85 protein-coding genes, 1 tRNA gene and 1 riboswitch (1 of these 87 only partly in view) are annotated in these 84,756 nt (G+C 68.1%); of the genes, 63 read left to right on the plus strand and 23 right to left on the minus strand.

From position 1 onward, the window contains the following. Together IU452_RS36060 and IU452_RS36065 are read left to right on the plus strand one after the other, a co-directional pair. Nucleotides 1–80 carry the 3' portion of a RidA family protein gene (locus IU452_RS36060; RefSeq protein WP_195113751.1) on the plus strand. 388 nt of this gene lie to the left of the window's left edge, so only the last 80 of its 468 coding nucleotides appear in the window; the start codon falls outside the window, past its left edge; the stop codon is at nucleotides 78–80. A gap of 71 nt (nucleotides 81–151) precedes the next feature. Next, nucleotides 152–946 carry an MBL fold metallo-hydrolase gene (locus tag IU452_RS36065; RefSeq protein WP_195113752.1) on the plus strand — a complete coding sequence of 265 codons (795 nt, stop codon included), beginning with the start codon at nucleotides 152–154 and terminating at the stop codon, nucleotides 944–946. A gap of 54 nt (nucleotides 947–1,000) precedes the next feature. On the opposite strand, the gene glxR is transcribed toward IU452_RS36065, so the two are convergent. Further along, nucleotides 1,001–1,675: a CRP-like cAMP-activated global transcriptional regulator GlxR gene (gene glxR / locus IU452_RS36070; RefSeq protein WP_067997873.1), complete on the minus strand. Its 675-nt coding sequence runs from the start codon at nucleotides 1,673–1,675 to the stop codon at nucleotides 1,001–1,003. A gap of 175 nt (nucleotides 1,676–1,850) precedes the next feature. After that, on the minus strand, nucleotides 1,851–2,093 hold the full coding sequence (locus IU452_RS36075; protein ID WP_228819333.1) for a hypothetical protein: 243 nt from the start codon (nucleotides 2,091–2,093) through the stop codon (nucleotides 1,851–1,853). Between the two features lie 142 nt (nucleotides 2,094–2,235). Here IU452_RS36075 and nth point away from each other — a divergent pair, with 142 nt between their 5' ends. From nth to IU452_RS36095, 4 genes are all read left to right on the plus strand, one after another. After that, nucleotides 2,236–3,033: an endonuclease III gene (gene nth, locus IU452_RS36080; protein WP_416382403.1), complete on the plus strand. Its 798-nt coding sequence runs from the start codon at nucleotides 2,236–2,238 to the stop codon at nucleotides 3,031–3,033. A 47-nt stretch (nucleotides 3,034–3,080) separates the two neighbouring features. After that, nucleotides 3,081–3,785 carry a TlpA family protein disulfide reductase gene (locus tag IU452_RS36085; RefSeq protein ID WP_416382404.1) on the plus strand — a complete coding sequence of 235 codons (705 nt, stop codon included), beginning with the start codon at nucleotides 3,081–3,083 and terminating at the stop codon, nucleotides 3,783–3,785. A 290-nt stretch (nucleotides 3,786–4,075) separates the two neighbouring features. Then, nucleotides 4,076–4,792, plus strand: a complete 717-nt coding sequence (locus IU452_RS36090; protein WP_228819352.1) for an NUDIX hydrolase — start codon at nucleotides 4,076–4,078, stop codon at nucleotides 4,790–4,792. Then, nucleotides 4,789–5,982 carry a MarP family serine protease gene (locus IU452_RS36095; RefSeq protein WP_195113755.1) on the plus strand — a complete coding sequence of 398 codons (1,194 nt, stop codon included), beginning with the start codon at nucleotides 4,789–4,791 and terminating at the stop codon, nucleotides 5,980–5,982. Before IU452_RS36090 ends, IU452_RS36095 begins: the two co-directional genes overlap by 4 nt. Before the next feature lie 55 nt (nucleotides 5,983–6,037). On the opposite strand, the gene IU452_RS36100 is transcribed toward IU452_RS36095, so the two are convergent. From IU452_RS36100 to acs, 4 genes are all read right to left on the minus strand, one after another. Then, on the minus strand, nucleotides 6,038–6,982 hold the full coding sequence (locus tag IU452_RS36100; protein WP_324193019.1) for an alpha/beta hydrolase: 945 nt from the start codon (nucleotides 6,980–6,982) through the stop codon (nucleotides 6,038–6,040). A 22-nt stretch (nucleotides 6,983–7,004) separates the two neighbouring features. Next, nucleotides 7,005–7,511, minus strand: a complete 507-nt coding sequence (locus IU452_RS36105; protein WP_195113757.1) for a phage holin family protein — start codon at nucleotides 7,509–7,511, stop codon at nucleotides 7,005–7,007. 39 nt (nucleotides 7,512–7,550) lie between these two features. Further along, nucleotides 7,551–8,762, minus strand: coding sequence for a Na+/H+ antiporter NhaA (gene nhaA, locus IU452_RS36110; protein ID WP_416382405.1), 1,212 nt, complete (start codon nucleotides 8,760–8,762; stop codon nucleotides 7,551–7,553). Between the two features lie 407 nt (nucleotides 8,763–9,169). Next, nucleotides 9,170–11,131, minus strand: coding sequence for an acetate--CoA ligase (acs, locus tag IU452_RS36115; RefSeq protein WP_195113758.1), 1,962 nt, complete (start codon nucleotides 11,129–11,131; stop codon nucleotides 9,170–9,172). Between the two features lie 338 nt (nucleotides 11,132–11,469). On the opposite strand from acs, the gene IU452_RS36120 reads away from it, so the two are divergent. The 5 genes from IU452_RS36120 to IU452_RS36140 all read left to right on the plus strand — a co-directional run bounded on the left by IU452_RS36120 (nucleotide 11,470) and on the right by IU452_RS36140 (nucleotide 17,710). Continuing rightward, nucleotides 11,470–13,068, plus strand: a complete 1,599-nt coding sequence (locus IU452_RS36120) for a peptide ABC transporter substrate-binding protein (RefSeq protein ID WP_228819334.1) — start codon at nucleotides 11,470–11,472, stop codon at nucleotides 13,066–13,068. A gap of 54 nt (nucleotides 13,069–13,122) precedes the next feature. Continuing rightward, nucleotides 13,123–14,049, plus strand: coding sequence for an ABC transporter permease (locus IU452_RS36125; RefSeq protein ID WP_195113759.1), 927 nt, complete (start codon nucleotides 13,123–13,125; stop codon nucleotides 14,047–14,049). After that, nucleotides 14,042–15,001, plus strand: a complete 960-nt coding sequence (locus tag IU452_RS36130; protein ID WP_195113760.1) for an ABC transporter permease — start codon at nucleotides 14,042–14,044, stop codon at nucleotides 14,999–15,001. The genes IU452_RS36125 and IU452_RS36130 overlap by 8 nt, the downstream gene beginning before the upstream one ends. A gap of 5 nt (nucleotides 15,002–15,006) precedes the next feature. Next, complete coding sequence (locus IU452_RS36135; protein ID WP_195113761.1) at nucleotides 15,007–16,698, plus strand: dipeptide ABC transporter ATP-binding protein; 1,692 nt, start codon at nucleotides 15,007–15,009, stop codon at nucleotides 16,696–16,698. Nucleotides 16,699–16,969: 271 nt separating this feature from the next. Continuing rightward, entirely contained in the window at nucleotides 16,970–17,710 is a 741-nt protein-coding gene (locus tag IU452_RS36140) for an oxidoreductase (protein WP_195113762.1), read from the plus strand. Between the two features lie 583 nt (nucleotides 17,711–18,293). Here the strand turns inward: IU452_RS36140 and IU452_RS36145 are convergent. Next, the gene (locus IU452_RS36145; RefSeq protein WP_195113763.1) at nucleotides 18,294–19,106 is read right to left on the minus strand and encodes an HAD-IB family hydrolase; all 813 of its coding nucleotides are present in this window, start codon (nucleotides 19,104–19,106) and stop codon (nucleotides 18,294–18,296) included. A gap of 445 nt (nucleotides 19,107–19,551) precedes the next feature. Here IU452_RS36145 and ssd point away from each other — a divergent pair, with 445 nt between their 5' ends. From ssd to IU452_RS36180, 7 genes are all read left to right on the plus strand, one after another. Then, nucleotides 19,552–20,637: a septum site-determining protein Ssd gene (ssd, locus tag IU452_RS36150; RefSeq protein ID WP_195113764.1), complete on the plus strand. Its 1,086-nt coding sequence runs from the start codon at nucleotides 19,552–19,554 to the stop codon at nucleotides 20,635–20,637. A gap of 283 nt (nucleotides 20,638–20,920) precedes the next feature. Then, a complete protein-coding gene (locus IU452_RS36155; RefSeq protein WP_195113765.1) occupies nucleotides 20,921–22,108 on the plus strand; it encodes a TadA family conjugal transfer-associated ATPase in 1,188 nt (395 codons plus the stop codon). A gap of 223 nt (nucleotides 22,109–22,331) precedes the next feature. After that, nucleotides 22,332–23,123: a type II secretion system F family protein gene (locus IU452_RS36160; RefSeq protein ID WP_195113766.1), complete on the plus strand. Its 792-nt coding sequence runs from the start codon at nucleotides 22,332–22,334 to the stop codon at nucleotides 23,121–23,123. Nucleotides 23,124–23,241: 118 nt separating this feature from the next. Continuing rightward, a complete protein-coding gene (locus IU452_RS36165; protein WP_195113825.1) occupies nucleotides 23,242–23,817 on the plus strand; it encodes a type II secretion system F family protein in 576 nt (191 codons plus the stop codon). Nucleotides 23,818–23,898: 81 nt separating this feature from the next. Beyond that, nucleotides 23,899–24,087, plus strand: coding sequence for a DUF4244 domain-containing protein (locus tag IU452_RS36170; protein ID WP_195113826.1), 189 nt, complete (start codon nucleotides 23,899–23,901; stop codon nucleotides 24,085–24,087). A gap of 23 nt (nucleotides 24,088–24,110) precedes the next feature. Continuing rightward, the gene (locus IU452_RS36175; RefSeq protein ID WP_324193020.1) at nucleotides 24,111–24,425 is read left to right on the plus strand and encodes a TadE family type IV pilus minor pilin; all 315 of its coding nucleotides are present in this window, start codon (nucleotides 24,111–24,113) and stop codon (nucleotides 24,423–24,425) included. Then, the gene (locus IU452_RS36180; protein WP_195113768.1) at nucleotides 24,422–24,793 is read left to right on the plus strand and encodes an Rv3654c family TadE-like protein; all 372 of its coding nucleotides are present in this window, start codon (nucleotides 24,422–24,424) and stop codon (nucleotides 24,791–24,793) included. The genes IU452_RS36175 and IU452_RS36180 overlap by 4 nt, the downstream gene beginning before the upstream one ends. Before the next feature lie 332 nt (nucleotides 24,794–25,125). Here IU452_RS36180 and IU452_RS36185 read toward each other — a convergent pair whose 3' ends face one another. Then, complete coding sequence (locus IU452_RS36185) at nucleotides 25,126–27,519, minus strand: DEAD/DEAH box helicase (protein ID WP_195113769.1); 2,394 nt, start codon at nucleotides 27,517–27,519, stop codon at nucleotides 25,126–25,128. 435 nt (nucleotides 27,520–27,954) lie between these two features. Here IU452_RS36185 and IU452_RS36190 point away from each other — a divergent pair, with 435 nt between their 5' ends. From IU452_RS36190 to IU452_RS36210, 5 genes are all read left to right on the plus strand, one after another. Then, a complete protein-coding gene (locus IU452_RS36190) occupies nucleotides 27,955–28,161 on the plus strand; it encodes a cold-shock protein (RefSeq protein ID WP_195113770.1) in 207 nt (68 codons plus the stop codon). Between the two features lie 235 nt (nucleotides 28,162–28,396). Beyond that, a complete protein-coding gene (gene topA, locus IU452_RS36195) occupies nucleotides 28,397–31,282 on the plus strand; it encodes a type I DNA topoisomerase (RefSeq protein WP_416382401.1) in 2,886 nt (961 codons plus the stop codon). Between the two features lie 102 nt (nucleotides 31,283–31,384). Further along, entirely contained in the window at nucleotides 31,385–31,900 is a 516-nt protein-coding gene (locus IU452_RS36200) for a DUF664 domain-containing protein (protein WP_195113771.1), read from the plus strand. Nucleotides 31,901–32,173: 273 nt separating this feature from the next. Next, on the plus strand, nucleotides 32,174–33,400 hold the full coding sequence (locus IU452_RS36205) for a DNA polymerase III subunit delta' (RefSeq protein ID WP_228819336.1): 1,227 nt from the start codon (nucleotides 32,174–32,176) through the stop codon (nucleotides 33,398–33,400). 78 nt (nucleotides 33,401–33,478) lie between these two features. After that, nucleotides 33,479–33,554: transfer RNA gene (locus tag IU452_RS36210), tRNA-Thr, on the plus strand. Nucleotides 33,555–33,719: 165 nt separating this feature from the next. Here the strand turns inward: IU452_RS36210 and IU452_RS36215 are convergent. Continuing rightward, entirely contained in the window at nucleotides 33,720–34,340 is a 621-nt protein-coding gene (locus IU452_RS36215) for a site-specific integrase (RefSeq protein ID WP_228819337.1), read from the minus strand. A 420-nt stretch (nucleotides 34,341–34,760) separates the two neighbouring features. Here IU452_RS36215 and IU452_RS36220 point away from each other — a divergent pair, with 420 nt between their 5' ends. The 5 genes from IU452_RS36220 (at nucleotide 34,761) to IU452_RS36240 (ending at nucleotide 38,976) form a co-directional block, all read left to right on the plus strand. Beyond that, nucleotides 34,761–34,907: a hypothetical protein gene (locus IU452_RS36220; protein ID WP_195113773.1), complete on the plus strand. Its 147-nt coding sequence runs from the start codon at nucleotides 34,761–34,763 to the stop codon at nucleotides 34,905–34,907. A gap of 203 nt (nucleotides 34,908–35,110) precedes the next feature. Then, nucleotides 35,111–35,569 (plus strand): hypothetical protein, encoded by a 459-nt coding sequence (locus tag IU452_RS36225; RefSeq protein WP_195113774.1) that lies wholly within the window; start codon nucleotides 35,111–35,113, stop codon nucleotides 35,567–35,569. 1,516 nt (nucleotides 35,570–37,085) lie between these two features. Continuing rightward, on the plus strand, nucleotides 37,086–37,631 hold the full coding sequence (locus IU452_RS36230) for a hypothetical protein (RefSeq protein ID WP_195113775.1): 546 nt from the start codon (nucleotides 37,086–37,088) through the stop codon (nucleotides 37,629–37,631). After that, nucleotides 37,628–38,452: an AAA family ATPase gene (locus IU452_RS36235; protein ID WP_195113776.1), complete on the plus strand. Its 825-nt coding sequence runs from the start codon at nucleotides 37,628–37,630 to the stop codon at nucleotides 38,450–38,452. Before IU452_RS36230 ends, IU452_RS36235 begins: the two co-directional genes overlap by 4 nt. Further along, nucleotides 38,452–38,976, plus strand: coding sequence for a hypothetical protein (locus IU452_RS36240; RefSeq protein WP_195113777.1), 525 nt, complete (start codon nucleotides 38,452–38,454; stop codon nucleotides 38,974–38,976). Before IU452_RS36235 ends, IU452_RS36240 begins: the two co-directional genes overlap by 1 nt. A gap of 38 nt (nucleotides 38,977–39,014) precedes the next feature. On the opposite strand, the gene IU452_RS39090 is transcribed toward IU452_RS36240, so the two are convergent. The 3 genes from IU452_RS39090 to IU452_RS36250 all read right to left on the minus strand — a co-directional run bounded on the left by IU452_RS39090 (nucleotide 39,015) and on the right by IU452_RS36250 (nucleotide 41,135). Then, nucleotides 39,015–39,149 (minus strand): hypothetical protein, encoded by a 135-nt coding sequence (locus IU452_RS39090; RefSeq protein WP_267467742.1) that lies wholly within the window; start codon nucleotides 39,147–39,149, stop codon nucleotides 39,015–39,017. A gap of 122 nt (nucleotides 39,150–39,271) precedes the next feature. Beyond that, a complete protein-coding gene (locus tag IU452_RS36245; protein WP_195113778.1) occupies nucleotides 39,272–40,336 on the minus strand; it encodes a diacylglycerol kinase in 1,065 nt (354 codons plus the stop codon). 10 nt (nucleotides 40,337–40,346) lie between these two features. After that, nucleotides 40,347–41,135, minus strand: coding sequence for an SDR family oxidoreductase (locus IU452_RS36250; RefSeq protein WP_195113779.1), 789 nt, complete (start codon nucleotides 41,133–41,135; stop codon nucleotides 40,347–40,349). 108 nt (nucleotides 41,136–41,243) lie between these two features. Between IU452_RS36250 and IU452_RS36255 the strand changes: the two genes are divergently transcribed. The 4 genes from IU452_RS36255 to IU452_RS36270 are packed head-to-tail and all read left to right on the plus strand — an operon-like array spanning nucleotide 41,244 to nucleotide 43,026. Next, complete coding sequence (locus IU452_RS36255; protein ID WP_195113780.1) at nucleotides 41,244–41,903, plus strand: TetR/AcrR family transcriptional regulator; 660 nt, start codon at nucleotides 41,244–41,246, stop codon at nucleotides 41,901–41,903. 11 nt (nucleotides 41,904–41,914) lie between these two features. Continuing rightward, nucleotides 41,915–42,292, plus strand: coding sequence for a glyoxalase superfamily protein (locus IU452_RS36260; protein WP_195113781.1), 378 nt, complete (start codon nucleotides 41,915–41,917; stop codon nucleotides 42,290–42,292). 40 nt (nucleotides 42,293–42,332) lie between these two features. Beyond that, nucleotides 42,333–42,782 carry a DUF2752 domain-containing protein gene (locus tag IU452_RS36265; RefSeq protein WP_195113782.1) on the plus strand — a complete coding sequence of 150 codons (450 nt, stop codon included), beginning with the start codon at nucleotides 42,333–42,335 and terminating at the stop codon, nucleotides 42,780–42,782. Nucleotides 42,783–42,837: 55 nt separating this feature from the next. Then, nucleotides 42,838–43,026, plus strand: a complete 189-nt coding sequence (locus IU452_RS36270; RefSeq protein ID WP_195113783.1) for a hypothetical protein — start codon at nucleotides 42,838–42,840, stop codon at nucleotides 43,024–43,026. 28 nt (nucleotides 43,027–43,054) lie between these two features. Here IU452_RS36270 and IU452_RS36275 read toward each other — a convergent pair whose 3' ends face one another. Beyond that, nucleotides 43,055–44,374, minus strand: a complete 1,320-nt coding sequence (locus IU452_RS36275) for an aminotransferase class V-fold PLP-dependent enzyme (RefSeq protein ID WP_195113784.1) — start codon at nucleotides 44,372–44,374, stop codon at nucleotides 43,055–43,057. A 44-nt stretch (nucleotides 44,375–44,418) separates the two neighbouring features. Further along, nucleotides 44,419–44,532: riboswitch (SAM riboswitch) on the minus strand. Nucleotides 44,533–44,757: 225 nt separating this feature from the next. Here IU452_RS36275 and IU452_RS36280 point away from each other — a divergent pair. Further along, the gene (locus tag IU452_RS36280; RefSeq protein ID WP_228819357.1) at nucleotides 44,758–45,408 is read left to right on the plus strand and encodes a LysE family translocator; all 651 of its coding nucleotides are present in this window, start codon (nucleotides 44,758–44,760) and stop codon (nucleotides 45,406–45,408) included. Here IU452_RS36280 and IU452_RS36285 read toward each other — a convergent pair. From IU452_RS36285 to IU452_RS36295, 3 genes are all read right to left on the minus strand, one after another. After that, entirely contained in the window at nucleotides 45,405–45,869 is a 465-nt protein-coding gene (locus tag IU452_RS36285) for a flavin reductase family protein (RefSeq protein WP_195113828.1), read from the minus strand. The genes IU452_RS36280 and IU452_RS36285 overlap by 4 nt on opposite strands. A 265-nt stretch (nucleotides 45,870–46,134) precedes the next feature. After that, nucleotides 46,135–46,608 (minus strand): YbaK/EbsC family protein, encoded by a 474-nt coding sequence (locus IU452_RS36290; RefSeq protein WP_195113786.1) that lies wholly within the window; start codon nucleotides 46,606–46,608, stop codon nucleotides 46,135–46,137. Nucleotides 46,609–46,649: 41 nt separating this feature from the next. Further along, nucleotides 46,650–46,970, minus strand: a complete 321-nt coding sequence (locus tag IU452_RS36295) for a 2-oxo-4-hydroxy-4-carboxy-5-ureidoimidazoline decarboxylase (protein WP_195113787.1) — start codon at nucleotides 46,968–46,970, stop codon at nucleotides 46,650–46,652. A gap of 147 nt (nucleotides 46,971–47,117) precedes the next feature. Here IU452_RS36295 and IU452_RS36300 point away from each other — a divergent pair, with 147 nt between their 5' ends. Beyond that, complete coding sequence (locus tag IU452_RS36300) at nucleotides 47,118–47,939, plus strand: crotonase/enoyl-CoA hydratase family protein (protein WP_195113788.1); 822 nt, start codon at nucleotides 47,118–47,120, stop codon at nucleotides 47,937–47,939. A gap of 239 nt (nucleotides 47,940–48,178) precedes the next feature. Here IU452_RS36300 and ppa read toward each other — a convergent pair whose 3' ends face one another. Beyond that, complete coding sequence (gene ppa / locus IU452_RS36305; protein ID WP_195113789.1) at nucleotides 48,179–48,670, minus strand: inorganic diphosphatase; 492 nt, start codon at nucleotides 48,668–48,670, stop codon at nucleotides 48,179–48,181. Between the two features lie 186 nt (nucleotides 48,671–48,856). On the opposite strand from ppa, the gene IU452_RS36310 reads away from it, so the two are divergent. The 5 genes from IU452_RS36310 (at nucleotide 48,857) to IU452_RS36330 (ending at nucleotide 54,337) form a co-directional block, all read left to right on the plus strand. Then, nucleotides 48,857–50,281, plus strand: coding sequence for a D-alanyl-D-alanine carboxypeptidase/D-alanyl-D-alanine-endopeptidase (locus tag IU452_RS36310; protein WP_195113829.1), 1,425 nt, complete (start codon nucleotides 48,857–48,859; stop codon nucleotides 50,279–50,281). Between the two features lie 13 nt (nucleotides 50,282–50,294). Beyond that, complete coding sequence (locus tag IU452_RS36315) at nucleotides 50,295–51,437, plus strand: zinc-dependent metalloprotease (RefSeq protein WP_195113790.1); 1,143 nt, start codon at nucleotides 50,295–50,297, stop codon at nucleotides 51,435–51,437. A 2-nt stretch (nucleotides 51,438–51,439) separates the two neighbouring features. Continuing rightward, entirely contained in the window at nucleotides 51,440–52,426 is a 987-nt protein-coding gene (tilS, locus tag IU452_RS36320; protein WP_195113791.1) for a tRNA lysidine(34) synthetase TilS, read from the plus strand. A 70-nt stretch (nucleotides 52,427–52,496) separates the two neighbouring features. Continuing rightward, entirely contained in the window at nucleotides 52,497–53,054 is a 558-nt protein-coding gene (hpt, locus tag IU452_RS36325; RefSeq protein ID WP_195113792.1) for a hypoxanthine phosphoribosyltransferase, read from the plus strand. 398 nt (nucleotides 53,055–53,452) lie between these two features. After that, complete coding sequence (locus tag IU452_RS36330; protein ID WP_195113793.1) at nucleotides 53,453–54,337, plus strand: LysR family transcriptional regulator; 885 nt, start codon at nucleotides 53,453–53,455, stop codon at nucleotides 54,335–54,337. Here the strand turns inward: IU452_RS36330 and IU452_RS36335 are convergent. Next, a complete protein-coding gene (locus IU452_RS36335) occupies nucleotides 54,334–55,698 on the minus strand; it encodes an amidase (protein WP_324193021.1) in 1,365 nt (454 codons plus the stop codon). The two genes, IU452_RS36330 and IU452_RS36335, sit on opposite strands and share 4 nt — an antisense overlap. 223 nt (nucleotides 55,699–55,921) lie before the next feature. Here IU452_RS36335 and IU452_RS36340 point away from each other — a divergent pair, with 223 nt between their 5' ends. From IU452_RS36340 to IU452_RS36355, 4 genes are all read left to right on the plus strand, one after another. Continuing rightward, nucleotides 55,922–58,336 (plus strand): serine/threonine-protein kinase, encoded by a 2,415-nt coding sequence (locus IU452_RS36340; protein WP_195113795.1) that lies wholly within the window; start codon nucleotides 55,922–55,924, stop codon nucleotides 58,334–58,336. Next, nucleotides 58,333–60,501, plus strand: coding sequence for a protein kinase domain-containing protein (locus IU452_RS36345; RefSeq protein ID WP_195113796.1), 2,169 nt, complete (start codon nucleotides 58,333–58,335; stop codon nucleotides 60,499–60,501). The genes IU452_RS36340 and IU452_RS36345 overlap by 4 nt, the downstream gene beginning before the upstream one ends. Then, nucleotides 60,498–61,205 carry a cyclase family protein gene (locus IU452_RS36350; protein WP_195113797.1) on the plus strand — a complete coding sequence of 236 codons (708 nt, stop codon included), beginning with the start codon at nucleotides 60,498–60,500 and terminating at the stop codon, nucleotides 61,203–61,205. Before IU452_RS36345 ends, IU452_RS36350 begins: the two co-directional genes overlap by 4 nt. 94 nt (nucleotides 61,206–61,299) lie before the next feature. Then, nucleotides 61,300–61,995, plus strand: a complete 696-nt coding sequence (locus IU452_RS36355) for a nucleoside/nucleotide kinase family protein (protein ID WP_195113798.1) — start codon at nucleotides 61,300–61,302, stop codon at nucleotides 61,993–61,995. Here IU452_RS36355 and IU452_RS36360 read toward each other — a convergent pair. The 3 genes from IU452_RS36360 to IU452_RS36370 are packed head-to-tail and all read right to left on the minus strand — an operon-like array spanning nucleotide 61,971 to nucleotide 65,248. Next, nucleotides 61,971–62,855 carry a PfkB family carbohydrate kinase gene (locus IU452_RS36360; protein WP_195113799.1) on the minus strand — a complete coding sequence of 295 codons (885 nt, stop codon included), beginning with the start codon at nucleotides 62,853–62,855 and terminating at the stop codon, nucleotides 61,971–61,973. The genes IU452_RS36355 and IU452_RS36360 overlap by 25 nt on opposite strands. A gap of 21 nt (nucleotides 62,856–62,876) precedes the next feature. Next, nucleotides 62,877–63,716 (minus strand): SDR family oxidoreductase, encoded by an 840-nt coding sequence (locus IU452_RS36365; protein WP_195113800.1) that lies wholly within the window; start codon nucleotides 63,714–63,716, stop codon nucleotides 62,877–62,879. After that, entirely contained in the window at nucleotides 63,713–65,248 is a 1,536-nt protein-coding gene (locus tag IU452_RS36370) for an aldehyde dehydrogenase family protein (protein WP_324193024.1), read from the minus strand. The genes IU452_RS36365 and IU452_RS36370 overlap by 4 nt, the downstream gene beginning before the upstream one ends. Nucleotides 65,249–65,538: 290 nt before the next feature. Between IU452_RS36370 and IU452_RS36375 the strand changes: the two genes are divergently transcribed. Next, the gene (locus IU452_RS36375; RefSeq protein WP_195113801.1) at nucleotides 65,539–66,786 is read left to right on the plus strand and encodes a PucR family transcriptional regulator; all 1,248 of its coding nucleotides are present in this window, start codon (nucleotides 65,539–65,541) and stop codon (nucleotides 66,784–66,786) included. 10 nt (nucleotides 66,787–66,796) lie between these two features. Here the strand turns inward: IU452_RS36375 and IU452_RS36380 are convergent, their stop codons facing one another. After that, a complete protein-coding gene (locus tag IU452_RS36380) occupies nucleotides 66,797–67,048 on the minus strand; it encodes a DUF2277 domain-containing protein (RefSeq protein WP_195113802.1) in 252 nt (83 codons plus the stop codon). A 192-nt stretch (nucleotides 67,049–67,240) separates the two neighbouring features. On the opposite strand from IU452_RS36380, the gene IU452_RS36385 reads away from it, so the two are divergent. Then, nucleotides 67,241–68,077 carry a DUF1266 domain-containing protein gene (locus IU452_RS36385; protein ID WP_195113803.1) on the plus strand — a complete coding sequence of 279 codons (837 nt, stop codon included), beginning with the start codon at nucleotides 67,241–67,243 and terminating at the stop codon, nucleotides 68,075–68,077. Here the strand turns inward: IU452_RS36385 and IU452_RS36390 are convergent. Next, complete coding sequence (locus IU452_RS36390) at nucleotides 68,074–68,889, minus strand: hypothetical protein (protein WP_324193022.1); 816 nt, start codon at nucleotides 68,887–68,889, stop codon at nucleotides 68,074–68,076. The two genes, IU452_RS36385 and IU452_RS36390, sit on opposite strands and share 4 nt — an antisense overlap. 414 nt (nucleotides 68,890–69,303) lie before the next feature. On the opposite strand from IU452_RS36390, the gene ftsH reads away from it, so the two are divergent. The 18 genes from ftsH to IU452_RS36480 form a co-directional block, all read left to right on the plus strand. Then, the gene (ftsH, locus tag IU452_RS36395) at nucleotides 69,304–71,685 is read left to right on the plus strand and encodes an ATP-dependent zinc metalloprotease FtsH (RefSeq protein WP_195113805.1); all 2,382 of its coding nucleotides are present in this window, start codon (nucleotides 69,304–69,306) and stop codon (nucleotides 71,683–71,685) included. Nucleotides 71,686–71,792: 107 nt separating this feature from the next. Beyond that, nucleotides 71,793–72,413 carry a GTP cyclohydrolase I FolE gene (gene folE, locus IU452_RS36400; protein ID WP_195113806.1) on the plus strand — a complete coding sequence of 207 codons (621 nt, stop codon included), beginning with the start codon at nucleotides 71,793–71,795 and terminating at the stop codon, nucleotides 72,411–72,413. A gap of 59 nt (nucleotides 72,414–72,472) precedes the next feature. Continuing rightward, on the plus strand, nucleotides 72,473–73,309 hold the full coding sequence (gene folP, locus IU452_RS36405) for a dihydropteroate synthase (RefSeq protein WP_195113831.1): 837 nt from the start codon (nucleotides 72,473–72,475) through the stop codon (nucleotides 73,307–73,309). Beyond that, entirely contained in the window at nucleotides 73,306–73,683 is a 378-nt protein-coding gene (gene folB, locus IU452_RS36410) for a dihydroneopterin aldolase (protein WP_195113807.1), read from the plus strand. The genes folP and folB overlap by 4 nt, the downstream gene beginning before the upstream one ends. Continuing rightward, nucleotides 73,680–74,216: a 2-amino-4-hydroxy-6-hydroxymethyldihydropteridine diphosphokinase gene (folK, locus tag IU452_RS36415; protein WP_195113808.1), complete on the plus strand. Its 537-nt coding sequence runs from the start codon at nucleotides 73,680–73,682 to the stop codon at nucleotides 74,214–74,216. The genes folB and folK overlap by 4 nt, the downstream gene beginning before the upstream one ends. A 5-nt stretch (nucleotides 74,217–74,221) precedes the next feature. Then, entirely contained in the window at nucleotides 74,222–74,692 is a 471-nt protein-coding gene (locus IU452_RS36420; protein WP_195113809.1) for a DUF3180 domain-containing protein, read from the plus strand. Between the two features lie 130 nt (nucleotides 74,693–74,822). Next, on the plus strand, nucleotides 74,823–75,620 hold the full coding sequence (locus tag IU452_RS36425; protein WP_195113810.1) for a DUF6779 domain-containing protein: 798 nt from the start codon (nucleotides 74,823–74,825) through the stop codon (nucleotides 75,618–75,620). A 116-nt stretch (nucleotides 75,621–75,736) separates the two neighbouring features. Then, a complete protein-coding gene (locus tag IU452_RS36430) occupies nucleotides 75,737–76,744 on the plus strand; it encodes a Rossmann-like and DUF2520 domain-containing protein (protein WP_195113811.1) in 1,008 nt (335 codons plus the stop codon). Continuing rightward, nucleotides 76,744–77,688: a pantoate--beta-alanine ligase gene (panC, locus tag IU452_RS36435; RefSeq protein ID WP_416382402.1), complete on the plus strand. Its 945-nt coding sequence runs from the start codon at nucleotides 76,744–76,746 to the stop codon at nucleotides 77,686–77,688. The genes IU452_RS36430 and panC overlap by 1 nt, the downstream gene beginning before the upstream one ends. A gap of 14 nt (nucleotides 77,689–77,702) precedes the next feature. Beyond that, nucleotides 77,703–78,122: an aspartate 1-decarboxylase gene (gene panD / locus IU452_RS36440; protein ID WP_195113812.1), complete on the plus strand. Its 420-nt coding sequence runs from the start codon at nucleotides 77,703–77,705 to the stop codon at nucleotides 78,120–78,122. A gap of 16 nt (nucleotides 78,123–78,138) precedes the next feature. Continuing rightward, nucleotides 78,139–78,933 (plus strand): type III pantothenate kinase, encoded by a 795-nt coding sequence (locus IU452_RS36445; protein ID WP_195113813.1) that lies wholly within the window; start codon nucleotides 78,139–78,141, stop codon nucleotides 78,931–78,933. Between the two features lie 163 nt (nucleotides 78,934–79,096). Then, entirely contained in the window at nucleotides 79,097–79,720 is a 624-nt protein-coding gene (locus tag IU452_RS36450) for a cysteine dioxygenase (protein WP_195113814.1), read from the plus strand. 5 nt (nucleotides 79,721–79,725) lie between these two features. Further along, on the plus strand, nucleotides 79,726–80,148 hold the full coding sequence (locus IU452_RS36455) for a rhodanese-like domain-containing protein (protein WP_195113833.1): 423 nt from the start codon (nucleotides 79,726–79,728) through the stop codon (nucleotides 80,146–80,148). Between the two features lie 300 nt (nucleotides 80,149–80,448). Next, a complete protein-coding gene (lysS, locus tag IU452_RS36460) occupies nucleotides 80,449–81,915 on the plus strand; it encodes a lysine--tRNA ligase (RefSeq protein WP_195113834.1) in 1,467 nt (488 codons plus the stop codon). 114 nt (nucleotides 81,916–82,029) lie between these two features. After that, nucleotides 82,030–82,395 (plus strand): histone-like nucleoid-structuring protein Lsr2, encoded by a 366-nt coding sequence (locus IU452_RS36465; RefSeq protein WP_195113815.1) that lies wholly within the window; start codon nucleotides 82,030–82,032, stop codon nucleotides 82,393–82,395. A gap of 218 nt (nucleotides 82,396–82,613) precedes the next feature. Then, a complete protein-coding gene (locus IU452_RS36470; RefSeq protein ID WP_195113816.1) occupies nucleotides 82,614–83,237 on the plus strand; it encodes an FHA domain-containing protein in 624 nt (207 codons plus the stop codon). A gap of 66 nt (nucleotides 83,238–83,303) precedes the next feature. Beyond that, the gene (locus IU452_RS36475; RefSeq protein WP_195113817.1) at nucleotides 83,304–84,257 is read left to right on the plus strand and encodes an esterase/lipase family protein; all 954 of its coding nucleotides are present in this window, start codon (nucleotides 83,304–83,306) and stop codon (nucleotides 84,255–84,257) included. A 373-nt stretch (nucleotides 84,258–84,630) separates the two neighbouring features. Beyond that, nucleotides 84,631–84,756 (plus strand): Clp protease N-terminal domain-containing protein (locus IU452_RS36480; protein ID WP_146605600.1); only part of this gene is annotated, 126 nt, incomplete at its 3' end.

An 84,756-nucleotide genomic window follows, 5' to 3' on the forward strand; every position in this document is an offset into this window, starting at 1 on the left:
ACGCCCGCTCTGCGGTCGGCGTCTTCGAACTGCCCAAGAACACCCCGGTCGAGGTGGAGCTCATCGCCGAGGTGCGCTAGCGGCCGTTGTGCGGTAAGCACATTCGGTAGGGCACGGAAGTTCGTCGCAGGCCCGCGCGTTAGGAGAGAGCATGACCCTCACCCATCCCGCGTACGGGCAGTTGCGTCCGGTGACGGCGACGGCGTCGGTGCTGTTGGCGAACAATCCCAATCAGATGACCCTGCAGGGCACCAATACCTGGATCCTGCGTGCCCCGGGTCGGTCCGACTGCGTCGTGATCGATCCGGGGCCCAAGGATCGCTCGCACAGCGAGGCGATCGCGCGGGAAACCGGGGGAAATATCGCGCTGACCCTGATCACGCATCACCATCACGATCACACCGGCGGGATCGATCGGTTGGTGAAGCTGACCGGCACGCCGGTCCGCGCCGCCGATCCGAAGTTTCTGCACGGTTCGGGCGCGCCGCTGGCCGACGGTGAGGTGATCGAGGCTGCGGGCCTGCGCATCACGGTGCTCGCCACACCGGGTCATACCCGCGATTCGGTGAGTTTCCTGCTGGACGATGCCGTCTTGACCGGTGACACCGTGCTCGGCAGCGGCACGACTGTGCTGGAATCCCGAGACGGCGCGCTAGGGGACTATCTGGCCTCGCTGGATCGGCTGTCGGAGGTCGCGAACGGTCGGGTGCTGCTCCCGGCACACGGCCCGGATCACCCGGATGCCGAGCCGGTGATCGGTTACTACATTCGCCACCGCCAGGAGCGCTTGGACCAGGTGCGGGAGGCGCTGCGCGTACTCGGCCCCGATGCCCGGCCGCTGCAGATCGTGGCGCGCGTCTACGCCGACGTCGACAAACGCCTGTGGCCCGCGGCCCGCAGCTCGGTCAAGGCCCAGCTGGCCTACCTCCGCAGTCAAGCGTCCTGACACACCCACCCGGCGGCCTCTCGCCGGGAGAGGCCGCGCCGGATGACGGGGTGGTCAGCGGGCCCGGCGGGCCAGCCGCTCCGAGTCGGTGATCAGCACGCTCTTCCCCTCGAGCCGCAGCCAGCCGCGATGGGCGAAGTCGGCCAGGGCCTTGTTCACCGTCTCGCGGGAGGCGCCCACGAGCTGGGCGATCTCCTCCTGGGTGAGGTCGTGGGTGACCCGCAGCGCGCCCGCCTCCTGGGTGCCGAACCGCTGCGCCAGCTGCAACAGCGCCTTGGCGACGCGGCCGGGCACGTCGGTGAAAATCAGGTCCGCGAGGTTGTTGTTGGTGCGGCGGAGGCGGCGGGCGAGGACCCGCAGCAACTGCTCAGCGATCTCCGGTCGCTGGTCGATCCACGACTTGAGAGCGTCGCGGTTCATGGTCACGGCGCGGACCTCGGTCACGGTGGTGGCCGTCGAGGTGCGCGGGCCCGGATCGAAGATCGACAGCTCACCGAACATGTCCGACGGGCCCATGATGGTCAGCAGGTTCTCCCGGCCATCAGGCGACCGGCGGCCGATCTTCACCTTGCCCGACGTGATGATGTACAGCCGGTCGCCCGGTTCGCCCTCATTGAAGATGACGTGGCCGCGAGGGAAGTCCACGGGCTCGAGCTGTTTGGCGAGAGCCGCCACCGCGGTGGGCTCGACGCCTTGGAAGATGCCTGCTCTGGCGAGGGCCTCGTCCACGAATGTGCTCCTTATGGGAATTGGCTCTGTCGGGGACCGAAGCGATTCGGCCGACAGTGCAGTCTACTTGGCATACGGGCAGCGTAGTGACAGACACCACGTAACGCGCGGTTTGTGGAACGCTCGTAATGCCTGATTGGTTCCCGTTGCCGTCCGCGATTCTGCCGGACGCCGATCAGCTGGCCGCGGCCACGTCCAACTCGTCGCCGCTGGCCCGTCTGCGCCGCGCGCGGGTCGCATGCGGCGGCACCCCGAGCTTCGCCAATTCGTTGACCTCGGCATTGCTGGCCCGGTCGAGGTACTGCTGGACCTCTTCCTCCGGTTCGAGCAGTTTGCGTAGCCGGTTCTCGACCCGTTCCATGAACAGCGCGAACAGCATCAACACCACCGGGAAGAGCACCACAGCGAGTCCTTGCATAGGGGTGAGTAAACACGGAGAAGGTCTCAGATGGAACACGGGGCGTCTTCACGGGCGCGCTCCTGTCGGTGGGGTTCCGTAAGGTGGACGCGTGCGTGAACCCAGATCCGCCGCCGCGAACGGGCACAAATCACCCGTCGATATCGAGTCGGTCGAGACCCCTGCCGTCGAGCCCGCACCCCGTCGTCGCTCCGGCGGTTCCGCCAAGGACAAATTCGCCGGGGAAACCAAGCTGGGATTGGTGCGCCGGGCCCGCCGGATGAATCGCGCGCTGGCCATCGCCTTCCCCGACGCGCACTGCGAACTGGATTTCACCACACCTCTCGAATTGGCCGTCGCGACAATCCTTTCCGCGCAGTGCACCGACGTCCGCGTGAACCAGACCACGCCCGCGCTGTTCGCTCGCTATCCCGATGCCGAGGCCTATGCCGAGGCCGACCGCACCGAGCTCGAGGAGTACATCCGCCCGACCGGTTTCTACCGCAACAAGGCCACCGCGCTGATCGGTCTGGGACAGGCACTGATGGAACGCCACGACGGCGTGCTGCCGCACACGATGGAGGAGTTGGTGAAGCTGCCGGGCATCGGCCGCAAGACCGCCAACGTCATCCTCGGCAATGCCTTCGATGTGCCCGGAATCACTGTCGACACCCACTTCGGCCGCCTGGTGCGGCGCTGGGGGTGGACCGACGAAGAGGATCCGGTGAAGGTCGAGCAGGTCGTCGGCGAGCTGATCGAGCGCAAGGAATGGACCATGCTCTCGCATCGGGTGATCTTCCACGGCCGCCGGGTGTGCCATGCCCGGAAGCCGGCCTGCGGGGCGTGCCTGCTGGCCAAGGACTGCCCGTCGTTCGGGACCGGTCCCACCGATCCGGCCACCGCCGCCGCCCTCATCAAGGGACCCGAGGCCGAGCACCTGCTCGAACTGGTGAACCGGTGAAGTCGTTCCCCGTTGCCTGGCGATGGGCGCTGGCGACCCTGATCGCCATCGTGGCCTTGGCCGTCGCGATCTGGCCTCGCGGCGACCACGAAACTCCAACGGCTACAACAGGTTCGGCGCCCCCGCCAAGTTCGGCGGTCTCCCCGGAGCAACGTGCCGCCGCAGCCTTGGCCCCTTGCCCGGCCCCGGCCGCTACCGCAGCGGCCTCGTCCGCCGACCCCCAGGCCGCTCCGCAGGCCGCGTCATCTCCCCCTGCCGCGCAGGCTGCGCCGTCTGCTCCTGCCGCGCAGGCTTCCTTGTCTTCCCCTGCCCCGCTTGCGGGGCAGGGGGCGCTGGCCGGGCTCACCCTCGGGTGTCTGGCCGATGGCCGCCCGGTCGATCTGGGGGCGGCGCTGGCCGGGCGACCGGCGCTGCTGAATCTGTGGTCGTACTGGTGTGAGCCATGCGCACACGAATTGCCCGCCCTGCAGGAGTTCGCGGCCCGTGCGGGGGCGGCGATCACGGTGCTCACCGTGCACAGCGATCCGGACGAGGCGAAGGCGCTGGCGCGGCTGACCGATCTGCAGGTGCACCTGCCGGGCGTGGAGGACGGCGCGGCGCAGGTGCGCAATGCCGTCCGAGCGCCCGCGGTGCAGCCGGTGTCCGTGCTCATCCGCGCCGACGGATCGGTGGCGAAACTGGTGGTGCGGCCCTTCCGCGATGTCGACGACATCGCCGCGACAGTGGCCGCCGAACTGGGAGTCACGGCGTGAGGGTGCGCTCCGACCACGGCGGATGCACGAAAGGCACCGGCCGATTCCCTGTCGAGCCGGATGATCGTGCACGATCTGATCGTCGGCCGGAAGCCGGTGCGGGCCGCGTGCCTCGTCCGGCGAACGGCCGTGTGGGCGACGATGATCGAAGCATGAGCGATGGGACCGGAGGTCGCGTGCATACCGGCGCGCGGCCTGGCGCCCGCGCGCAGGACGGCGTGAGCGATAGGTCCGGAGGAGGCAGCGTGCATGACCGGGAAGGCCGCGAGGAGGCCGGTGTCGCAGCGAGACTGGTGACCGACGATATTCCGCAGTGGCTACGCGGGGTGGCCGAACACGAACCGGCCGACCCCACCGGCGTCAATCCGGTGCTCAACCGCAAGACGATGCAGAAGGTCGTCTCCGCGGCGCTGCGTCCGCGGCAGGCGGCGGTGCTGGTGCTGTTCGGTGGTTCGCCGCAGCCGGATCCCGAGGGGCCCGGCGGGCTGCCCGCCGATGCCGATGTCCTGCTCACCCAGCGCGCGGCGACCCTGCGTCAGCATCGCGGGCAGGTGGCGTTCCCGGGCGGCGGCGTGGAACCCGGCGACGACGGCCCGATCGACACCGCGCTGCGCGAGGCCCGCGAGGAGACCGGCCTGGATCCGATCGGGGTCGAGCCGATCGCGGTGTTACCGAAGATCTTCGTGCCGCCCTCGCGATTCGACGTGGCCCCGGTGATCGCCTACTGGCGCACGCCCGGCGAGGTCCGGGTGGTCAGCGAGACCGAGGCGGCGCGGGTGGTGCGGGTGCCGATCGCGGACCTGATCGATCCGGCCAACCGATTCGTGGTGCGACATCCGCTGGGCTACATGGGCCCGGCATTCGCCGTGGACGGCATGCTCGTCTGGGGCTTCACGGCCGGCGTCCTCGCCGGTCTGCTGGCGGTTTCGGGATGGGAGCGGGAATGGGATCACCACGACGTGCGTGATCTGCAGGCCTCGCTCGCGGCAGTGGGGATGACGTTATGAGTTCCTCGGCGTGGCTCGACCTCGCGGTCGTGATCATCGCGCTGCTCGCCGCCTCCTCCGGGTGGCGGCAGGGCGCCGTCGCATCGGCGCTGGCATTCCTAGGCGTGGTGCTCGGTGCGGTGGCCGGGATCCTGATCGCCCCGCACATCCTGATCCACGTCAGCGAGGGCCGTAAACGCGTGCTGGTCGGCGTGGTGCTGATCGTCGCGCTGGTCATCGTCGGCGAGGTCGCGGGAATGGTGTTGGGGCGCGCGGCCCGCAGCGGTATGCGCCACCCGTTCACCCGCAGCGTCGACAGCGTGGTGGGCGCGGCCCTGCAGTGTGTGGCGGTACTGGTGACGGCCTGGCTGCTGGCGCTGCCGCTGGCCTCGTCGTCGCAGCCGGCGATCGCCGCGGCCGTCAACGGGTCTCGCGTCCTGTCGGATGTGAACCAGGTGGCGCCGAACTGGCTGCGCAAGGTGCCCAACGAATTCTCCAAGCTGCTCAACACCTCCGGCCTGCCGGACGTGATCGGCCCGTTCGGCCGGGCCCCGATCGCGGCGGTGGAGCCGCCGGATCCGAGCGTCCTCCAGTCGCCGGTGGCGTTGAACCTGCAGTTCAGCGTGTTGCGGATCCGCGGTGTCGCGCCGAGTTGCCAACGGCAGCTGGAGGGTACGGGCTTCGTCGTCGCGCCGGAGCGGATCATGACCAACGCCCACGTGGTCGCGGGCACCACCACCGTGGCGGTGGATACGGCGCGGGGATCGCTGGACGCGACCGTGGTGCTGTTCGATCCGAACAAGGACGTGGCCATTCTGGATGTGCCGGGCCTGAACGCCTCGGTGATCCCGCTGGCCTCGACCCCGGCGAAGTCGAGCGAGAGTGCCATCGTGCTCGGCTATCCCGGCGGCGGGCAGTACACCGCCAGCGCGGCCCGCGTCCGCGAGACGCTGGATCTGACCGGCCCCAACATCTACAAGAACGGCACCGTGACCCGCGAGGTCTACACCATCCGCGGGCGGGTGCAGGCGGGCAATTCCGGTGGGCCGCTGGTGGATACCGACGGTGAGGTGCTCGGCATGGTCTTCGGCGCCGCGACCACCGACGAGGACACCGGTTACGTGCTGTCGCTCAATGAGGTTCAACCGGATCTCGTCGCCGCCGCGAACGCGTCGGGCCCGGTGCCCACCGGAGAGTGTGTGCTGAGTTAGTGATCGGTGGGGCCGCAGGCGAAAACGCTTGCGGCCCCACCTTTTACCGCTGATATCAGGCCAGGAGTTTCGCCAGTTCGGCCGTGACCGACTCCGGGCTCTCCTGGTGGGCGAAATGGCCGACGCCGGGGACCCGCACGATACGGCGGTCCGGCGACAGGCGGTGGGCGCGGTGCACGGTGGTGTCGAGGATGTAGCGGTCGGCGTCGCCGTGCAGGACCAGGACCGGGACGCGGACGGGTTCGCGCATGGCCGACATGAATCGGTAACCGTCGGGCCGCCACTGACTACGGAAGGCCCAGCGCTGATACTCCAGCGCGCAGTGCGCGACACCGGAAATCCGGATGGCCGAGCGCATCCGGTGTGCGGTATCGACGAAGTCGGTGGTGCGCGACCAGTCGTGGCCGACCCGCTGGCGCAGCAGCCGCTCCACCTCGAAGCCGTTGCGCCGGGTCAGCAGGTGTTCGCCGTAACGGGGCGGTTGATAGCGCAGGAAATTCGGCAGCCAGGCCGAGCGCTGTCGTCGGTCCCGCAGGACCGCCTGCTTGAGCGCGACCGGATGCGGCGAGCTCACCAGCGCGATCGAGCGCACCAATCGCGGATGCAACACCGCGGTCGCCCAGCACACCAGACCGCCCTCGGCATGTCCGACCAGCGTCGCTTCGGTATGCCCGAGGGCGCGGATGAGTCCGGCGACGTCGCCCGCCAGCGTCCAACCGTCGTAGCCGCGCGGGGGTTTGTCGGAGTCGCCGTAGCCGCGCAGATCCACCGCGACCGCGCGATAGCCCAACTCGGCCAGGCCGGTCAGCTGATGCCGCCACGACCACCAGAAGTCGCCGAAGCCGTGCAGCAACAACACCAGTGGGGTCTCGGCGAACACGGCGTGCGCCGGGGCCGCCTCGACCACGTGGAAGCGAATGCCGTTGGCATGGACGTCCTTGTGGGTCCACGGTCCGTCGTAGCGGACGCTGGACGGATCCGGACTCGGGTTCGACGACACGCCGAAAAGCGTAGTGCGCGACTCAGGCGCTCGGCTTGTCGGCGGCATGACGACCGTAGGACTCGTCGTGCGAGCCTACATGCGGCAGAACCGTGCGGGTCTCCTTGAGCGACTCGATGGTCTTCTCGGGTGCCCGCAGTTTGCGCACCTTGCGATAGCCCAGGAAGGCGAACAGCGCCACGGCGACGACCATCACCCCGAACACGATCAGGAATGCCGCCCACCGGTACAGCCACACATCGAGCAGTTCGGCCACGAAGAAGAAAAAGAAGAAGGTGGAGAACAGCAGGATGGCCAGCGCGACGATGAAGTAGACGCTGCCCTGCAGGCCCTTCTTGATCTCGCCCGTCACCTCGGTCTTGGCGAGCTTCACCTCCGCGCGCACCAGGGTCGACACCTGCTCGGCGGCATCGCGCACCAGATCGCCGATGCTGGCGTTCCCGACGGTGTCGACCTCCGACAGCGGAATCGAGGTGATGGTCCGGTTGCGGCCCGTGTCCTGCCCGTTACCGCCCTGTGTGAAGCTCAATTGCTCGACCCTTCTCCATCTCCCGGTGCTGCCCGGCCTTCACTCGTATCCGGCAGCTGCGCGTGCGTCGTGCCGCGCCTGGTGCGCACGGCCCCGTCGCAACAGTAGCGCCGAACCCAGCAGCGACGCCGTCATTGACGTCATCAACACGGCGGCTTTCGCCAGTTCGGCGGCGGCGTCGTCGTTCGCCAACGCAAGTTCTGCCACCAAGAGGCTAACGGTGAAGCCGATCGCGCCCAGTACCGACAGGGCGAACATGTCGCGTGAGGCGAGTCCGTCGGGTCGTTGCGCGATGCCCAGGCGCACCGCCAGCCAGCCGGTTCCGAAGATGCCGAGGGTCTTACCGGCGAGCAGGCCGACGATGATCGCCAACGCCAGCCGATCGGTGAACAGCTCGCCGAAGACCGCCACCGACAGCGGGACTCCGGAGGCGAACAGCGCGAACAGCGGAACGCAGACGCCCGCGGAGATCGGCTGGAACAGATGCTCGAGCCGGGTGGCCGGTGCCTCGTCCTCGCCCGGGTCGGTCCGGACCCGGGTCAGCAGGCCGCAGAGCACCCCGGCCAGGGTGGGGTGAATCCCGGCCTCGTGCAGGGCATACCAGGACGTCAGCGCCAGCGGGACGTAGATCAGCGGGCTGCCCAGCCGCCGTCGTTGCGCCAGCGCCCAGGCAGCGAAGCAGGCCGCGGCGGCGAGCAGCCAGCCCATCGCGATCGAGCTGGTGAACAGCACCGCGATCAGGATGATGGCGATCAGATCGTCGACGACGGCGAGGCTGAGCAGGAAAACCCGTGCGGTGGTGGGGATCCGGGAGCCGGTCAGGGCGAGCACGGCCAGGGCGAAGGCGATATCGGTAGCGACCGGAATGGCCCAGCCGCGATCCATACCGTCCAGGCCGAAGCCGATGGCCCACGCGATCAAGGCCGGGACGACCACACCACCGATCGCGGCGACAATCGGGAGGGCGGCCCGTTTGCGGTCGGCGAGTTCCCCCACCACCAGCTCCCGCTTGAGTTCGAGCCCGGCGACGAAGAAGAAGATCGCCAGCAGCCCGTCCTTGGTCCAGTCGGCAACGCTCAGATCCAGATGCAGCGGCGCAATCGCCACCCTGGTCTCGGCGAGCGAGAAGTAACTGTCACCCCACGGCGAATTCACCCACAGCAGCGCCACCGCGGCCGCAATCAGCAGCAGCGCCCCACCAACGGTCTCGGTGCGAAGAAACCGAGACAGCTCGGACCGCAGCGGGTCAATGACGTCGGAGCGCAGAGTGGCGATGACAGAGCACCTTTCAACCGGGCGGACAGCGAACGCAATGCGCAAACCCAGCCGATCCGCGGGCGCGCACTACCACACGCCGACCAGACTTCCCGGCACTCCTAACGCCATCTTAACGTGTCCGTCCAGTCGGTTTTCGCCCTGGTTGGTCCGGCAACGCTGCGGAGATGCCGTCATTCCGGCCCTAGGGGGCCGGAATGACGGGAAATGGTGTGGCCGGGCCCATCGATCGAGGGGCCAGCCGTGAATCGAGGCCGACCGCCTCCAAGGTGGCCTTGCCCGTTCCGCTTGTTCGGTGGCACGCACTGTCCCCGTCCCGTCGTTCGGGCTGGGCCGCCCCCATTCCCGTCGTTCCGGCCCCTAGGGCCGGAACGACGGGGTCCTCACCAATTCGCTTTCTTGGCTCGGATGGCCTCGAAGACGTTGGGGTCCACCAAGGTTGAGGTGTCGCCGAGTTCGCGGCCCTCGGCGACGTCGCGGAGGAGGCGGCGCATGATCTTGCCGGAGCGGGTCTTGGGGAGTTCGGGGACGATGTGGATTTCGCGGGGGCGGGCGATGGGGCTGATCTCTCGCGAGACCTCGGCCTTCAGTTCGTCGATCAGGTCCTGGCCGGTGTTGTTCGCCTCGCCGGTCAGGATGACGAACGCCACGATGCCCTGGCCGGTGGTGGCGTCGCTGGCGCCGACGACCGCGGCCTCGGCGACACCGTGGTGTCCCACCAGTGCCGATTCGACCTCGGCGGTGGAAATGCGGTGGCCGGACACATTCATCACGTCGTCGACGCGGCCCAGCACCCACAGGTCGCCGCCGGAGTCGAGCTTGGCGCCGTCACCGGCGAAGTACCAGCCCTGCGCGGCGTACCGCTCCCAGTAGGTGGACCTGTACCGCTGCGGGTCGCCCCAGATGCCCCGCAGCATCGACGGCCACGGCTGATCGAGCACCAGATAGCCGTTGGCCTCGGTCTCGCCGAGCTGCACCGCATTGCCCTCCTCGTCGACCACCTTGGCCGAGATGCCGGGCAGCGGTGTCATGGCGGCACCGGGTTTGGCGGCCGTCACGCCGGGCAGCGGCGAGATCATGATCGCGCCGGTCTCGGTCTGCCACCAGGTGTCCACGACGGGGGTCCGGTTCGAGCCGATGACCTCCCGGTACCAGCGCCAGGCCTCCGGATTGATCGGCTCGCCCACCGAGCCCAGCACCCGCAGGCTCGACAGATCGTGCGCGTCCGGAATCTCGCGGCCCCACTTCATAAAGGTCCGGATCAGCGTGGGCGCGGTGTAGTAGATGCTGACGCCGTACTTCTCGATGATCTGGAAATGCCGATGCTCATCGGGCGAATTCGGCGTGCCCTCGTACACCACCTGGGTGGCCCGATTCGACAGCGGCCCGTACACGATGTAGCTGTGCCCGGTCACCCAGCCGATATCGGCCGTGCACCAGTACACGTCCTGGCCCGGCTTGTGGTCGAAGACGTAGTGGTGGGTGTAGGACGCCTGGGTCAGGTAGCCGCCCGAGGTGTGCAGGATTCCCTTCGGCTTCCCGGTGGTGCCGGAGGTGTAGAGGATGAACAGCGGATGCTCGGCATCGAAGGGCTGCGCCTCGTGCTCCGTCGAGGCCTGCGCCACCGTCTCGTGCCACCACAGGTCGCGGCCCTCGGTCCAGGGCACCTCGATATTCGTGCGGCGCACCACCAGGACGTGCTCGACGCTGGACGGCGTGCCGCCGTGCGCGTACAACGCCTCGTCCACGGCCTCCTTCAGCGGCGCAGCCTTCCCGCGCCGCCACTGCCCGTCGGTCGTGACGACCAGCCGAGCCTCGGCATCGTCGACGCGCTGCCGCAGTGCCGTCGGGGAGAACCCGGCGAACACCACCGAGTGGGTCAGTCCCAGTCGCGCGCACGCCAGCATTGCCACGATGGCCTCGGGGACCATCGGCATGTAGATGGCCACCCGGTCCCCGGCCACCAGACCGAGTTCGGTGAAGTAGTTGGCGGCCTGGCCGACCTCGGCCAGCAGCTGCGCATAGGTGATGTCGCGGGAATCGCCCGGCTCGCCCTCCCAGTGGATGGCGACCTGATCGCCGTGGCCGTCGACGACGTGGCGGTCCACGCAGTTGTAGGCGACATTCAGCTTGCCGTCGACGAACCAGCGCGCGAAGGGTGCGTCGTCCCAGTCGAGCACGCGGTTCCACGGCCGATGCCAATGCAGCCGCTCGGCCTGCTCCGCCCAGAACGCCTCGCGGTCGGCGGCGGCCCGGTCGTAGAGAGACGCATCGGCATTGGCCGCGGCGGCGAACTCCGCGGACGGCGGATACGCATCCAGGTGATCAGCGGTGGTTTCGGTCATCTCGTCTCTTCTTTCGCATGCACTTCGGCCGGGGGTGACCGCGGCCACGTTTCGACAGTAACGGACTGTGACGCAGCCCCTAGGACCGAACCATGACCGAACCGTCAACCCTGCCGACGCATCTAGCCGGATTGCGCAATTCGCACTCGCAACCGGGGCCAATGGGTCGGATATGTTGCCGAATTGCTAACAAGCCGAACAAACACCGGCCGATCCGCTGACAACCCGGTTGCAGGTGGCTACTGTCCGTTTCACCCAAGGTGGATCGTCGGTGCCCACGGGCCGATCCCTGCGCGTGCCGTCGGTCCTCCTGCCCTTCCTGAACCGGGAGAACTGCGTTGAGATTCAAGACGATCACCGCGCTGGCTGCGGCAGCACTGTTGGCCACGAGCCTCGCACTGACAGGCTGTACCTCGGGCGGTGGCAGCGATGCCGACATCGTCACCGTGAACGCCGGCGAGCCCCAGCACCCGCTGGTGCCCACCAACGTGAACGAGAATATGGGCGGCCGGGTGATCGATCGCCTGTTTGCGGGGCTGAAGTACTACGACGCCGAGGGCAAGGCCCACAACGAGATGGCCCAGTCGATCGAGACGACGGACCGCCAGCATTACAAGATCACCATCAAGCCGGACTGGAAATTCACCGACGGCACCACGGTGAAGGCGAAGAACTTCGTCGACGCGTGGAACTACGGCGCGCTCAGCACCAACGGCCAGTTGCAGAACTGGGTGTTCGCCCAGATCGCCGGTTATGACGAGGTGTCGGCGAATCCGCCCAAGGCGCAGACGCTGTCGGGGCTGAAGGTGATCGACGATCGCACCTTCACCGTCGATCTGAAGCAGCCCTCGATCGACTTCGAACTGATGATGGGCTTCACGCCGTTCTACCCGCTGCCCGACTCCGCCTACAAGGACATGACGGCGTTCGGCAACAACCCGATCGGCAACGGCCCCTACAAGTTCGTGTCCTGGGACCACAACGTCAAGATCGATCTCGAGCCGAATCCGGACTATCACGGCGGCCGCCCGGCCAAGAACAAGGGACTGCGGTTCGTGATGTACCAGTCCTACGACACCGCCTACGCGGATCTGCTGGCCGGCAACCTCGATGCCCTCGATGTCATCCCCGATAACGCATTGACCTCGTACAAGCAGGATCTCGGCGACCGCGCCATCTCCAAGCCGATCGCCTACAGCCAGCACATCGGCGTCCAGCCGAACGTGCCGCATTTCGCCGGAGAGGAAGGCGTCCTGCGCCGCAAGGCCATCTCGATGGCCATCAACCGGGAACAGATCGCGCAGAACATCTTCCAGGGCACCCGGGTGCCGTCGCGGGACTTCACCGCGTTCACCCTGGACGGATTCCGGGAGAATCTGCCCGGGTCGGAGGTGCTGAAGTACAACCCGGACGAGGCCAAGAAGCTGTGGGCGCAGGCCGACGCCATCTCGCCGTGGTCGGGCCGCTACGAGATCGCCTACAACTCCGACGGCGGACACCAGGCGTGGATCGAGGCGGTCGCCAACAGCGTCAAGAACACCCTCGGCATCGACGCCGTCGGCGTGCCGTACCCGACGTTCAAGAACATCCGCGACGAGATCAACTCCGGCAAGCTCGGCAAGGCGTTCCGCTACGGCTGGCAGGGCGACTACCCATCGATGTTCGAGTTCCTGACCGCGCTGTTCCTCACCGGCTCGGGCACCAACAACACGCACTACTCCAACCCCGAATTCGACCGGCTGCTGTTCGCCGCGCAGGCCGCACCCACTCCCGAGCAGGCCTACGATCGGCTCGCCGAGGCGCAGCAGGTCCTGTTCAAGGACATGGCCGATATCCCGATCTTCGACTACAACGTCGCGGCCGGGCGCTCGGACAAGGTGAAGAAGGCCGAGGTCACCTGGTCGGGCCTGTTCGATTTCGAGAACATCGAGAAGTAGCCGCCCGCGGGGGTCGTGCGCATGCACGGCCCCCGCAGCTCATAGGAGTGAAACATGGCTTGGTATGTCGTGCGGCGGTTGCTCCAGATGATTCCGGTCTTCCTCGGAGCCACGCTGCTCATCTACGCAATGGTTTTCCTGCTGCCCGGCGATCCGATCCGGGCGCTGGCCGGTGACCGGCCCATGACTCCGGCGGTGGAGGCCGCGCTGCGGGCCCGCTACCACCTGGATCAGCCGTTCATCGTGCAATATCTGCAGTACCTGAAGGGGATTCTCACCTTCGATTTCGGAACGTCCTTCTCGGGTCGGCCGGTCCGGGAGGAACTGGCCCGGGCGTTCCCGATCACCTTCCGGCTCGCGATCATGGCGGTGGTCATCGAGGGTGTGTTCGGCGTGCTGTTCGGCCTGGTCGCCGGACTGCGCAAGGGCAAGCTGTTCGATTCCACGCTGCTGGTGTTCAGCCTGATCATCATCGCCGTGCCGATCTTCGTGGTCGGTTTCCTCGCGCAGTTCGTGATCGGCATCAAATGGAGTCTGGCGCCGGTCACCGTCGGCAGCAAGGCGGGTTTCGGCGATCTGCTGATGCCGGCCATCGTGCTGGGTTCGCTGTCGTTCGCCTATGTCCTGCGGCTGACCCGAAACTCGGTGGCCGAGAACATGAGTGCGGATTACGTCCGCACCGCCACCGCGAAGGGGCTGGGCCGCCGCCGCGTGATCACGGTCCACATCCTGCGCAATTCGATGATCCCGGTGATCACTTTCCTCGGCGCCGATCTGGGCAGCCTGATGGGCGGCGCGATCGTCACCGAGGGCATCTTCAACATTCCCGGCGTCGGCGGGACGCTCTACCAGGCCATCACCCGGGGCGAACCGCCCACGGTCGTGGCCTTCGTGACGGTTTTGATCCTGGTCTTCCTGATCTCGAATCTGATCGTCGATCTGCTCTACGCCGCACTCGATCCGAGGATCCGCTATGCCTGACCAACAGACCGAGGTCCGGCCGATCAGGCCCGGACAGGAGCGTTACGTGGCCCCGCCGGACGAGGTGGAGGTGCTGGCCACCGACCGGCTCGATGAAACCGCCACACCGACCAGCGTGTGGCGCGACGCCTGGCGGCAGCTGCGGCGCAATCCGATCTTCCTGATCGCCGCGGTGCTGATCGCCTTCGTGCTGGTCGTGGTCGCGTGGCCCGGATTGTTCACCAGTCTGGATCCGCGGTACTGCAGCGGCGATTTCAGCATGCATCCACCCAGCAGCGGGCATCCGTTCGGATTCGACAAGCAGGGCTGCGACATCTTCGCGCGCACCCTGTACGGGGCACGGGCGTCGGTCGCGACCGGTGTCGGCGCGACGGTGCTGTTCGTCCTGATCGGCGGCACGGCCGGGGCATTGGCCGGGTACTACGGCGGGCTTCTGGATTCGATCGTGTCGCGGATCGCGGAGATCTTCTATGCCCTGCCGCTGATGCTGGCCGCGATCGTGATCATGTCGTTGCTGGAGTCGCGGACGGTCTTCACCGTCATGATCACCCTGGCCTCGTTCAGCTGGCCGCAGGCCGCGCGCATCGCCCGCGGTGCGGTGATCCAGGCCAAGAACAGTGAATACGTCACGGCCGCAAAGGCATTGGGTGTGTCGCGATTCCGCACCCTGATCCGGCACGTACTGCCGAATTCGGCCGGTCCGCTGATCGTGATCAGCACGATCTGGCTGGGCGTATTCATCGTCACCGAGGCGACGCTGTCCTACCTCGGTGTCGGCCTGTCCCGCACGATCGTGTCCTGGGGTGCCGATATCGCCGCGGATCAGAAGGAGATCCGCACCTCCGGCATCCTGTTCTATCCCGCAACGGCGTTGGCGCTCACCGTGCTCAGCTTCATTCTGCTGGGCGATGCGGTGCGTGACGCGCTGGATCCCAAGGCGCGCAAGAGGTGACGGAGATGGATCAACCACTGCTCGAGGTCCGCGACCTCAATGTCTGTTTCACCGCCGAGGGCAAGCAGATTCCCGCCGTGCGCGGGGTGAACCTGTCGGTGTACCCGGGCCAGACCGTGGCGATCGTCGGCGAATCCGGGTCCGGCAAGTCGACGACCGCGCACGCGATCATCGATCTGCTGCCCGGTTCCGGCGAGGTCACCTCCGGCTCGATCCTGTTCGACGGCAAGGATCTGGCGAAGGCATCCAAACGCGATATCGTCGCCGTGCGCGGCCGGGGCATCGGCTTCGTCCCGCAGGACCCGATGTCGAATCTCAACCCGGTGTGGAAGGTCGGCTTCCAGATCCGGGAGACCTTGGAGGCCAACGGAATCGCCAAGGGGTCGGCGGCGCGGCACCGGGCGGTCGAACTGCTCAACGAGGCGGGCATGTCCGACGCGCAGCGGCGCGTGAACCAGTATCCGCACGAATTCTCCGGCGGAATGCGTCAGCGCGCGCTGATCGCGATCGGGTTGTCGTGCCGGCCCAAACTGCTCATCGCCGACGAGCCGACCTCCGCGCTGGATGTCACCGTGCAGCGGCAGATCCTCGACCACCTCGATGATCTCACCAGTGAGCTGGGCACCGCGGTGCTGCTGATCACCCACGATCTGGGATTGGCCGCCGAACGGGCCGAACACCTGGTGGTGATGTATCGGGGCCGGGTCGTGGAATCCGGTCCGGCACTGCAGATTCTGCGCGAACCGCAGCATCTGTACACCAAGAAGCTGGTGAACTCGGCGCCGTCGCTGGCCTCACAGCGCCTGTCGTCGGTGCGCAAGCGGGCCGAGGTGCGCGAGCAGGCCGTCCAGGCGGCCGAGCAGCTGGCCGAGACCGACGCCGAATTCGCCAGTGCCCCCGATGATGTGGTGATCGCGGAGAACCTCACCAAGGTCTTCAAGATCCGCGGTAACGCGCCGTGGCGGTCCTCCGACCTCGTCGCCGTGGACGATGTGTCGTTCCGGCTGCGGCGGGGTACCACCACGGCCATCGTGGGCGAGTCCGGCTCCGGGAAATCGACTGTGGCACAGATGGTGCTGGGTCTGCTGGCCCCGACGTCGGGGAAGGTGACCTTCGACGGGCGCGAGGTGGCGACGCTGGACAGCAAGGCCGCCTTGGCGTTTCGGCGGCGCGTGCAGCCGGTGTTCCAGGATCCCTACGGGTCGCTGGACCCCATGTACTCGATCTTCCGCACCATCGAGGAGCCGCTGCGCACGCACGGCATCGGGAGCGGGAAGGAGCGCGAGGCCACGGTCCGGGATCTGCTGGACAAGGTGTCGCTACCGGCCTCGGTCATGCGCCGCTACCCCAACGAGCTGTCCGGCGGGCAGCGCCAGCGCGTGGCGATCGCCCGGGCGCTGGCGCTCTCACCCGAGGTGGTGGTCTGCGACGAGGCGGTCTCGGCGCTGGACGTCCTCGTACAGGCCCAGATCCTGAGCCTGCTCAACGAACTTCAGGCCGAGCTGGGCCTGTCCTACCTGTTCATCACCCACGACCTGGCCGTGGTCCGCCAGATCGCCGACAACGTCGTGGTCATGCAACAGGGCAAAATCGTCGAGGCCGCCACCACCACGGAGGTATTCGACAATCCCCGATCCGACTACACCCGCCGCCTCCTCGCCGCCATCCCCGGCCGAGACCTCCTGAAGACGGCCTGACCCAATCCCCGCCAGCGTGTTCCGGGCCCTGCGCAACGCCCAACCCTTCGCAGGGCCCGTCCACGTCTCCATTCCCTGTCTTGCCCGGCCCGCCAGGAGGACAGGTCTTTCTTGTCCCGTCGACTCAGCCCTCTCGACGCGGGACGCCCTACGTGTGGGCTGCCGGGTCGCCTCTCTATTTCCCTGTCTTCCCGGCCCCTGGGGCCTGGAAGACAGGGCTTCCCATCACGCCCGCATGGCCCAACCGGTGGCTCGAGTAGCGTGTGGGGTCGTGAGTGACGTCCTGCAGCCCCTGGTCGACCTGCCCGGTGTGCGTGACGCGGCCGATCGTGCCCGCGATGCGCTGGCCGAGGTGCATATGCACAAGGCCAATCGCCGGGGCTGGCCGACCACCGCCGCCGAGGCGGCCGTGCGGGCGGCGCGGTCGTCGGCGGCCATCGACGGCGGCAGCACCGAACTGCCCATCGACGGTCGGCAGGCGGACCCCATCCTGACGGGCGCGCTGCGGGTCGGGCAGGCCCTGGACGGCGATGCCCTGCGCAATCTGGTCGGCGTCTGGCAGCGCGCGCCGCTGCAGGCACTCGCTCGGCTGCACCTGCTGGCCGCCGCCGATCTGGCCGACGAACAACAGCTGGGGCGTCCCCGGAACACGCCCGGTATCGCCGAACGGCTGGATCTCCTCGCGCAGACCGCGCTGACCTCGACCGCGCCGGCACCGGTCGTGGCGGCCGTGGTGCACGGAGAACTGTTGGCGCTGCAACCCTTCGGCACCGCCGACGGCATCGTGGCCCGGGCCGCCTCGCGGCTGGTTGCGGTGTCCAGCGGTCTCGACCCCCACAGTCTGGGTGTGCCCGAGGTGTTCTGGCTGCGCCGTCGGCAGGCTTATCTGGATGCCGCCGCCGGATTCGGCACCGGGACGCCGGAGGGCGTCGGCGGCTGGGTCATCCTCTGCTGCGGAGCCCTGGAAGACGGTGCGCGCGAGGCCCGTTCGATCGCCGACGCGGCTGTGTAATTGGCGCCGCCTCCGGCGTCGCGGATTCGCGGCCCCTGAGGCTCGCTTCTTCCCTCCTCCGCTCCTCCGCTTCGCTCCCCCGCTCCGTCAGTCCAGAAACGAGCCGGGCCGCGAATCCCGAAGGTGCCGGACCAAGGTGCCCATACACATCAATGCGGGCGGCGTAGTCGTTGAACGACCTCACCGCCCGCTAGCACGGACCACCCGGTTACCAAGCGTGCTGTTCGGGTTGTGTTCTGCGGCCTCGGCGATTCGCCGGACTCCGACGGTTCATCCCCGCAACCTGTGCGAGGCCATCGCCGTCGCAGGCCCGGTACTCGCAGGCCCACAACGCTGCTGCCCTTGTCGCGGCGCGCTCCGCGTGGGTGCCTGGCGTCCGTGCTGGGAAGGGTGGGATGGGAGATCGGACCTTCTCTTCCGGCCTCGATCTTGGCCTTCCGTCCTTCCCTGCGTCCATTGTTACTCTGTGAGCCCACCCACATCAAGAGCTGGGGAAACATTCAATTACTCGGCGTGTCGACCGGCGTTTCGTGGTGTCCTTGATAGTTGGGTGCAATGACCGAAACCGCCGCGGCCGACCGTCTCAGCGTCGGCGGCGCAACAGGCGATAGCTGATCGCCCCGGCCACCACGGCGCTCAATCCGACCACCGCCGTCGCGGCCACGGTCGTCGACGAGGGCGCCGGAATCCGCGCCCACAGCGACACCGGATTCGAGAAGGTCAGCACCGGCCATCCGCGGGTGACGGCCTCCCGGCGCAGCCCTCGATCCGGATTCACCGCCGTCGGATGACCCACCGCGGACAGCATCGGCAAATCGGTGATCGAATCGGAATAGGCGTAGCAGTGCGCCAGGTCGTAGCCCTCGGTGGCGGCCAGGCGCCGCATCGCCTCCACCTTGCCCTCGCCGTAGCAGTAGAACTCGACTTCGCCTGTGTACCTACCGTTTTCGACGACCATTCGGGTGGCCGCGGTATGGGTGGCGCCCAGCGCGGCGGCGATCGGCCCGACCATCTCCTCGCCCGAGGCCGAGACGATCACCACGTCGTGGCCGCGGATCTTGTGGTCGGCGATCAGGTCGGCCGCCTCGGCGTAGATCAGCGGTTCCACCAGCTCGTGCAGGGTCTCGGCGACGATCGCCTTCACCTGGTTGACATCCCAGCCGGCGCACATTTTCGTCAGGTGCTCGCGCATCCGTTCCATCTGGTCGTGGTCGGCGCCCGACAGCAGGAACAGGAAGTGGGCGTAGCTGCTCTCCAGGACGGTCCGGCGGTTGAGCAGGCCCTGATCGAAGAACGGTTTGCTGAACACGAAGGCGCTCGACTTGGCGATGACCGTCTTGTCCAGGTCGAAGAAGGCGGCGATGCGCCCGCCCGGCGGCCTCGTCTGGGTATTCATTCGGTTCGTTCCATCCCCCGCGGTTGTCTGGTCGCCCTCGGCCGTCACGCGGTCCAGGATAGGGAGCTCGGCCGCCGTCGAGGCGGTCAGGTTCCCGACCGGATAGGGGTGTGCGCCACCGGAGTTTGCCGCCGTGACGCCGGGTTCGACGGCGGAAACTTCCTCGGCCGGTGGACTTGCGTTTCGGCCGGGGCGTGGGTGTAGTATTGCTGGCACCTGGACATGGTCCAGGCGCGTTCAGCCCGACCCCCCGGGGCTGAACCCCGACGGCCCCAGCCTCCTCCCCCCCCGGCTGGGGCCGTCCTCTATCTTCGGGACTTTTCCCGGCTTACCGTCTGGCAGTAGCTGTTACGCGGGGTTCTGTTCCGGCTCACATCCCCGTAGTTATCCACATTCGGCCGCCGTCCCCTGTTGCCGCTCGGCGATTCGGGCGACGCTGACCTGCATGAATTCCGTTGCAGCGCCCCAATCGCCCGCCCTGGTGGTGGTCTCCGACCATCGGCTGTGCGACGAGGTCCGTCGAATCGCGGCCGCGGCCGACCGGCAGCTCGACGAACGGCCGATGCCGGTCGGCCGTCATGCCTGGCTCGAGGCGGATGTGGTGATCCTCGACACATCCGGTGCGCGTGCGTGCACGGACGCCGGCTATCCCCGGCGATCCGGCACGGTTCTGGTCACCGCGGGCGAACCGGGCCTGCCCGACTGGCAGGCTGCCGCCACCGTGGGCAGCGAGCGGGTCGTCTCCCTACCGGCGGCAGCGGACCTGCTGATCGAGGCATTCGCCGACCGGCCTCGATGCCGATCCGGGGATGGTGCGGTGGTCACCGTCGTCGGCGCGGGCGGCGGCGCGGGCGCCTCGGTTCTCGCCGCGGCGACGGCCCTCACCTCCGCCGTCGGGCGATTCCGTCCCGACACGCTGCTGGTCGACGGCGATCCGGCGGGTGGTGGGCTCGACCTGCTGCTCGGCATCGAATCGGTGGCCGGGCTGCGGTGGCCCGACCTGGCGCTCGAGGACGGCCGGGTCGCGGCCGAGGCACTGCACCGGGCGCTGCCGACGGCGGCGCCCGGATTGAGCGTGCTGGCCTGCGGACGGACGGCCGACGCCGTCCCCGACGAGATCGGCCCGGCCGCCGTGCGCGCCGTGGTGGAGGCGGGCCGTTCCGCCGGCGACCTGGTGGTCTGCGACGTATCCGGCCAACGTGGTCCCCACGTGGACCAGATGCTCGATGCCGCCGACCTCGTCGTCCTGGTGGTGCCCGCCCGCCTGCGCGCGGTGGCCGCCGCCCGTACCGTCACCGCCTACCTACGCACCCGAAACCCCAACCAGGCCTTGATCGTTCGAGGCCCCGCTCCCGGCGGCCTCTGCGGCTCGGAGATCGCCGACGCTCTCGGCCTACCCCTGCTGGCCGCGATCCGCCCCCAATCCGGCCTGGCAGCACACCTCGAACGCGGCGGTCTGACCACCCCTCGCGGCCCACTACGCACGGCCGCGGAATGCATCCTCACCGTCGTCTCGGACGCAGACCGATGAACCGCCCCACGACCAGCGGCCCTATTCCGATGACATGTGTTGTAGCGGAACGGGTTCGGCACGAAAGAAGGCTTGGGCGTGCCGCCGGGCGCTGTCACGGGCCGGGTGCCGGTAGGGCACCGGGATATCCGAGGAGAGCTTGGATGCGAGGACGGTCGAGCGCAGAAGTCGACTGTCGGCCCCTGGCTTGTGCTGTGGCGGAGCAGTTTCGGTATCCGAGCGGGCTTGGACGGGGAGCTGCGATGTGTCAGGGGGCGTTGACCGCCGGGCGTGGGGGCGGGCGATGAGTGGCTTTGTGAACGACGAGTTGTTGGATCGGGTCCGGGAGCGGTTGGCGGCGGAAAACGGTGAGCCGGATCCGGTTCGGGTGGCGGCCGCGATTCGGGCCGAGGCGGGCGGGGTGCTCGGGGATACCGATCTGCTACGTGCGCTGCGGGTATTGCAGACCGAGATGACCGGTGCCGGGGTGTTGGAAACGCTGCTGCACGATCCGCGGGTGTCCGACGTGCTGGTGACCGGGCCGGATGCCGTCTGGGTCGATCGCGGGTACGGGCTGCAACGGACGCCGGTCACCTTTCCGGACGAGGCGGCCGTGCGTCGGCTGGCGCAGCGGCTGGCATTGGCGGCCGGGCGACGACTCGACGATGCACAACCCTGGGTGGACGGTCGGCTCCCGGAAATCGAAGGGCTGGTGGGTGATTCATTCGGCGTGCGGTTGCACGCCGTGCTGGCGCCGATCGCGCACGGCGGCACGTGCCTGTCGTTGCGGGTGCTGCGCCCGGCCAGTCAAGACCTGGATGCACTCGCCCGGAGCGGATCGGTGCCGCCGGACGCGAAAAGATTGCTGGAACGCATGATTCGCGCTCGGCTGGCCTTTCTGGTCGTAGGCGGAACCGGCGCGGGCAAGACCACACTGCTGTCCGGTCTGCTCGCGAAGGTCGATGCGGACGAACGCATCGTCTGCGTCGAGGACGCGGCCGAACTGGCTCCGCCCCACCCCCATGTGGTGCGCCTGGTGGCGCGCACGCCGAATGTGGAGGGCGTCGGCGCGGTCACCGTCCGTGACCTCGTCCGCCAGGCCCTGCGCATGCGCCCGGACCGGATAGTCATCGGTGAGGTCCGGGGCGCGGAAGTGGTCGATCTGCTCACCGCCCTGAACACCGGCCACGACGGCGGCGCCGGAACCGTCCACGCCAACTCACCCCGCGAGGTGCCTGCCCGCCTGGAAGCCCTTGCGGCCCTGGGCGGTATGGGCCGCACGGCCCTGCACAGTCAGCTCGCCGCGGCCGTCCAGGTGGTCCTGCACGTCCACCGCCGCCCCGACGGCACCCGCACCCTGAACGAGATCGGCGTCGTGGTCCGCGCCCCCGATGGCCAGGTCCACATAGACCCCGCATGGCGCAACGACGCAACCCCCACGCCTGCTGCCCCCACCCTCCACCGCCTCCTCGACGAACGGCTTCCCCGATGACCTCAGCCACTTGTGTTCCCACCGACACCCGATCGGTCGGCGACCCTCAGCTCGGTCCGCCCACCACGCGCGATAAGCCGATGCTCACGCCTGACAGCGTCTGCCCGGTGCCTCTCTGGGCGCCGTTCCTCCCGACAGACCGACATCTGCATCCTGTCCGTCCCAGCGGATACGACTGCTCTCTCGGAACGCCCTATCCCGCAGGCATATTCGAGGTGGCAGGATGAGCGCCGCCGTTGCCTGTGCTGCGGTTGCCGTGCTGATGTGGCCGCGCGGTGGGGCGGGCCGGAGGCTCGAGCGGTTGGTCGCGCGTGGTGGGTGGGGCGGTGGCGTTTCGCCGGACCGGTGGTGGTGGGTTCTGGTCGGAGTGGCCATCGTCGGGGCCGCGGTGCTCGGGGTGGGTGTGCTGATTGCGGCTGTCCTGGTCGCGGGGACTCTGGGTGTGCGGGTGCGGCAACTGCGGCGGGATCGTCGGCGCTGCACGGAATGTCGTGCCTTGGCCGGTGGGCTCGAGGTGGTGATCGGGGAACTGCGGGTCGGGGCTCATCCGAGCGCGGCCGCCGCGGCGGCCGCCGACGAGACCGACGGCGTGGCGGCACGCGCCTTCGCGGCCAGCGCCGCCCGCAGCAGGCTCGGCGGTTCGGCGGCGGAAGGGTTGCGAGTGCCCCGTTCGGTCGTGGCCGCCGAGTTGGGCCGCATCGCCGACGCCTGGCAGGTGGCCGAACAGCACGGCCTGGCCCTGGCCGATCTCCTCGATGCGGCCCGCTCAGACCTGCTGGCCCGCATGCGTTTCCGTGACCGCACGACCGCGGCCCTGGCCGGCCCCCGTGCGAGCGCGGCAGTGCTGGCCGGCCTACCCCTGCTCGGCATCACCCTCGGCCAACTGATGGGCGCCGCCCCGCTCTCGGTACTGCTGACCTCCGCCATCGGCACCGTCCTACTCCCCCTGGGCACCGCCCTCGCCTGCCTCGGCCTCCTATGGACCGACTCGATCACCCGAAAGGCACTGATATGACCACCATCCGACCACCTTCCCCAGCCCCAACGCCCCTTCTCCGCGCCGCCGCGACCCCACAGACACGTCGGTGCGGCGGGGCTGAGGAGGGTTGGGGTTGAGCGCGTGGCAGATTGCGATGCTTCTGCTTGCGGGCGCCTTGTTGACGGTGCCGGGGCGTATGGGGCCGATCGGTCGATTGCAGGTTGTTCCCGGCGTGCGGCGCCATCCGCGGGTGCGGCGGGAGGACACCGGAACCGACCCTCTGGCAACGGCATCGGCGTTCGATCTACTGGCAGCCTGTTTGCGGGCGGGGTTACCCGTGGCGACGGCCGTGCGTGCGGTGGCATTCGCCGCCCCGGGGCCGCTCGGCTCCGCCTTGCGACGCGCGGCGGACCTGCTCGCCCTGGGGGCCGACCCCGTCGCCGCCTGGCAGTGCGCCGCCGCCGACGCCGGTTCGGAGGAACTCCGAGCCTTGGCCCGGTTGATACGCCGTTCGGCGCGTTCCGGGGCCGCGCTCGCGGGCGGGGTCGCCGGGCTGGCCGATCAGTGCCGCGCCGCCGTGGAGGACACCTCCGCGGCCCGGGCCGAACGGGCCGGCGTTCTCATCGGTGGCCCACTCGGGCTGTGTTTCCTGCCCGCCTTCCTCTGTCTGGGCATCGTGCCGGTCGTCATCGGCCTGTCCGGTCGTCTACTCGGCGGAGGGCTGCTGTGACCAGAGAACGTGATCGGCGTGGATCCGCCGCGCCGACGCAACAGAAAGGGGAGAGCGGTGCGGACGACGGTTCGATCGGCGCTGCTGCGGCTGCGCCACCGGCTGGGTCAGGTGGTCGAGTCCGACGACGGCATGAGTACGGCCGAATACGCCATCGGGACCATCGCGGCGGCGGCCTTCGGTGCGGTCCTGTACACGGTGGTGACCGGGGATTCGATTGTGAACGCCCTGACCAGCATCATCGACAAGGCGCTGAACACCTCCGTGTGAGGCCCGGCGGCGACCGCGGAGCGGTGACCGTGGAGGCCGCCATCGCGCTCGCGGCCGTGGTCGCCACGGTGCTGTTGTGCCTGGGTGCGCTACTGGCGGCGTCGGTGCAGATCCGCTGTATCGACGCCGCCCGTGAGGCCGCCCGGCTGGCCGCCCGCGGCGCCGACGCCGACGCAACGACCGCGGCACGCAAAGTGGCTCCGCGTGGCGCCGATATCACCGTGCGCACCGAGGGGGAGTGGGTGGTTGCCGTCGTCACGGCCCGAGCGCCGCTCCTGCCCTCGGTGGTCGTGCGCGCGGACGCGGTCGCCGCACTCGAACCGGGACCGGATCCATGACCGCCCGCTCTTGGCGTGCGGCCGACGGGGCCGCCACTGTCGCCGCATGCCTGGCCTTGACCGCACTGCTCGTGGTCACCGTGCTGATCGTTCAGCTCGGAGCGGTCGTGGCGGTCAGGCATCGCGCTCAGGCCGCCGCCGACCTGGGAGCGCTGGCCGCCGCGGGAGCCCTGGCCACCGGCGCCGAGACCGGCTGTGCCCGGGCCGACGAGATCGCGAAGCGCATGCGGGTCCGAGTGCGCGACTGTGCGGTCGAGGGCTGGGACGCGACGATCACCGTCGAGGCGGGCGCCTCGCTCGGCCCCCTCGGTTCCCGAATGGTCCGAGCGGCGGCACGCGCGGGTCCCGTGGACGGCGAAGGCAACTAATTAATACCGGACGGTCTGTGTTCAACAATGCGTGACTCGGGCCACAATCTGTCCGTGGATGTGGCCGAGATAGCCGAATCCCGCTGGCCGGAAATGCACCGTGACTAATTGTTCAATTGATCTATGAAGTGTCATTGGAATTGACGGCGCAAGTCATGGCTAATCACGAGAGCAAAGCGTCAGTTAATATGAGCACATTCCTCTTTATTCATTCCGGGTGGTAGGGACGCGTGACTCGGCTCTCCCCTCGCCGCCTTCGTTCGCGGCCGGTTCGCGGTCGCGCCGGGCCTACCTGTAGGTAGCGAACCGGTCTCGTCATGATGACCTTGGTGTCACGGTTCGGCCTCGTCGCCGTCATCGGGGTCGTCGGGCGGTAGGTCGGTCAGGATCGCCCGCAGCAGGGCGGCGGCCCCCGCCTTGTCCAGCGGGTGGTTGCCGTTGCCGCACTTCGGCGACTGTACGCAGGAAGGACAACCGGCGGGGCACTCGCAGCCGTCGACGACCGCGAGGGTGGCCGCCAGCCAGGTCCGCAGCCGGGCGAAACCGCGCTCGGCGAAGCCCGCTCCGCCGGGGTGACCGTCGTGGACGAACACCGTCGGCAGGCCGGTATCGGGATGTTCGGCAGTGGAGACCCCGCCGATGTCCCAGCGATCGCAGCTGGCGACCAGCGGCAACATCCCGATCGCGGCGTGCTCGGCCGCATGCAGGGCGCCCGGCACGCGCCGAGGTTCGATACCGGCGCGGGCCAGCAGCCGCGGCGTGACCGTGTACAGCACTGCCCGGGTCGGCAGCGTCTGCTCCGGCAGCTCGAGCTCCACCAGGTCCAGCACCTCACCTGTGGGCAGGGTGCGGAGATAGCCCACGACCTGGCGCGATACCCGCACCTGGGCCAATGCGGCCGTCACCTCGCCGTGCCTGCGCTCGGTGGTGACCTCGTCGACGGTGATCGAGGTGACCGCCCGCGCGCTGGTCGTCCAGCCGGGTTGTTCGGCATGCACGAATGCCACCCCGGCCTCGAGATCCAGCTCATCCACGACGTAGGTCTCGCCCTGATGCACATGTACCGCGCCCGGATGCAGGGTGGCCGGGGCACGCCCGGCATCCGTGGTGCCCAGCAGGCGGCCGCTCTCCTCGTCGACGATCGCGACCGTCGTGCCGATGCCGCCGCGCACGTCGACGGCGTCGTGCGGCTGGGTCGAGGCGATGACATGCCACCGCGCCGGGCCCCTGCCGTTCTCCCGCCGCCGGACCAGGCCGTCGGCGGCGAGCTCGGTGAGCAGCTCCCAGGCGTCGAACTCGCGGACCTCGTCATCGGTCAGTGGCTGTTCCAGCGCGGCGCACAGCAGATGCGGCCCCGCCACGTAGGGGTTGTGGGGGTCGGTGATGGTGGCCTCCACCGGCCGTCCCAGCAGCGCCTGCGGGTGGTGCACGAGGTAGTTGTCCAGCGGATCGTCGCGCGCCACCAGCAGCACCAGCGATCCCTGCGCCCGGCGCCCGGCCCGCCCGGCCTGCTGCCAGAACGACGCGACCGTCCCCGGAAATCCCGCGATGACCACGGCATCGAGCCCGGCGATGTCCACGCCCAGTTCCAATGCCGTCGTCGTGGCGGCGCCCACCAAAGATCCGTCGGCCAGGCCCGCCTCCAGTTCCCGCCGGTCCTCGGCCAGATATCCGGCCCGATAGGCGGCAACGCGGTCGGCCAGTTCCGGATCCACCTCGGCGAGCATGCGCCGCGTCTCCATGGCCACCAGCTCCGCACTGCGCCGCGAGCGCACGAACGTCAGCGTCCGGGCACCCTCGGCGACCAGGTCGGTCATGATGCGCGCGGCCTCCATGGTCGCCGGTCGCCGGACGGGCGCACCGTTCTCACCGACGGCGGCCAGCAGCGCGGGTTCCCAGAGGGCCACGGTCCGGGCGCCCTGGGGCGAGCCGTCCTCGGTCACCGCGACACAGGGTGCGCCGATCAGACGGGATGCGGCCACCGCCGGATCGGCGGTGGTGGCCGAGGACAGGACGAATACCGGATCGGCGCCGTAATGCCGGGCGAGGCGGCGCAGCCGGCGCAGCACCATCGCCACATGCGAGCCGAATACTCCCCGATAGGCATGGCATTCGTCGACCACGACATAGCGCAACTGCCGCAGCACCCGTGCCCAACGCTGATGTGAGCGCAGAATGCCCAGGTGCAGCATGTCGGGATTGGTGAAGATCCAGCGCGCATTGGCCCGCACCCATTGCCGGATCTCGGCCGGGGTGTCGCCGTCGTAGGTGGCGGGATGGATGTCGCGCAGCGGTCCCTCATGAGTGAGCGCACCTGTCGCGCGGAGCTGATCCGCACCCAGCGCCTTGGTCGGGGATAGATATAGAGCGGTGGCCCGCGGGTCCGCTTGCAGCGCGGTGAGCACCGGCAATTGATAGCCGAGCGATTTACCGGATGCGGTCCCCGTACAGACGACAACGTGTTGTCCACTCGCGGCCAACTCCGCTGTGCGGGTCTGATGTGACCACGGGGCTTCTATACCGCACGCGCGAAACGCTGCGATCACATCCGGCGATACCCACGACGGCCAGGTCGTGATCCGTGCCGCGCGCGCCGGAAGGTCCGTGACGTGGGTCAATCGGGCATTGCCGTCCGGAAGTCCCAAAAGGACACGATTCAGCAACGATCCGCCAAAGCTCGATCCCGGAGCAGGGTGAGTTCGGGTGTAGGGGTCGGTCGGATTCATCGGACCGAGACCGCGACACGCAGGGAAAGTGTGAAACGTGTGTGTTGCGAGAGCCCTACCTGCCATTCCACTACCGAGTAGCGACCTGTGTCACAGCCTGTTTGCCTGATGGGCACTCGGTTATCCAAAGGCAAACCTACTCCAAGTACGGATTTGACCATTGCGTGCCTCACCTGCGCATTCGCAAGATCATCTTTTTTGCAAATTGTCGGTAACTCGACTGTTGAATTGCCCGGAGACATGGTTAAGTGGTTCCTGGTCGCAAGCTTCTGTGTTCGAGGGAACGGATCCAAAGTCCAAACCATCAGCAGGATCGATGTTGCGAACGGTGTGCTTGATGCTTCCTGCAGGGGGAACAGAGTACAGCGGTCGGAACGGACCCGGTGGACGAACCTAACTTGTCCGCCGTTCCGGTATGGAAAGAGAAGGAACAGAATGGCACAGGGAACTGTGAAGTGGTTCAACGCGGAGAAGGGGTTCGGCTTCATCGCGCCCGAGGACGGCTCCGCTGACGTCTTCGTCCACTACTCCGAGATCCAGGGGACGGGCTTCCGCACCCTCGAGGAGAACCAGAAGGTCGAGTTCGAGGTTGGCCAGGGCACCAAGGGCCCGCAGGCCACCGGAGTTCGCGCCATCAGCTGAGCGCGTAACAGAGGTCCGATCGCTCGTCCCTCACCGCACTGCGGTGGGGGACGAGCCGTATCCGGGGCAGTACACTCGACCGCAAACCGGGGCATTTCAACATGCCGTGCCCGAGGCGCGGCCATACAACACGGTATAAACGTCTCTGGTGGGAGACATCTGTCTCCTCCGCTTGCCCCAGCCGCGCACTGCGTGCCACACGCCGCGCGGGTCGACAGGAAAGGTGTGTTCGCCGGTGGCAACACGAGACCGCGGTGCAGCGCCGAACTCCCAGGCAGCGCCCGACCAGGGCCGCCCCCTGCGTCGTCTCGTGATCGTCGAGTCGCCGACGAAGGCCAAGAAGATCGCGCCCTATCTCGGCCGTGGCTACACGGTGGAGGCCTCGGTGGGTCATATCCGCGACCTACCGCGCGGCGCGGCCGATGTGCCCGCCAAATACAAAGGTCAGTCCTGGGCCCGCCTGGGCGTCGACGTCGACAACGATTTCGAGCCCATCTACGTGGTCAGCCCGGACAAGAAGGCGAAGGTTTCCGAGCTCAAGAGTCTGCTCAAGGACGCCGACGAGCTCTACCTGGCCACCGACCCCGACCGCGAGGGTGAGGCCATTGCCTGGCATCTGCTCGAGACGCTGAAGCCGAAGGTGCCGGTGCGCCGGATGGTGTTCCACGAGATCACCGAACCGGCCATCCGCGCGGCCGCCGCCGACACGCGCGAGCTCGACAACGATCTGGTCGACGCCCAGGAGACCCGGCGCATCCTGGACCGGCTCTACGGTTACGAGGTCAGCCCCGTGCTGTGGAAGAAGGTCATGCCGCGGCTGTCGGCAGGCCGGGTGCAGTCGGTGGCGACCCGGATCATCGTGCAGCGCGAGCGCGAGCGCATGGCGTTCCGCTCGGCCGAGTACTGGGATATCGCCGCGAAGTTCGACGCCGGTGGTGGCGAGGGCGACGAGGCGAACCCGCGGACCTTCGGGGCCCGGCTGGTGACCGTCGACGGCTCCCGCATCGCCGGTGGCCGCGACTTCGGTGCCGACGGGCAGTTGAAGACGAACGGTGTCACCGTCCTGGACGAGGGCTACGCGCGACGGCTCGCGGAAGCCTTGGAGTCCAGCGAATTCCAGGTCAGCTCGGTCGAATCCAAGCCGTACACCCGCAGGCCGTACGCGCCGTTCATGACCTCGACGCTGCAGCAGGAGGCCGCGCGCAAGCTGCGGTTCAGCTCCGAACGCACGATGCGGGTGGCGCAGCGGCTGTACGAGAACGGCTACATCACCTATATGCGTACCGACTCGACCACGCTGTCGGAGTCGGCCATTGCGGCGGCCCGGGCCCAGGCCACCCAGCTGTACGGCGCCCAGTTCGTGCACCCGACGCCGCGCCAGTACACCCGCAAGGTCAAGAACGCCCAGGAGGCGCACGAGGCGATCCGGCCGGCCGGTGACAGCTTCGCCACGCCCGGACAGCTGGCCTCGCGGCTGGATCAGGACGAGTTCCGGCTCTACGAGCTGATCTGGCAGCGCACCGTCGCATCGCAGATGGCCGACGCCCGCGGCACCACGTTGACCGTCCGGATCACCGGCGTCGCCGGTACGGGCGAGGAGTGTGTGTTCTCGGCGTCCGGCCGCACTATCACCTTCCCCGGCTTCCTGAAGGCCTACGTCGAGAGCGTCGACGAGGACAGCGGCGGCCAGTCCGACGACGCCGAATCGCGGCTGCCCGCGCTCAACGAGGGGCAGGGCGTCACGGCCGCCGAGCTGAACCCCGACGGGCACACGACCAATCCACCCCCGCGCTACAACGAGGCCTCGCTGGTCAAGGCGCTCGAGGAGTTGGGGATCGGCCGCCCGTCGACCTACGCCTCGATCATCAAGACGATCCTGGACCGCGGATACGTGTACAAGCGCGGCAATGCGCTGGTGCCGTCGTGGGTGGCCTTCGCGGTGGTCGGCCTGCTCGAGGAGTACTTCGGCCGGTTGGTGGACTTCGACTTCACCGCGGCCATGGAGGACGATCTCGACGCCATCGCCGGCGGCCGCGAACAACGCGGAAACTGGTTGTCCAGCTTCTATTTCGGCGGCGAGCACGGCGCCGAGGGTTCGGTGGCGCGCTCGGGCGGGCTGAAGAAGATGGTCGGCGAGCGACTCGACGACATCGACGCCCGCGAGATCAACTCGATCAAGCTGTTCACCGACGATCAGGGTCGCGACGTGGTGGTCCGCGTCGGACGGTTCGGGCCGTATCTGGAACGGATGGTGGCCAATCCGGATGATCCGGACGGTGATCCGGTCTCGCAGCGGGCCAATCTGCCCGACGATCTCCCGCCGGACGAACTGACCCCGGAGGTCGCCGAGAAGCTGTTCTCGACGCCGCAGGAGGGGCGTGAGCTCGGTGTGGATCCGGCGACCGGGCACCGAATTGTCGCCAAGGAAGGGCGTTTCGGGCCCTACGTCACCGAGATCCTGCCCGAGTCGAACGAGAACGGCGACGGCAAGAAGGGGTCGAAGAAGGCCGCCGCCAAGCCGCGCACCGGGTCGCTGTTCAAGTCGATGGATCTGGCCACGATCACCCTGGACGAGGCGCTCCGACTGCTGTCGCTGCCGCGGGTGGTGGGTGTGGATCCGGCGTCGGGTGAGGAGATCACCGCGCAGAACGGCCGGTACGGGCCGTATCTGAAGAAGGGAACCGACTCGCGGTCGCTGGCGAGTGAGGATCAGATCTTCACCGTGACGCTGGACGAGGCGTTGAAGATCTACGCCGAGCCCAAGCGGCGGGGCCGTCAGGCGTCGAGCAGTGCGCCGCTGCGGGAACTGGGGACCGATCCGGTCAGCGGGAAGCCGATGGTGATCAAGGACGGCCGGTTCGGGCCGTACGTCACCGACGGCGAGACCAATGCCAGTCTGCGCAAGGGCGACGACGTGGAGTCCATCACCGACGACCGGGCGTCCGAGCTGCTCGCCGACCGCCGGGCCAAGGCGCCGGTGAAGCGGACGGCCAAGAAGTCGGCGAAGAAGACCGCCGTCAAGAAGACCGCGGCCAAGAAGACGACTGCCAAGAAGGCGGCCAAGACCGCGGAGAAGACCCCGGCGAAGAAGGCCACCAAGAAGGCATCCTCGAAGACCTGAGTCCGACGGCCGGAGTGCGCGGAAATCGGACATTGTCCGTTTTCTGTCGGGCCGCTGCCGTAGCGTTTCGAGCCATCCCGACACGCCAGCGGAAGGACTCCGATGACCGCCCCTTCGATCGCGCAGGAACGCCAGGACCTGATAGCCATGCTCGCCGGTCAGCGCGAGTTGTTCCGGATCACCCTGCGCGGCATCGACAATGACCAGGCACGCCAGCGCACCACCGTGAGTGAGCTGACACTGGGCGGGCTGCTGCACCATCTCGTCAGCTGTGAACGGCACTGGTACACCGTGCTGGTCGAGCGCGACGAGAACGCGAAACTCGACGTGTCCAAGTTCGATTCGGAATACCGGATGGGCCCGGAGGAGACGGTAGAGGGCCTGTTGAAAGAGTGGGACACCGTCGCCGAGGACACGGCCCAACTGATCCGAGCCGTCGACAGCCTCGACACCCTCATCCCCACCCCGACCGCGCCGTGGTCACCCGAACGAGAGTGGTGGACGGTCCGATTCACCTTGCTGCACATCTTCCGTGAGATCTCGCACCACTCCGGTCACGCCGACATCATCCGCGAGGCCCTCGACGGCGCCAACACGACGTACCAGCGCGCCTCCTGACCCCGGCCCCACGCCAGCGGCATTCCCGGCGGCCCGTCCGCCCCTGACGCACCGCGAAAGTCCCGCTGTGCTCTCGGCCCCCGTTGGCTGTCCCTGAGTGCCTCGGTGTCCCTGGCGTGCTTCGGCCGGGATCGTGGTGCTGCTCGAAAGCTTGCTGTGCGGAGCATTGTTCTGTCGATTGTTGACGCGGGGAAAGGTGCGTAGTCGAATAGCTCGGCGGGTTGGCTGTTGGGGTGGGCGGCAGAGCGGCGGGGGATGTCGGGGGCGGCGGCTATGGTGTACGGCGTGGCGGGTGTCTTCGATCGGCTGGTGGGTCAGGATGCGGTCGAGTCCGAGCTGACTGCTGCGGCGGTGGCGGCGCGCGGCGGGGTGGCGTCGTCGGCGATGACGCATTCGTGGTTGTTCACCGGGCCGCCGGGATCGGGGCGGTCGGTGGCCGCGCTGTGCTTTGCGGCCGCGCTGCAGTGCACCGATCCGGTGACGCCGGGGTGCGGGCACTGTCACGCGTGCACGACAACCATGGCCGGGACGCACGGCGATGTGCGGCGGGTGGTTCCCGAGGGCCTGAGCATCGGTACCAAGGAGATGCGCGAGATCGTGCAGGTGGCCTCCCGTCGGCCCAGCACCGGCCGGTGGCAGGTGGTGGTTATCGAGGATGCCGACCGGCTCACCGAGGCGGCCGGGAACGTGCTGCTGAAGGTGGTCGAGGAACCGCCGGAGCGAACGGTGTTCCTGCTGTGCGCGCCCTCGGTGGATCCCGAGGATATTTCCGTGACGCTGCGATCGCGCTGCCGCCATGTGCATTTGGTGACGCCGTCCTCCGATGCGATCGCACGGGTCCTGCGGGAGCGCGACGGCCTGGACGCGGATACCGCGGAGTGGGCGGCCTCGGTCAGCGGCGGGCACGTCGGGCGGGCGCGCCGCCTGGCCACCGACGAGGAGGCGCGCGCCCGTCGCAAGCGGGCCCTGGCACTGGTCGCGGCCACGGCCAGGCCCGCCGCGGCGTATGTGGCCGCCGACGAATTGGTGAAGGCCGCCGAGGAGGAGGCCAAACAGGTCAGCGCGGCCCGCGACGAGCGGGAGCGGGAGGAACTGGCGACCGCCCTCGGCGCGGGCGGTACCGGCAAAGGCACCGCCTCGGCGACCCGCGGCTCGGCCGGCATCCTGAAGGATCTGGAACGCCGCCAGAAATCCCGCGCCACCCGCACCGGCCGCGACTCCCTGGACCGCGCACTCATCGATGTGGCCGGTCTCTACCGCGACGCCCTGGCGGTCCGTCTCGGCGCGGCGCGCCCCGACCCGGCCGGTGGCGTCACCCTCACCCACCCCGATCTCCCCGACCAGATCCGCGACCTCGCCACCGAGGTCCGCCCCGAGGGCCTGCTCCGCTCGATCGAGGCCGTCCTCCACTGCCGAGAGGCCCTGGACCTGAACGTCAAACCTCGCTTCGCGGTCGCCGCCATGGTCGCGGGCCTCATCGCCGCCCGCACCCCCAGCTGACCTGGTAACGGGTGAGCGAGACCACCGATTTTCGCGATCCGCCCCCGAGACGATAGACTCGCACCCGCCGCAAGGCACGCCGCCTTAGCTCAGTCGGTAGAGCGCTTCACTCGTAATGAAAAGGTCGGGGGTTCGATTCCCCCAGGCGGCTCCAAGCCGCAGGTGAGGGCCGGTTCCCGGACCCTCATCCGGCACAGATTCGGGACTGAACCCAACTAAGTCCCAACAAATTCGTTCCACGTCAATCCGGCGACGGCTTCGTCGAGCGCTGCCGCAGCGGCGATGTGGACGCGTCCGCGTGCCATGTACTGCCGCTGGGTCATCGAGGGATCTGCATGGCCGAGGACGTCCGCGGTGATGCGACAGACAGTCCGGCGTCGTCCAGAATGGTGGCGACCGCGCCGCGGAAGCTGTGCGCGGTGATGTCGTCGGGGATGCCCAGCGCCTCGCGCACCCGCTGCCATTGGTGCTGGACGTTGTTCGGGTCGCGCAGTGTCCACTCCTCGGATGGGAACACCAGATCGTATTCGGGTTCCTCGCTCGGCGGGTTGTGCTGCTTACGGGCTTCCAGCACCGCTTTTCGACACCGGAGCATCTCAACGACAAAGTCCGGCAAGGCTATTCGGCCTTTGCGGTTCTTCGGGTCGTCCTCGATCTCCAGACGAACCAGTCCTACTCCGGTGATCCGGACGACCTTGCCGGTCGTCTGCAGCGTTTTGCCGTCGAGGTCGATGTCGGACCACAAAAGGACGAGACCTTGGCTGCGCCGCAGGCCGGTACCCGCGAGCAGGGTGATCCAATCCACGAGATCGGCGTCGGCGCAGTACTCCGCCGCCGTGGGCGGCGTATAGGACTTGATCGGCTTACCCCGCTCGCGTTCCTTCTCGGTGAGCTTGCGTGGGCACGGCAGCGTGGAGGTTCGAACCGCGGTGAGAACCATCGGTCCGGGCCAAAACGGCCGAGCCGGACGCCACGCCGACCTGCCGAACCGGCGGCCACGGTGACGACTACGTCTGGCACGTCGGGATGCTGGGACCGCAGATTTGTCCAGACCGATTCGATTGCCGCGACTAAGGATCCAGCGATGGTACTCATCGCATCCTTATCGAAATCCCTTTCACGAGCATCGAGTATTTCGGTCTCGGCAGTGCCAGCAATACCGGAGACGCGATCCGGCTCGCGAATGACATCGGGGCCGAGAAGTCCGCTGCCGCCTGAGGACGGAGCGGCCATCTCGCGAGTCAAGGTGGTAGTGGCATTACCAGGAAGAACTCGGCCTTCCCCTGGCTTCGCACCGGCAACAGACTGGTTGATGACGCACGGAGTACGGCTCCGGCCGACACGGAAGGGGATTGCAGTCATGGGTGATATCGCTACCGGGCGCCCGAAGGCGCTGATCATGATCTCCTCGGCACGGGAGGTGCCGTTGGGCGAACCCGCCGGAACCCGCCTCTCGTCGGGGTTCGTCCTGAGCGAGATGGGCCATGTTGTAGGAATTCGAGCGTGACCACGATCTCGTCTTCGTGCGCGGGAAAACTCGAATGAGGCGTGTCTCCTAGCGTTCGTCGCCGGTACCGCCGGGGCAATGGCCGGGGGCCCGGCGACGAACACGACCTGGCGTCATTTGTCGGCGTTCCCGCGTCCGAACCTGCTGGGCGCACGCACGCCGCGGCCCACCACAGATTTGCTTCGGATCTATAGAGGGAAATCATGTCTGCGAAGAACCGCATCGATCATTTTGTCTGGCTCGTCGAGCCGGAAAATCTGTCGCGTTACGTCAAGCAGATGAGCGAGCTGTTCGAGACAACATTCGACGAAGTTCGCAACGAGTCCGCCGGTGCCCGTGCGATGGTTTCGTGGGATGCCGGACTCGAGTTCGTGGCACCGTATGGTGACTTGGCTGCCGCGGACGCTCTTCGCGCCGTGTTGGCCGAGCGCGGCGAGGGACCGTTCGCGATCGTGGTCCGAGTTCCGTCGATCGACGCGTCGTCCGAGCGCGCCGCCGCGCTCGGTTGGCCAATCGATCGGCAATCGTTCGAGCTGACGGCCGATATGTCGTCGACGACCAAGGTAACCAGCGCGCGCGAACGGGTCATCGGATCCTTCCTGAACACCTCCTTGTTCTTCGCGGAAATCGAATACGCCGACGTCGAGGCCGCCACGTCGTGATCGTCCAGAGCCCGGCGTTCCGCCGGGCTCTGGACGCGGTGTCCTACCGGCAGGCTTCGCTGAACTCGGTCTCTACCAGTACGAAGGGCGAGAAATGGCTGACCACGTTCGTCGCTGCGACCCCATGCCCGGTGCGGCCGTGCTGTCCATCCAACGGCCCGAGGCCCGCAACGCCCTCGGGCTGCCAGGCAGGAGCTTGCGCGAGCGGAGGTACAACTAAGTCCCAGGGGTTGGCCGTGATGAAAGGTCGGGGGTTCGATTCCCCCGGGCGGCTCCACACATTGACCAGGTCAACGGCCAGATCTCTGGTCTTGCCGACCTCCCGGTCCACACGTGCGGGTCCACACACACGAATCTGAGGGTATCCCTTGTCAGCGGGCGCCGCGCACGATCCGTGAGGCTGCCTGTTGCACTCGTTCGATAACCGGCGGGACACTAGAGGTGAGCGGGCACGGCGGCACGAAAATGCGCGGTGTCCTGCAGGATCACCAGCTTTGGAGTCGATGTCGTATGTGGTGGAACCGGCGTTACGAACGAGAGCGACAAGAGCAGCAACGATTGGACGAAGAGTCCGAGCGGCTGCGTGCGGAAAGTTGGAGGAGCCTCCGGGAAGCGCTCAGTAAGATGACGCCCGAGCAGCTGACGGATTACAACCGGCAAATGACTGAAGATTACGATTTTCGTCGGCGCCAACGCAGCCGGCGAGCTTCCTACACGTACGGAGCCGACTCCTCGGCCGCGGATACCGGCTCGTCGTGGTTCCCTTTGGGCCGCCCGACCGGTAGCAGCGGGTACGCAGGGCCTACAGGAAGCTCATCGAGCAGCAATCTCTGGGGAGATCTCGACTATCGCGATTGATGGCTAGCGTTCCTCCACCACACCTGTGTCGATTTGATTGAGCCCCGCCGAGGCCGCTGAGCTGCGTCGATACACCTAGCTTTCCAGCGTGACGGTTAGGACCCCAGAGAAGCAGCGTCTGAGCGGTTATGGAGAACTCCATCGACCGCGAGGCTTTGCTGGCGCCGACCTGGATCCCAATGACCCGGAGGAGTGGGACGGCCAGTGGTGGGTGCAGTTGCTGTTGACATGGCACGGAGTACAACGCGGGATTCGTGGAATCGACCCTGACGATCCGGCACTCGGTGAGCGGACGCCGTCCACAACTGCGGGGTTCGATTCCCCCAGGTGGCTCCAAGTTCTTCCGGGCAGCGGAGCCTCTGACGACAGTTTCGGACGATGGTCTGTCGTCGTAGTGCCGCAAGATGCGTTGTCCTGTCGGTTTCTGAATTGCCTACTTCGCCAACGGGATTGACGGGGCTGGGCGCGCCCACAGCCGCTTCGGGCCGGAGTCGAGCGGGCTCGGTGAACGATTAGGAGCGGGCGAATAATCCGATCGGTCTGTATTTCTAGTTTTCGGGGATTTTCGACGCCGGGTGAGTGTTGCGTTTTCGGCTGTGCGGACGACTATCAGGCAACGGATGGGCGCTGTAGGGCTGATCTCGAGAGGACTCGGCGGATGGTGGATTTCGTTGCGCTGCTTGCGGCGGCTGGGATTTCGCTAGCGGAAAAGGTGATCTTCTCCTGGTTCGAGGAGGGGCGGACGACGGTCAAGGTGTCGCAGCTCGAGAAGCAGATTGCGGAGCTGACCGCCAAGGAATGCGAAAGGGTGAAGATCGAGGAGCACGAGCTTCGGCGAGTCACCGAGGGGATCATCAAGGAGCTCATCGCCGAGTCGCCGAGACTGTCCTATGTCAAACCGCGGTTTCACAAGACCGTGGTGAATCTCGATTTCGATCCGAAGGATCCCGCGTCGTCGAAAGATCTGATGCGGGAACTGCAGGGGCGGCTTGCGGGAATTGCGAAGAAAGAGGTCGCCATGGCGTCGCCTGCCGAGCAGCCGAATATCGGACGAACCGCAGCCGTCGGGTACGAAATAGTTCCACCCGCCACGACCGCACATCCGCCGCGTGTTCGCGCAGCCGAGTCCCGCCACGATCGATCGGCGGAGTTGTTGCGGGAGATGCGGAAGCGGATAACAGACCGGGAAGGCGGCCGCGAGTGAGAGCTTATATCGACGAATCGTTCCGCCGACCGGTGCGTGCACATCTGCTGGCCAATCTGCTTTCGGATGTGCCGACCTATCCGCTGATCCTCGGAGTCTTCGGGCCGCCGGGCGAGGGCAAGACGTTCCAGGTGGAGCGGATCTGCGAGGAACTGGGACTGCGGCAGCACCTGCTCAGCCCCGGGGAGCTCGAAAGCGAGAATGCGGGGGCTCCGGGGCAACTGCTGCGGCGCGAGTATCTGGCCGCCGGTGAGACGACGGAGGACGGCCGTCGAGGAATTCTCGTGATACACGATATCGACACGATATTGGGTAACTGGGGAAGCCTCGTGCAGTACACCGTGAACCGGCAGGTCGTCTACGCACAGCTCATGGCATTCTGTGATTTCCCGACCACTGTCGCGGGAAATCCGGCGGCGCGGGTCCCGATCGTGGTCACCGGAAACAACCCGTCGATCCTGTACGGACCACTGCTGCGGCCCGGACGAATGCGCACGATTCGTTGGCAGCCGACCGGATCCATGCGGGCGAGAATCGTGTCGTATATGTTTCCCGGTGTCGACCCGCGGGAGGTTGCCGAACTCGTTGCGGTATACCGCGACCGGCCGGTGTCGTTCTGGGCAGATGTGCATGCGCTGATCATCGAAAACCGCGTCATGGACGCCATAGACAGCATCGGACCGCCACGGATCAAGGCCGTGCTGTCGAACGGGTCGCGCATCCGGGTACCGAGCGAGGTTCGGTCGATAGACGATCTGGCCAATGCGGCCAAACATTTGGCACAGGCTGACATCCGGTCTGTCGACTACCTGGAGAAATGATGGCCCGGACGATCACACGCACGGAGACGTTCACCCGTTTCAGCCTGCTGGAGCTGCAGATTCGAACAATGCTGCGGGAGGCGGCCGAAATAGAGCCGTCCTCGTTGGACAAGATTTCCCAGGGCTTACGCGAGCCGCACTACATAGAAGTAATCCTGGTGCAGGGACTGTACCGGCGCGGGACGATCGGTGCCGAGCTGAGATTGAAGATCGACTGGCGGACCCATCGGCTGGAACTGAAGTCCGGCGGGGAGAACATTCAGGCGCCGGCGTCCTGGGCGGGCGGCGTGGCGCCGAGCATCGCCGAGGGCGTCCGCACCTTCCTGGTCGCCTGCACGGAGGCCGGCCTCCGACGGGAATGGAGCGTCATCTACGGCCGACAGTTCGACGTCGATGTCGTCAACCGCCACCTCGGTTTCCGCCGCAGCGCCGATCGGCGTTGGGAACGTCCGCCCGAGACCTCTGGACTGCTCGGCTTCGGCCCCCTTCGTGAGGCTTCGCTGGTGGTCAGCCTCGCCGTGTGAGCGGGGCGTGCGGGCCGATTCACCGGCCCGCACACTTCTCAGAAGGGATGGCCCTGAAGGAGTTCGCCGAGGCCGGCGATGACGAACACCACCGGAAACAGGGCCTGAGCTATCGGATTTCCGCTCTCGTAGGCGGCCATGTACGCGTCGAAGGCGGCGGAACCTGAACCCACAGTAGTTCTCCTGATTTCGTTGTCGTGTGGACCTCGTGATCACGGTACCCGAGGGATTTGGAGGGAGCGTTCTAGAATCCGCCTGCGCGGGTTGTGATCTCTCTCATGCGCGGGGACCGGTTTCAGGAGACCAGGCCGCGCCCTGTGGTGAGGGGAAGGTCGAGAGCGGTCAGCAGGCCGGGGCGGGCCTCGACCACGGCCGGGACGGTGTTGACGAGGCGGGCTGCCGTGCCGACGAGACCCGCGCGGGCATGGTCGCCCTGGCTGTAGAGCTGCAGGTCGAGTTGGTAGTCGGGCTCGCCTTCGATTTCCACTCGGTAGCAACCCTTTCCGGCTGGTTGCGGCCAGTCGGGGGCCAGGGACGGGTGCAGCCTGGTGATGTGTTCCAGCACGAGAGCATCACGGCCCGACCGGATTCCGGATACCTGGAAGCGGAGGGCGGCTGCGGTTCCGGCGGCCACGGTGCGTTTGCAGACCTGCAGCGTCTCGGGTGCGGGTAGACGCTCGAAATTCTGTGTGACGCTGTCCAATTCGATATCGAGGGCGGCGGCCAATTGGCGGATCACACTGCCCCAGGCGAGGGTGAGGACGCCGGGCTGCAACAGCATCGGCAGATCCTCGAGCTCGCTGCCGAAGCCCATGATGTCGAACAGCACCTTGGGATTGTCGTAGGTGGAGTAGTCCATGATCTCCGAGCACACGACCCTATCGATGCGCTCGCAGCCGCTGGTCAGCAGCAGCGGCAGCCAGTCGTTGGCCCACCCGGGATCGATGCCGTTGACCCACAGCGAGGCACCCCCGGCTTCGGCGGCCTCGACGATCGGGTCGATGGCCTCCGAAGGTAGTGTGCCATAGGGGAATTGGAGGAATACCGGGCTGCTCGACACCACATTGATGCCCGCGCGCAGAAACGATTTCAGGTCCTCGACCGCCTCTATCAGCCGATCGTCGGCCATGGCCGTGTGCACGATGCAGTCGGGTTTCAACGCGAGCAGCGTCTGTGCGTCGGTGGTGGCGACGATGCCGGTGGGTTCGTCGAGTCCGGCCAGTTCGGCGGCGTCCTTACCGGCCTTGGCGGGGCCGGACACCCATACTCCGACGAGTTCGAGATCGGGCCGGGCGATGATGGACCGCAACGCCCACCGGCCGACATTGCCGGTGCTCCACTGCACTACGCGATAGGTCATCGCACACTCCTCACAGATCCGGAAGGCCCAGGTCGAGATTCGGACTCTCGATGCCCCCGTCGATTTCGAGCACCTTGCCGGAGACGTAGCCGCCTGCGGGTGAGCACAGGTAGACGATCCCCGCCGCGATCTCCCAGGGCTGTCCGAGGCGGCGCAGGGGTGTGGCGGCCTCCATGTCGGCCTTGATTTCCGGTTGCTGGGCAACGACTTCCAGCGCCGAGGTGAGCACGGAACCGACCGCGATCGCATTGACACGGATACGGGGAGCGAGATCGGTTGCGGCCAGGCGGGTCCAGTGCGCGAGGGCCGCCTTGGCGGTGCCGTAGGCGAGAAAGCCGCGACCGGCCGCCCGGCCCATCATCGAGGAGATGTTGACCACGCAGCCGCCATCCCCTTGCAGCATGTGCGGAACCGCGGCCTGGGTGAGCGTGTGCGCGGTGGAGACGTTGAAACGGAAGGCCTCCTCGAGGAAATCCGTCGTCGTGGTCAGGAAGGTGTTCGGCATGGTGCCGCCGACATTGTTGACGACGATATCGATGCGGCCGAGTTCGGCGGCGGCGGTTTCGGCGAATGCGGAGACCGTGGACAGGTCCGACAGATCGCAGGGCACGGTCACGGCCCGACGGCCCAGTGCCCTGATCTTGCCCGCCACCTCGTCCAATTGCTCGGCGGTGCGGGCCGCGATGGCGACATCGGCCCCCGCCTCGGCCAGGGCGAGTGCAGTCGCGGCGCCGATACCGCGGCCCGCGCCGGTGACGACGGCGACGCGGCCGTCCAAGCGGAAAGTATCGAGAATCATTGCGGGCGTCCCTCTTCCGTGACAGGCATCACAAGCAGTGTTAAGAGATGGTGCTTAACTGTCAAGGAGTAGTACTCAAAATGCTGGTGGGCGGCTATGGTTCGGGCTGTGGAAGCGATATCGGCCCGGGAGCGCCTCATCGAAGCGGCCGAGCGGCTGATCGCCGAGCGTGGTTCGGCGGTCCCGCTGCGCGACATTGCCGCCGCGGCGGGTCAGCGCAACAACTCGGCGATCCAGTACCACTTCGGTTCTCGCGACGGCTTGGTCGCGGCCGTGGTGGAACACCGGCTGGCGACACTCGAGGTGCGGCGGTTGGAGTTGCTCGCCGAGCGGGCAGGGGCCGCCGAACCCGACACCGTGCACGGTTTGTTGGAGGCGTTGGTATTTCCCATGTTCGAGTTGGGTGCCCGTCACGGAATAGGGCACTACGCACGGTTTTTGGAGCAGATCCGCACCCATCCCTCGGTGACCGACGCCGCCAATCTCGACGACGACCGCCGCACCTCTGTGCGGGTGATCATGCGCGGCCTCGACCGCGCGCTCCCCGAACTGCCGCCGCGCCTGCGGGTGCGGCGGTTGCGCACATTGCCGACCGTGCTGTTCGCGCTGCTGGCCGATCACGAGCGGGCGGTCGAGGCGGGCCGGGTGGCTGCGGACGATACGTCGGCGTGGGGCGAGGTTGTCGACATGCTCGTCGGTGTGCTCACCGCCCCGGTCGGCGAGCGGACCGCGCGGCAAAGACCTGTGAAACTCACGAAAGGTCTGTGAGGATGGCGGGTATGGCCTCCGATTCGATTCGTCTCGCCCCGCCGATTCCCGTGCTGCGCATCTTCGATGTCGCCAAAGCGTACGAATTCTATTGTGAATACCTAGGTTTCACTGTGGACTGGGAGCATCGGTTCGAACCGGACCTCCCGCTGTATGCACAGCTGTCTCGCTCCGAGGCCGTGCTCCACCTGAGCGAGCACCATGGCGACGGCACCCCGGGCACCGTGGTGTGGATCGCGGTCGCGGATATCCACGGCCTGCATGCCGAACTCGCGGGCAAGGATTACGGCTACGCCAGGCCGGGCAGCCCCGAGGACGGCCCCGGCGGGCCGGGCTTCGACATCACCGACCCGTTCGGCAACAGCCTGCGCTTCGCCCAGCCGGACTGACCTGGCGGATCGGGTTGGCCGACCGCTACCGTGGACGACTGTGGACACCGCGCATGTGCTGCCCGTCGGGGCGCAGACACGATCGGGGTGGCGGTCTTCGGGGCAACCCCTGCTCGTCGCCGGTGCGGCGGCCGCCGCGGTGGCGGTTCTGCATTTTCGCGATCCCCATGGGTACGGGTCCTACGGCCTGTGCCCGTTCTATGTGTTGACCGGATGGTGGTGTCCGGGCTGCGGTGGATTGCGGGCCGTTCACAATCTCACCGACGGCCGGGTTCTCGATGCTGTGCACAGCAATGTCTTTGTGCTGCCGTTGCTGGTGGGGGCGGTCGTGTGGTGGGCGAGCTGGGCGCTGGACCGTTGGCGCGGGCGGCCGCCTCGCCCGTTCCCGCTCGCGCTCGGCCGCACCGGCTGGGCGGTCGTTCTCACGCTGCTCACGGCGTTCACCGTGCTGCGCAACACCCCGTGGGGCGGGTGGCTGGCGCCGGTGTGAGCAAACCGCGGCGTGGTTGTGGGGATAACCCGGCCGCGCTGGGCATGCTCACACTATGGCTGATTCCTTGAAGGCGCGGGTGCGCGAGAAGATACTGCGGCAACTGAACGAGGACGGCGCCCCCGATCCGGAACAGGATGATCCCCGCCAGATCTCGGTGCAGAACGATCTGGAGGCCCTGGACGCCGTCGACGATGGCCATCCCTTGGTGGAAGAACTCGCCGAGCGCTACCTGACGCCGTGACGCCCCGGGTGCGCGGCACCCTGCCGGATCAGAATGTGCAGGGTGCCGCACCCGCGCCCGCGTCGGAGGTCAACCGCGGTCGCGTTTCGGGAACCGGGTTCCACTGCCCGGACGTGCAGGCGTAGTTCCAGCGCGGACCCTGGGCCACCAGCGTGGCGACGGCCTCGATCAGGCGGTCCACATCGGCGGCCGAGGTGCCCAGCCCGATGCTCGCCCGCAGGGCGCCGTCCACGCCGAGGTGGGCCAGCAACGGGTGCGCGCAGAATCGGCCGTCGCGCACCCCGATGCCGTGTTCGGCGGACAGATAGGCGGCGACGCGGCCCGGCTCGAAACCGTCCAGGGTGAACGCGACGATGCCGACGCTGTCCGCGCTGTCCGACCAGATGCGCAGGAACTGTACTCCGGCAATGGCTTTCAGGCCGTCGCACAGGCGCTGCGCCAGCCGGCGCTCATGGTCGACGACGGTCTGTTCGTCCAGTTCGCCCAGTGTGTCGCAGGCCGCGGCCAAGGCGGCGACGCCGAGCACGTTCGGCGACCCGGCCTCGTGCCGCTGCGGCGCGGGCGCCCATTCGGCGTCGGTCGCGCTGACCTGCGTGACCGCGCCGCCACCGGCCAGATACGGTGCGGCGGCGTCGAGCCAATCCCGGCGGCCGACCAGCACCCCGGCGCCGAACGGCGCATACAGCTTGTGTCCGGAGAACGCCAGGTAGTCGATGCCGCTCGCCTGCAGATCGATGCGCCGATGCGGCGCCAACTGCGCGGCGTCGACCAGGATGCGGGCGCCGCACTGATGGGCGATGGTGGCCAGGCGCTCCAGCGGCAGCACCTCGCCGGTGACATTGGAGGCGCCGGTGACCGCAAGCAGCGCAGCAGGTTTCGCGCACAGCTCGGCGACCACGCGGCGGATGGTCTCGGCGACGGTGTCCGCGGCGGGCACCACGCGGCGGCCGTGCCGGGTCCAGGGCAGGAAGTTGGCGTGGTGTTCGATGTCGAGCACCACGGTGTCGCCGGGGACACAGGAGGCCAGCAGGTTCAGCGAGTCGGTGGTGTTGCGGGTGAAGACCACGACCTGATCGTCGGCGCAGTTCAGGAAGCGGGCCACCGAACCGCGGGCGTTCTCGTAGCAGTCGGTGGAGATGCGGGAGGCGTAGCCGGCGCCGCGGTGCACGCTCGCGTAGAACGGCAGCAGCTCGGTCACCCGGTCGGTGACCTGGGCCAGTGCGGGGGCGCTGGCGGCATAGTCGAAATTGGCGTAGGTGCGAGTCCCGCCCTGTACCAACGGAACTCGCAAATCACATCCGGAGACGCGAGCGAGGGCGGCGCAGGTCTGATCGAGTACGGCAGTCAACGGGTAATCCCTTCGGCTCAGGGACTCCGGAAATCGGTGAACGGAGTCCGCGCTTGCCGCGCCCGGTCGGGCTGCGGCCCGGTCGTCACCCGGAGCACCCCACCGCGGAGGAGGGTTGCCGGCCAGCAAGCCGGGGCTTGACGCTGGCACTCATGACCTGAGCCAGAGATTGGCAGACGGAGAGCGATCTTGTCAACCCCGGCGAAGGACGTGCCGGGGTCGTGGGTGGGGGTGTGCCGGGGTAGTGGGTGGGGGTGTGCCGGGGTGGAGGAGGGTGGGAGCGTGCTGGGACGGGCGGGTGAAGGCGTGCAGTGAGAGTGCGAGGGGGTGCGTGGGGAGAAGGTGGGGATAACCGCTTGATTTGGGGGGTGGGGTCGGCTGTTATGGGTGGGGTGAGCTGGTCCCTGCTGGTCGGTTTTGTTGGGCTGTGCGTGTTGTTGTCGATTACGCCGGGGCCCGATTCGTTTCTGGTGCTGCGGTATTCGATTGTGGGGCGGCGGCCGGCGGTGGCGGCGGCTATCGGGTCGGCGGTGGGGGGCATCGTGTGGGCGGCGGTGGTTGCGGCCGGGGTGGCGGCGCTATTGGAGCAGTCGGCGACGGCCTATCGCGTGGTGAAGGTGATCGGCGGGATCTACCTGGTGTACTTGGGGATTCGGACGATCGTCGAGCAGCGGCGGGCGCGGGCGCGGGCCGCGCGGGCGGGTACGCCGGAAGATGCTGCGGCGCTGCGCCAATCGGTGTCGGTTCGATCCGCGTTCACCGCGGGCCTGCTGTCGTGCCTGCTCAATCCGAAGGTGGGCCTGTTCTATCTGGCCGTGCTGCCGCAGTTCCTGACCGAGGTGACCTTCGCCAACACCCTCGCCCTCGGTGCCATCGAAGCAACGGTCGCCGCCGTGGAAATGGTGTTGCTGGCCATGGCCGCGTCGCGGTTGGCGGGACTGCTGCGGCGGCAGTCGGTGCGGGATCGGCTGGAGCAGATCAGCGCGGGAGTGCTTGCGGCACTGGGGATCGGAACGGCCGCGTCGGCCAGTTAGTCGAGTTCGGTGGCGCGGTGGTAGCCGCCGTTGTAGTAGAGCAGCGGGGCGGCGATCGGCTGCTCGTCGGTGTTGTCGTACACGTGCGTGACCAGGCCCACCACCAGGGTGTGATCGCCGATCGGGATGAGCTGCTGCACCATGGCCCGCACCCAGATCGGCGTGCCGTGCAGCACCGGTTCGCCGGTGTCGAGCGTCGTCCACAGCGATTCGTCGGCGAAACGCTCCTCGGCGGCACGGGAAAAGCGTTGGGCGAGATGTTGTTGATGGTCGCCCAGGAAGTGCACCACCACCGAGTCGGCGGCGAGCATGGCCTCGATGCTGGAGGAGGTGTGGGCGATGTTGAACGAGATCAGCGGCGGTTCCAACGACAGCGAGGCGAACGAGGTCGCGGTGAAACCCACCGGACCGCTGCCGGAATTCAGCGTGACGATCGTCACTCCGGATGGATAGTGGCGCATGGCGGATCGGTACTGCCCGGCGGTGATGCCGTTGAGGTCCTCGGGCACGCGTAGTCGCTTGCTCACGACGTCACCTCGCTGGCGCTCGGGGCCGCCGTGCGCGACGCGCGCTGTACTGATGGTTCACTCGCAAGCTCGCTCACGACGTCACCTCGCTGGCGCTCGGGGCCGCCGTGCGCGATGCGCGCTGTACTGATCGTTCACTCGCAAGCTCGCTCACAGCCCTAACCTACGTCGGCGACGGCGATGGTATTCCGAACACCGGTCAATCCACATCGATCGCCAGCCCCGCGGTAATGCGCAGCAACTCGGTGTACGACGTGCGAAACACCGTATTGGGATGTCCGGCGGCGGCCCACAGCTCCCGATGTCGCGACAGCGCGTTGTCCACGTAGGTGGGCAGGTTGGCGGGGTGCCCGACGGGGGCGACGCCGCCGATCGGCTGCCCCGTCACCTCCCGGACCAGAGTGGCCGGTGCGCGGGTCAGCCTGCCCTGCAGGCGCGCGCCGGTGCGTTCCAGGTCGACCTGGTGGGCGCCGGATACCAGCAGCAGCACAGGATCGTCGTCGAGCAGGAACACCAGCGATTTGGTGATCGCCCCCACCTCCACACCGAGCGCCTGCGCGGCCTGTTCGGCGGTGTGCGTCGGCTCGGGTTGGGTGACGATCACGCCGTGATGGCCGCGCGCGATCAGCGTGTCCGACACCCGGGATGCGACGGGAGGCAACGACCTGCGCATGGCACCAGCCTAGAGGCGAGTGCCGGTTACGGCTGGGCGAATCAGTATTCGGGATAGCCTTCGACCGGACCGAGCATTCGGTCCAGGTGTTTCCTGGTGATCCGGGCCAACTCCTGCACCGAGCGTGCCGAAAGCTGCTCATGCACAACCGAATCCAAGGCGCGTTGCAGATCGGCCCGGGACAGGGCCAGCAGTTCGACATCGGCGGCGGCGAACAAGGCCTCGCGATCCGGATAGGGACGGCCGTCGGCGATCTTCTCCGCCCACGTCACATTGCAGCAGCATTCGTACAGGGCGTGTACGGCGCGGCTGCGGGGGAGTGCATTGAAACGATCCAGGCCGAGGCCCTGGTGCATCAACATGGTGGCCTCCGGAACCGGTGGCGGCGGTGTGGCTGGCGCATTACATGATCCGTCTTGTATCGGCCCGGGAACCACTGCCGCACAGCACATTTAGCACAAGTTTTACGCGGCCGCAGGGGGCCCTGACAGGGTCGCTACGCTGGGCGAATGACCGAATGGAAGGCCTTTACAGTCGAGAGCAGCGATCATGTCGCCCGGGTGACGCTGACCGGTCCCGGCCGCGGCAATGCCATGGGACCGGACTTCTGGCGCGAGCTGCCGCTGATCTTCGGTGAGCTCGACGCCGATCCCGAGGTGCGCGCGATCGTGCTCACCGGCTCGGGCTCGCACTTCTCCTACGGGCTGGACCTGCCGGCGATGAGCCCGATGTTCGGCCCGCTGCTGGCCGAGAAGGCGCTGGCCGCCCCGCGCACGGCCTTCCTGGACGAGATCCGCCGCATGCAGTCGTCGGTGACGGCGGTGGCCGACTGCCGCAAGCCCGTGATCGCCGCGGTCTCCGGCTGGTGCGTCGGCGGCGGGCTGGATCTGATCGCCGCCGCCGACATCCGCCTGGCCGGCGCCGATGCGCGCTTCAGCCTGCGCGAGGCGAAGGTGGCGATCGTGGCCGATATCGGATCGCTGCACCGGCTGCCCGGCATCATCGGCGAGGGGCATCTGCGCGAACTCGCCTATACCGGCAAGGACATCGACGCCGCCCGGGCGGAGAAGATCGGCCTGGTCAACGACGTGTATCCGGATCAGCAGGCGGTGCTGGACGCCGCGCACGCGCTGGCGAGCGAGATCGCCGCCAATCCGCCGCTGGTGGTGCAGGGCGTCAAGGATGTGCTGGATCAGCCCAAGGCCGGGCGGATCGCCGACGGTTTGCGGTACGTGTCGGCGTGGAATGCGGCATTCCTGCCGTCGGAGGATCTCGGCGAGGCGATGGCGGCGGTATTCGAGAAGCGGCCGCCGGTTTTCCGCGGAGAGTGATTCGCGCATTTCGGACAGGGACAGCGATCCGAGGTGCGGACTGCGACCGTCCCGCACTAGCGTGAAGTCGCGGAATTCGGCCGTGTGCAGGAACATTCGGGCGGCCGGAACCGAGATGGCCGACCGCGCGGCCATCGTCGCTCGGGGGGTCGGCGGTGGCGGCCAGAGTCGACCGACCCGAGCGCTCGGTGAGAGATTCGCAATCCGGATCTCCCACCGAGCGTTCGCCCGCGGGGCGCTCAGTGGCCGCCCTGCTCCTTCAGCCGCTCGAAGGCCTCCACGACCAGGGATTCGGCCTTGGCCTTGCCGTCCCAGCCCTCGACCTTGACCCACTTGCCCGGCTCCAGGTCCTTGTAGTGCTCGAAGAAGTGCTCGATGGCCTTGCGGTCGAATTCCGGAATGTCGGCGACGTCCTGGATGTGGTTCCAGCGCTTGTCGCCGGCCGGCACCGCCACGATCTTCTCGTCGCCGCCGGCCTCGTCGCTCATCAGCAGAACGCCCACCGGCCGGGCCTCGACGATCACGCCGGGGAACACCGACTCCGGCAGCAGGACCAGGCAGTCCAGCGGGTCGCCGTCGGAGCCGAGGCTGTTCTCGATGTAGCCGTAGTCGGCGGGGTAGACCATCGGGGTGTAGAGGTAGCGGTCCAGGCGCACGCGGCCGGTTTCGTGGTCGACCTCGTATTTGTTGCGCTGACCCTTGGGGATCTCGATGGTGACGTCGAACTCCACGTCATCTCCTTCGTTGTGCGGGGCTGCCGACTCGCCAGCTCGTTCGGGGGAACGCCGGCGAGGTGAGGATAGTGTGGTCGGCGGGCGCGTGGGTGCGGCAGGACGGGTGATCAGGGAGACAACGGTCAGGTGCTTGGTCGAAGCAGTAGGAATGACGGTGGACTGGCCGTGCGTCGGCGCCGCCACATGTGGATCGGGGTGAGTGCCGCACTGGTCGTGGTGCTGGTCGCCGCGGCGGTGGTCCTGGTCACGGTGCGGCCGTGGACCGAGGAATTCCGGCACGGCGGCTTGACGATCGCCGCGCCGCCCGCACCGGTGAAACCCTTTCCCCAGGTGCGTCCGGCCCCGCCGAATGCGCCGGAACCCGATCCGCAGCGGTTGGCCGCCCAGCTGGCACCGGTGGTCGCCAACCCGGATCTGGGCGCCTTCTCCGGCTCGGTGACCGACGCCGACACCGGGACCGTGCTGTGGAGCACGGCCGCGGACAAGCCGGTCATCCCGGCCTCCACCGCGAAGGTCCTGACGGCCGCCGCCGCGCTGCTGGTGCTGCCGCCGGATCAGCGCGTCACCACGCGGGTGGTCGCGGGGGCGAATCCGAACGAGGTGGTGCTCGTCGGCGGCGGGGATCCCACGCTGACCGCGCAGGCCGACGGGAAGGGTTACTACCCGAACGGCCCGCGGCTGTCGGATCTGGTGGCGCAGATCCGCGCGTCCGGCCGCGCCGTCGACACCGTGCTGGTGGACACCTCCCTGTATCCGGGCCCGCCCTGGCCCGCGGGCTGGGATCCGATCGATATCGCCGGCGGCTCCTGGGCTCCGATCGAATCGGTGATGATCGACGGTGGCCGGTTGGATCCGCTGGTCGAATACTCCCCCCGCACCCCTACCCCGGCCTTGGACGCCGGGCGGCGCCTGGCGACGGAGTTGGGCCTGGACCCGGCCAAGGTGCGCGCGGGCAAGGCACCCGCGGGGGCCGCCGAGATCGCGCATGTGCAGTCGGCGCCGCTGCGGGACCGGCTGCGGGACATGATGGTTCACTCCGATGACGTACTCGCCGAGACGATCGGCCGGGAGATCGCCGCGGCGACCGGCGCCGAGCAGAGCTTCGCCGGGGCGGCCGCGGCGACCAAGACCGCGCTCGACGCCGCCGGTTTCGACACCACCGGCCTGACCTTGCTCGACAACAGCGGATTGTCCACCGACGACCGCATTCCGGCGCGCCTGCTCGATCGTGTCCTCGCCGTGGCGGCCGCGCCGCAGCCCGGCCCGGCACCGGACCGGACCGGCCGCACGAGCACGTCGGCGGTCAACACCGGTGGATCGACAGACCTCGGCTCACCGCTGGCCCCGCTGCTGGACTATCTGCCGGTCGCGGGCGGTACCGGCTCGCTGGCCGGGCGGTTCGTCACCGCGCGCGATCACACGGGCGCGGGCTGGGTGCGGGCGAAAACCGGAACTCTGTCGGTATCGAGCGCGTTGGCAGGGTATGTGCTGGACAGCGATGGTCGCGTACTGACCTTCGCGCTGATGTCGAACGATCGCCCACCGGAGGCGAGCCGTCCGGCGTTGGATGCGATCGCTGCCACGCTGCGCAACTGTGGATGCTCATGACGGGTGGATGACTATGACCGGACCCGGTGACGAGGTGGCTCGAGACCGAGCCGAACGACCCGAACAGGTGGTGGTCGACGTCGCCACCGGTCAGCTGGTCCGCAAACCCAAACGATCGGCGCTGGCCGGTGCGGTGGACTGGAATCTGGCCGCCCGCACCGGCACCGCACTGGTTCCCGCGGGCCCGCGCACCACGCGCTACTCGGCCCAACAGGTGGTCGCCGAGCTGGAGGAGGCCTCGGCGCGGGCGGAGGCCCCGGTCCGCGAGGTCAGCATGCTCGCCGACGACGGCGCGGTGCCCGCGGCGCGAATCGTGGACCGGCCCGGCTGGATTCGGGCCGCGGCCGACTCGATGTCGCAGCTCACGGGGGAACCCGAGGGCGAGCGGGGCCGATTCGCCGGTAAACCGGCGGGGGTGCAGGCCGGGGCGATGCTGGCCTTCCTGTCCACCGCGATCCTGGGCCAGTACGACCCGTTCAGCGGGCCCGACGGCACGCTGCTGCTGGTCGCACCCAATATCGTCGCGGTGGAGCGGGCACTGGGCGTCTCGCCCAGCGATTTCCGGTTCTGGGTGTGCCTGCACGAGGTGACCCACCGCGTGCAGTTCTCCTCGGCGCCCTGGCTGGGCGACTACATGCGCCACAACGTGGAGGTGCTCGGCGACGTCGGCGAGGAGTCGATCAACGAAATGCTGCAGCGGTTGCTCGAGGAGTTGCGCGAGCGCCGCCGCGGCCGGGCCGAGGACACCGACGATCCGGCCAACCGCGGCGTGCTGGGCCTGCTGCGCGCCTCGCAGCCGCCGCCCCAGCGCGAGGCGCTGGACCGGCTGCTGATGCTGGGCACTCTGCTCGAGGGCCACGCCGATCACGTCATGGATGCCGTCGGTCCGGCGGTGATCCCTTCGGTGGTGCAGATCCGGCAGGCCTTCGATCAGCGCCGCCACCGTCCGGTGAATCCCTTGCAGCGGCTGCTGCGCGCCCTGCTCGGGGTGGACGCCAAGGTGGCCCAGTACGTGCGCGGCAAGGCGTTCGTGGACGAGGTGGTCGGCACGGTCGGCATGGACCGGTTCAATACCGTGTGGTCGGATGCGGAAACGCTGCCGCGCACCGACGAGATCGGCGACCCGCAGCGCTGGATCGCCCGGGTGCTGGGCTGACCATGACGCCTGCGCGGGACCTGTCGCGGCAATTGCCCGAGACGCCCGCGGCCCTGGAACTGCGCCGCGCGCTGCGGGATTGGCTGAGCCGTCACGCGCCCACCGGTGTGGTCGCGGTCGCGGTCTCCGGTGGCGCGGATTCGCTGGCGCTGACGGCAGCCGCGGTCGCGGAGGCCGAGGTCGTCGACGCCCTGATCGTCGATCACGGTCTGCAGGCGGGTTCGGCGGCCGTGGCGGCCGAAGCCGCCGACGCCGCTCGCGGGCTGGGCTGCCGCTCGGCGCGGGTGCTGACCGTCGAGGTGACCGGCGAGGGTGGACTCGAGGCGGCGGCCCGGCGGGCCCGCTACGCCGCCCTGGCGGACGCCCGCGACGGACTGCCGGTGCTGCTCGGGCACACCCTCGACGATCAGGCCGAAACGGTCCTGCTGGGCCTGGCCCGCGGCTCCGGCGCGCGCTCGATTCGGGGCATGGCCGAATTCGCCGACCCGTGGGGACGCCCCCTGCTGGGGGTGCGGCGCGAGGTGACCCGGCAGCTGTGCGCCGATCTCGGCCTGCGGCCGCACGAGGATCCGCACAACAGCGCGCCGGAATTCACCCGCGTGCGATTGCGCACCGAGGTGCTGCCGCTGCTGGAGCAGGTACTCGGCGGCGGGGTGGCGCCCGCGCTGGCGCGCACGGCCGAGCAGCTGCGCGCCGACAACGCCGTCCTGGATGAGCTTGCCCAAAAGTTGCTGTCCGACTCGAGTGATGGCACCGCGCTGTCGGTCGAGACGCTCGCCACTGCGCCGGAGGCCCTGCGCCTGCGGGCGCTGCGCGCCTGGCTGCTGGCGGGCGGCGCAAAAGGATTGACGGACAAGCATTTACGAGCGGTGGATGCGCTGGTCACGAATTGGCACGGGCAGGGCGGCGTCGCGGTCGGCGGCGGAAAGCCCGGGATCAGGTTGGTTGCCGCGCGCGAACATGGCAGGCTGACGCTGGCGTTGGCCTGATAATGATCCGGTGATCGGACTCGGGGCGCCGTGATCGGAGAAGAACCTCACCGAAGGGAAACCAGCGCACGTGTACGGGGACGACATCGCGTCGGTGCTGATCACCGAGGAACAGATCAAGGCGAAGGTCGACGAGCTGGCCGAACTGATCGTCAAGCGCTACCCCGCCGATGCGCCGGAAGGCGATCTGCTGCTGGTGGGCGTGCTCAAGGGCGCGATCTTCTTCATGACCGATCTGGCTCAGGCGCTGCCGATCCCGACGCAGATGGAATTCATGGCCGTCTCGTCCTACGGCTCGTCCACCTCCTCATCGGGTGTCGTGCGCATTCTCAAGGATCTGGACAAGGACATCGCCGGGCGCAACGTGCTGATCGTCGAGGACATCATCGACTCCGGCCTCACGCTCTCGTGGCTCAAGCGCAACCTGTCCAGCCGTAATCCCGCCTCGCTCGAGGTGGTGACGCTGCTGCGCAAGCCCGATGCGCTACGCACCCACGTCGAGGTCGCGCACGTCGGTTTCGACATTCCCAACGAGTTCGTCGTCGGCTACGGCCTCGACTACGGCGAGCGGTATCGCGACCTGCCCTACATCGGAACGCTGAACCCCAAGGTGTACAGCGGGGAGTAGTTCCCCCCGCGTGAAAAGCGCTGTGGGGGATGCCAACTCGACCGGCGTGTCCATATCCGACGCGCCGATGATGTGACGAATTTCACTGTTTGGGTACGCTTGCTGGCGTGTCCGTTTCGGGGGGTTGTTGCTGACGCGGTCGTGTCGTGTTCGAGGGGGCTTCGTTCACGCCGCAGGGGGCGGCGGTGGTCCGCGTTACTGCTGATCAGATGATCTTATGACCGCATCTGCCTGGTGGGCCCGAGGTTGGCCAGGGATTCGCGGAGCCGGGTGTGCGGCCGATTCGGTGAGGCCATATGCTGTCATTAACAAACCTGATGGCTGTTTCGGTGCCTCTATTCAAACTCCGAGGTCTGATACGGCTGGATTTCCAAGACCGATTCTGATAGCAAGGGGCTATGGACCCGCATTTGCGCGACTTGCGGTACTTCGTCGCCGTCGCTGAGGAACTGCACTTCACCAACGCCGCTCAGCGGCTGCACATCGCTCAACCCACGCTGTCCCGGCAGATCCGCCAGCTCGAACGTCAGCTCGACGTGGTGCTGTTCGATCGGAATCAGCGCAGCGTCGCGCTCACGGTCGCGGGCAAGGAACTGCTCGAGGGCGCCCGCAAGATTCTGGAACTGTGGGAGGTCACCAATATCGCCCTGCAGGAGGCGGGCGAGGTGCTGCGCGTCGGCATCCAGAGTTCGATCGGCCGCGGCCTGATCGCCGATCTGGAAAGCGCCAGCGGGCATCGGCTGGCATTGCATTCGGCGTCCTGGACCGACCCGTCCAGCGGACTGGCCGGACGGCAGGCCGATCTGGCACTGATGTGGCTACCCGTGCCCGATGTCGGGCGTTACCGCTGGCAGGTGCTGCGCGCCGAACCGCGCTGGGTGCTGCTCCCGGAGAACCACCCGCTGGCCGAGCGCGACACCATCGACTTCGCCGACCTGATCGACGAGCCGTTCATCGCGATGCCGTCGGAAGCGGGTGCGGCGCGCGACTTCTGGCTCGGCAACGACGGCCGCGGCGGTCGGCAGCCCAAGATCGGCGGCGAGGCCGCGACGGCCGAGGAGCGGCTCGAGGCGGTCAGCCTCGGCCTCGGCGTCTGCCTGCTCGCCGAGAGCAATGTGCCGATGTATCGCTGGCCCGGTCTGACCGCACGCGCGGTGACCGGCCTGGCCCCGTGCGAGCTGGCCGTCGCCTGGCGTGCCGACGACGATCGTCCGACGATTCTCGATTTCGCCAACCGCGTGATGGCCGGTGGCTTCGGCCTCCCGGAGAAGGTGCAGGTCTAAGGCGACGTCCGCCGCCACGGCTGGGCGCTCTCGAGCTGGGCGGCCAGCCGCAGCAGGGTGGACTCGCTTCCGGGTGGGCCCGCCAGCTGCGCGGCCAGCGGGGTGCCGGTGCGCGGGTGCAGACCCATCGGCACACTCACCGCGGGCCAGCCGACCAGATTCCACAATGGCGTGAACGGTGCATATCGCACGTTGACCAGCGCATTCGATAGCCAGCTGCGGGTGTGCCAGGCCTTTGCGAGCGGCGGGGGACCGGCCAGGGTCGGGGTGATCACGACGTCGTGTTGTTCGAAGAAGTCCAGCAGTCGGGCCTCGATGCGGTCGACCTGCCCGGGGCGGACCAGTCCGGAGCGCAACACCGCACGGCCGAGGGCCACATGTGTGCGGGTGCGCTTTTGTAGTCGCTCGGGATGCGGGACCACTGTCGCCTCGCGGGCGGCATTGGCCACCCAGCGCAGCGCCACCGCGGTGGTACCGCCCGTATAGGGCAGCGCGGCGGGTGCCACGGTATGCCCGGCCTGCTCGGCGAGCCGCGCGGCGGCACGGGCCGCGCCCGCCCACTGGCGGTCCACCCGCAGCAGCGGTGAGGGGGAGGCGATGGCCAGACCGATGCGCAGCTGGGTCGGCGGTTCCAGTTCGGCCAGCGCCGGGCGGTCGGCCATGACCGACAGCATCAGTGCCGCATCGCCGACCGTCGTCGCCAGCACGCCGTTCTCGGTCATTCCGCCCCAGGAGTCCACGCCGACCTCCGCGGGCACGACCCCGCGGCCGGGTTTGATGCCGAAGACCCCGCAGCAGGCGGCCGGGATCCGGACCGAGCCCAGACCGTCGTTGCCGTGCGCCACCGGCACCAGCCCGGCGCCGACGGCGGCCCCCGAACCGCCGGAGGATCCGCCCGCGCTGTAGCGAATATTCCAGGGGGAGCGGGTAATTCGCTCCGGAGTATCGGTGGCGCCCCACAATCCGAACTCCGGCATCTCGGTGACGCCGACGATCACCGCACCGGCCGCGCGCAGGCGTCGCACCACCGGATGGTCGGATTCGGCGGGGCGGTCGTCGCCGGCGCGCGAGCCCGCGCGGGTCACCTCACCGGCCACATCGACATTGCTCTTCACCGCGATCGGCACGCCGGCCAGCGGGAGGGCCTCGAGATCGGGACGTTCGGCCACGGCCCGGCTCTCCGCGCGGGCGGCGTCGGCGCGGATCAGACTGAAAGCATTGACTTTCGGATTACCGGTGCGGATGCGTTCGAGCGCGGCCTCGACCACCTCGTCGGGCCGGGCCGTGCCGTCGCGCACCGCCGCCGCGATGGCGGTGGCGGTGGTCAGGGCCGGCGTGTCCACCGCATCCTCAGCGCCCACCGCTACCTCCTGAGTGGCGCCGGCGGCGGCGGTCGAAGTCGCGTCCGCTAGCGCGGTGCCCTCGTTGTGCATACTCGTGCCCCCGTCGCGTCGTGTTCGAAATGGGTGTTTCGGTATCGACGCGCAAATTATCATTTCCGACAGTGCTCGGGAATGATGGACTCGGGGTGTGGCGGATTCTATACGGTGACCCGAGCCCCGGCCCGGGTTCGTTAGGTGCGACATGAGCGATGGTTCCGACACCGGCAGCGGTTTCGGGCGCCCCGCGGCCGGAATCGAATTCGGCACCGTGGCCGCATTCGCCGCCGCGTGGGAGTCCGCTGCCCGACCCCCTGAGATCGCCGACTATCTCCCCGACGCCGACACGCTGCGGCTGCACGCGCTGATCGAGCTGATCCGCATCGACCTGCGGCACCGGTGGCTGCGCGCCGTGGGCAGTGCGGGCGCGGGGCCCAAAAGGTTGCACGAATACTGTTCGGAATTCCCGGAGTTGACGGCCGAAAGAATTCCGGCCGGTCTGGTTTACGAGGAGTTCGTCATCCGCCGCCACAGCGGCGAACGTGTCGACCCGCGCGAGTGCCTGCGGGAATACCCGGCACAGGCGGCGCAGCTGCGCGAAATGCTCAATGCCGACGACGAGGACCAGAGCACCCGGCGCGCGAATCCGGAGGCCACGGCCACGTTTGCGCCGACCGCCACGGCCACGTGGGCGGGCGAGGCGACCCGCACCACGGCCGGGCTCGCGGACGACGCCGAGTCCGACGGCTTGGACCGCATCCGAATCGGGCAGCGCATCGATGACTTCGATCTGCTGACCGGATTGGGCAGCGGCGCCTTCGCGCGGGTGTTCCTGGCGCGCCAGCGCTCCCTGCAGCGGCTGGTGGCGGTGAAGATCTCGGCCGACCGCGGCACGGAACCGCAGACCCTGGCCCAGCTCGACCACGACTACATCGTGCGGGTCTTCGATCAGCGGCTGCTCGACGATCCGATCCTCGATGCGGGCATCGACCTGGGCGCCCGGCGGCTTCGCCTGCTGTACATGCAATTTCTGCCCGGCGGCACGCTGCTGAGCGTGCTGCGCTGGGTGCGGGCCACACCGGTGGCGCAGCGCAGCGGCCAGCTGCTGCTGGACGCGGTCGATGCGGCCATGGAGGAGAAGGGGGAGATCCGGCCGACCGATTCCAGTGTGCGGGCCGAGATCGCGGCGCTGTCCTGGCCGGAAACCGTGGCATGGCTGGGGCGGCGGCTGGCCGAGGCGCTGGCCTACGCGGATGCGCAGGGGGTGCTGCATCGCGACGTCAAACCGGCCAATGTGCTGCTCACTGCCGAGGCGGTGCCGAAACTGGCCGATTTCAATATCAGCTTCAGCCGCAACGTCGCCGGGACCAGTCCGGTGTCCTATTTCGGCGGCTCGCTGTCGTACATGTCGCCCGAGCAGCTCGAGGCCTGTCATCCGGGCTACCACCGCTCGCCCGACGATCTCGACACCCGGTCCGACATCTATTCGCTCGGCGTCGTGCTCTGGGAACTGCTCACCGGCGCAAAGCCGTTCGACGACAACACCGCCAGCGAGCACCGCGATGCCACGACGCTGAAGGAGATGTTGGAGCGGCGGTGGCGGGGAGTGGACCCCGCCGCACTGGAACGGGTGCCGTCCGATACCCCGGCGGCGCTGTGCCGGGTGCTGCTGACCTGTCTGGCGCCCGAACGCGACAAGCGCTGGGCCGACGGCTGCGAACTGGCTCAACAGCTGGAGCTGTGCCTGGACGAGCGGGCCCGGGATCTGGTGGATCCGTCCCCGACGAGCTGGCGGTTGCGGCTGCGGGCCTGGTTGGTGCCGGTCGTGCTGCTGGCCATCGGAGTCCCGAATGTGGTTGCGTCACTGTTCAATATCCAGCACAACCGATCGCTGATCATCGAGCGGCTGAGCATCCCGGCGCAGCAGACCTTCATGGTCGTGACCGGTGTGGTGAACGCGGTGTTCTTCCCGGTCGGGATCGCGGTGATGGTGTACCTGTCGCGATCGCTACTCGTCGTGCCCCGCGGCTTGCGCAAAGGCCGCGACTACCCGCCGCAGGTGCTGGCGCGGGCGAGATCGGATGCGCTGCTGCTGGGGGATCGGGCTGTCCTGGTGGCCTTTTCGCTGTGGGGGTTGGCGGCGGTCGTCTTTCCGATCACGATGCAACTGGCGACCGGTGAGGTCACCGTCCGCGTGGTGCTGCACTTTTTGACCTCGCTGCTGGTGTGCGGGGCGATGGCGGTGGCCTATCCGTTCTTCCTCGTGACCTTCTACATGGTCCGCTGCGTGTTCCCGACGTTTCTGCGGCACGGGGAGATCACCGCCGGTGACGCGGCCCACTTGCGCCGTTTGGACCGCCGCTGCACCAGATATCTGGCGGTGGCCGCGTCGGTGCCGCTGTTGGCCGTCGCGGGTGTGACATTCCTGCCGCCGGACGATATTCCGCGGGTGATCGTGCAGGTCCGGGTGCTGTGCGTGGGCGGCATCATCGCCTTCGTCGTCGCCTATGTGCTGTTCCGGGCGCTCGAGGCCGATCTGCGCGCCCTGGAGCGGGTGATCGATCCCGTGGGCGCCCAGCGTCATTCGGATGCCGCGCCGAGGAAAAGGGTCCGGACGTGAATGCGCCGCCGGTGGCGGCGGTCGCCCGATTCGCCGCCGACTGGGAATCCAGCCTGCGCGAGGCCCGGCTCGAGCCGCCCCCGCTGGCCCGCTACGTCCCCGACGGCAGCGCGGTGCGCCTGGCGGTGCTGGCCGATCTGGTCCGCGTCGATCAGCGCCGCCGCTGGCGCCGTCGCGGGCTCGGCAGGCGAATGTCGGAGTACGGCAGGGAATTTCCCGAACTCCTCGGTACCGCGGTGTTCGGGGAGCTGGTGTGCGAGGAATACCTGCTGCGGCGCCGCTTCGACGGAACCGGGCTCGCCGAGTTCTGCGCGGAGTACCCGGACCAGGCACCGCAGCTGCGGCGCCGCTTCGGCGACGCGGTGCACCCGGGTGCCGGTGCCGCCGTGCGGCCGACGCTGCCGCCGCAGATCGAGATCGGCGCCGGACTCGACGACTTCGATCTGCTCACCGCACTCGGCGGCACGGCGCACGCGAAAGTCTTTCTGGCACGGCAACGGTCGATGCAGCGACTGGTGGCGGTACGAGTGGAGGCGGGCGCCGACCACGATCTGCACACGGTCGCCCAGCTCGATCACCAGTACATCGTGCGGGTCTTCGACCAGCGCGTGTTGCAGGCCGCCGGTGCGCCGCTGCGGCTGCAGTACATGCAGTATCTGCCCGGCGGCACCGGCGCCGACCTGCTGCGGCTGCTGCGTTCGACCGGCACGGACGGCGGTAGGCTGCTCCTGCGATCGGTGGACACCGCCATGGAGGCCAAGGGCGAGATCCGGCCCGCCGACTCCAGCGTGCGGGCCGAGATCGCCGCGCTGTCCTGGCCCGAGACGGTCGCCTGGATAGGGCGGCGGCTGGCGTCGGCATTGGATTACGCGGACCACCAAGGGATTTCGCACGGTGCGGTCAAACCGTCCAATGTGCTGTTCACCGCCGAGGGCGTTCCGAAATTGGCCGACTTCGGGTGCGAGCCGGTGACGAGCCGGGCCGTCGTCGATCCCGATGCGCTGCCCTACCGCGCCCCGGAGCAGCTGGCCGGGTTGATCGATCCGACCGCGCCCCTGCCGGACGCTCGGGCGGACATCTTCGCCCTGGGCGTGCTGCTGTGGGAAATGCTTACCGCCACAAGGCCGTTCGATGACCCCGCCCCCGACGATCCCGAACCGGTCGTGACACTGCTGCGCGAGCACGGCGCCGGTGTCGATGCGCGGGCGCTGGGGACGCTGCCGCCGGATACGCCCGCCACCTTGCGGCGCGTGCTGCTGGGATGCCTGCACCCGGAGCCGGAGCGACGCTGGCGTTCCGGCTTCGAACTGGCCGCGCAGCTGGACCTGTGCCTGGATCCGCGGGCCCGGGATCTGGTGGATCCACCGCCGACCAGCCTGCGCTACCGCGCCCGCGGCTGGCTGCTGCCGATCGCCGCGCTGTGCGTCGGCGTGCCGAATCTGGCGGCCAGCGTCTACAACATCCGGCTCAACCAGATCCTCATCGTCGACCACCTGTCCACGGCCGACCAGGGGCGCTTCCAGACGATCGCGCTGGTCAACAATGCGATCACCTTTCCGCTCGCGGGCGTGCTGATGCTGCTGCTGTGCCGCCGCCCGCTCACCGCGGCGCTGCGGCTGGCCCGCGGTCGCCGCTATCCGCTCGCGGAACTACCGCGGGCGCGGGCCCAGACGCTCTCGATCGGGGATCGGCTGGTGTGGGTGCCGTTCGCGATGTGGCTGGTGGCCGGGATGGCGTGGCCGATGGCGCTGATGCGCAGCGGGGTCGCGCTGCCGTCACGCAATTTCGTGCAGTTCTACACCGCCCAGGTGGTGTGCGCGGCCATTGCGCTGGCCTACCCGTTCTTCCTGGTCACGGTGTATGTCGTGCGGTCGGTGTACCCACAGCTGCTGGTGGCCGGTCCGGTCGGACCCGAGGACGGACGGCAGCTGCGGCGGTTGGCGCGGCGCAGCAATTTCTATCTGGCCGCGGCGGCCTCGGTGCCGCTGCTGGCGGTGGCGAGTGCGACCTTCGTGCCCGCCGACCAACTGATGCTGGTACTCGGGCCGGTGCGGATGCTCAGCGTGGGTGGCATTCTGGCATTCGTGCTGAGCTACTGGCTGTTTCGGCTGTTGGAGGCGGATCTGCGGGCACTGACCCGCGCGATCCCGAGGGGTGGGCGATGAGTGCGCCGTTCACCCGGATCGTGAATCTGTCGCATGTGCACGATCCGGCGACCACGCCGCTGTATCCGGGCGATCCGGCCTTCACCCTGGAGACGGTGGCCACCATCGAGCGGGACGGCTACTACCTGCGCTACATCCAGCAGGGCGAGCACACCGGGACCCACTGGGGTGCGCCGAGACACTTCGACCCCGGCGGACCGGCCGCCGACGAACTCGATCCCGAGGATCTGTTCCTGCCGGCCGTGAAGATCGATGTCCGCGAGAAATGTTCGGTCGACCGGGATTACGCGATCACCGTCGCCGATCTGCACGCGTGGGAACAGTGGCACGGGCGCATCCCGGCCGACGCCGCCGTCATCGCCTGGACAGGCTGGGATGCCCTGTGGGGCACGCCGGATTTCCGCGGCATCGGGGAATCGGAGGGCCACCAGCCCGGATTCGCGCCCGAGACGCTGCAATGGCTGCTGGAAACCGGACGCCTCGGTCGCCGCGGTGCGCTGGGTATCGATACGTTCGGACCCGATCTCGGTATCGACGACGGCTACCGCGTCTCCAGGCTACTGTACCGCGAGCACCGGATCGGCCTCGAATGCCTGGCCAATCTCGCGGCCCTGCCACCGGTCGGGGCGTGGGTGCTCGCCGGTGGGCCGATCTATCGGGGCGGATCGGGCGCCCCGGCAAGCATTTTCGCCCTACTCCCATGACTGTCGCGGGCGTCTTCCCTGATCGCCGCGAGGCGCCCTTGATGCTGCCGCGAGCCGCGTGCTCGCGGCCGGGGTTCGCCGGTAGGGTCGGTTCGTGGTCCGCGATGACGCCGAGGTCTCACTGGAGAAGCTGGCGGCCCGGGTGCGGGGCCGGGCGGCCGATCGCCGTGAGCGGTACGTGGTGGGCATCGCCGGGCCGCCGGGGGCCGGGAAATCGACGCTGGCCGGTGCGCTGCGAGACACCATCAACCAGCAGGCCGAGGCGCCGGCCGCCGAGGTGGCGCCGATGGACGGATTTCATCTGACCAATGCCGAGCTACGGGTGGCGGGTGCGTTGGCGCGCAAGGGGGAGCCGGACACCTTCGATGTCGGCGGTTACCTCGACGGATTGCGGAAACTGCGGGAAACACCGCCGGGACAGCCGGTCTCGTGGCCGATCTATGACCGACGGCGGCACGAACCCGTGCCCGGCGGGGTGGTGTTCGACCGCCAGACCATCGTGATCACCGAGGGCAACTACCTGCTGCTCGACGATTACGGAACGGCCGGTTGGTCGGCGGTGCGCGAATATCTGGACGAGAGCTGGTACCTGGACGCGCCCGTGGAAGATCTCCGCCGCCGCCTGCTGCGCCGCCATATCCGGGGCGGCAAGAGCCGCGAATTCGCCGAAGCCAAACTCGCGCAGAGCGATCTGATGAATGTGGAATTGGTGAGCGCGACCCGCGACCGCGCAGATCTGGTGCTGCGGGCGCACGGGCGCCGCGGCTACGTCGTGGGCGGCCGATCGTAGTGCCGCATCCATTCCCGGGTGCCGAGATGACGGCAGGAGCGGGTGGCGACCTCGGCCGCGCTTCGCACTGCGACCGGGAATGGTTGTCCCGCACCATAATAGTGGCAGAAGGCGCCGTGCAGGATATCGCCCGCGCCGAGCGTGTCGACGACCGGACCGTCGGCGACGGCGATCTCGCCGCGCTCGCCGGGCATCGAGTACGGAATCGGCTTGCCGCCCTGAGTGATTGCCGCGCACTGGATACCGCGGGCATGCAGGTACTCGAACAGGACGTCCGGGCCGGTGCCGACATCCGGGGGCGCGAAGGCCGATGAGCAGATCGCGATATCGGTCAGAGGCAGCAGATCGGCGTGGGCGTCGCGCCAGCGTCCGGCATCCAGCGCCACGGTGATTCCGCGTTCGCGTGCCGCGGCGGCGAAGCCGACGGCCAGCTCCGGGTAGTGGCCGTCGATGAGCAGGATCCGCGCATCGTTGATCGGCCCGAGCAGGCCCGGCGCGAACGAGGCCGCGATCGCCGAACCGTCCAGCGACACGATCGTCCGGGTGCCCGCCCGGGTCGCCACCACGATCGACGAGACGGGCGGCCGATGCGTGCCGCCCGGCGTCACATCGACCGCCGCCACCCCGTACTCGTCCAGATCGCGGTGGATCACCTGTGCCAGTTGATGTTCGCCGAGCGCGGTGATCAGCGCGGGCGTGCGACCGGACAGGTGCGCGTAGGCGATCGCGGCATTCGCCGCCGGGCCGCCCGCGCCCAGGAATTGATCGTGGGCCTGGGTTTTGCTGTCCTCGGCGGGGTATCGGTCCACCGCGTAGGCGATATCGAGAGTCGCGAGGCCTACGAAAACCGCTGTCGCCATGGACCGACCATAGTCACGCCGTCACTTCGTGCCTGAGCGCACCCGCTCCTCGTAGGCCTTGCGGGCCGTCGCGTCCACCTCGTCGAGGAAGGCGTGCTGGGCACCGAGCGCGCGTGCGATGGCATCGCCGACCGCCTCCGGCAGCAGCCCGACGACCTGCGAGATCGCCGCCGCCACCCGGGTGATGCGGACCTTGGAGCGGGGTGCGACCACCAGTTTGGCGATGACCTCCGCGATCTCGTCCGGCTCGGCCGGGCGCAGCAGCCGCGGCGCCGTCACTCCCGAGCCGAGTTCGGTATTGGTCAGCGTCGGCAGCACCGACGAGAACGACACCCCGCTGCCGCGGTACTCCTCGCGCAGGGTATCGGTGAAGCCGAGCACCGCGTGCTTGCTGGCGTTGTAGGTGGCCAGGCCCGGAATATGGGTCTCCCCGGCCAGCGAGGCGATATTGATGATGTGCCCGCGCCCGCGCGGCAGCATTCGTGCCAGCGCCAGCTTGGAGCCGAGAATTACGCCGTAGACGTTGATGTCGAGAATGCGACGGGTCAGCGCGTCGGACTCGTCGACCAGTTTGCCGGTCGGCATGATGCCCGCATTGTTGATCAGCACATCGATCGGTCCCAGCTGCTGCTCCACCTCGTCGAGGAAGGCGGTGAACGACTGCTGATCGGTGACGTCGAGCCGACCGTAATGGTCGAAGTCGCGGGCGGTGCCGGACTGCTTCACCGCCGCCTCGTCCACATCGCCGATCGCGATCTTCGCACCGTATTTCTGCAGTGTGGTCGCGGTGGCCAGGCCGATACCGCGGGCGCCGCCGGTGATCACCACGACCTTGCCGCGGATGGTGCCGAAATCCGTCACTTGCCCTTACCTCCGATGGTGTTGATGACATCCAGAACGCCGAATCGGCGCGCGCCCCGCGCCCCCGCGGCCCGCATGGCCGTCAGGGCGAGGCCGAGTTTCTTCGTGCTGTAGGGGAACCAGAACAGTTCCTTCTGCTGCGTCGGCAGCATCGGGCTGGTCAGTGCCTGCTTGCGGCAGTACTTGCGCACACCCTCCGCGCCGCCCCAGCGGGCACCGATGCCCGACTGCTGCCAACCGCCCATCGGCAGGGCGAAGTTGAACAGATTCGAGAAGACGTCGTTGATATTGACCGCGCCCGCATTCAATTGCCGCGCAATGCGTTCCCCGCGCACCTTGTCGCCGGTCCACACCGACGCCGACAGGCCGTAGTCCGAATCATTCGCCAGCGCAACGGCTTCGGTCTCGTCGGCAACCTTCATCACCGGCAGGGTGGGGCCGAAGGTCTCCTCGGTCATACAGCTCATCCGGTGGTCGACGTCGACCAGAACCGTGGGCTCGAAGAAGGTTCCGGTGCCGGTCGGCTTGCCGCCGGTCAATGCCCGCGCGCCCTTGGCGAGGGCGTCGTCGACGTGGCGGGCGACGATATCGCACTGGGCCTCGTTGGCCATCGCGCCGATGTGGTGGCGGGGTTGGCGGCCGTCGGCACCCTGGCGCAATTCGCGCACGTGGTCGGTGAGTTTGGTGACGAATTCGTCGTACACCGGCGCCTCGACATAGACGCGCTCGACCGAGATGCACACCTGGCCGGAATTGAACAGGCCGCCGAAGGCGATTCCGTATGCCGCCCTGTCGATATCGGCGTCGGCGAGCACGATGGCCGGATCCTTACCGCCCAATTCCAGGCTGAAGGGGATCAACCGCTGGGCACAGGCGGCGGCGATGGCCCGCCCGGTCCGGGTGGAGCCGGTGAATTGCACGTAGTCGACGTTGTCGACCACGGCCGCCCCGGTTTCGCCCGCGCCGGTCACCACCGCCAGGACGGGCGGGGCGCCGATCTCGGCCCAGCCGCGGGCCAGCTCCAGCGCCGACAGCGGGGTCACCTCGGAGGGTTTGAGGATCACCGCGGCGCCCGCGGCCAGCGCCGGAATGACGTCCAGGGCGGGCATGGCCAGCGGGAAATTCCAGGGCGTGATCACCCCGACCACCGGATAGGGCCGATACACCGTGGTCAGTCGCTTGACCCGGGCCAGCGGGCTGTGCGGGGCGGGGTGCTCGTCGGCGAGGAATTTCCCGGCCCGCCGGGCGTAGTAGCCGATCAGATCCACCGCGAAACTGGGGTCGATGAGCGCGTCGACCCGGGGCTTACCGGATTCCGACTGCACCACGTCGGCCACCCGATCGGTGTTATCGATCAACCAGTCCTGCAGTTTCAGCAGCCATTCCTTGCGCCCGTCCGGCCCGATGGCCTCCCATTCCTGTTGATAGAGGCGCAATTCCCGGACCTTGGCGGCCACCGCGTCGGCGGGTTCGTTCGGCACCGTGCCCACCACCGCGCCGGTCACGGGATTGCGGACCTCGATCTCGGTCACGGTCGCCGCGGTCGCCTTGCCCGTCGACGATGCCGTCCGCGTGCCGGTGGATTTGCGGGGTGCGGTCTTGCGGGCCGCGGTCTTGCGGGTGCCCGTCTTCCGCGGGCCGGGTGGCGGTTCGGTATTCGTCACGATCTGCTCCCACATGCGCTGCATTGCGTTCCCGGAACCGGGTGTGAATCAGTTCACTGAACTATGATCGTGACACAATCGAGCCGCTAGTTCTTGGCCGTGATTGTCAACGATTCCGGCCAGTTTTGTGCCGTGGAGACAAATTCGGAGGTTCGTCGATGACGCGCTCGGGCAGCGAGCCGATGGTGCGGCAGTGGATCACCGAATTCGTCGCCGAGACCCTGCGGGCGGAGACCCTCGAACAGGTCGTCGAACGACTCGACAACGCCCTCATCGCGCGGGTGCCCGAGCTGGCCGACCGCGATATGCGCCGCGATCTCGCCGCCAGCACCCGAGCCCACGCCCTGGTGGTGCTGGGCGCGCTCACCCAGGACCGCACCGACTATCCCGTGCCGCAGCAGGCGCACGACTTCGCCCGCACGATCGCCCGGCGCGGTCACGACCTGCGGTTGCTGTTGCGGGTCTACCACCTGGGTCAGGAGGCGGTGCTCGACTACATGATCGAGATCCTGGATCAGCGGCACCTGCCGCAGGAGATCGAGCGGGCGGTGCTGATGCAGCTGTTCGAGCGGTCCATCGGATGGGTGAACACCTCGGTCGAGCAGCTGACCGACACCTACATCCAGGAGCGCGAACGCGGCCTGCGCGCGGCGCTGAATCAGCGCACCGAACTCGTGCGGGAACTACTGGCCGGCGGGGACGTCGACCTCGACCAGGCCTCGGCCCGGCTGGGCTATCGGCTCACCGGCCGGCATCTGGCCTGTGTGCTGTGGACCGACGAGTCGATGCCGGGCGCGACGACACCGGCGGACAACGGGTTCGACGGACTGCTCGATCGCGTCGTCGCGCGGGTGGCGGGGGTGCTGGGCAGCCGCAGTGTGCTGACCGTGCCCTCGGGGGCCAGCGCACTGTGGGCCTGGATCGCAGTGGAATCCGACCGCGACCCGGCGCGCCTGCCGACGACGGTCGAGGCACCGGTGCGCATCGCGGTCGGCGCGCCCGGGGTGGGCCTCGTGGGCTTCCGGGACAGCCATCGGGAGGCGGTCGCCGCCCGGCAGGTGGCCGAGCGCGCCGCCGGGGAGACCGGGCGGGTGCTGCGCTATCCGGATGTGGAGGTGGCCTATCTGGCCGGGGCCGACGAGGCGGCGATGCGAATGCTCATCGAACGAGAACTGGGCGTGCTGGCTCGTGCGGACGCCAATGCCGCTCGCCTCAGGGAAACTCTGCATGCCTATCTGCGCTGTCATCGCAGCCCGGATGCGGCCGCGAAGGTGCTCGGGGTCCACAAGAACACCGTGCGCTACCGGGTCCAGCGCATCGAGGAGCTACTCGGGCACCCCATCGAGCAACGCAGCCTGCGACTCGAGATCGCGCTGGACTGCGCCGCCGTATACGGAGTGCGATAGCGGGGGCGAATCAGTCCGCGTTGGCCAGTCGGCGCAGCGGCGGCTCGGTCGACGGGGGAACCCGGCGATCCGGTAGCTCGGCCAGCAGCGTGGTGGTCGCCGCCGCAATCGCCGCGACGGCCTTGTCGAAGGCGGGTTTGGTGGTGGAGGACAGGCCCGACAGCCCACCGACCTTCCGCACGTATTGCTGTGCGGCCGCGTATATTTCCTGCTCGGTGGCAGGGGGCTCCAGCCCACGCAGGACGGTGATGTTTCTACACATGGGCCCGAGATTAGCGCTCGGTTCCGGCTCGCGACAGGGCAAGAATCTACAGATGTGAAAACTCTCCGTTGCGTCCTGCACCGCCTGCTGCGCCCGCTGGTGCCCTGGGCGGCGCGCGCGAGTGCGGACGTGACGCGCGACTCATCGGGGATAGATGAGCCCCCTTCCGATCTATACGACACAATCGAAGATATGGCTGCCCGCGACGTGCCGACGCTGACCACCTTCCCCTACGAGGAGCTGGACCGGCGCGAGGACGACCACTGGTCCGGCGCTCAGGTGTCGGACGACGAGTTGCGGGCGCTGTCGCTGGGCGCCTTCTACTCGGCACGCTGGGATGCCTTCCACGATGCGCTGCTGCTCGGACCCGAGCGCGAGCATCCGCTCGGCGACCGTCGTGAGCTGGCCATCGACACGCTGACCGGGGCCTGGGGCATCACCGACGGCACCGAGGCGATGGCGTCGATGGAGCAATTGCTCGACGGCATGCACGGGCCGCTGTACGCGCTGGTGCACCCGCTGGTGATGGCGGGGATCAACTCACCCGAACGCGACAGGTTCGGTGAACGCGCCGATCGGCATCGGGCATTTCTGCGGCAGGTCGGCTCGTTCCGTGGGATGGACAATCCCGAGGCGCTGGTGCGCGACTACGACATCTGGTCGCAGGCGATCAAGCTCGGCCTCATCGACCATCTGGTGCAGCCGCTGCCCACCGACATCCAGGCGTGGGATCTGGCCCGCGTGGTGGCCGTGGCGCGGATGGCCTTCACCGCGGGCTACTTCGATGCCGACGTGGCCTGGGATTACGTCATGCGCGCGCTGCCGCTGGCGCAGCGGCGCTACCGCAACTGGCGCCAGTTCGGCGACGCCTACCTCACCGGCTGGACCTACTGGCAGGCCTGCGAGGACCTCGCCGAGCTCAAGTCCGGCGGCGTGGACCGCCGACTGGAACTGGTGCGCCTGTGGATGCGCCCCACCAGCCCGTGGCGGCGGATCTCCCTGCACCCGGACGACGAGACAGGGACCTAATCCGGTAGCGAGCGCAGGATGCCGCGGCCGTAGCGCTGGAATTGGGAGTCGTCGACCATGCCCAGGGAATGGCGCTCGACCAGCAGTTCCCACTCCGAATACAGCTGGGCCACCCCGGGGTCCGGGGGCGCGACGGCACCGTCGGCCGATTCGCGTTGGATGGCGAAGGTGAGCGCCCCGACGACGCGGTCGGTGTCGGCGCGGTCGCTCCCGGTGAAGTGCAGCACCAGGTTGCCGTCGGTGACCTCGACGCCGTACTCGCCGCCGGTGTCGTCGGCCCGAGCCGAAATCAGCGCCGCGACGGGCATTTCGTGGGCATAGCGGCTGCCCGGACCGACGGAGATGAACAACAGGCGCTGCGTGGTGACCGCGAGCAGCCCGGGGCCTCGGCCCGCGGGCGGCCGGGCGGTGACCAGCGCCGTCTCCAGCGTGAACTCCTCCGGGGTGACCAGGCGGTGCAGCGTGGTCACGGCCGATTTGGTCTCGCGTCGCGGCGCCATCCGGCGCACCGCGCGGTCCACGTCGGCGCGGACCGGGCCCGTCTTCTCCCAGCTGGGTGCGGGCGGGGTCAGATCGGGCACGGACATGTCGATGCGCTGCGTGGACAGGATCTGGGCGTTGATCCGCTCCACGATCACGGTGGCCGCCGGCACGTCGTGCTCGGCGATCAGCACCGGCAACGGCGTGCGATCGGCCGGTATGCCGGTCAGCAGCGAGGTGGGATACCGCAGGTAGATCTCGATGACGACGGCATCGTCGGTGCGCCGGTTCAACCGGACCTTGAGCAGGTCGGAAACCGGGACATCGAGCACGCGCTCGCCCTCCGCGCCGGGCCGCAAAACCTGGAGGCGCCCGCCGCCATGACGCAGAATCGCCGTTGGTGTCCGTAACTCGACTATGTCCATACCCCCTGCACTCGGGCTGTGTCGTCGCTCACAATAGGACCTACATGTCATCATTGTGACCGCTTGCTCCGACAAGAACAGACCTGTTCCGTGTCGGTTCGAGCACAGGCCGGGAACCACCGCTGTTCTCCGACCGTTTAGTTGTAGAACTGCATCAGCTGCCGAACTGCGCGATGTATCGAGTAGACCGTACGCGGTAACGTGGCTTGTCCGCATCCGTTCGGCCGCACCGGTCGGTCCGGGAGCGGACACGGCACGCCCGACGCATCGTAGGCACGAACCGGAATTACCGGAAAGGACTGGCCCGCCGGCCGACGCTCTATGAACCGCAAGACAGTGTTTCGCAACCTGGCCATAGTCGCGGGCATCCTGCTCGTGATCTATCTGGTCAGCTATTTCAGCAACGACACGCGCGGCTGGAAGAACGTCGATACCTCGGTGGCGCTCACCCAGCTGCAGGACAAGCCCAACGTCAAACAGGTTCAGATCGATGACAAGGAGCAGCAGCTCCGCATCACCCTGAACAAGGGCACCGACGCGACCGGTGGCCAGAGCCAGATCATCGCCAAATATCCGGGCGGCAGCGAGGTTTCCGCGCAGATTCTCAAGGATGTTCAGAGCTCCGGGGCCCCCTACAACACGACGGTCAAGCAGGACAGCTGGTTCACCCAGGTGCTGCTGTTCGTGTTGCCGATGGTGATCCTGCTCGGGTTGTTCATCTTCGTCATGGCCCGCATGCAGGGCGGTGGCCGCGGCGGCATGATGGGCTTCGGCAAGTCCAAGGCCAAACAGCTGTCCAAGGACATGCCCAAGACCACCTTCGCCGATGTGGCCGGTGCCGACGAGGCCGTCGAAGAGCTCTACGAGATCAAGGACTTCCTCCAGAATCCGGCCCGCTACCAGGCACTGGGCGCCAAGATCCCCAAGGGTGTACTGCTCTACGGCCCGCCCGGCACCGGTAAGACGCTGCTGGCCCGCGCCGTTGCGGGCGAGGCGGGTGTGCCGTTCTTCACGATCTCCGGTTCGGATTTCGTCGAGATGTTCGTCGGCGTCGGTGCCTCCCGCGTGCGTGACCTGTTCGACCAGGCCAAGCAGAACAGCCCCTGCATCATCTTCGTCGACGAGATCGACGCGGTCGGCCGCCAGCGCGGCGCGGGCCTGGGCGGCGGTCACGACGAGCGCGAGCAGACGCTGAACCAGCTGCTGGTCGAGATGGACGGCTTCGGCGACCGCACCGGTGTGATCATCATCGCGGCCACCAACCGCCCCGACATCCTGGACCCGGCGCTGCTGCGTCCCGGCCGCTTCGACCGTCAGATCCCGGTGGGTAATCCCGACCTGGCCGGTCGCCGTGCGATTCTGCGCGTGCATTCGCAGGGCAAGCCGATCGCACCCGATGCCGATCTGGACGGCCTGGCCAAGCGCACCGTCGGCATGTCCGGTGCGGATCTGGCCAACGTCATCAACGAGGCCGCCCTGCTCACCGCGCGGGAACACGGCAACGTCATCACCGGCGCCGCCCTCGAGGAGTCGGTGGACCGCGTGATCGGCGGCCCGCGGCGCAAGAGCCGCATCATCAGCGAGCACGAGAAGAAGATCACCGCCTATCACGAGGGCGGCCACACCCTGGCCGCCTGGGCGATGCCCGATATCGAGCCGGTCTACAAGGTCACGATCCTGGCCCGCGGCCGCACCGGCGGCCACGCCATGACGGTGCCCGAGGACGACAAGGGCCTGATGACCCGCTCGGAGATGATCGCCCGGCTGGTCATGGCGATGGGCGGCCGCGCCGCCGAGGAGCTGGTGTTCCACGAGCCGACCACCGGCGCCTCCTCCGATATCGACCAGGCCACCAAGATCGCGCGCGCGATGGTCACCGAATACGGCATGAGCGCCCGGCTGGGTGCCGTGCGCTACGGCCAGGAGCAGGGCGATCCGTTCCTGGGACGCTCGATGGGCATGGGCTCGGACTACTCGCACGAGGTGGCCCGCGAGATCGACGAGGAGGTGCGCAACCTCATCGAGGCCGCGCACACCGAGGCGTGGGCGATCCTCAACGACTACCGCGACGAGCTGGATGCACTGGCCAGCGCGCTGCTGGAGCGCGAGACCCTGCACCGCAAGGATCTCGAGGAGGTCCTGTCCACGGTCGACAAGCGCCCGCGGATCACGGCGTTCAACGACTTCGGCGAGCGCGTCCCCTCGGACCGGCCGCCGGTGAAGACCCCGCGCGAGCTGGCCGCCGAGCGGGGCGAGCCGTGGCCCGACGAATCGGCCACCGAGGCGGTGAAAAAGCCTGCGGCGCAGCCCGTTCCGGCCAACGGCTATCCGGACGGCGGGTATCGGGAGCCCGCCTACGGGTACCCGCAGCCGAGTGGGTATCCGCCGCACGGCGGCGCTGCACCCACCCCCGGGTACCCGCGACAGGGCACGCACGGTTCGCGACCCGATTACGGCGCCCCGGCCGGTTGGTCGGCGCCGGGTTGGCCGCCGCAGGAGGACACCCAGTCCGGCCAGCAGGGGGGTTATCCCCAGCCGGGCCAGGGCGGCAATCAGGGACAGGGCGGCTGGGCCCCGGCCGGTGGCCAGCGCTACGGACGCCCGGGCTGGAATCAACCGAACGACCAGGAGGGTCCGCGTCACTCGTCGCCGAACGGCGAGAGTGAGGGCGGCGAGTGGGACGGGCCGAACGGTCGGCACTGACCGGTCGGTGATTAGGCTCGACTGTCGAGGTGCCGAGAAGTAGCCGGTGCCGGTCGCGACCGGCACCGCCAGGCACCGCGGCTACAGATTTTTTGGAGGTGTCCCGAGTGTCGGCCAATAACCGTGTCCTCGACGGCCTCGTCGCGCTCGACACCGGTCGCCCCTTCGACCAGGAACGTGCCGAGGCGGCGGTCCGGGAATTGCTACTCGCTGTCGGCGAGGATCCGGATCGCCCGGGGCTGTCCGAGACCCCGGCCCGCGTCGCCCGGGCCTATCGGGAGATGTTCGCCGGGCTCTACACCGAACCGGATTCGGTGCTGAACACCACCTTCGACGAGGGCCATCAGGAACTGGTGGTGGTTCGCGACATCCCGATGTACTCGACCTGCGAACATCATCTGGTGTCCTTCCACGGGGTCGCGCACGTCGGCTACATCCCGGGCCAGCACGGCCGGGTCACCGGTCTGTCGAAACTGGCCCGCCTGGTCGATCTGTACGCCAAGCGCCCGCAGGTGCAGGAGCGGCTGACCAGCCAGATCGCCGATGCGGTCATGCGCAAGCTGGACCCGCGCGGGGCGATCGTGGTGATCGAGGCCGAGCACCTGTGCATGGCGATGCGCGGTATCCGCAAGCCCGGCGCGAGCACCACCACCTCGGCCGTGCGCGGTCTGCTGCAGACCAGCGCCTCCTCGCGGTCCGAGGCCCTCGATCTGATTCTGCGGAAGTGAGTGATCGGTCGGTGTCCGGGCGGCTCGTCACCCCGCGTGGGGGACGCTCCTGTGTGGTGATGGGCGTCGTCAACGTCACCAGCGATTCATTTTCCGACGGCGGCCTCTATCTGGATCCGGATCTGGCGGTCGCGCACGGGATCGAGCTGTACGAGGCCGGTGCCGACATCGTCGATGTGGGCGGCGAGTCCACCCGGCCGGGCGCGGTCCGGATCGATCCGCAGACCGAGGCGGCGCGGGTGGTGCCGGTGATTCGCGAGCTGGTGGCGGCCGGGGTGCCGACCAGTGTGGACACCATGCGGGCCGGCGTGGCCGAGGCGGCCATCGCGGCCGGTGTGTCGGTGGTCAACGACGTGTCCGGTGGGCGTGCCGATCCCAATATGGTGAATGTCGTTGCGGCCGCGCAGATTCCGTGGATCCTGATGCATTGGCGGGCGGCCGCGGACTACCGCCACACCGGTCCGGCCGAGCACTACGACGACGTCGTCGCCGAGGTACTCGACGAGCTGTCGGTCCAGGTGGATCTGGCGATGGCGGCCGGGGTGCACCCGGACCGGCTGGTGCTGGACCCCGGGCTGGGTTTCGCCAAGAACGCCGAGCACAACTGGGCGCTGCTGGGCGCACTGCCGGAGCTGACCGCCCGCGGCCTGCCGATTCTGATCGGCGCCTCCCGCAAGCGTTTCCTGGGCGCGCTGCTGGCCGACGAGCGGGGTCCGCGCCCGCCCGACGGCCGCGAGACCGCGACCGCGACCATTTCGGCACTGGCCGCACTGCACGGCGCCTGGGGTGTGCGCGTCCACGATGTGCGTGCCTCGCTGGACGCCATCGCCGTGACCGACGCGTGGCAGCGCGCGGCCGCGGAACGAGCCGACCGACACGGACAGGGAGCCGAGTGAGTACCGATCGCATCGAGCTGCGCGGGCTGCGCGCCTACGGTCACCACGGCTGCTTCGAATTCGAGCGCCGCGATGGCCAGGAGTTCGTCGTCGACATCACCCTGTGGCTGGATTTCGCGATGGCCGCGGCCTCCGACGACCTGTCCGCCACCGTCGACTACGGCGAACTGGCCGGGCGCGCGGTCGCCATCGTCGCGGGCCCGCCGCGCAATCTGATCGAGACGGTGGCCTCGGAAATCGCCGACGACATCATGACCGATCCCCGCATCGGCGCCGTCGAGGTAGCCGTGCACAAGCCCTCCGCCCCCATTCCGCACACCTTCGAGGACGTCCGCGTGGTCGCCACTCGCCGTCGCGCCGGGGAGTCGGCATGAGTCGCGCGGTGTTGTCGATCGGGTCCAATCTGGGGGATCGGCTGGCTCATCTGCGCAGCGTCGTGGAGGCGTTCGGGCCGCATCTGGTGGCGGTGTCGTCGGTGTATTCGACCGCACCCTGGGGTGGGGTGCCGCAGCAGGACTATCTGAATGCGGTGCTGGTGGTCGATGATCCGGGCGCCGGGGCGCGGGACTGGTTGCGCCGGGGACAGGAACTCGAGCAGGCGGCGGACCGGGTGCGCGAGGTGCGCTGGGGTGCACGGACTCTCGATGTGGACGTGATCTGGTGCGCCGAACAGCGGCCGGAGGGCCGGCGCGTGGTGCACAGCGCCGATCCGACCCTCACCCTGCCGCATCCGCAGGCGCACAACCGCGCCTTCGTGCTGGTGCCGTGGCTCGAGGTGGAGCCCGATGCGGTCCTCGAGGTGGACGGGCGGTCGCGGCCCGTGCGGGACTGGCTGGCCGCCCTGGATCCGGCCGAACTCGATGGGGTGCGCCCTACCGACCTCACGCTGCGGCCGGCCGTGTCATGAACGTCATGAAGCCGACGCGGGTGCTGGACCTCATCGCGAATGTGCTGGTCGCGGCGGTGGTGGCCTGGATTGCGACGCGCTGGGCGTATTCGAGCTTCCCGCCGATCACGGTGATCGCGGGTGCCTCGCTGTATCCGGTCGCCGCGCTGGAGGCGGTGCTGGCCTTCGTGATCCGCGCGCGGGTCGGTGATCAGCGCATCGGCAACGGCCCGAAACAGCTGCATCCCATCACGGCCGCCCGCGCTGTGGCGCTGGCCAAGGCGTCGGCGCTGGTGGGTTCGCTGGCGGCGGGGGTGTGGCTCGGCTTTCTCATCTGGGTGTTCCCCCAGCGCTCCACGCTGCGCGCGGCCGCCGCGGATACACCCGGTGCGATCGTCGGTCTGGTGGCGGGGGTCCTCCTGGTGGCGGCGGCGCTGTGGCTGGAGTATTGCTGTCGCGCCCCGAGTGATCCGCCCGACGAACCGGCAACTTCATAGCAAATATCACGCCCGGAATCACCGCCTGCGCTGCCAGCCGGAACTTGTCAAGCGAGCTATCCTCGCGAACATGGTTTCACCCTCCCGTAGCAGTACTTCCCGTCGACGGCGGGATGACGCGGGAAAATTCGTGATCGGCGTTTTGATTCTGCTCGGTCTGATTGCCAGCGTTTTTCTGATTTTCAGCAACAGTCTGCAGTTGGTCCGCGTCGGTTTGGTCACCGCGCTGTGGGCCGCCGTCATCGGCGCCTTGGCGGCGACCCGGTATCGCCGCGAGGCCGCGATCGACCAAGCCAAGGCGCGCGACCTGCAGACCGTCTACCAGCTGCAGCTGGAACGCGAGATCACCGCGCGCCGCGAATACGAGCTGAGCGTGGAGGCCCGGGTCCGGCAGGAGGTGGGCGCCGACGCCGCCGAGCTGGCCGCCCTGCGCTCGGAACTCACCGTGCTGCGGGAGAGTTTGCAGCGCCTGTTCGACGGCGATCTGCCGTCGGAACGCCCCGCGCTGCGCGCCGATGCCGTGCGCATCCAGGAGCTGCCCAGCGCGAATGCGGCGAACGATAACCCGATGGAAACCGAGACCTGGGACGCCTGGAGCGCCCCGTCGGTGCCGCTGACTCCTGTCTACGAGCCCGATTACCCCGAATCCCCCATCTTCGCCAGCCCCTACGACGACCCGGTGACCGCCGAAACCTCCGTCGTGCCGCCGGAATCCGTCGAAGCCGAGGACGACGACGAGCCGGAGAAAACCAACGGCCATGCCCCGGCGCCCCGCCCCGCCCCCGAACGCCGCGACATCCCCGTGGGCACCTCCGGTTCCCGCCGACGCCGCCGCGCTCGGGCCGAGGACGACGAGGACTATCCGGGCCGCAAGCTCTCGGTCGCCGAGATCATGGCCAACCTGCGGTCGGAGCAGGGCGGATCCTGAGGCTCGTGGCGGATATCACGCGGCCCCGCCCTGTGCGCGTCGCGGCGGCCGCCCTATTCTCGACTCCGTAACGTCCGGTACCCGCACGGCGGGACTGGAACGACATCGAGAGGACAATGGTGACCTCGGGCAAGGTTGTCTCAGAGGCTGACCCTGCGCCTGCACGACTGACGGTCGGCATCGTCTCGGCGGGACGCGTGGGCTCCGCACTAGGTGTGGCGCTGGAGCGCGCCGGCCATATCGTCTTCGGCATCTCCGCGATCTCCGATGCCTCGCGCCAGCGCGCCCGCACCCGGCTGCCGGATTCGCGGATCCTGCCCGCCGAACAGGTGGCCGCGCGCAGCGAACTGCTGGTCCTGGCGGTGCCGGACAGCGAATTGGCCGATCTCGTCGCGGGTTTGGCCACCGCGGGCGTGGTGCGCCCGGGCACGATCGTGGCCCACACCTCCGGCGCGAACGGCATCGGCGTGCTGGCCCCGCTGACCGAACGCGGCGCGCGCCCGCTGGCCATTCATCCGGCCATGACCTTCACCGGGCACGACGAGGACATCGCCCGGCTCGGCAACGCCTGCTTCGGGATCACCGCCGCCGACGAGGTCGGCTACGCCATCGCACAATCGCTGGTAATCGAGATGGGCGGCGAGCCGGTGCGGGTACTCGAGGAACATCGCACGCTGTATCACGCCGCGCTCGCGCACGGCAGCAATCATCTCGTCACGCTGATCGTGGACGCGGTGGCCGCGCTGCGCACCGCCCTCGCCGGCCCGGGCCTGCTCGGCCAGCAGGTGGTCGACGATCAGCCGAACGGCCTGGCCGAACGCATGCTGGCACCGCTGGCCTCGGCGGCCCTGGACAATGCGCTGCGGCGCGGGCAGGCGGCACTGACCGGCCCGGTCGCGCGCGGTGATGCGGCCGCGGTCGCGGCCCACCTCGAGGCACTCGCCGAGATCGACCCCCGCCTGGCGGCGGGCTATCGCGCACTGTCGCTGCGCACGGCGGAGCGGGCGCGTGCCGATTCGGATCTGATCGAATTGCTGGAGGGACCCCGCCTGATCGGTCAGGCCCGGAGGCGGCAGCGAAGCGTGACCACGGAGGGCCCCGATCAGGTGGAGAAAGGAAACTGATGTCCGACCCGAACCGCCTGCAGGCCCTGCGCGACTCTTATCGCCCGGGGGAGTTGACCGTCGTGCACGATCCCGCCAGGGTGACCGCCGTATCGAATGCGCTGCGTTCGGCGGGCCGCAAGGTCGCACTGGTGCCGACCATGGGCGCGCTGCACGAGGCCCATCTGGAGTTGGTGCGCCGCGCCAAGCGGACCAACCAGGTCGTGATCGTCTCGATCTTCGTCAATCCGCTGCAGTTCGCCGCGAACGAAGACTTCGACAAATATCCGCGCACGCTGGACGCCGACGTGGAGTTGCTGCGCGGTGAGGGCGTGGAACTGGTGTTCGCCCCCAGCGCCGCCGATATGTACCCCGACGGCCCGCGGACCTCGGTGCACCCCGGTCCGCTCGGCGCCGAATTGGACGGCGTGAGCCGGCCGACGCATTTCGCCGGGATGCTGACCGTGGTCGCCAAACTGCTGCAGATCGCCCGCCCGCACGAGGCGTTCTTCGGGGAGAAGGACTACCAGCAGTTGATCCTCATCCGGCAGATGGTGCGGGACTTGAACTTCGACGTGAAGATCGTCCCGATGCCCACCGTGCGCGAACCCGACGGCCTGGCCCTGTCCTCGCGCAATCGCTACCTCGACCCGGCCCAGCGCGAATTGGCGACCACCCTGTCGGCCGCGCTGACCGCCGGCCGGCACGCCGCGGGCCTGGGCGCCGACGGCGTTCTGGCCGCCGCGTGGGACGTGCTGAACGCCAGGCCCGACATCGACGTCGACTATCTGGAACTGCGCGGCGAAGATCTCGGCGAGATCCCGCCCAGCGGCAAGGCCCGCCTGCTGGTGGCCGCCCGGGTCGGCACCACCCGGCTCATCGACAACATGCCCCTGGTGATCGGCGTGCCCATAGACGGCCATCCCACCACCCCCGATGCCGCCTCCACCCAGGCGCTCTCGTAAGGAAGGCGACGACCATGTTGCGCACCATGATGAAGTCCAAGATCCACCGCGCCACCGTGACGCACGCCGACCTGCACTATGTCGGCTCGGTGACCGTGGATCCCGACCTGATGGACGCCGCCGATCTGCTCGAGGGTGAGCAGGTCTGCATCGTCGACATCACCAACGGCGCCCGCCTCGAGACCTACGTCATCGCGGGTGAGCGCGGCTCCGGAGTCATCGGAATCAACGGTGCCGCAGCACATCTGGTGCATCCCGGCGATCTGGTGATCCTGATCGCCTACGGCATGATGGACGAGCAGGAGCTGCGCGAGTACCAGCCCCGCGTGGTGTTCGTCGACGAACGCAACCGGCCCGTGGAACTGGGCTCGGATCCGGCGCATGCGCCGGAGGGCTCGGGCCTGTCCTCGCCGCGCTCGCTCACCTTCGCGTGAGCGACGGGGGTCGGGGATGCTGCTGACCATCGACGTCCGCAATACCAGCATCGAGATCGGGCTGTTCTCCGGCAGCGGCTCGCACGCGAAGCTGGTGCACACCTGGCGGATGCACACCAATCCGTTGTTGACCGCCGACGAATTCGCGATGCAGGTCCGCGGGCTGATCGGGGACCGGCTCGATCAGGTGGTCGGCGTGGCGGCGCTGTCCACCATGGCGCCGGTGCTGCGCGAACTGCGCACCATGGTGACCCGTTACTGGGCGGACGTGCCGCACGTGCTGGTGGAGCCCGGCGTGCGCACCGGGATCCCGCTGCTGGTGGACAACCCGAAGGAGATCGGCGCCGACCGGATCGTCAACTGCCTGGCCGCCTACCACCGCTTCGATTCGGCGGCCATCGTGGTCGACTTCGGCCCGGCCGCCATCTGTGTGGACCTGGTGTCGGCGAAGGGGGAATTCCTCGGCGGCAGCATCGCCCCGGGCGTGGAGGTCGCCACCGAGGCACTGGTCGCCCGCACCGCCCTGCGGCGTGCCGAACTGGCCCGGCCGCGCTCGGTGGTGGGCAAGAACAGCCTGGAATGCATCCAGTCCGGCGCGGTGTTCGGCTTCGCCGGACTGGTCGACGGCATCATCGACCGCATCCGCGACGAATTCGAAGCCTTCGCCGGTGACGACGTCGCGGTGGTCGCCACGGGCGTCACCGCCCCGCTGATCGTCCCGGAATCGGAGACCATCGAGCACCACGAGCCGCACCTGGCCCTGGACGGTCTGCGCCTGGTTTACGAGCGCAACCAGCAAAGACGGCGGTGACGTACCCAACAGGGTGCTTGTGCCGAGAGCTCCCCCTGCTAGACTTTCGGCCGTGTCTTACCGCGTGAGCATCCAGGAGTGTTGTCGAGGCTGATTCGCCTCGGCTGATGTCGGGGCTGCACATCCGCCCTCGACCATCCCCACTTCTCCTGGAGCCTCGCTCATGCGTTCCTCTGTAATCAGCTATCCCGCTCGTCCCGCGGTGGTGCCGCGTCCGGCGGCGACTCGGCTCACCTCCGAGATCACCGAGCGTGCGGTCGCCTCGGCGCTGCCCACGCGGCTGCGACCGGCCGATCTGCTGCGGCTCACCGACGAGGGCGCCGAGGACGTGCTGGCCGGTCGTTACGACCACCTGCTGCCGGCCAACGGTCGATGGCCCACCGAGAATCGGTGGGCCACAAGGCTGCTCTCCGACGAGGAGGTGGACGTCTGGCTGATCAGCTGGGTGCCGGACCAGTCCACCGAACTGCACGACCATGCCGGTTCGCTGGGTGCGCTCACCGTCCTGTCCGGCGCGCTGTCGGAATTCCGCTGGAACGGAAAGGAATTGCGCAACCGCACGCTCTCGGCGGGCGATCAGGCGTCGTTCCCGCTGGGCTGGGTGCACGATGTGGTGCGCGCTCCCGATCAATTCGCCGGTGCGGCCGGACCCTCGAATCCGACGCTGTCCGTGCACGCTTATTCACCACCGCTCACCGCCATGTCCTATTACGAGGTCACCGGCCACGGCACGCTGCGCCGCACCCGGACCGTCCTCACCGACCAGCCGGAAGGCGATGTGAAATGACGCACCTGACGATCGATCGCATGCTGGAGAACGCACGAGCGGAGTTGCGGCGGATCTACGCGTTCGAATTGCCGGAGGCCGTCGCTCGAGGCGCGCTGCTGGTCGACATTCGGCCGCAGGCACAGCGGGTCAAGGAGGGCACCCTGCCGGGCGCGCTGGTGATCGAGAGAAATGTCCTGGAATGGCGCCTGGATCCGACCAGTTCCGCACGGCTGGCGCTGGCCCGCGACCACGATGTGGAATGGATCGTCGTCTGCTCCGAGGGTTACACCTCGAGCCTGGCGGCGGCCGCCCTGCAGCAGCTGGGTTTGCACCGTGCCACCGACCTGGTGGGCGGATACCAGGCATTGAAGGCGGCCGGGCTGTTGTCGGTGGCGGCCGGTGCCCCGCACATCACCCGCGAGGCCGTCGCGCTCGCTTCGCTGTAATTCTTCTGCGGGGGTGGGTGCGGCCGGGACGAATTATGGCTCGGCGCAGGTAGTTCGGAATGGTTGTCGGCTTCGTCACAATTTCCGGATGGACGTTCGGCGGTCTCGGTTTCGTACCCGAAACGATGCCGATTCGTTACCCTCGGTAACTGTCCGGGCGGCGCGCAAAAGGATTTTCGGCGCACGATAGGGTAGTTCGTTGTGAGCACCCCGAACACCCCTTCCTCCGGTAGCTCCGCGGGCTCGGTTCCTGCGGAGCAAAGCCGTCCTGCCGCAGCGGAAGTCGACCTTCCCGAGCAGATGCGGATTCGCAGGGAGAAGCGGGAGCGGCTGCTCGAGCAGGGGACCGAGCCTTACCCGGTGGTGGTCCCGCGCACGCATACGCTCGCCGAAATTCGGGCCGCCTATCCGGACCTGGCACCCGACACGCAGACCGGTCTGCAGGTCGGGGTTGTCGGCCGCGTCATATTCATGCGCAATACCGGCAAGCTGTGTTTCGCGACGCTGCAGGAGGGCGACGGCACCAAGCTGCAGGCAATGATCAGTCTGAACGGGGTGGGCGCCGATGCGCTGGCCGCCTGGAAGGCCGATGTGGACCTCGGCGACTTCGTATTCGTACACGGCGAGGTGATCTCGTCGCGGACCGGTGAATTGAGCGTCATGGCCGATTCCTGGTCCATGGCGGCCAAGTCGCTGCGGCCGCTGCCGGTGGCGCACAAGGAGCTGAGCGAGGAGGCGCGGGTCCGCCAGCGCTACGTCGATCTGATCGTGCGGCCGGAGGCGCGGGAAATGGCGCGGACCCGGATCAAGGTGGTGCGGGCGCTGCGAAATGCGCTGGAGCGCAGGGGTTTTCTCGAGGTGGAGACGCCGATGCTGCAGACGCTGCACGGCGGTGCGGCGGCGCGCCCGTTCGTCACCCACTCCAATGCGCTCGATATGGATCTGTATCTGCGCATCGCGCCGGAGCTGTTCCTCAAGCGCTGCGTGGTCGGCGGCATCGAGAAGGTCTTCGAGATCAACCGCAACTTCCGTAACGAGGGCGCCGACTCGACCCATTCGCCCGAGTTCGCGATGCTGGAAACCTACGAGGCCTACGGCACCTACGACGATTCCGCCCGCATGATGCGGGAATTGATCCAGGAGGTGGCGTCGGAGGTCTTCGGCACCCTGGTGGTGACGCTGGCCGACGGGACCGAATACGATCTGAGCGGCGAGTGGAACACCGTGGAGATGTACCCCTCGTTGTCCGACGCGCTGGGGGTACCGGTCACCCCCGAAACGACGGTGCCGGAATTGCTCGCGTTGGCCGATCGCGTGGGTCTGGAAATTCCGCAGGACAAGGGCTACGGACACGGCAAACTGGTCGAGGAACTGTGGGAGCACAGCTACGGTGACAAGCTGTACGCGCCGACTTTCGTGCGCGACTTCCCGGTGGAGACCTCCCCGCTGACGCGGCAGCATCGCACCAGGCCCGGCGTGACCGAGAAGTGGGACCTCTACGTCCGCGGGTTCGAGTTGGCGACGGGCTATTCGGAACTGGTGGACCCCGTCATTCAACGGGAGCGCTTCATCGATCAGGCCAGATTGGCGGCGGCGGGCGACGACGAGGCGATGCGGCTGGACGAGGACTTCCTCGCGGCCATGGAACACGGTATGCCTCCGACAACCGGCACCGGTATGGGAATCGATCGGTTGCTGATGGCGTTGACCGGTCTGGGAATCCGGGAAACGATACTGTTCCCAATTGTGCGTCCGGTTGCTCGCTGAGCGATCGGATTGAATGCCGAAGTCCCGTCTTGGAAATCTCGGAATTCGAGGTATTCTCGACTCGGGTATCGGCCTAGTATGCGGGTCGCACGATTTCGAGAGGACGTTCATCTCATGGCAAAGAAGGTCACCGTTAGCCTGATCGACGATGTCGACGGTGAGTCCATCGCGGACGAGACCATCGAGTTTGCGATCGACGGTGTGTCGTACGAGATCGACTTGTCCGCGGCAAATGCGGCGAAGCTGCGGGATGGGTTGGAACCGTGGGTTTCCAACGCACGTCGGGTCAGTGGCCGCCGGCGCAGCAAGCCGGCCGGTGCCGGGGCGGGTCAGCCGAAGAGCCGGGTCTCGATGGATCGTGAGCAGAGTGCCGCAATTCGGGAATGGGCTCGGCGCAAGGGGCACAAGGTCTCCGCGCGCGGCCGTATCTCCGCTGACATTACCGAGGCGTACAACAAGGAAGTCGGTCGCAACAACTAGAGCGACGACTCGGTTTGTCCTTTCGCCGCTGCCGCCCGGAGGCATCGTGCACCGTCCGGGCGGCAGCGGCTTTTTTCATATCATTTCCGCATAACCGGTGAAAGCGCCGGTTTCCGGATACGTGTGATGCGATCTTGCTTCGGGGTGATCCGGCGCGGCACCATGGAAACTGTGCGAAAGACGTCACCGGCTCCGGTGATGAGTGAGGGATCGGCACTGTGACCGGATTTCATGGATCGTTCCTTCGATTCACCGACGACACCGGCCATCGCCAGGAGTTGGTGCTCTCCCCGGATCGCCAGCGCATCACCATCGGGCGTTCCCCGCAGGCGGACCTGACGCTGTCCTGGGATGCCGAGGTCTCGCGGCTGCACGCGTCGGTGGAGTATCTGGGCGCGCACTGGACGATCGTCGACGACGGGTTGTCGCGCAACGGCACCTTTGTCAACGGTGAGCGACTGGTGGGCCGGCGGCGGCTCACGGCGGGGGATCGGATCCGGATGGGCTCGTCGCTGCTGTCGTTCCACGATTTCAGCGGCGTCGTCGACGATGCGACGCGCACCTCGACCGCCTCGCTGCCGACGCTGCGTTCGCTGACCGAGACTCAGCGCGCGGTCCTGATCGCGTTGTGCCGCCCGTACAAGAACAATGCCGAGTTCGCCACACCGGCGTCGAATCAGCAGATCGCCGACGAGCTGTTTCTGAGCGTGGACGCGATCAAGACCCACCTGCGCACCCTGTTCGCCAAGTTCGGCGTCGAGGATCTGCCGCAGAACCAGAAGCGCGTGCGGTTGGCGGGGCTGGCCCTGCAGGCCGGCATCGTTTCCGATCGGGATCTGTGATTTCGCGCTCTCCTGGAACACGTTCTCGCTAGCCTTCTGGAACGAGTTCCATTTTTGGGAGGGCTCATGCGACGCGGGCTGCGGCGGCTGCCGGTATCGATGCTGATCATGGCGGTATTGACCGCACTGTGGGCGGGGGCAGGAGCGGCGCACGCCAAATACCCGGTCGTCTACAACTTCTTCGCCGGAATCCCCGGTGAACTGCGCAACCCCGGCGGTTCGCTGCCCGGCTCCAACGACTGGTCGTGCCGGCCGAGCGCGGCCCATCCGGCACCGGTGGTGCTGCTGCACGGCACCGGCGGCGGGGCGCAGACCAATTGGGGCGTCTATGTTCCGCTCCTGGCCAACGAGGGGTACTGCGTCTACGCGCTGACCTACGGCGCCCTCGACCTGCCCTGGCCGCTCTCGGCGATCGGCGGCATGCGGCCGATCGAGCAGAGCGCCGCCGAGGTGGCGGCCTTCGTCGACCGGGTGCGCGCGGCGACGGGTGCGGCCAAGGTCGACCTGATCGGGCACTCACAGGGAAATGTCGTCGGCAATTACTACATCAAGCGCCTGGGCGGTGCCGTCAAGGTCGGCCGGTTCGTCGCCATCGCGGCCCCGTGGACGGGCACCTTCGCCCCGATGGTCGACCCGGTGCGCGCCTTCGCCCGGCAGTTGGGCGCCGAACCCGCCGTCGACGGCCTGCTGAGCGCCGGGATGTGCGTCCCGTGCAGCCAGATGGCCGGGCACTCGGAATTCATGAACGCCCTGTTCGCCGACGGCGTATACGACCCGAACGTGATCTATACCAATATCGGCACCCGCTACGACGAGCTGGTCGTGCCCCATTCGATCGGCCTGATGCCCGGGCCGGGAACCACGAATATCCTGGTTCAGTATGGCTGCCCGGCCGACCTGTCCGACCATGCGGGCATCGCGGGTAGCCCGCGGGCGGCGCTGTTCGCCCTGAACGCACTCGACCCGGGCAACCCTCGCGCGGTGCCCTGTCACCTCGTTCCGCCGATCACCGGCGGTTAGCGAGGCCGGGGCGGGGTAGCACCCACGTCGTGGGCGTAACGGGGCCGAGCCGGGATCGAGTCGCAACCAACGGGTGCGAAGGTCACCGGCAGATTCCGGCGCGGCCGAGGTCGAGGTCGATTTTCGCCCTCCGACCGGCGGGTTGTTCGCTCTGGGCGTATCGGGACGGAAACGAACCCGGCCACCGCTGCGTTATGACTGAATGAGTCGTGTTGTCGGCGGTCCGCAATAGGGTGGACGCACGGCGACCGTAACCCCCGCCAACTAGAGTGGGAGGCGAGGGGATGCAACCCCAGGGCTTCATGGCAGGCTGACGCTCAGTCGACTGAAGCGCCGGACGGCCATAGATAGCGGAGCAGGAAGTGAGGGAGCGATGTTCGAGAGGTTCACCGACCGCGCGAGGCGCGTCGTTGTCCTGGCTCAGGAAGAGGCCAGGATGCTCAACCACAACTACATCGGCACCGAGCACATCCTGCTTGGCTTGATCCATGAGGGTGAG

The organism is Nocardia transvalensis, from assembly GCF_015477765.1.
Classification (GTDB): Bacteria; Actinomycetota; Actinomycetes; order Mycobacteriales; family Mycobacteriaceae; genus Nocardia; species Nocardia transvalensis_A.

Coding starts and splice junctions, on each gene's coding strand:
- IU452_RS36065 (WP_195113752.1), top strand. CDS start 152: ATGACCCTCACCCATCCCGCGTACGGGCAGTTGCGTCCGGTGACGGCG.
- IU452_RS36075 (WP_228819333.1), bottom strand. CDS start 2,093: ATGCAAGGACTCGCTGTGGTGCTCTTCCCGGTGGTGTTGATGCTGTTC.
- IU452_RS36095 (WP_195113755.1), top strand. CDS start 4,789: ATGAGTTCCTCGGCGTGGCTCGACCTCGCGGTCGTGATCATCGCGCTG.
- acs (WP_195113758.1), bottom strand. CDS start 11,131: ATGACCGAAACCACCGCTGATCACCTGGATGCGTATCCGCCGTCCGCG.
- IU452_RS36125 (WP_195113759.1), top strand. CDS start 13,123: ATGGCTTGGTATGTCGTGCGGCGGTTGCTCCAGATGATTCCGGTCTTC.
- IU452_RS36130 (WP_195113760.1), top strand. CDS start 14,042: ATGCCTGACCAACAGACCGAGGTCCGGCCGATCAGGCCCGGACAGGAG.
- IU452_RS36135 (WP_195113761.1), top strand. CDS start 15,007: ATGGATCAACCACTGCTCGAGGTCCGCGACCTCAATGTCTGTTTCACC.
- IU452_RS36145 (WP_195113763.1), bottom strand. CDS start 19,106: ATGAATACCCAGACGAGGCCGCCGGGCGGGCGCATCGCCGCCTTCTTC.
- ssd (WP_195113764.1), top strand. CDS start 19,552: ATGAATTCCGTTGCAGCGCCCCAATCGCCCGCCCTGGTGGTGGTCTCC.
- IU452_RS36155 (WP_195113765.1), top strand. CDS start 20,921: ATGAGTGGCTTTGTGAACGACGAGTTGTTGGATCGGGTCCGGGAGCGG.
- IU452_RS36160 (WP_195113766.1), top strand. CDS start 22,332: ATGAGCGCCGCCGTTGCCTGTGCTGCGGTTGCCGTGCTGATGTGGCCG.
- IU452_RS36165 (WP_195113825.1), top strand. CDS start 23,242: ATGCTTCTGCTTGCGGGCGCCTTGTTGACGGTGCCGGGGCGTATGGGG.
- IU452_RS36180 (WP_195113768.1), top strand. CDS start 24,422: ATGACCGCCCGCTCTTGGCGTGCGGCCGACGGGGCCGCCACTGTCGCC.
- IU452_RS36185 (WP_195113769.1), bottom strand. CDS start 27,519: ATGAATCCGACCGACCCCTACACCCGAACTCACCCTGCTCCGGGATCG.
- IU452_RS36190 (WP_195113770.1), top strand. CDS start 27,955: ATGGCACAGGGAACTGTGAAGTGGTTCAACGCGGAGAAGGGGTTCGGC.
- IU452_RS36200 (WP_195113771.1), top strand. CDS start 31,385: ATGACCGCCCCTTCGATCGCGCAGGAACGCCAGGACCTGATAGCCATG.
- IU452_RS36205 (WP_228819336.1), top strand. CDS start 32,174: ATGGTGTACGGCGTGGCGGGTGTCTTCGATCGGCTGGTGGGTCAGGAT.
- IU452_RS36215 (WP_228819337.1), bottom strand. CDS start 34,340: ATGGTTCTCACCGCGGTTCGAACCTCCACGCTGCCGTGCCCACGCAAG.
- IU452_RS36220 (WP_195113773.1), top strand. CDS start 34,761: ATGGGTGATATCGCTACCGGGCGCCCGAAGGCGCTGATCATGATCTCC.
- IU452_RS36225 (WP_195113774.1), top strand. CDS start 35,111: ATGTCTGCGAAGAACCGCATCGATCATTTTGTCTGGCTCGTCGAGCCG.
- IU452_RS36230 (WP_195113775.1), top strand. CDS start 37,086: ATGGTGGATTTCGTTGCGCTGCTTGCGGCGGCTGGGATTTCGCTAGCG.
- IU452_RS36240 (WP_195113777.1), top strand. CDS start 38,452: ATGGCCCGGACGATCACACGCACGGAGACGTTCACCCGTTTCAGCCTG.
- IU452_RS36245 (WP_195113778.1), bottom strand. CDS start 40,336: ATGACCTATCGCGTAGTGCAGTGGAGCACCGGCAATGTCGGCCGGTGG.
- IU452_RS36250 (WP_195113779.1), bottom strand. CDS start 41,135: ATGATTCTCGATACTTTCCGCTTGGACGGCCGCGTCGCCGTCGTCACC.
- IU452_RS36260 (WP_195113781.1), top strand. CDS start 41,915: ATGGCCTCCGATTCGATTCGTCTCGCCCCGCCGATTCCCGTGCTGCGC.
- IU452_RS36270 (WP_195113783.1), top strand. CDS start 42,838: ATGGCTGATTCCTTGAAGGCGCGGGTGCGCGAGAAGATACTGCGGCAA.
- IU452_RS36280 (WP_228819357.1), top strand. CDS start 44,758: ATGGGTGGGGTGAGCTGGTCCCTGCTGGTCGGTTTTGTTGGGCTGTGC.
- IU452_RS36285 (WP_195113828.1), bottom strand. CDS start 45,869: ATGCGCCACTATCCATCCGGAGTGACGATCGTCACGCTGAATTCCGGC.
- IU452_RS36290 (WP_195113786.1), bottom strand. CDS start 46,608: ATGCGCAGGTCGTTGCCTCCCGTCGCATCCCGGGTGTCGGACACGCTG.
- IU452_RS36295 (WP_195113787.1), bottom strand. CDS start 46,970: ATGTTGATGCACCAGGGCCTCGGCCTGGATCGTTTCAATGCACTCCCC.
- IU452_RS36300 (WP_195113788.1), top strand. CDS start 47,118: ATGACCGAATGGAAGGCCTTTACAGTCGAGAGCAGCGATCATGTCGCC.
- IU452_RS36310 (WP_195113829.1), top strand. CDS start 48,857: ATGTGGATCGGGGTGAGTGCCGCACTGGTCGTGGTGCTGGTCGCCGCG.
- IU452_RS36315 (WP_195113790.1), top strand. CDS start 50,295: ATGACCGGACCCGGTGACGAGGTGGCTCGAGACCGAGCCGAACGACCC.
- tilS (WP_195113791.1), top strand. CDS start 51,440: ATGACGCCTGCGCGGGACCTGTCGCGGCAATTGCCCGAGACGCCCGCG.
- IU452_RS36330 (WP_195113793.1), top strand. CDS start 53,453: ATGGACCCGCATTTGCGCGACTTGCGGTACTTCGTCGCCGTCGCTGAG.
- IU452_RS36340 (WP_195113795.1), top strand. CDS start 55,922: ATGAGCGATGGTTCCGACACCGGCAGCGGTTTCGGGCGCCCCGCGGCC.
- IU452_RS36350 (WP_195113797.1), top strand. CDS start 60,498: ATGAGTGCGCCGTTCACCCGGATCGTGAATCTGTCGCATGTGCACGAT.
- IU452_RS36360 (WP_195113799.1), bottom strand. CDS start 62,855: ATGGCGACAGCGGTTTTCGTAGGCCTCGCGACTCTCGATATCGCCTAC.
- IU452_RS36375 (WP_195113801.1), top strand. CDS start 65,539: ATGACGCGCTCGGGCAGCGAGCCGATGGTGCGGCAGTGGATCACCGAA.
- IU452_RS36380 (WP_195113802.1), bottom strand. CDS start 67,048: ATGTGTAGAAACATCACCGTCCTGCGTGGGCTGGAGCCCCCTGCCACC.
- IU452_RS36385 (WP_195113803.1), top strand. CDS start 67,241: ATGGCTGCCCGCGACGTGCCGACGCTGACCACCTTCCCCTACGAGGAG.
- ftsH (WP_195113805.1), top strand. CDS start 69,304: ATGAACCGCAAGACAGTGTTTCGCAACCTGGCCATAGTCGCGGGCATC.
- folP (WP_195113831.1), top strand. CDS start 72,473: ATGGGCGTCGTCAACGTCACCAGCGATTCATTTTCCGACGGCGGCCTC.
- folK (WP_195113808.1), top strand. CDS start 73,680: ATGAGTCGCGCGGTGTTGTCGATCGGGTCCAATCTGGGGGATCGGCTG.
- IU452_RS36420 (WP_195113809.1), top strand. CDS start 74,222: ATGAAGCCGACGCGGGTGCTGGACCTCATCGCGAATGTGCTGGTCGCG.
- IU452_RS36430 (WP_195113811.1), top strand. CDS start 75,737: ATGGTGACCTCGGGCAAGGTTGTCTCAGAGGCTGACCCTGCGCCTGCA.
- panC (WP_416382402.1), top strand. CDS start 76,744: ATGTCCGACCCGAACCGCCTGCAGGCCCTGCGCGACTCTTATCGCCCG.
- panD (WP_195113812.1), top strand. CDS start 77,703: ATGTTGCGCACCATGATGAAGTCCAAGATCCACCGCGCCACCGTGACG.
- IU452_RS36445 (WP_195113813.1), top strand. CDS start 78,139: ATGCTGCTGACCATCGACGTCCGCAATACCAGCATCGAGATCGGGCTG.
- IU452_RS36450 (WP_195113814.1), top strand. CDS start 79,097: ATGCGTTCCTCTGTAATCAGCTATCCCGCTCGTCCCGCGGTGGTGCCG.
- lysS (WP_195113834.1), top strand. CDS start 80,449: ATGCGGATTCGCAGGGAGAAGCGGGAGCGGCTGCTCGAGCAGGGGACC.
- IU452_RS36465 (WP_195113815.1), top strand. CDS start 82,030: ATGGCAAAGAAGGTCACCGTTAGCCTGATCGACGATGTCGACGGTGAG.
- IU452_RS36475 (WP_195113817.1), top strand. CDS start 83,304: ATGCGACGCGGGCTGCGGCGGCTGCCGGTATCGATGCTGATCATGGCG.